Here is a 115,343-nt window from a genome sequence, read left to right as displayed (position 1 = left end):
CGCATCATCATAATTCCGTTTGCTGTCAGGATTTACAAATATGGAACAAAGACGGATGTCATTGGAATGTAGAGCCATCTTAGTCAGTACCTGCGAACGCCTCAAGGTATTTTCCATCTTGTTGCGGACCGTAACATCCCGCCATAAAGCCAGCAAAAGAGGTTTGCCATTACTCAAGGCAATCGGGAATTTCGTAACTTCAATATCCTTCCGGATACCATACGCGTCAGAAATCTTCCCACTAAATTCAATAGTCCTACCCGTCTCCATGACATCACGATCCAGCCCTAAACGCTCTTCTGCGGACATGATCGCATCAAAACGCAGCTCGAAATCATTATGCCCCTCAACTTCTTCCGTATCAATGCCGGTTATTTCTTCCATGAAGCGATTCCAATACAGATACCTGAAATCATCTTCCGCATCTTTTACAAAAACGCCTAACGGTAGTTTATCCAAAATCGTATTAATCAATTCATGTAATGAATCTTGCTTTTGTAAGATTGGCCGGATATCCTTCCTGCCATAAGTGCTGCCCATAACAAAATGCTTTAAAATGCTAATTTGGGTATAAAGATATTTATTTTTATCACAATCTCTCCTGGAAAACGTTACTAAAATCAATCTCTTCCTGAAAAAACACCTCTTTTGAAAGAAGAGCAGCGTTCTGTGTAATAAATATTGCCAAATATTATCTACCTTTACCGGGAATTTAATGATGAAAGATGAGATTTGACGAATTGGACTTAGAAGAGGCCGTATTGGATGGCCTTGACGCAATGAATTTTCTGGAGACAACTCCAGTACAGGAACTAACGATTCCGGTTATTTTGGAAGGGAAAGACATTATTGCCTGTGCACAGACTGGAACAGGAAAAACTGCGGCTTATGTGTTGCCGGTGATCAATGAACTCAGCAAAGGATTACATCCAGCCAATGCAATCAATGCCATTATCATGGCTCCCACACGCGAATTGGCCCAACAGATCGACCAGCAAATCGAAGGTTTCACCTACTTTGTCCCCGTTTCCGCCGTGGCCGTTTACGGAGGAACGGACGGCATTGCCTGGGAGCAACAAAAGCGGGGAATGGAAATGGGTGCTGATATTGTGATTGCTACCCCCGGACGTCTGTTGTCGCATATTAAGCTGGGCACTGTCGATCTGTCACAAGTTTCCTTCTTCATCCTGGACGAAGCGGACCGGATGCTCGACATGGGATTTTATGATGATATTATGCAGGTTTACAAGCTATTACCAGAAACCTGCCAAACCATCATGTTCTCCGCCACCATGCCTCCCAAGATCCGGACACTGGCTCAAACAATCTTGAAAAATCCGGAAGAAGTCAAAATAGCCATCTCCCGTCCACCCGAAACAATCATGCAAACGGCCTATGTCTGCTATGACATGCAGAAACTGCGCATACTGGAAGACCTGTTCTCACAGAGTCGTCCGCAGCGTGTCATCATATTTTCATCTTCGAAAATGAAAGTAAAAGAGCTAGCATCCACCCTCAAACGGATGAAGTTCAATGTGGCTGCCATGCATTCGGATCTTGAGCAGTCACAGCGTGAAGAAGTGATGAAAGAGTTCAAGAACGGGCGTATCGATATCCTCGTTGCCACTGATGTCGTTTCGCGCGGTATCGATATCAACGACATCAAACTGGTAATCAATTTCGACATACCCCACGATCCGGAAGACTACGTACACCGCATCGGCCGTACTGCCCGCGGAACAAACGGCGAAGGGCTGGCCATCACTTTCATTTCAACCGAAGAACAATTCCAATTCAAACGCATCGAAGAATTCTTGGATAAGGAAATCTACAAAATACCGATCGATCCTAAATTCGGAGAAACTCCTTTATACGAACCCGAAAAATATTCCAATATGCGCCGCGGTAGAGGACGCCCCCGTAAAGACGGTGGAAAAGGAAAAAGCAACAATCACCCCGGCGGCGGTAACCAGCGCCGTAGAGGTAGACCAAGAAAGGAAGCATAAGCTACATTTATAAATGGAGGTACCAAAACAAAAGCCTGCTAACAGATACAATTTAGGTACAGATTTCACAGAAAATACGGAAAGAAAATAAATTTACTCGTATAATTCCGTGAAATTTGTTCCTAAAAAATTGTGATAAAGTCGTTTGGACACCTTTATTTTTTAGTCATAAAAAGCCGCTGGTATGAATCAAAGCATGTTTGGTATCTCTCCAATTATATAGATTATACTCTGATGACATCTGTTTCATTTTTACTACCTTTGGGCCGAAAAACAGATTAATAAGAACATGAACAACCTTTACCATAGAATTCTTTTTACGTGGATAATCGTAATAAGCAACCTTGCCGGAATACATGCTTTTGCAGAAAACATATCTCTATCTGACAGCCTGATAACAGATGATTATGTGTACGAATATACCTTTTCTGATTTTGATAAGGCACAACAAATTATGGAGAAACTAAGGGAACGGAAAACTCTTTCACCACATCGTATGGATATTGTGGAAGGAGACTTATACTTTAATACAGGCAAGTACTACCAAGCCTTAAAGTTTTATAAGCGGGCATTGGAAAGCGATTCTGTAAAAGCGAACGATAAGCTGTATATGGAACAGGTTCACCGAATGATTTCGAGTTACGACTGCCTGCATGACGAGCTGAAGAAAGCTGACTACGTAAAGCTGTTGTTACAAAAAGCAAAAGCATGCGGAAATAAAGAAATGGAATCGATAGCATTGTTCAACATGGGTAAAATGATTTATTATCAAGAAGATAAAAAACAGGGATACGAATTGATGAACGAAGCCATCGAACTAATGAAAAACACTGATTACAAGTATAAATATGACAATCTTCGATATAATTATAACACGCTGCTAATCATGCAGCAACGGGACAATCAGTATGAAAAAGCACTAAAGACTCTCGATCTGCTAGAGGAAATCGTGACAAAGGATATGGAGGGGACAACGGATATCGGCAGCCTGACAGACAAGGAGAAAAAGACGATGTACGCCCAACGCGCACTCATCCTCTCACGTTTGGGTAGGATGCAGGAAGCGGACGAAGCGTATCGAGCCTGGCTGGCAATCGGAGATACTTATAGCAAAGATGATTATCTGATTATTCCTTACCTGATGGACAGAAAGCTCTATGACAAGGTAATCGAGATGAATAAGGCACATGAAGATTTCTTATACACTCATAATGACACAGTCACTTACCACATGAGAACGATCAAGCGTTCACTTGGAGATGCCTATGAAAAGAAAAAAGAGTATAAAGAGGCGGCCAAATATTTCAAGGACCTCGCCATTTTAATAGATAGTCTGAAAGTGCGGGAACAAAAAAGTTCAGCCTTGGAACTGGCCAAAATCTATGAGACACACGAAAAAGATATGCAAATAAAAGAACAAAAGGCCAAACTCGAAGAGCAACACATCATATTGGTTGCAATATTGGGAGTATTATTCCTCGCCGGACTGGCATTCTATCTGGTTATTCGTCATCTACGTGCAATCAAACGCAAGAATCGTTTCCTAGCCAGACAGATCGACAGCCAATTGGCTTACCGGGAAGAACTGCATAAGGCTAACGAAGAAATCAAACAGCTGTTAAAACAGCAACATGAGCCGTCTCTTCCGATAGCAAGCGGGAAACAAACACAATCCAGAGAAAAGGAAGAAGATTATGGCGACATACGAACGTCAGCAGAAGACAAAAAGCTATTTGAAGAACTGGACCGCCTGGTCGAAGAGGATAAACTGTTCTTGGACCCGAACATATCCAGGGAACTGCTACTGAACCAACTCCATATTTCCAAAAACACGTTCGCCCAATTGATCCAAGCATATAGCGGAACAAACTTTAGCGGATATATCAATAACAAGCGCTTGGACTATTCCATCCACCTACTCAAAGACTACAAAAGATACACGATAGAGGCCGTAGCTACCGATTCCGGCTTCAGCAACGTCCGCAGCTTCTACCGTATCTTTCGTGAAAAGTATGGTATGACCCCCTCAGAATACAGGAACACATTTGAGAAAGAATAAATAAAAAAGGGGGGAGAGCAAAATGTGCTTGTCCCCCCTCTATAAATATCGGGAATCTCCTATTTATCCGTTCATCGAAGCCAGGAACTCCATATTATCAAATGTCTGCTCCATGCGTTTCTTGACAAATTCCATAGCCTCCATAGAGTTCATATCGGCTAAGTACTTACGCAAAATCCACATACGGTTTACCGTACTTTCATCCTGCAACAGATCGTCGCGACGCGTGCTGGACGCCGTGATATCGACAGCCGGATAAACACGTTTGTTCGCCAGTTTGCGATCCAACTGCAATTCCATATTCCCCGTTCCTTTGAATTCTTCAAAGATCACATCGTCCATCTTCGAACCGGTTTCTGTCAATGCCGTTGCCAGGATTGTCAAACTACCACCGTTTTCGATGTTACGGGCAGCCCCGAAGAAACGTTTTGGTTTCTGCAAAGCATTCGCATCCACACCACCGGAGAGAACCTTTCCAGAAGCCGGTTGAACCGTATTGTAAGCACGAGCCAAACGCGTGATAGAGTCTAACAGGATCACGACATCATGGCCACATTCCACCATACGTTTAGCCTTGTTCAGAACGATCTCTGCGATCTTCACATGGCGTTCAGCCGGTTCGTCGAAAGTAGATGCGATCACTTCGGCATCTACACTACGAGCCATATCGGTTACCTCCTCAGGACGTTCGTCGATCAACAGGATAATCATATACACTTCAGGGTGGTTGGAAGCAATCGCATTGGCAATATCTTTCAACAGCATTGTCTTACCGGTCTTCGGCTGGGCTACAATCAGACCACGTTGTCCTTTACCGATCGGTGAAAACAAGTCAACTACACGTACGGCGATATTGTCGTACACTTTCGGAGACTTACGGGCCGTCAACATGAATTTTTCGTCCGGGAAAAGAGGGGTCAGATGATCGAAAGGAACGCGGTCGCGAACCTCTTCCGGCGTACGGCCATTGATCTTGTCTACTTTAACAAGCGGGAAATATTTTTCACCTTCCTTCGGAGGACGGATAGCACCCTCCACCACGTCACCAGTCTTCAAGCCAAACAACTTGATCTGCGATTGTGATACATAAATATCATCCGGGGAAGTCAGGTAGTTATAATCAGAAGAACGCAGGAAACCATATCCGTCAGGCATCATTTCCAACACACCTACCCCTGTCAGTATACCGTCAAACTCATACTGTTTTTCCTGCACAGCATTGTTGTTATTATTGTTGCGCTGGTTGTTATGATTATTCTGATTGTTCTGTCTATTGTTATTCTGACGAGCATTGTTCTGCTGAGCGGCTGCAGGTTGTTCTGCCTGTGCCTTCGGTTCCGGTTTTACAGGTGTAGAAGAGAATGGGAAAAGCTGATCGAGAACCGATTTGGTGTCCGGATGACGGAATACCACACGTTTAGGTTCATCAACCGGAGTCGAAGCCGGCGCATCAGTTTCCACTACAGCCGGCTCTTCCGTTACCTCGGGAGCAATTTCCGCCGGAAGCTCTCCGTTGTCCGATTCCACCACAACGGGAGGAAGCAACGGTTTCTCTACAGGCTTGTCAGTCTTCTTAACCATTTTCTTTGCTGCTGGTTTTACCGTTTCAGTAGGAACATCGGCAGTTGTGTCATTTACTTGAACTAGAGCTTCGGATACAGGAGCATTGACTGAAACCGTGCTTTTAGAAACGACTGCTTCTTCGTTTTTCTGGACAGGAACAGCAGCCGCAGCCACTTTTTCTTTCTTGTCAATACGTGTCCGTCTTTTACGTTCGGGCTGTTCCGGAGCCTCTGAGGCGACCTCTTCTGTCGAAACTTCAACAGGTGTGGCGGGAGCAACAGCTTTTGTTTTGGCATCAGCTTTTGCGCCTTTTGGAGCCGCGGCTTTTGTTTTCTTAGCCTTAGTCTGCCTTTCTGCTTTCTTTGCTTCCTTTTCTTTCTCCTTTTCAGCCTGGATGCCAGCGTATGAAATGGCCTGTTCGTCAAGAATCCTGTATACAAGTTCCTCTTTCTTAAGAGAACTTACTTTTTTAATACCTAACTCTTCCGCTATACTTTGCAACTCAGGAAGGAGTTTTTCATTTAGTTCTAGAATGTTATATTTTTGCATAATGCGAAGTGAATAATAAAAACGACGTACTACACGACCTGGCACGGCACGTGTACAACGCAATCATTGTATCTTTTATAATTTGATAATTAATAATTTCATGTGAAAACCGGATTGTTGAGCTAATTTGAATCATTAGTAACACATCTGCGGAGTAAATCTTTGCAAATGTAATAATATTTTTACTTACTCTCGCTTTTTGTCGAAAAAAAATTCACAACTAACACACTTTTAGTTGTTTTGTCCAAGCAAAAACGATCATCGGAGCGTTCCCCTACAATCCAGATAACAGCGTCTCCGCTGCATAAAAGCCAAGTTCGTTCTTTATCGAAACGGCTGAACTTATGATCCGAAAAATAATCGCTTAATTTCTTCCGCCCTTTCATGCCAAAAGGGATAAACCAATCTCCCTCTTTCCATGTACGCAGGGTAAGTGGAAAGGACAGTTTGTCGTAATCAAAATAGGCGATATTTTTGTCTTTCCGGATATGGAAATCTTTCTTAATAACAATCTTCTCAAAAGAAAGTTCAACAGGACCGGACCAAACTTTCTCACCACCGGTCAGTGTATATTCACAAACCTCTTCCTTTACAAGGGGAGACAACAATAAATAGTCCCGATCTTTTATCAACCGGTGTGTAGAAGAGAAAAAAGTTTTACCCGATTCTTTCGTCAGGGACAAATAAACATCCTCTGCCACCTGACGAGTAAAGTCATAGGTCTTGAGCAACTCATATAAAATCGCATCAGGTGACGGGTAATGCATTAGGGTGGCAATAGAAAGGCGGTCTCCTTGCTTGACCACGGTATTCCTCGCCTCTTCCACCACATGCAGATAAATGGCTTCAACAGCCGACAGATGTTCAGATGTACGGGCTATCGAATTTTTCACAGAAGGATTGATTTCCTTCAGAAGCGGAAGGACACGCAAGCGGATAAAATTCCGCGTATAGGCATCGGAAAGATTAGTGCTATCAGTCACATACCTCAAACCGCGTCTGGCAAGCCATTCCAAAATATCCTCACGGCTCACGGCAAGCAAGGGACGCACCACAAAACCATTTTTAGGACGAATCCCACTCAGACCTCGGATACCGGTTCCGCGTACCAGATTCATCAAAAGCGTTTCCACACTGTCGTCACGATGATGAGCTACCGCAATAGCCTGCGCTCCAGTCGCGACCCGTTGTTCTTCAAACCAGTCATAGCGCAACTCGCGGGCAGCCATTTCAATGGAAAGACGACGGCTGGCCGCATATTTCCGGGTATCGAAGTCCGTCATCAAGAAAGGGACATCCAGTTTTCGGGCATACTCTCTTACAAACTGTTCGTCACGCAGGGATTCGTCTCCCCGCAAATGAAAATTACAATGCGCCACAGTACAGGAATAGCCCGACTCCACCAAAATGGTGAGTAGGGCTATTGAATCTGCTCCGCCACTTACACCGACCAAAACCGGACGGTTTTCCGTAAGCAGCCGATATTTCTCTATATATGCACGGACAACATCGCGCATCCGATTATTCTTCTACACCTGCCAATTCAGGATCGATCATGATACGACCACAGTATTCGCAAACGATCACTTTTTTACGCAACTTGATATCCAACTGTTTCTGAGGTGGAATCTTGTTGAAACAACCACCGCAGGCACCACGCTGCACATATACGACAGCCAAACCGTTACGTGCTCCCTTGCGGATACGTTTAAAAGCAGTTAATAGACGTGGTTCAATATTCGCTTCCAGCTTCTTTGCTTTTTCGCGCAGTCTCTCTTCGTCCTGCTTGGTTTCGGAAATGATCTGTTCCAGCTCACTCTGTTTTTGAACCAAATCAGCTTTACGGCCTTCCAGTCTTTCGGACAGTTCAGCTATCTCTTCCTTCTTACGGTTGATCGCTTCACCAAATTCACGAATCTTCTTTTCAGAGAACTCGATTTCAAGTCCCTGAAACTCTATTTCTTTTGACAAGTTGTCGAACTCACGGTTGTTACGCACGTTATCCAACTGCGTTTTATATTTTTCAATCAGACCGGTTGACTCCGTAATCTTATGTTTCTGTTCTACAACAGCATTCTCAAAGTCTTTAATTTCTGACTGATAGTTCTGAAGACGTGTTTCCAGACCTGCGATCTCATCTTCCAAGTCCTGTACTTCCAAAGGAAGTTCTCCGCGAAGTGTTTTGATCTTATCAATTTCAGTCATCATCGTCTGAAGCTGATACAGCGTAGAAAGCTTTTCTTCAACTGTAATCTCTTTTTCAGCTGATTGTTTATCTGTAGCCATTCTATAAATATTTTACCGGGTTTGAATTAACATTCGAAAAATGTACCGCAAAGGTAGGGAATTTTTTCGATATTATGTTATAAAAGATGTCTTTTGTACAGACTTCACTTTCATAATGACCAATAACCGCCAGCAGAATCCGGTCTTCCACATCGTAAAAGTCATTATATTTAGCCTCTCCCGTAATGAAAACGTCCGCACCGTAATTGATTGCGTCTTTGATCAGGAAAGCACCACTCCCCCCGCATAAGGCAACTTCCCGTATCGGCTTGCCTGTCAAGGCAGAATGCTTCACGCATCCCACTTGAAACAACTCTTTGATCCGTTGCAGGAAAACCAGTTCCCCCTCTTCTTCGGGCAACTCTCCCACCACCCCTGAACCGACCTGGTTCCAGGCATTATCCAAAGGATAGAAATCGAACACCGGTTCTTCATAAGGATGGACGGAAAGCAATGCACGAGTCACCGTCGATTTACGGAAAGCAGGCAATATCGTTTCGATACGGATTTCCGGCTCCATATGCAACTCACCTATTTCACCACAGAACGGATTCGTCCCTTCACCGGCACGAAAAGTTCCACTCCCTGGCTGATTAAAGCTACAGGAATCATAGTCGCCTATCGTTCCGGCTCCCGCATTGAACAAAGTTGTCCTCACCAAATCAGCATAAGCTTCCGGTACAAAAGTAACCAGCTTCAACAAAGCACCTTTCTGTGGGCTCAGGACACGGACATTTTCCAGTCCGATCAGTTCTGCCAAACGGAAATTCACACCTCCTGCTGCATTATCAAGATTGGTATGGGCAGCATAGATCACCAAATCATACTTACAGGCTTTCACCATACACCGCTCGATATAGGTCGAACCGGTCAGGGATTTGAATGCTTTAAAGGCCAAAGGATGATGAGAAATAATCAGGTTACACCCCATCTCTATCGCCTCGTCCACTACATCTTCGGTGACGTCGAGACAAAGAAGCACACCGGTAGCAAGCTGATTCACATCACCGACCTGCACACCTGCATTGTCAAAGCTCTCCTGCAATGGCAACGGAGCGTATTGTTCAATCTCTTTCAATATATCCTTAACCCTTAACATAATCAATATTTATAACTAAATCAATTTGCCAAAGGCCAATGAATAATTCATTAGCATACCGGCAAATTGATCTATTGATATATTATTCCTTAATATCTACTTTCAGGCATAATTCTTCCAACTGCGAATCATCCAGTTGCCCGGGTGCATCCAACATGACATCGCGACCGGAGTTGTTTTTCGGAAACGCGATACAGTCACGGATAGAATCCAAGCCGGCAAACAAAGATACCCAACGGTCCAAACCATAAGCCAGACCACCGTGAGGAGGTGCACCATATTTGAAGGCATTCATCAAGAAGCCGAAACGCTCCTGCGCCTTTTCTTCGGTAAAGCCCAACAACTGGAACATCTTATCCTGTAACTTGCTGTCATGGATACGGATGGAACCTCCACCCACTTCGACACCATTGATCACCATATCGTATGCATTCGCACGAACGGCTCCCGTATCGCTATCCAGCAACGGAATATCTTCAGGCTTAGGAGAAGTAAACGGATGGTGCATTGCATAGAAACGCTGATCTTCTTCGCTCCACTCGAACAGCGGGAAATCGATCACCCACAGACAAGCAAACTTATTCTTGTCACGCAAGCCTAACTGACCGGCCACTTCCAGACGTAATTCGCAAAGTTGTTTACGAGTCTTCATTGCGTCGTCACCGGAAAGGATCAGGATCAGGTCACCCGGTTTTGCACCGAAGGCTTCTTTCATCTGCTGCAAAACTTCCTGTGTATAGAATTTGTCTACGCTCGACTTCACATTGCCGTCGGCTTCCACACGGGCATACACCATGCCCTTTGCACCGATCTGCGGACGCTTTACAAATTCGGTCAGCGCATCCAGTTGCTTACGCGTATAAGAAGCCGCCCCTTCCGCACAGATACCGCCGACATAAGCAGCGTTATCGAATACGGAGAAACCATGTCCCTTCATGATATCCATCAGTTCGACGAACTTCATATCGAAACGCAGATCCGGCTTGTCGCTTCCGTAATATTTCATGGCGTCATGCCAACTGATACGCGGAAACGCCTCTTTTATATCAACGCCACGAATCACCTTGAACAGATGCTTGGCCATTCCTTCGAAAATATTCAACACATCTTCCTGTTCCACAAAACTCATTTCACAGTCGATCTGTGTAAATTCAGGCTGACGGTCTGCACGCAAGTCTTCGTCCCGGAAGCACTTTACGATCTGGAAATAACGGTCGAAGCCGGAAACCATCAGCAACTGCTTCAACGTCTGCGGTGACTGCGGCAATGCGTAGAACTGTCCAGGATTCATGCGGGAAGGTACGACAAAGTCACGTGCCCCTTCAGGCGTAGAGTTTACCAGCACTGGAGTTTCCACTTCCAGGAACCCCTGCTTATCCAGATAGTTACGAACCTCGAAAGCCATACGATGACGCAGTTCCAAGTTCTTGCGGACGGCGTTGCGACGCAGATCCAGATAACGGTATTTCATACGCAGGTCGTCACCGCCGTCCGTATCGTCTTCAATCGTGAAAGGAGGAGTCACAGCAGCATTCAGGATATTCAGGTTTGAAACGATGATTTCGATCTCGCCGGTAGGAATATTCGGATTTTTGCTGGAACGTTCGCGAACGGTTCCCGTTACCTGAATAACATATTCGCGTCCCAGTTTATTTGCTTTCTCACAAAGAGCAGCATCAACTTCCTGGTTAAACACCAATTGCGTAATACCGTAACGGTCGCGGATATCCACAAACGTCATACCACCCATCTTACGGGTTTTCTGTACCCAGCCGGCCAGCGTAATCACCAAGCCTTCGTCAGCGAGACGCAGGTCGCCACATGTTCTTGTTCTATACATATAATATGGATTAAACTATTATTTTCAAACTATGGCTGCAAAGATAATAATATATAAGGACGTTATTACCAAATCCACCGAAAAACCGGATTGCCGTACCGAAATATTTTAAGGGAAAAAGAGTTTCATTAGTATGGAACAAAAGTTTTCCTTGCATGAAACAAAAGTTCCCTGCCTATGAAACTAAAATTTCATCGGCAGGGAACACTTCTTATCTGGTATCCTATTAATGTTTACTATCCAATGTGAACCGCAACGTCCCGGCGTTCACCAGTTCCTGTTGCGAGACCGTATAGCCTTTCAGCTTCTTGCCATCGACCGTCACCTCCTTAATATAAATATCATCCGGTGTCCGGTGTCCGGATTCGATCACCAGACTGCCTTTCGGATAGAACTTCTCATCCAGCCGGATCGTCACCTTGTTGAAAGTAGGGGAAGTCAGAACATAATCCAGATCACCGGGACAGGCCGGATAGAATCCCATCATTGAGAAGATTGCCCAGGTAGACATCGTACCCGTATCGTCGTTACCAGGAAGTCCGTTCGGAGCATTATGATAATATTTACCCAACAATTCACGAACCAATTTCTGCGTACGCCAAGCTTCCCCCTTGAAATAGCTGAAGAGGTACGGATAGGCGATATCCGGCTCGTTTGCCATATCGTAGTATCCTTTGTCGAAGACCATCTGCAATTTATCGACAAACTTTTTCTGTCCGCCCATCAGTTTGGCAAGGCCTTTGATATCGTGAGGGACATAGAACGTGTAATTCCAGGCATTTCCTTCATGGAAACCGGGACTCGGTTCAAAGTTCTCCCCCTGCTTCGGATCGAAAGGAGAATAGAACGTGCCGTCGGGCAAGATGGGACGAAGCGTACCGAACTCCTTGCAATAGTAATGCTTATATCCCATAGCTCGTTCCCGGAACAGCTTGGCGTCTTCCTTCTTTCCCAAAGCATCCGCCAACAACGATAAATTCCAGTCGGCGATATAATATTCCAAAGCATGCGAAACCGAATTATCATACTGTTCGCGCAAGGGAACGTAGCCTTTGCTCATATAATCGTTATTGTCCGGGCGGAGCAGGTTGAACTCGCCGGGGGTAGTAGCGCCCTTGCGCATGCCTTCGTAAGCAGTCTCAATATCGTAATCTCGCAAACCACGCATATAAGCATCTACTATATAAGGAATAGACGGATCACCTTCCATCGTCAGCGTCTCGCGTCCGAACAGTTCCCACTTCGGGAGCCATCCGCTTTCCTTATACATGTCGATCATGGTACGGATGATGTCGAGTTGCTTTTCCGGATAAAGCAACGTCATCAGCGTACTCACATTGCGATAGGTATCCCAGAGTGAAAAGACCGTATAGCGGTTTCCGTCCGTATGGCCGACTTTCAAGCTTTCCATCATCGGATACTCACCATTCACGTCCTGGATGATATTCGGATGGATCAGCAGGTGATACATGGCAGTATAGAAAATCGTTTTATCATCGTTCGTCCCGCCTTCCACCATCACACGCGACAGATCGTCATTCCACATCCTGCCGGCAGCCGCACGCACCTTATCGAAATTGAAATCCGGCTGTTCGGTGTTCATATTCAGGCGGGCATTCTCGATGCTGACAAACGAGACGCCCATTTTTACTTCGATCACCTCGTTTTCTTCGGTATCATACTTGAACCAGACGCCGATGTCGTCACCGCTCATCTCACGGTCGTACTTCGTATACAATTTATATTTGCCGGAATAGGCATCCCATTCCGCCTCCACTCCCTTCATCTCGCGTTGCTTCTTCCAATAACCGGCCTGCTTGGGGGCTTTGCTGAGCTTCATCACGAAATAGATCGGGAAAACGGCTTGCGGGTTATAACAAAATGTACCAAGCAACTTACTTCCCTCTATTTCCGTATCGCTTACCATACGGACGGTCGCACCGGTTTCATTCGTCAGCCCTTCACCCAAATTCAAGAGGATATTCCCCTGCCCTTTCGGGAAAGTGAAACGTGTCAGGCCGGTGCGCATGGAGGCAGTGGCTTCCGTCTTGATATTATATTTCGTCAGGCTATTGCTGTAATAGCCGGGGTGAGCGACCTCGTTCTTATATTCACTACCGTATTCATGATAATCCACATTCAGTTCTCCGGAAGTAGGCATCAGCAACAAGCTTCCCATCTCCGGACAGCCGACACCACTTAGGTTGACATGCGCATAGCCTGTGAAAAAATTATTATCCGCCGAATAAGGAGTGGACCACCACTGGCTATCCTTGTCAAATTTATTACTTTTCGACCCCATCACATTGAAGGGGGTAACACTCATCATTCCCTGGGGGCAAATCGCACCGGGATTAGTCGTCCCGTAGTTGCTTGTCCCGATAAACGGATTCACATAATCTACCGGCTGTTGTGCGAAAACCAGCGCAGAACAGCAACTCAATAGAAAAGAGAACAACAATACTTTCATATTTCTTATTTTTTATTTTTCAATTTACCATACGACAATCTCATCCGCAAAAATAAAACCGGGATTCGCCCTCGGCGCTTTCAAACGAACATAACGGGCTTTCCAGTTTCCATTGAATGTATATTCCTGAAACAGGAGATTCGGATCATCAGACGGAATCGTTGTCGGAACAATTCCGCAGGAAATAAAGTTTTCACCATCTTCCGAAGTCAACAATTCCACTTGTCCTGGCTGGAACACACCCGGACCGATCAGTTGCATGAAACGGATAGATACTTTATGGATATCCGTCTCCCCTTCCATATCAATCACACAATCCAAATTATCCAAATAACCTTGCCAACGTCCGTCCAGATAAGTCAAGCCACCGCGATAACCATCCAACAGGGCGTTCATCCCTCCGGCCATATAGCCTTCGTAGAGCTTACTATTATAATGTATAGGCTTATTGATGGCCCGATGATAATCCACCTTCTTTTCCGTCGGTGTTCCCTGAAGCACTCCGGCCCGGAAAATAGCGGCTTTGATATGGGCGGAATCTTGTACGACTATCGGTCCGGTGTAAAGGACAGAAGATGCTACCGGAACAGAACCGTCCGTCGTGTAGCGAATTTCCGCCGGATATTTCTCAGCATCCAGTATAACTTCTATCTTTCTGCCTGCCGTATCGACCTGCATGGTCACTTCCAATTCGTCCGAAAGGGTAAAAGTGCGAACCCCCATTCCCTGTAATCGAGAGATATGAGCATTCATACGAGGTTTGAAATCTTCCCATGTCCGTAACTCTTGCGGCGTCCATCCAATCTCAGCTACAGCAAGGGCACGCGGGAACATCATATACTCCAGATGTTCGGGAGTCTGAATATACTCGGTCCAGGTATTAGCCTGCACCCCCAAAATATGCCGGCACTCCTCCGCCGTCAACGAATCTGCTGGGATAGGATCATAGCTATACACCTTCTTTATCGGCGTATAGCCACCGATGGCATATGGTTGTGTCTTCGGATCGGCCTGATAGAAATCCAAATACATATAATTACCCGGCGTCATCACCACATCATGCCCCATCCGCGCCGATTTGATTCCACCGTCTTCTCCCCGCCATGACATAACGGTCGCTTCGGGAGCCAAACCACCTTCCAGAATCTCATCCCAGCCGATCAACTTGCGATCCTTCGAAATCAGAAACTCTTCAGCCCTGTGAATCATGTAACTTTGAAGTTCGTCCACGCTCTTCATTCCATTCTTCTTCATCAACCCCTGACACTTCGGACACGTTTTCCAGGCAGACTTCCCGGCTTCATCACCGCCGATATGTATATATTCGGACGGGAAAAGATCGATCACCTCTGCCAGTACGTCTTCCATGAATGCAAACGACTGCTCGTTGCCGATACAAAAATCGCCGTTCAGGTAAGGCTTACCGGAACAACTCAGTTCGGGATAAGCCATCAGGACCTCTTCGGAATGCCCGGGAAATTCGATCTCCGGTATTATGTTTATATGTTTGGAAGCTGCATGTTTCACAATCTCCCGGATATCCTCCTTCGTATAGTAACCCCCATAAGCGCCCGGCGTTCCTTCCGGCAGATACTTACGGTCACGGCCGTCCCACCACTTCCGCCAATCGGATTCGGTACGAAATGCCGTTTCGGAAGTAAGTTTCGGATATTTGTCTATCTCAATACGCCATCCTCCGGCATCTGTCAGATGCATATGTAGGGTATTCAGCTTGTAAAAAGACATCACATCCAACAATTTCATCACTTCCTCTTTGGAGAAAAAATGACGGGAAACATCCAGATGCAACCCTCGATACCCAAAACGAGGATTATCCTGGATCGAAACACATGGCACCTCTCCTCCGGAATAGAGTTGGCGTAACGTCTGCATTCCATAAAACAGACCGTCCGACGAACCGGCACGGAGGTCAATTCCTTTCGGCGTCACATCCAACTGATAGCCTTCCGGGCTACCGGACCAAGCATCATCGATCACAGTTTTGACACTTTGGGAAGACCGTCCGCCAAATAAAGCAAGACTATCGACCCTGAAGGTTCCTCCGGTCATTGTCATCCGTTCCGGTTTGGGAATAAGATTGACCTGCTGGGCTTCCTTCGGAGAGCAGGCAACCAATAGCAACGAGCAGGCGACAGCCAGCCCGGTTACACAATTGTGAGATTGTTTTGGCAATAACATAAATATTTAGTTTAGTGTGTTTAATTCTTGGAGGGTAAATATACGAAGAAAAAACAGACAAGCTCCTATTTCAAACAAAAAGCTATGCTTTATTAGGCACAAAAAGAGGATATGCCTGTTCTGACATATCCTCCTATGTAAAGAAAGCCGCACCGTAGATATGAACAAACTCCGTATGACAGGATTTGAGTGCTTTGCCATCTTTGTAATCCGCCGTGCTAAGCATGCCCCGAAGGGTGCGGCCCGCCATTGACGACAAGAGCTGTGTCTCGGAATTAAAATAAACTGATGAGTTTCCCAATCGAACATGTGCGGCTAACTCATTTTTCTTATCACAAAGATATGTAATAGGAATGAAACCACCAAACTTTTGACATAAAAAAAGAGCTCCATTTAGGAGCTCTTTTTCCAATTGCTATATAATGTCAATTACTTAACTTTAGCAACGATTGCTTTGAAAGCTTCCGGATGGTTCATAGCCAGGTCGGCAAGAACTTTACGGTTGATTTCGATACCTGCTGCATGCAAAGCTCCCATCAGACGAGAGTAAGACATACCTTCCAGACGTGCGGCAGCATTGATACGCTGAATCCACAATGCACGGAAGTTACGTTTCTTGTTACGACGGTCACGGAATGCATAAGTCAAACCTTTTTCCCACGTATTCTTAGCAACGGTCCACACGTTCTTACGTGCACCATAGTAACCACGGGTAAGTTTTAAAATCCGTTTTCTTTTTGCTCTTGAAGCAACATGATTTACTGATCTAGGCATAATACTAATCTGTTTTGAATGTTAGCGTCATCACTCTCGGATGATCTTATTTTGCTAAATACATTCGGTTAATAAAAATCTTGTAAAACTCGCTTAATTAAAAAAGATTACTTCAAACCAAGCAACTGCTTAACGTTGCTCACGTCTACACTGGCAACCAGGCCTGTGTGAGTAAGATTTCTCTTCTGCTTTGTAGTCTTCTTTGTCAGAATGTGACTTTTAAAAGCGTGTTTTCTTTTGATTTTACCTGTTCCGGTAAGAGCGAATCTTTTTTTGGCACCGGAATTAGTCTTCATCTTAGGCATTTTCCAATATATTTTAATTATTAAACTTTACACCCTCTATCGGGTGGTTTCTTTCTTTATTATTCAGACTCTTCAGTCTTAGGCTTGGGAGTCACGACCACCTTTTTCACTACCGGTTTTGAAACGGCAGGTTTAGGGGTGGCGGCAGCTCCGGCTTTCTTCGGTGTCAGCATGATAATCATACGTTTACCCTCCAGTACCGGCAACTGTTCTACCTTTCCGTATTCCTCCAAGTCATTGGCAAAACGAAGCAACAATACCTCTCCTTGCTCTTTGAAAAGAATGGAACGTCCTTTAAAGAACACATATGCTTTTACTTTTGCTCCTTCTTCCAAAAATCCCTTGGCATGTTTCAACTTAAAGTTATAATCATGATCATCTGTCTGAGGTCCGAAACGGATCTCCTTCACGATCACTTTCACTGATTTCGCCTTCTGTTCCTTCTGGCGCTTCTTCTGTTGATAAAGGAATTTCTGATAATCAGTAATTCTACAAACGGGGGGCGCAGCATTCGGTGAAATTTCAACCAGATCGAGCCCCTGATCTTCAGCCATCTTTAATGCCTGAGAAGTAGGATAAACTCCCTGTTCTACGTTATCACCTACTAAACGAACTTCACGAACACGAATACGTTCGTTGATTCTATACTGTTCTTTCAGACTGTCATTCTTCATTCAAAAAGATTTATTCTCCTCGTTATTAGTTAATTAATTATTATCTTTCTTCCAGTGATTCATCTGTTCCTCTATCTCACCTTTCAAAAGCGCTGCAAAGGTAGCAATTTTCATCGAACCTTTATCACCTTCGCCCTGTTTTCTTACAGAAACTTCATTATTTTCTGCTTCCTTCTCTCCAACAATGAGCATATAAGGGATACGTTTCAATTCTGTATCGCGAATCTTACGTCCGATTTTCTCATTACGGTCATCAACCAGAACACTCAGATCTTCAGCTTCGAGCTGACGTTTTACCTCATAAGCATAATCGTTGAACTTCTCGCTGATCGGCAGGATCGATACTTGATCCGGAGTCAGCCACAGCGGGAACTTACCACCCGTATGTTCGATCAGCACGGCAACGAAACGTTCCATAGAACCGAACGGTGCACGGTGGATCATAACAGGACGATGTTTCTTATTGTCTTCGCCCGTATATTCCAGCTCGAAACGTTCCGGAAGGTTGTAGTCAACCTGGATCGTACCTAACTGCCAACGGCGACCGATGGCATCCTTCACCATAAAGTCCAATTTAGGACCATAGAAAGCAGCTTCGCCATATTCGATCTTGGCTTTCAGGCCTTTTTCCTGGCAAGCTTCGATAATAGCACTTTCGGCTTTCTCCCAGTTTTCTTCCGAACCGATGTATTTATCCCGGTTCACCTTGTCACGCAGAGAAATCTGTGCTTCAAAGTTTTCAAAATCCAAAGCCTTAAAGATAATAAAGATAATATCCATCACCTTCAAAAACTCGTCTTTCAGTTGATCGGGGCGACAGAACAGGTGAGCATCATCCTGCGTAAAGCCACGTACCCTTGTCAAACCGTGCAACTCGCCGCTTTGTTCATAACGATACACGGTTCCGAACTCCGCGAAACGCAGAGGCAGGTCCTTGTATGAACGCGGGAACGATTTGAATATTTCACAGTGGTGAGGACAGTTCATCGGCTTCAATAAGAACTCTTCGCCCTCCTGTGGAGTATGGATCGGCTGGAATGAGTCCTTACCGTATTTAGCGTAGTGGCCGGAAGTCACATACAACTGCTTGCCACCGATATGCGGAGTCATCACTTGCTGGTAGCCGTATTTCTTCTGGATACGTTTCAAGAAATCTTCCAGTTTCAGACGCAACTGCGTGCCACGCGGCAACCACAACGGAAGCCCTGCTCCCACTGCTGTCGAGAATGTAAACAGTTCCAGCTCTTTACCTATCTTACGATGGTCGCGTTTCTTGGCTTCTTCCATCAATGCCAGATATTCGTCCAGCATCTTTTTCTTCGGGAAAGTAATACCATACAGACGAACCAACTGTTTACGCTTTTCGTCACCACGCCAGTAAGCACCGGCAACACTCATTATTTTAACAGCCTTCAAATAAGAAGTATTCGGCAAGTGCGGACCACGACACAGGTCGGTAAACGAACCCTGCGTATAGGTTGTAATCTTACCATCTTCCAATTCGCTGATAAGTTCTGTTTTATACACTTCGCCTCTGTCACCGAACATTTTCATAGCATCAGCCTTCGAAATATCCTGGCGTTTGATTTCCTCTTTCTTCGCTACCAGTTCGAGCATTTTTGCTTCGATAGCAGGAAAATCACCTTCTTTGATAACTGCGTCACCCGGATCCACATCATAGTAGAATCCGTTTTCAATAGCCGGTCCGATACCGAACTTAATGCCGGGATATAATTCCTGCAAAGCTTCAGCCATCAAGTGAGCACTGGAGTGCCAGAATGCATGTTTACCTTCCTCGTCTTCCCACTTGAAAAGTTTGATGGCGGCATCCTGGTTGATCGGACGGGTCAAGTCCCAAATCTCACCATTCACGCTCGCAGCCAGAACTTCCTGTGCCAGACGGGAACTGATGCTTTCCGCAATCTGCATAGCGGTCGTTCCTTCGGCATATTCTTTTACGGAATTATCCGGAAATGTAATCTTTATCATAATCTGTTCACTATAAATTCCTAAAAATTAATTAGGATGCAAATTTAGCATTCTTTTTTTGTTAAACAGAACTTTTAGGTAAAAAGTTCTGCAATATCCTTTTTCATATAAAAATAGCCCTAACCAGGAGAACTATTCCTTTAATTACTTGTCATACGCTTGATAATACTGTAGGCATTGATGATACCCAGCTCTCCGGCTTTGCTCAAATCGGCGATTCCCCGATTGGCATCTCCCTGCGAAAGGCGTGCCAAGCCACGATTGAAATAAGCCTCGGCAAATTCCGGATCACGCTGGATCGCTTCGCTGTAATCCTGGATGGCTGCACGGAAGTCGCGTTGCGCACAACGCAGGTTTCCACGATTGAAATAAGCATATACGAAGCCCGGATTCAATTTGATCACCATGTCATAATCCCTCGTAATCATTTCATGCTCGTAAGCCCGCTTATTGTCTTTCAAGGATGCGGAAGCCGGATCAGATGTTGCCGGAGTACGGACAACCGTCGGATTCTTACCCATCTTAAGGTTCATGCTCATAGCAGAAAAATCGTCTTGTGAGCTGGCAGCCTGCGACATATTATAGTCAAGTTGCTTATACCGGACAACAGCCCGGTTAAAATAAGCCATAGCAAAATCCGGATTCAATTCGATCACCTTTGTATAATCCTTAATCGCTTCGGTAAAGTCCTGTACAAGCATAAAATCCAAAGCCCGTCCGAAATAGGCATCCACATCGTTCGGATTCTTCACTATACGGGCCGAAAAATTATCGATAGATGCAAAATGTACGGCAACCTGGTCTTCCGTAAGGGCGGCTTCTTCATTTGTGATACGCAGCTTACGTTCCAGTACCAGACGGGAATTGTAAGCTTCCACCATCTTATCATAATAAACCAGCTTCTTTACCGGATCGACTTTTTCGTAATACGTCAGGACAAACATCGGTTCCAGATCCACACGCACATTGCGGTCCTGCACGCGTCCACGAATTTCGCTGTTATACTTCGTCTTACGTACCTCTTCTTCATCATACACGACAAGACGGTTGAACTTATCGATATTCTTATCCGACTGTTCACGCGTATTTTCATCCTTTGATGCCGGATCGGCCGATTGCGTACCGGTATTATTGCCATTTTGGGAAGCGACTGCATTTCCCGAAGCATTCCCGTTCTTCTTTTTCTGCTCCATATTATAGGCAGTCCAGTAGTCGCGGTCGGCTCCTACCTCATCATGCATTTTCCGCTTCACTTCCGCACGGCTGTAATAACCGGCCACAAAATTCGGATACTGACGCAACACGACATCGAAATCATGTACGGAACCTTGATAATCTCCCGTCTCGTAACGCAACAACGCCCGGTTATAATAAGCCATATAGTTGTCCGGTTCAATCTCGATCACAACGTCGAAATCTTCGATAGCCCGGTTGTTATCCCCGATCTGTGCCCGAAGCAATCCTCGGTTGAAGCGGGCAATCAGGTTGTGGCTGTCCATGCTGACCACCTGATCATAATCAGCCATAGCACCACGCAAATCCTTTAACTGATACCGGACCAGACCTCTATTGATGTAATAACCGCTCTCACGGGTATTCAGACGAATGGCCTCGTTCAGATCGGCAAGCGCGTCTTTCATATTGTTCATCTGGTAATGCAGGATCGCCCGGTTGCCATAAGCGGGAGCATAGTAGGGGTCCATACTGATCGCCTTATCATAGTCGGCAAGTGCTTTGACCGTATCGCCTTTCTCGGTGTACATCGCACCACGCGTCAGATAGTTCATAGAATATTTGGGATGGGCCACCATCAGTTCATCAAACACCTTTTCGGCCTCCTTAAAATCTTTTTTCTGAATATTGGCTACTGCCATATTCACCAACATCTGGCGGTCTTCCGCCTTAAACTCCAAACCTTTCCTGTAGTCTTCTATTGCTTCGTCAAATTTCTCCTGGCTCTGACGGGCAATACCACGTGCGTAATATGCCTGTACCAGGAAAGGATTCCGCTCAAGACAAAGTGTACAGTCTTCTTCAGCTCCTTTATAATCGTCCAAATTGATTTTTGCCACAGCACGGTAGAAATACGGTTCGGCCAACCAGGGTTTCGATTTGATGACCTGATTGAAATATTGTATCGAAAGAACATAGTCCTCAAAATACAAGGCGTTGCGCCCGATAGTCAACACACGATCCGTATTAATTTGTGCAAACATGGCTAACGAACACAGCTGGAATATAAATAAAAGAATCGCTTTCTTCATCTATTATAAAAATATTCAACATTGATCGGTCGCAAAAGTAAGTAAATAATCTTAGCCATTAAAACCAATCTATAAAAAAAGCTTTCACGGACTGCAAAACAGTGTGAAAGCTTTCTATATTTACTTACCTCAGTTATTTACTTCGGCTGAATCTTAACCATCAAATGGTCCTTTGGGATCTTATCACCTTCCGTTACACCCAGTTCGACAATCGTTCCGGCAACGGGAGCTACCACCCGGTTGTACATCTTCATCGCCTGGTGGATCAGAAGCAACTGGCCGGCTTCGACTTCCTGCCCTTGCTGTACCTCCACTTTAACGATCGTTCCGGGAAGATGAGAAATCACATCACCGACAAAGGGCTTATGCCACATTTTACGGTTCTTATATTTTGCAGTCAGCGTCGTCTTGTATTTGCGGGCCGTTACTACAAAATCCACATATTCGTTATCTTTCTCTTTCTTTTCCATATTCAAAAGTTTTTACGGCGTTAATTAGAACGGAGGCAATCCGTGCTTCTTAGCCGGTCTGTATTCTTCTTTCAATACAGAAAGTTTAAGCGCGTGAAGCAACAATGAACGTGTTTCTTTCGGCTCGATAACAGAATCGATGAACCCTTTGGACGCAGCTACATAAGGATTTGCAAACTTCTCGATATATTCCTTCACCTTTTCCTGGCGCATTGCATTCTGGTCTTCGGCTTCCATGATCTCCTTGCGGAAGATAATATTGGCAGCTCCTTCCGGTCCCATCACCGCAATTTCCGCACTCGGCCATGCAAACATAAAGTCCGCACCTAAGTGGCGTGAGTTCATGGCGATATAACCGCCACCATAAGCCTTACGCAAGATAACCGTGATCTTGGGAACTGTCGCTTCGGAATAAGCATACAATACTTTTGCACCGTGACGGATCACACCGGCATGTTCCTGGTCAACGCCCGGCAAATAGCCCGGCATATCTTCCAACGTGATAATAGGAATATTGAAAGAATCGCAGAAACGGATAAAACGTGCTGCCTTATCGGCACTGTCGCAATCCAACACACCTGCCAATACCATCGGCTGGTTAGCAACGAAACCGACAGTTTCACCGCCCATACGGCCGAAACCGATCACGATGTTGGCTGCCCACAACTCCTGTACTTCCAGGAAATCGGAATCGTCCACAATACATTTGATCACGTTACGAACGTCGTACGGCTGCTTCGGATCTGCCGGAACCACATCTTCGATGTTCATTACCGCAGCGGGTTCCTTCGACTCTGCCACTTTCGCACGTTCCTGGTTATTCCAAGGGATAAAGCTAACCAAACGTTTCACCTGTTCGAAACATTCTTGCTCGCTCTGTGCATAGAAATGAGCGTTACCGGTTGTTTCCGCATGAACGCGTGCACCACCCAAGTCTTCCATAGAAATATCTTCACCCAAAACGGTCTTGATCACATTCGGACCTGTAATAAACATCTTGGAGATATTCTCTACTACAAATACGAAGTCTGTCAGAGCCGGAGAATATACGGCACCACCGGCACAAGGTCCCAAGATCAACGAGATCTGAGGAATAACACCGGAAGCAATTGTATTGCGATAGAATATTTCACCATAACCCGCCAATGCACCTACACCTTCTTGGATACGTGCACCGCCCGAGTCGTTGATACCTATAATCGGACATTTCATTTTCAGAGCATGATCCATGATCTTCGTGATCTTACGTGCATGCTGCAAACCCAGCGAACCACCGGCAACCGTAAAGTCCTGTGCATAGATACAAACCGGAGCACCGAAGATCGTACCTGTACCTGTAACAACACCATCACCTGGTAAATCCTTCTTATCCATACCGAAATCACGACCATCGTGCTTCACGAACAGGTCATATTCGTGGAAAGAATTCTTGTCCAACAAGGATAGAATACGATCACGGGCAGTCAATTTACCCATCGCGATCTGCTTTTCGATAGCAGCTTCGCCTCCACCCATCTCAACGACGGCTTTCTTTTCCCTGAGGGCCTGAATGTTTTTACTTAAATCTGTCATACTGATTAGTTAATAGAGTTCTTATTACTTACCAACCGCTTTTGCTTTATAGGAGCAACGGGCTGAACCTTTAATAATACTATTTAGTTTGCTTTTATTCAACTGGCGGCGGATTCCTGAAATATTATCTATGAATACATGGCCTTCCAAGTGTTCACACTCATGCTGCACGACACGGGCTGCAAAACCCTCCACCGTCTCTTCATGTTCTTTCAGGTCTTCATCCAGATATTTCACACGTACTTTTACCGAACGGGCAACTTTCTCGTGCACCCCCGGCAGACTCAGGCAACCTTCTTCCATCGAAACCTCTTCTTCGCTTTTTTCAAGGAAAACCGGATTGATCATCGCACGTTTGAAACCTTTGCATTCGGGAAAATCATCCCCCATCACGTCTGCGTCGATTACCAAAAGACGCAATGATAAACCGACCTGCGGAGCGGCCAGCCCCACACCATCGGCATTGTACATCGTTTCAAACATATTGGCTACCAATTGTTTCAGATCCGGATAGTCCATCGGAACCTCTTCAGCCTCTTTTCTCAGTACGGGCTGTCCATATAAATATACTGGTAAAATCATAACTTTTATAACTGATATTTCTTATTTTCCAAATATGACTGCAAGATAATAACCGCACTAATCTCGTCCACCAATCCTTTATCTTGCCTTTTCTTTTTCTTCAATCCTCCGTCCAGCATTGCCTTATGTGCCAAAACGGAAGTAAAACGTTCATCGTAATACTCTACCGGAATATCCGGAATGGTCCGTTTCAGATGTGCCACAAAAGCCTCCACGTATTTCATATTTTCTGAAAGTTCGTTGTTCATCTGCTTCGGAAGCCCGACTACAAACCGTTCAACGGGTTCGCGTGAAACATAATCAGCCAGAAACTTTGTCAGTTCACCGCTCGGCACAGTTGTCAGTCCGTTTGCAATCATCTGCAAGGTATCTGTGACCGCCAGACCGGTACGTTTCCGGCCATAATCAATTGCTATAATCCTTCCCATCGGGCACAAAGATAACATAAATTCAGTTTCCAATTACACATATATACAAAAAGTGTGCAATTTAATACTTAATATGCGTTCTTTTCCCCCTTGAACATATTGAGAACCGTTACGACTATAATCTTAAGATCCAAGAAGAAAGACCAATTCTCGATATACCAGACATCCCGTTTCACACGTCCTTCCATTTGTTCCAACGTTTTCGTTTCTCCTCTGTAGCCTGTCACCTGCGCCCAACCTGTCACACCCGGTTTAACCAAGTGGCGAACCATATACTTATCGATCAGCGCAGAGTATTGCTCAGTATGTTTCAGCATATGGGGACGCGGCCCTACGACCGACATTTCTCCCCTCAGCACATTAATAAACTGGGGAAATTCATCCAGATTGGTTCGGCGAAGAAAATCTCCGACCTTTGTCTTACGCGGGTCGTCCTTCACAGCCTGCAGGGAATCAGCCTGCGCGTTCACCTTCATCGTGCGAAACTTATAACACCTGAAATCCTGCCCATACAATCCCGTTCTCTTTTGCTTGAACAAGATCGGTCCCGGAGAACTTAGTTTGATCATGATACCGACCACGATATACAATATCGGGAATATAGTCACCAGAATTACAGTTGAAAAAAGAATATCAAACGCACGTTTCAATGCCCGGTTGTAGGCCGCCTGCAAAGGCTCGCGGCGGACAGTCATTAAAGGAATGGACTCCAAGACCTCCATCACAAGACTCTTCTTCAAGTTTCGATAGAATTCCGGCACGATATAAAAGCGGATCATGTGTTTTTCTGCAAAATTCAGCAGGCGTACGATCTTTTCATCATTCGTACCCGGCAAAGTACAATAGATTTCATCCACATCATTTGCCAGCACAAAGCTTTCCACCTCATTCGTCATTCCTAAATAATTCGGCAGAACAGATTTCAAGGACAGGTTATCATCAAAAAATCCCAGAATATTGAAACCATACGACAGATCATCCTTCATCACCTTATACAGTTCCATACCATTCTTTCCGGCCCCGACAATCACGATCTTCTTAAAGTTGTATCCTTTCCGTCGGTACATCTTCAAAGTCACACGTACAATAACACGCCACAAGGAAAATATAACGATCGTCACAACATAATAAATCAACAGGAAAGTCGCCAACACATCCCCGACATTCAGGAAAATCAGGCAGGTGGCAAACAGGAAAGTCATAATCGTAACCAAAAGGAACGCTCTCTGCACAATCTTGTCAATAAAGACAATGGACATATGCAATTGCAAAGGGACAAAATAGAGGGAGAAGAAATAACAGAAATTCAACAAAAGCACCACCTCACGCAAACTTTCGGCGATAGCAGATGTATATAAATTATTCAACCCATAATAGACAATAAAAAAAAGAAGATTCAAAACGATCAAATCCCCAACGCCTATCAACCATTGAATAAGGTAACCATGTTTTTTATTTAACTCCATAACAACGCGCTAAAATCATGCAAAAATAAGCATTATTTCCGAGCAAAAAAAAGGCTGCACACGATTATGTACAGCCTTTCGGGATATAATTAAAAATTAATTAATTATTTGCAGACATGATAACAACGCGATTCCAATTGTTTTCATTGTACGGTTGAACATCAGAACCCTTCCATTCGATTGTGATCTGGCTGGAAGAGATACCGTATTTATCGATCAGTTCCTTAGCAACGGCTCTTGCACGTTTTTCAGAAAGTTGCATATTGTAAGAACCTGTACCTGTTTTCTTATCAGCATAACCGATAACCTTGATAGGCACATTGTTATCTTTCATGAACTGTGCAGTATTGAAGATGCTTACCTGCTGGTTCTTATCGATCTTAGCGCTATTGATACGGAAGTATACCACATTGTCTACATAGTTGTTAACAACGTTAGTTACAACTTCTTCACATTCAGGACAAGAAACCGGACGTTTGCTCAATTCGTCGTTTTCAGCACGCAAAGCGTTGATCTGGCCATTCAGGTCGTTCAACAAAGCGTAATCCATCGGTTCCAATACTTCGAAATCAGTCTTACCCAGTTTGAAAGTCAAACCTGCGCTCAACTGTCCGATACCGTCAGTCAGGTGATACATAGAAACACGGTTAAACTGTTCGTTCAGCAATGAACCCTGAACTTCAACGTTTAAATCCACACGCTTGCTCAAACGGAATGCTGTCAGGATACCGAAATTAACCGTCGGAGATTCTGTTCTTGCAATGCTTCTGTTTTCTTCAGAGTTTTTGAAACGCTGTGCGTAACCAAGACCGACCCACGGAATCAAACGGAACACTTTCTTCTCGTTATAAGGAGCCCAGAAATTAGTCACATCCCACAACAAATCAGCATGAGCAGCTGCATATTTATTGTGCTGCATAAATGTAGCACCTGTGTTTTCAAAACCATGTAACACACCCCCATTTAACTGGAGACGCAAAGCTAAATACGGATTAAACCATTTACCGAAAGAGAACTGAGGAGCGAAATTCAAACGATTCTTAAAATCGGCTTCGCTGTTCTGATCACCAAATAAAACACTTGCGCCACCAGCAATAGAGATAAACCAGTTGTCGCCTGCTTTGTTCTTTTTGAAGTTCGTTTTATAACCCGCTTCGTTACTAAATCCAACCTGCGGTTTAAATTCCTGTGCAGACACAGAGAAAACAAAACCTGATAACAAAGCTAAAAGTAATACTTTAGTCTTCATATTCATCAACATTTTAATTAAACAATCAATTACCTATAATCTTGCTCAAATATATCGCAAAATTAACTCTTTTTCTAATTATAACAAATAAAAACAATAAAAGTTCGATTCTACTCAAAATAATTCAATATTTCATAACCACCTTTTCTTAGATACGATTCTTTCTTCATTAACTTTATATCATTCAACATCATATCCTCTATTAAAGCGGCCAAATCGAACTTTGGCTCCCATCCTAAACGGGTACGTGCTTTTGTCGCATCGCCGATCAGCAAATCGACTTCAGTCGGACGGAAATACTGAGGATCTACACCAACAACCTCATCTCCAATCCGTTTCCTGAGATTATCGAGATAAGCTTCACCGACTCTTTCAATAAACACTTTTTCGTCAATATAGTTTAAGACAGCCACCTCATTAACATTTTCTCCTTTGAAAATAATTTCCACGCCTATCTCGGCGAACGCCATTTTCAAGAAATCACGGATAGTTGTCGTGATCCCCGTCGCAATGACATAATCAGACGGTTCGTCCTGCTGGAGGATAGCATACATCGCACGGACATAATCTTTTGCATGTCCCCAGTCACGTTTGGAGGAAAGATTCCCCATATAAACTTTTTTCTGCATGCCTAAGGCAATACGGGAAACGGCCCGCGTCACCTTACGAGTCACGAAGGTTTCTCCTCTCAGAGGAGACTCATGGTTGAACAAAATACCGTTCGACGCATGCATTTTATAAGCTTCACGATAGTTCACCGTTATCCAGTAACCGTAAAGTTTGGCTACGGCATACGGACTTCTCGGATAAAAAGGAGTCGTTTCTTTCTGTGGTACTTCCTGCACCAGACCATAAAGTTCGGATGTGGAAGCCTGGTAAATGCGTGTCTTGGGGATCAGGTTCAACAGACGAACCGCTTCCAATATGCGCAAAACTCCCAGGCCATCGGCATTAGCCGTATATTCGGGAGTATCGAAACTCACTTTCACATGGCTCATGGCCGCCAGATTATAAATCTCATCCGGCTGGGTCTCACCAATGATACGAGTCAGATTCAAACTGTCGGTCAGGTCACCATAATGCAGGATCAGATTACGGTTTTCCACATGAGGGTCCTGATAAAGATGATCGATACGATCCGTGTTAAACATAGACGACCGACGTTTGATACCATGCACTACATATCCTTTCTTGATCAGATATTCGGCCAGGTAAGCTCCGTCCTGCCCTGTTATTCCTGTTATTAAAGCAACTTTACTCATCGTTATTAAACGGAAGACGCAACGTCCTCCCCCATTTTTTATTTTTAATTTTCAATTTTTAATTTTCCAAGTACCAGCAATAAAGGCGTTCAATCCCTTCGTCTACTTCGATCGTATGATGCCAGCCCAAGGCATGCAGCTTCGTGACATCCGTCAGTTTGCGCATCGTTCCGTCCGGCTTGGAAGAATTAAATACGATCTCGCCTGTAAAACCGACCTTTTCCCGGATCAGGAAAGCCACTTCACGAATAGAAAGTTCCTTTCCGGTACCAATATTAATATGTGTATTCCGAATATCGCCGGTAGCAGGACGGACATCGGCAAAATCGACCTTCTCCATCACATAGACGGAAGCATCTGCCATCTCCTCGCTCCAAAGAAACTCACGAAGCGGCTTGCCTGTCCCCCACAACTCCACTTTACCCGGATAGATACCATACTTGGCAAGAATATCCGATATTTCGGACTCGGAAGCATCGCCGGATACGTTTTCAACCGGACGTGCACTCAGATCTTTCCGGACAGAATCCCAATTTCCTTCTGAAAGACATTTGCCTAAATGTACTTTACGAATCATGGCCGGCAACACATGCGAAGTCTCCAAATTAAAATTATCATTCGGGCCATACAAGTTAGTCGGCATCACTGCGATATAATTAGTCCCGTATTGCAAATTATAACTTTCACACATCTTGATCCCGGCAATCTTGGCTATCGCGTAGGGTTCATTCGTATATTCGAGAGGCGAAGTGAGCAAGCAATCCTCCGGCATCGGTTGCGGAGCATTTCCCGGATAGATACAAGTACTACCCAAGAACAGGAGTTTCTTTACCTTATTCAGATAAGAAGCATGAATCACATTGTTCTGAATCATAAGATTCTCGTAAATAAAGTCAGCCCGATAGCGGCTGTTCGCCATAATCCCTCCGACATGGGCGGCCGACAGAAACACATATTCCGGCTTCTCGGCCGCAAAGAAATCATGAACGGCCTGCTGATCAGTCAAATCCAGTTCCGCATGCGTACGCAAGACAAAGTTCGTGTAACCTTTTGCCTTCAGATTCTTCAGAATGGCGGAACCTACCAGCCCCCGATGGCCTGCGACAAATATTTTACTATCCTTATTCATTCTCTTCTTTTATTAAATTCAGCAGATATTGTCCATATTGGTTCTTCAGCATCGGAGCGGCAACCTGCCTCAACCGTTCTGCATCAATCCAACCGTTCCGGTAAGCGACTTCTTCCAGGCAGGCTATTTTCAAACCTTGCCGTTTTTCTATCACCTCGACGAAAGTGGAGGCTTCGGAAAGAGAATCATGCGTGCCGGTATCAAGCCATGCAAAACCGCGCCCTAAAAGCTGAACTTTCAGCTCCTCATCCTTTAGGAATTCCTGGTTGACAGTCGTAATCTCCAGTTCTCCGCGGGCGGAAGGTTCAATCCGTTTGGCAACTTCTACCACTTTGTTCGGATAGAAATAAAGGCCGACAACCGCATAATTCGACTTCGGGTATGCCGGTTTTTCTTCAATACTCAACACGTTTCCCGCCTCGTCGAATTCGGCCACACCATAGCGTTCCGGATCATTGACGTAGTAACCGAAGACGGTCGCTTTTTGTTCGTTTTCCGCATTGGCTACGGCCCTTTTTAACATTGCGGTGAAACTCTGTCCGTAAAAGATATTGTCGCCCAAGACCAGACAAACGGAATCATTTCCAATAAACTCCTCTCCAATTAAAAAAGCTTGTGCCAATCCGTCCGGTGAGGGTTGTTCGGCATACTCGAAACGGACACCATAATCAGAACCATCCCCTAACAGACGACGAAAACCGGGAAGATCCTGCGGTGTGGAAATCACCAATATTTCACGTATTCCTGCCAGCATCAACACAGACACCGGATAATAGATCATCGGTTTATCATAAATAGGCAATAACTGTTTTGAAACCCCTTTGGTTATCGGATACAAACGAGTACCGGACCCTCCTGCTAAAACAATACCTTTCATAATCTTCTATGATTTATAATTTATGATTTCGGAATCATGTATCAATGATAAATCATACATCCAAAATCATAAATCCTTAATAAATATAACGGATGGCAAATGTATTAAAAATAATTCACTTTACCGGCCCGGTGAAACTTTTCTTTCCAAAGGTTTGTTACAAAGTAGATTTCAAAATAATTAAAAAACGAATTTATTATGAGAACTTTTATTGACACAATCAACTTCGGAGTAAAAAACTGGTGGGTTTCCCTGCTTCTGGGCCTGCTTTATATCCTTATTGCAATCTGCCTGATGTTTACACCGCTGGCAAGTTATGTCGCACTGAGTGTTTTGTTTAGTGTATCCATGTTTGTCAGCGGCACGCTGGAAATTCTTTTTGCCGTCACCAATAAAAAGAATATTTCCAGTTGGGGCTGGTACCTGGCAAGCGGTATCATCGACCTGATCTTAGGTATCTATCTGATGGCCAATATCGGACTGAGTATGGCGGTACTGCCTTTCATCGTTGCTTTCTGGCTGATGTTCCGCGGTTTCGCTTCAACCGGCTACGCTATGGATCTGAAACGTTACGGAACACGCAACTGGGGCTGGTATATGGCTTTCGGCGTACTGGCAATCCTTTGCAGCATCGGTATTATCTGGCAACCGGGCCTCGGAGCGTTATCCCTTGTCTATATGATCGCGTACACTTTGCTGATCATCGGAATCTTCCGGGTTATGCTTTCCTTCGAGCTGAAGAGCTTGCATAAACGGAATAAAGAATACTACGAAGAACAGGGTATCAAATAAGTGATAATCCATCACCATAATGGCGGCCGGTCGACCATCCGCAAAGTTACTCGCTGCTCGGAGGAGGCACCGACAAAGCCTAAGCCCCCCGACACGTTTTGAGGAACGATGACCGGTTCCATAAAGGTTTCGTTATAATCTTCCGAATCCAAACAGTTCATGGCACGCAAATAACGGAACTGCGCTTCGGTTATGCTGAGAAGACGGACTACGACATCGACTTGGATATGATTCTTACGGTCGCTGCCCCAACCCTGAAAATCGGGATAATAGGTATAGACATTTAATGTATAAGAGCCGTCCGGAAAGCGGCTGTCGGTAAAAACATTCCTTACGTTACGAACTGTCATATCCAAAACGCCGAACTCATCATCATCGGATGTAGTCAGATGACCGTCTGTCAGCACGATGTCTTCCTGATTGATAACATCCAGCCCCTGAACTTCCGTAAACATCTCTCCTTCTGGCGTAATCCGGCGTATTCTTTTCTCGATCACCAGACGATAATAGTTTTTTTCGCCCTGACGATCATGGATGGCAATCCGGTAACGCATACAATCCTGCATGGAAACTCCGACTTTCAGTTGCGTACGAAGCGTATCTACCCTGATCGCCTCTTCGATCGGCTGAGGAATCCGCACTTCGGCACTTCCCTGATACTTTCCTCCTTCGAGAGCCGCTTCCAAACGTATGCGATCACCGGGACAGAACCGGCTTTGCACAGTATACTTAGACATATAAGAGCCTCCCTTTACATCTGTCTCTTCCGTCTTTTCATCATTGACATAGACAATGATAGCCCCCTCCAAAAACGAAGTTGTCCCATTGCCATCAACAATATGCAGAAATACCTCATTCTTTTCTTTTCCTGCTTCCAGAAAAGCGTTCATCAGCAATTGGGGCTCTTGCGGTTTGTCCCGGAAAGGAAGTTCATTCTCGCACGCCAAGAAAGAGGTTGCCATCAGCATTCCATATATAAACGATTGCTTTTTCATTCCATTCTTCTCCTTTAAAATTTAAACGTATAAGTCACAGAAGGGACACAAGGCAACAACGTTTGTTTGATCAGCCTTGTTTTACGTTCCCAGACCATATCCCCTCCCGTTACCGGATACCCGATAAACTCTTCTTCTTTATAAACCAAATTCGGAGTCATAGCATTATAAGCGTTATAGACCGAAATATTCCAGGTCTGCATTCCCCGACGCAGTTTCTTATGGAAATTGATGCTCAGATTCAACCGATGGCTGACAGGAAGGCGATAATTGTTACGATGGGAAATGTAGTCGATCAAGTCACCGGATGCCGTCCCGGTACGCTGTTCGGCAACCGTAGCCGTTCCGCCCGTATTGAAAATCCAAGTGATCCCTATATCCGTTTTCTTGCTGAAAGTATGGTTAACACAGAGGTTGATGTTGTGGCGGCGATCGTATTTATAAGGAAAACGTTCGCCGTTGTTGACCGTCCCGTTCTTGAACTGACGGTCGCTCTTGGCGATCGTATATCCCAACCATCCCGTTGTTTTCCCAATGGTCTTCTGGGCTAAAACCTCCAGACCGAAAGAACGGCCACGCCCCATCTCCACCTTCTCCTGCCATCCGCCGGATGATCCGAAAAAGGTAGCACCATCCTGGTATTCCAATACATTATGCATATCCTTATAATAGCTTTCCAGAGAGAATTCCCATCCTTTCACACCTGTATAATAACCGCCGACAGCATACTGGTAGGAGCGCATCGGGCGGATGTTCTTAGTAACCGGAACCCATAAATCGGTCGGTAGCGAAATCGGTGAGGATGACAGCAAGTGTACATACTGTTCCATCTGGGTAAAAGAGCCCTTTGCCGCAAAATCGTCATGAAAACGATAACGTGCAGAGAGACGAGGCTGTGCCGACAGATAGCCTTTCCCTTGTGTGGAAAACAAGGAGAGGTGAATGCCGGCATTCAGGCTCAGACGGTCGCCGATATCGGCATTATCTTCGGCATAAAACGAAAACTCGTGCCCGTGCAAATAGCTGTTCGAGGAATCGTTGTAGACGGTGTCCTGTGCTGTCTGCCCGTCTGCAGCTTCTTTCACACGCGAGGTCGTCACCTCCGGTCGGAAGGTATGATACAGATAAGATACTCCGAACTTGACATGATGGTCAGGGACGGGCATATAATCGAAGTCCGTATGAAAACTCCAATCGTGTATACCGGAACGGTAATCGGAATTATAGACATACGATTCGTTTCTATCGGTTATCGGATCACCGTTTTTATCCGTCTCGATGATATCTTTCCGGTAAGCGTCCGCCATACTCATCTGGTAATGGTTGTAGGCTACGGTCGTATTGCTGAATAATTTACTGTTGAAGACATAATTCCACCGTCCGGCGGCAATCGTGTTTCCCCAGTTGAAATCGATCCGGCTGTTGTAGAAATACATACGCGACCCATTCGAATAGGCGTCATATTCCTTGTCCTGCTTGTAGTCATAATGGTCTTTCCCTTTGTAGAAACTGAGGAACAGGCGGCTGCGGTCGGAAAACTTGTGGTTCACCTTTGCATTGATATCATAAAAATAGTAATTGAATTTCTTGTCCTCCGGCAGAAACGGCCTTGCCACCAGGTCGAGATAGGTGCGGCGGCCGGTCAGGCAAAAGGAGGTTTTATCTTTCAGGATCGGACCTTCGAGGTGCAGCTTGCTGGTCAGCAGGCCGATGCTGACCGTACCATGATAATTCTGCATATCACCGTCGTTTGTCCGGATATCTACGATAGAAGACAAACGGCCGCCGTAGCGGGCGGGAAACGAACCTTTGAAAAGCGTGACCTTTTTCATGGCTTCCGGAGTGAAGATGGAGAACACGCCTAACATATGGTCAGCATTATAGATGGGGATACCATCCAGAAGAATCAAGTTCTGATCCGGTCCGCCACCCCGTACATACAACCCGCTGAACCCCTCCGTTCCAGCCTGTACACCTGGCATCAACTGGATCGTTTTGAGGATATCGGCCTCTCCTAAGATGGCTGGAGTATTCTTGATCTGCGTCATCGGGATATCTAATGTACCCATACCGGTTGCCCGGATGCCTGTTTCTTTCTTATCGGAAAGGACGACGATTTCCGCCAACTGGTTATTGGTCTGCAAACAGATGTTCATCACAGTATCCCGACTTAACAGGAAACGGAAATGTTTGGTTTCATATCCTAAATACGAAAAGAAAAGTCCGATCTCTCCTTCCGGCAAGGTCAGGCTGTAAAACCCGAAAGGATTCGTCGAAGTCCCGGCATGACAGCTGGATTCCAAAATATTTGCACCAATCAGCGTTTCTGACGATATGGAATCGGTAATATATCCGCTGACCGTATATTTACGGGAAACAGGACGCTCTCCTAACAAGATGTGTGTGCCGGAGATTTTAAACGTTATCGCTTCCTGACCAAATGCATATTGCAGGATTTCCTCGATGGTCTTCTGACGGACATCAAGGGTAACCGGCTGCCGGAGCTGTACCTTTTCACCATAGATAAACGAGAAGCCGGTGGAGTCCTCTAACCGGCGGACAAAAGTGTCCAGTGTGGCCTTCCGGACCTGGAAGTCCAGACGCGCCGCCCGGTCTTGTGCAGCGAGCGGCGCAATTCTGAAAACTATCCATAATAGAAGAATAAGCCGGGCGAACCGGCGGAGACAATATAGGTAATAATTCATGACTTAGTTAAGTTTAGAATGGATCAAGATCGTATCATTTGTCTTTGAATAACTGAAATTACCAGCTGGCTGGAGCAGATCGAGCATCTGATCCAAACTCTCGCCTTCGGTAAAATGCGCCCTGATACGAAAATCCTTTATATCTTCATCCGTAATTTTGATTTTCACATGAAATGCATTCGACAACTCTCGTGCAATCTCCTGCAACGGCAGATAATCAAAATGAAAATGGCCGTCGCGCCAACCGGTAGCCGTATTATTTTCTTTTGTTTTTTCTTCCTGTAGTGTTTTATCTGCTCGATTATAAATCGCGCTTTCTCCGGGAGAAAGCGTAATCCGGCTGGAAACAGCCGGCGCATTGACAGCGACAGAACCTTCCAACAAAGTTGTCTTCACCTCTGCATCTCCGGGATAGGCTTCAACATTAAAATGTGTTCCGAGCACTTCGACCTCGATCGGGTCCGCTTTCACAACAAAGGGATGCCGGGCATCTTTCTCCACTTCGAAATAAGCTTCTCCCTGTAATTGTACTTCCCTCCTATCCTCTTTGAAACGATCCGGGTAAGTCAAAGAGGAATAGCGGTTCAGCGTCACCTTCGTCTGGTCCGGCAAAGTAATTACCGATATGGCTGCACCGGCTGAAACAGTTTGCATCGCTACCGGCTTCCAATAATCATAGATGAACCAACTTGCAAAGCAAAGCAGGACGGATGCGGCAACGGCTCCCGCCAGACGGAACAGTCTCAGCCTCTTTGTCCGGGGAGGAACGAGCCGCCTCTCCAACAATTTCCAACTTTCGGAAGCGGAATAGCGCCCACGAGGTGAACGTGTGGAGGCGACAAGCTTGTCCAGTGTCTTTTCTATATGATCGTGTGAAGGTTCCATGCTTTTCTCTTCTACATTTTAGAGATAAAGACAGGATTAGGTAAAAAACTCACTACTCACTTCTATTAAAATAATGTTAATTATCTTACTTCCTCTATTTGTCAGCCAACAGAGCTTCCCCTAATACCCGATCAAGTATCACCTTCTTTTTTTACATAACCATACGAAAACGCGACCTCTCCTCCAGTATCATTTTGTTATCTTCATAGGGATAAAACAAGACAGATAGAAACGTTAAAAAATATTACCCGCCAGTGTAATTTCCAAAACATGCCCTACTAATCCTATTTTGACGGGGTAGTAGTGACATTTTGATAAATCATAAGAAGCCTATCCCCTCAAACAAGAGATTTGAAATAGCAGGGAGAGGGACAGCTGAGACTGCCATACAAAAGTTCTATGATTATATAACAAAAAAACAGCCGAATTATTTGCAGTTTGTCAGAGAATGCATATATTTGCTGCCGTAATAATAACAAAAGTCATGAGAACAATTATAGTAAATACATATTGGTGGTGGCGCTCTTTACAACTCATAAGGTCGTAAGGAACCAGCCCTCATGTATATACTATCGTGATATAATAAAAGGTCTGTCGCACTTGCGGCAGGCCTTTTTTCGTTTAGGGCAATTACCAAGATTCGAAAAGACAAAAAATAAATAATAACAGATAGAACGATGAAAACGTATCAAGTTGACGAAAATGGGTATTATGGTGAGTTTGGAGGAGCATATGTGCCCGAAATACTTCACCAATGTGTGGAAAACTTGCAGAAGAAGTATCTGGAAGTATTGGAAAGTGACAGTTTCAAGAAAGAATTCAACCAGTTACTTCGGGACTATGTCGGCCGCCCTTCTCCTCTCTATCAGGCTAAAAGGCTGAGTGAGATGTATGGCTGCAAGATATATCTGAAGCGTGAAGATCTGAACCATACCGGCGCTCATAAGATCAACAACACGATCGGACAGATCTTGTTGGCCCGCCGGATGGGAAAAACCCGTATCATAGCCGAGACGGGAGCCGGACAGCACGGCGTGGCAACCGCTACTGTCTGTGCGTTGATGAATATGGAATGTATCGTTTATATGGGTAAGACGGATGTGGAACGCCAACATGCAAACGTGCAGAAAATGGAGATGTTGGGCGCGACGGTCATCCCCGTAACTTCTGGTAATATGACACTGAAAGATGCGACCAATGAAGCGATCCGCGACTGGTGCTGCCATCCTTCCGACACATATTATATCATCGGGTCGACAGTCGGCCCCCATCCTTATCCGGATATGGTGGCACGTTTGCAATCCGTTATCAGCGAAGAGATTAAAAAGCAGTTGTCGGAGCAGGAAGGACGTGACTATCCGGATTATCTGATCGCCTGTGTAGGTGGCGGAAGCAACGCTGCCGGAACGATCTATCATTTTATTGATGATGAACGGGTAAAAATCGTTCTTGCCGAAGCGGGCGGTTTGGGGATTACGACCGGACAAAGCGCAGCAACCATCCAATTAGGCAAGAAAGGTATCATACATGGAGCGCGCACGTTAGTGATGCAAAACGAGGACGGGCAAATCGAAGAGCCTTATTCCATCTCTGCCGGACTGGACTATCCGGGTATCGGACCGATCCACGCCAACCTGTCGGAAACTCACCGGGCTACGATTCTTGCCGTCAATGATGACGAAGCGTTAGATGCGGCTTTTTGCCTGACGCGCATCGAGGGAATTATTCCGGCACTTGAAAGTGCACACGCATTAGGAGCATTACCCAAGATAAAATTCAAACCAGAAGATGTCGTTGTCCTGACGGTATCAGGCCGGGGAGATAAGGATTTGGAAACATATATTAATTACAAATTGACAATGGACAATTCAAAAAAAGATGGATTATACATTTAAAACAATAAGCAGGAAGGTTCTCGGTGACCTTCACACACCCGTCAGCATCTACTTGAAGGTGCGAGATATTTATCCGGAATCGGCTTTATTGGAAAGTTCCGATTTCCATGGAAATGAAAACAGCCTTTCCTATATAGCACTTTGTCCGCTGGCAAGTATCGGAATCAATAATGGGGAATGCACCGCTATTTTTCCTGATGGAGAAAGCGAGGTTACGGCATTGACGGAAACATTCAATGTGGCGGATGCCATAAATGCATTTTTGAAGCGTTTCTTGATTGAAGGCCTTGACAAGAAAGTCTGCGGGCTGTTCGGATATACGGCTTTTGACGCTGTACGTTACTTTGAGGACATCCCGGTGATGGAAGCTCACCATGAAGAAAACGATGCACCCGATATGCTTTACATATTATATAAGTATGTACTTGTGTTCAATCACTTCAAAAATGAGTTGACACTGGTAGAATTGCTGCAACCCGGCGAAAGCTCCAATTTGCAGGAGATAGAGACATTGATCGAAAACCGGAACTATGCTTCTTATAACTTCCAGACCATCGGTCCTGAGACATCTCCTATCAGCGGGGAAGAATATAAAGCAATGGTGCGGGAAGGTATCCGCCACTGCCTCCGTGGAGACGTATTCCAGATCGTATTGAGCCGCCGGTTCGAGCAACCGTTCAAAGGAGACGATTTCAAGGTTTACCGGGCCCTCCGGAGTATCAATCCTTCCCCCTATCTGTTTTATTTCGACTTCGGAGGGTTCCGTATCTTCGGTTCCTCACCTGAAACACACTGTAAGGTAGCCGACAGACATGCAAGCATCGACCCGATTGCAGGCACAGCTTTCCGTACGGGAAATGTAGCATTAGACAGACAGCGCACCGAGGCTCTGCTTGCCGATCCGAAAGAGAATGCCGAGCATGTAATGTTAGTCGACCTTGCCCGTAATGACCTCTCGCGCAATGCACATGACGTACAGGTCGATTTCTATAAGGAAGTGCAATACTACAGTCACGTCATTCATCTGGTATCGCGTGTCAGCGGTGAGATCAACACCGATAGTAATCCGGTCAAAACTTATATAGATACATTTCCTGCCGGAACATTGAGCGGAGCACCGAAGGTACGCGCCATGCAATTGATTACAGATATAGAAAAACATAACCGAGGCGCTTATGGTGGTTGCATCGGGTTTATCGGCTTTGATGGAGACTTGAACCAGGCGATCACGATCCGTACATTCGTCAGTCGTGGAAATGTTCTGTACTATCAGGCAGGAGCCGGCATAGTCGCCAAAAGCAATGATGAGCGGGAATTGCAGGAAGTGAATAATAAGTTAGGTGCTCTGAAAAAAGCGATCGACCTGGCAACAACATTAATCAATTGACAATGGATAATTGATAATAAAAATAAACAGAGTTTTTATGAAAGTATTACTATTCGATAATTATGATTCCTTTACCTACAACCTGTTGCACATATTAAAGGAATTAGATGTGGATGTAGAAGTACATCGCAATGACAAGATATCATTAGACGAAGTAGAACGTTTTGACAAGATTCTTTTGTCACCAGGTCCGGGTATCCCAGAGGAGGCAGGTATCTTGCTGCCATTAATCCGCCGCTATGCTCCGACCAAGAGTATTTTGGGTGTTTGCCTCGGAGAGCAAGCCATCGGGGAAGCGTTCGGTGCAACACTTACCAACCTGACGGATGTGCATCACGGAGTCTGTTCGGATATACGGGTGAAAGCTCCAGACCCATTGTTCACCGGTCTGGAACCGGGTTTCCGTGCCGGTCGCTACCATTCGTGGGTGGTCTCAAAAGAGAATTTCCCCGACTGTCTGGAGATCACGGCGGAAGATGTGGAGGAAGGGCAGATTATGGCGCTCCGGCATCGTGAATATGATGTTCGCGGCATCCAGTTCCATCCGGAATCCGTACTGACGCCTAAAGGAAAGACAATCATATGGAACTGGATTGCCGATGGCAATGGGCAATTGATAATTAACAATCAAGAATTAATAAATTAGGGAAGATGAAAGATGTATTATACAGGTTATTCGAACATCAGTATTTAGGACGTGACGAGGCACGAACGATTCTTCAGAATATTGCGGCAGGCAAGTATAACGATTCACAGATTGCCAGCCTGATAACGGTATATCTGATGCGCAATATCTCCGTAGAAGAGTTGACAGGTTTCCGCGAAGCGCTACTCGAAATGCGTGTCCCGGTAGATTTGTCGGAGTTTAAGCCGATCGATATTGTGGGGACGGGAGGCGATGGAAAGAATACGTTTAATATCAGCACAGCCTCCTGCTTTGTCGTAGCCGGTGCCGGATATAACGTTGTGAAACATGGAAACTATGGGGCGACCTCGGTCAGCGGCGCCAGCAACGTAATGGAGCAGCATGGCGTGAAATTTACGACCGATATCGACCGGTTGCGCCGCTCGATGGAAGCCTGCCACATTGCCTACCTGCATGCGCCGCTATTCAATCCGGCACTGAAGGCTGTGGCTCCGATACGGAAGAGTTTAGGAGTGCGCAGCTTCTTCAACATGCTCGGCCCGCTGGTCAATCCGGTAATGCCAGCCTACCAGTTGTTAGGTGTGTACAACCTGCCATTGCTCAGGCTTTACAGCTATACCTATCAGGAGAGCGGAACGCGTTTTGCCGTTGTACATAGCCTCGACGGGTATGACGAAATCTCGCTGACTGCAGAATTTAAGGTAGCAATGCCGGAAAAAGAGAAGCTCTACACACCGGAAATGTTAGGTTTCTCCCGCACAACGGAAGCGGAACTGGATGGCGGTGAGACAGTCGCCGAAGCAGCCCGCATCTTTGACGATGTCCTGAATAACCGAGCGACTCCTGCACAAAAGAATTGCGTAATCGCCAACTCTGCTTTCGCCATCCAAGTCATCTGCCCGGAAAAGAGAATCGCTGAATGTCTGGACGAAGCCCGAGAAGCATTGGAAAGTGGTAAAGCATTGCAGACATTCAATACGTTTATCAGTTTGAATGACAAATTACAATGAAACAACGAATATGAAAGATATATTACAAGATATTATAGCGAATAAGCGTATCGAAGTGGAGCGACAAAAACAAGCTGTCCGGTTGCAGACCTTATTGGGGCTGGGCGGTGAACGACTCGAACATCCTGCCCGTTCCATGCGGGCGGCTCTCGCAGCATCTTCATCGGGCATCATTGCCGAGTTTAAGAGAAAAAGTCCTTCGAAAGGCTGGTTACATCCCGATGCAGCTATAGCCGATGTCTTGCCCGCCTATGAGAAGGGAGGCGCTTCCGCCTGCTCTGTCCTGACCGATTCGAACTTTTTCGGGGGTTCCTTAGGTGACCTTTGCAAAGCACGTAGCCTGGTGGGCCTGCCCTTATTGAGGAAGGACTTCATCATTGACGAATATCAACTCTATCAAGCACGCGTGATGGGTGCCGATGCCGTCCTGTTGATTGCCGCCTGCCTTACCCCGGAACAATGCCTTATGTTTGCAAAGTTAGCTCATACCCTCAACATGGAAGTACTGTTGGAAATCCATTCCGAAGAAGAACTTGACCACCTCAATCCATTTGTCGATATGCTGGGAGTGAATAACCGCAACCTCGGAACATTTCATACTGATGTGGAAAACTCCTTCCGTCTGGCAAAAGCAATGCAAACGGTCGCTCGTGAAAGAAATCTTTCTCCTTTGTTAGTATCAGAAAGCGGTATTTCGACCACAACCACCGTATCGAACCTCAGAGAAGCTGGTTTTCATGGATTCCTGATCGGAGAGACATTCATGAAAACCGATGTACCAGGCGACACTCTCGCACAATTCATAGAAGGATTATCATGATCATCAAAGTATGCGGAATGCGTGATCCCGAAAATATACGGGAAGTTGCAGCCTTAGGGGTTGACTGGATAGGACTGATATTTTTCGCGAGAAGTCCACGAAGAATAACTAACAATGGACAATTAACTATTGACAATGGCAGCAAGCGGTATTCTGATTGTCAATTGTCAATTATCAATTGTCCATTAAAAAAGGTCGGTGTTTTTGTCAACACTTCCTTCGAAGAGTTGGTGGAAACAGCGGCATTGTTCCGACTCGATTACCTGCAACTGCACGGAAATGAGACACCGGACGATTGCCATGCCTTGCAAAAGCGTGGTTACTCGCTGATCAAGGCATTTCAGATTGCAACAGCTTGCGATCTTGAACAAACTACCGATTATGAAGGGCGTGTCGATTACTTCCTCTTCGATACCAAAAGCAACAGTTATGGAGGTTCCGGCAAGCAATTCGATTGGTCCATACTTGAAGCTTATCAGGGAGAGACACCTTTTCTGTTAAGCGGAGGTATCCGGCCGGAAAGTGTCGAGGCAATACGCTCTTTCCGGCATCCCCGCTTTGCCGGGATCGATCTGAATAGCGGATTCGAGATCGAGCCGGGGCGGAAAGACATAGAAAAGCTAAAGGAGTTTTTAAAAGAAATTCAAAATCATAATTCATAAATCTGAAATCAAAAGATGAACCGTATCACAAATTTATTCAACACAAAGAAGAATGGAATCCTATCCGTCTTCTTCACCGCCGGATATCCGAACCTGGATGATACGACGAAGATATTAAAAGAGTTAGAGGACAAAGGAATAGACATGGTAGAGATCGGTATTCCCTTCTCCGACCCGATGGCTGACGGCCCCGTGATCCAGGAAGCCTCTACTGCCGCGTTACGAAACGGGATGTCATTGCATGTTCTGTTCGAACAGTTAGAAGATATCCGTCAGGATGTGCATATCCCGATTATCCTGATGGGCTATCTGAATCCGATCATGCAATATGGCTTCGAAGCATTCTGCCGGAAATGTGCACTGACAGGTGTGGACGGTATGATCATTCCGGACCTGCCTTTTGCCGATTATATGAAAGAGTATAAAGCCATCGCCGAACGGAATAACCTCAAAATGATCATGCTCATCACACCTGAAACCTCCGAAGAACGCATCCGCCTGATCGATGAACATACAAGCGGTTTCATCTACATGGTGTCGAGCGCCTCCACTACCGGAGCACAGCAGAGTTTCAACGAGCAAAAGCAGGCTTATTTCCACCGCATCAACGGGATGAGACTCCGGAATCCGCGCCTGGTCGGTTTCGGCATATCGAACAAAGCAACCTTCGATGCAGCAGCTACTAACTCATCTGGAGCTATTATCGGCAGCAAATTCATGCAACTATTGAAGAGTGAACCGACAATCGACAGGGCGGTCGATAAGTTACAGGCAGCACTTCAGGAATGAAATGAACAGAAAAACAAATCTTTTAAAACAATCGGTGGTGTGTCAAAATGTAACTTGTCCCCGTGTCCCGCACGGGGACGCAAAAGAACAGGCCTTATCAATCAAATGTTTATACGGCCTGCTTTTATGCGATCCCACGCGGGATGCAAGAACAAGACTGTTTTGACATCCCCCAAGTCTGCTTACACACCCCCAGTAATAAACTAAGCACCTCAAAAGACTACTACTCTCTTCCGCCTCCCAATGCCTGATACAGATTAATAACACCTTGTATTTCCATAAAACGGTTTGCCACTTGTGTCAATTGTGCACTCAGCAAACTTTGTTGGGCCGTCAGGACCTCTAAATAGGTCGTATTTCCGTACAGCATCGTCAAAGAGGTGCTTTCGTATGCTTTTTCAAGCGAAGCAATCTGTTTTTCGAAAAGTCCGGCTTTATCACGAGCAGTCTGATACTTCACCAACGCATCGTTCACCTCTGATCCGGCATTGAGAAGGGCCTGCTGGAAACTTAACTTGGCTTCCTCCTGTTGTGCTTTGGCAATCTTCAACTGAGCAATATTCGCTCCTCGATTGAACAAAGGCTGGGTAAGCGATCCGATAGCCGTTGCAAGAAATTTTCCCGGATTTATGATCATGCTTCCGGCCGAATTTGTCCATCCGGCACTACCGCCTAAAACAATGGACGGATAGAACGCGGAACGTGCCTGATTGGTTGCATAGAAAGCGCTTTCGAGCGAATGTTCCGCACGACGCACATCTGGACGGTTTGAAAGCATTTGCACCGGAATGCCTACGGCAAGATGATCCGGCAATGTTTGTCTTTCCAACTTGCCACGTTCGACACTGCGTGGACTTTCCGCCAACAGAAGCGACAGGCTGTTTTCCGTCTGGTTGATCTGCTCTTTCAAGTCGAGTAGCGAAGTGGAAATACTATAATAGGTAGCCTCCATCTGCGATACGGCAGCTTCGTTTGCCAAACCAGCATCCATCAAGGCGCGTGTAGCATCGACGGTTTCCTTCCACGATTGCCGTGTACGCTCCGAGATCGCAAGTTGCTCATCCAGCATCAGCAATGTGTAGTAGACATTGGCAATACTGGCTATAAGCTGCGTCCGGACCGCCTGTCTGTAGTCATGGCTTTGTTCGAGCAACGCCTCCGCCTGGGACTTGGCATTACGCATACGCCCGAAAATATCTAACTCCCAACTGGCCGTGACGGGCACGGAATAGGTCTGTGTCGCCTTGCCTCCATCGAAACTGCTCACTGTTCCTTGTGGGGCAAGAGCAAACGAGGGCAGAAAAGCCAGCTTGGCGGACATTAGCGTGGCCTCGGCTTCCTTAACACGCCACTGTGCGGACTGGAGATCGGTATTGCTCTGCAAACCCTGCTCGATCAATTCACGGAGATACGGATCGGTGAAGACTTCCCGCCAGCCAAGATTACCAAGATTGTCCGTGCTGTCGCTTGCCGCTACCTCTTCCCCATAAAGGTCTTCCGGGACTTCGGTCACCGGCTTGTATTTCGTATAGATGCCGCAGCTATTCAGTGCGAACGCTGCGACAATTATGATTAGAATCTCTTTTCTCATTTTTTCTCTTCGTTTTTACTTTCTATGTGACGCTCTCTCTCACTCTTTGCTTCCACATATTCTTCCTGGATCTGCCAATCGGAAGCTGGCTGAAACTGGATGGGACGAACCTTCTCTTGTAAATATTGGAACACGATGAACAAAGAAGGTACGACAAACAGCAATGCCAGCGTACCGATCAGCATACCTCCGACCGTACCCGTACCCAAGGAGCTATTACCGTTGGCTCCTACTCCCGTAGCCACCATCAAGGGCAACAATCCGAATATCATTGTTCCGGCTGTCATCAGAATCGGACGCAAACGGGCTTTAGCAGCAGAAAGGGCGGCAGAGGTCAGGCTCATACCGGCTTTACGGCGCTCGGCAGCGTACTCCGTCAGCAGGATGGCAGTCTTGGAGATCAAACCAATCAGCATGATCAAACCTGTCTGCAAGTATATATTATTCTCCAAGCCCATCATTTTTGCAAATAGGAAAGATCCGGCCAGACCGAACGGGACAGCCAACAATACCGCGAACGGAATCAGGAAACTTTCGTAAAGCGCACTCAGGATCAGATAGATCATGAGGAAGCAAATACCGAAAATGATAATGGTCGTATTACTCTGCGTATTCTCTTCACGGGTGATTCCTCCGAAATCATAACCGTACCCTTTCGGAAGGGCCTGCTCGGCAGTTTCCTTCACGGCACGGATGGCGTCACCGGTACTGTAGCCTTCTGCCGGCATCGCATTCACGGCTATGGAGTTGTACATATTGAAACGGCTCAGGGATTCCGCGCCGTAACTGCGTGTCAATGTCACGAACTGACTGAGCGGCGACATTTCCTCATTGGACATGCGTACGAAGATGTTATCCAGGGAAGCCTCGTCGACACGGTATTTCGGATCGGCTTGTATCATCACTTTATACACTTTGGAAAAACGGTTGAAGTTAGAGACATATTGTCCTCCATAGTAACCCGACAGCGTGCTGAGTACCGCATCCGGCGTTATCCCGGCACGCTTGCACTTCGAGGCATCGATTTCAACGGTCCATTGCGGATAACGGACATCAAAAGTAGAGTAAGCCATCGAGATTTCAGGACGCTGGTTCAGTGCCCCTAAGTATTGCTGTGTCGTCGCGAAGAACGTACCGATATCGCCACCTTGCTTATCCTGCATATGCAATTCCAACGCGTTACCCATACCATAACCGGGAATCATCCCCGGAGAGATGGCGAAGACACTGGCGTCCTTTATGTCCGCCGTCATGCCATAGACTTGTCCGATAACGGCTTGCACATCTTCCCCCTTACCCGTGCGTTCGTCCCACGGTTTGAGTTTCAGAATCAACATCCCGAAAGAGTTCCCCTGTCCGGCCAACAGACCATAACCGGAAACTTTCTGGACATGCAATACCTGCGGGATACCCTCTAAACGCTGTTCGATGCGCTTCATCACATCGTCTGTCGTTTTTAGTGAGCTACCGGCAGCCGTACTGACATTTACAAATACGACACCCTGATCTTCATCGGGCACCAAACTCGTTTTCGTCGTGTTCATCAGAAAGGCCAACAGCACAATCGAGCAAGCAAGCAGCGACCAGACCATCCACTTCCGTTTGATAAAAAACAGAACTCCTTTCTTATACTTCTCGACCATCGAATCGAACGCTACATTGAAGGCTTTACGGAAACGGGCGGCAAAATTATTGTTCTGCGTACCGTCTTCGTTGATATAGGGTTTCAGGAAAAGGGCACAGAGCGCCGGACTCAACGTCAGTGCATTGACTGCCGATATTCCGACTGCTACTGCCATTGTCAAACCGAACTGGGTATAGAACGTTCCCGAAGTCCCGCTCATGAACGAAACCGGAATAAACACTGCCATAAACACCAGTGAAGAAGTGATAACGGCATTACTGATCCCTTTCATCGCATCGATACTGGCCATATAAGAAGAGCGGTATCCGACATCGAATCGCGCCTGCACCGCTTCGACGACGACAATCGCATCGTCCACCACAGTCCCGATCACCAATACCAATGCAAACAAGGTAATCAGATTGATACTGAACCCGGCAATCGACATAAACGCAAACGTACCGATCAGTGAAACCACGATTCCCACCAACGGAATAACCGTCGAACGGATATCCTGCAAAAACACATACACCACCAAGATCACCAACAGGATAGCTTCGAATAAGGTCTTTACCACCTCATGAATAGAAGCAAACAGGAAGTCGTTGGAACTCATCACCTGAGTCAGCTCCACACCCTTTGGCAAATCTTTCCGCGCTTCTTCCAGAAAAGCATCGATATTCTGGTTTACTTCCGTAGCATTTGAACCGGCAGTTTGGAAGATCATACAGGAAACACCGGGATGGCCGTCCATACCGCCATGATAGGCGTAGGTTTCTTCACCCATCTCGATGTCAGCGATAGTCTTCAGCTTCAAAACTTCACCGTCCTCGGTCGAACGGATCACGATTTCACCGAACTCTTCGGGGGTGATCAGGCGGCCTTTATATTTCATGGTATACTGGTAAGTTTCATCCGAATTCTCGCCAAACGATCCGGTTGCCGACTCGATGTTCTGTTCGGCAAGCACCTGCGTCACATCCGAAGGGATCAGTTTGTACTGGGCCATAACATCCGGCTTCATCCAGATACGCATACTGTAGTCGCCTCCCATGATCATCATGTCGCCGACACCCTGTATACGGAGAATGGACGGTTTCAGGTTGATACTGATATAATTGGAGAGAAACTTCTCGTCATACGAATCATTCGGACTGTACAGTGAAAACATCTGCAAGATACTGGTTTGCCGCTTGGAAGTCGTAATACCGACCTGCGTTACCTCGGCCGGCAACTGACCGGTTGCCTTCGATACACGGTTCTGAACATTGACGGCTGCCATATCCGGATCTGTCCCTTGCTTGAAGTAAACGGTAATGCTGACCGTACCTGCATTAGAGGCCGACGAAGTCATATATGTCATATCCTCGACGCCGTTTATCGCCTCTTCCAACGGGGCGACAACACTCTTCAGCAAGGTTTCCGCACTCGCCCCGAAATAAGTCGTACTCACTTGGATTGTAGGTGGTGCAATATCGGGATATTGTTCTACGGGCAATGTAAAAAGCCCGATAATGCCCACAACGACTATCGAAATAGAGATAACAGCCGACAGGATAGGGCGTTCTATAAAGGTTCTTAAATTCATTTTCTTCTCTTAGTTTTGTTTTATTTTAATAGGAGTTCCTTCACGCAGCAAACCGACGCCTTCTGCAACAATCACATCACCGGCTTGTAATCCGTCGTCGACAATATACTCCTGGCCGCCGTTCACACGAGTCACACTGACAGGTGCGGACTGTGCCTTGCCGTCCACCACTTTATAGACATACACCTTATCCTGTATTTCGAATGTGGTAGATTGCGGAATGACCAGGCTTCCCTTCTTAGATACCGGCAGGACGACATTCCCTGATGTGCCACTATACAGCAAGCCTTTTTCGTTCGGGAACACGGCTCGGAGGCTGGCTGTCCCGGTATTCCGGTCGACTACGCCGCTGATGGTTTCGATCTTTCCTTTTTCTTCATACATCGATTGGTCGTTCAACATCAACTCTACCTCCGGCATCTCTTTCAAGACTTCGGCTTTCGAACCATATTGCCGTGTCAGAGCAAGCAATTGGTTCTCTGTCATCGAAAAGTACACATACATATCCGAGTTATCCGAAACCGTAGTCAGCGGCTGTGGCAAACTGGCACTCACCAACGCCCCGACGCGATAAGGTAAAGTCCCGACCACTCCGTCACACGGGCTTTTCACTTCCGTATAGGAGAGGTTGTTACGGGCACTCAACTCCTGGGCTTTTATCTGGGCCAATTGTGCTTTAGCACTTAGCCAACTGTTCTCGGCTGTCTTCAAGTCGAAATCAGAAACTACGTTACGGGCACGAAGTTCCTTTTTACTGTCGTAAGTCAGCTTGGCTGTCGCCAGTGAAGCCGTAGCAGCCTCCACATTTGCCTCCGCAGTCTGCAAAGCTGCTTGATAGGGAACCTGATCGATCACGAACATCACTTGCCCACGACGGACCATCTGCCCTTCCTCTACGCATAGTTTAGTTATAAACCCTGATACTTGCGGATAGATGTCGATATCCTGCCGCCCACGGATTGTCGCCGAATAAGTAGTGGAGATTACTTTATCGGAAGGTTGTACCTGTAATACCGCATACTCCGCTTCCATTTCTACCGATGGTGCTTGCTTGCAAGACACCACTAACGCTACGCAACTGATCATACCTAAAAGTTGCATCCATCTTTTGTTCATCATTATCATTTTCCAATCTTTAATTCGCGGCAAAGGTAAAGGTGATTTGTCAAGCGACAGAGTTCAAGAGTTAGCCCATATTGTTCAAAACAGGAACATATCTTCTTTATTTCAAGAAGAAACCGGTATATTTGTAACCAAAACAAGAATAAAATGGAAGTTTTACGCACAACCGCCGAAGATCCCTTTTTCGTCGGGACAATCAATTGTTCCGATATGCCCCACCATCTTTTCAAACTGGAAGATGCCTGCATCTTTTTCTGCCATAGCGGAGAAGCCCGGATCGAAATCGACTTGTTGGAATATGACATCATGCCTAATACACAGATCATATTCCTACCCAACAGCATCATCAATTATTCATATGCCAGTCCAGATCTCTCCATCTCTTATATAACATTTTCCAATGCGTTTTTCCAAGAAGCGACAGTCCGGCTCGATCCTTCTTTTTTTCATTTTCTGAAAGAGAATCCGGTCGTCACGCTACCAGTCGAGCGTACACGTACCATTAACGGACTCATCATCGCACTGGAAGATCTCTATAAGGATAAAGAAAACTGTTTCCGACTGCAAATCCTTCGCAACTACATACAAAGTTTCCTTTTGGACATTTATGATAAAACACACCGCATCTTCGAGCAGAACCGCCCAGAAGGAATCAGCCGGCAGGAAGAATTGTTCAAACGGTTCATCCAATTAATACACAAACACTGCCTCAACCAGCGTGAAGTATCATTCTACGCCCAAAAGATGTTCATCACTCCCCGATATCTATCGGCCATTGCGCAGACCGTTGCCGGAGAGACGGCAAAAAACATCATCGACAAGCATGTCATACTCGAAATAAAGGTATTGTTGGAATCGACCGACCTAAGCATACAGGAAATAGCCAACCGCCTCCAGTTTCCGGACCAATCGTTTTTCGGTCGGTATTTCAAGAAGCACACCGGTATCTCTCCGCAATACTACAGGCGCAAACTCGGTTAACCGGAACCTGTTCCATAGGCATGGAACAAAAGTTTCCCTCTAAGGAAACTCCAGTTCCCCGCCGAGGGAACTATTGTTTCATGCCAATGAAACTGTTTTTCTCCCCCTACCTTGCCCGATTATTCAAAGATTCATCGTATATTTGTCGTTAGGTTTAAAACCTTGTAAACTGTATATTAACAAGATTAATTCTATTAGTAAATGGGAAGAGTATTAGTTATTGGTGCAGGGGGCGTTAGTACCGTTGCTGTTAAGAAGATCGCGATGAACGCGGATGTCTTTACCGATATCATGGTTGCCAGCCGCACGAAAAGCAAGTGCGACCAGATCGCCGCCGATATTAAGAATGTAAAGGTACAAACAGCACAGGTTGATGCAGACAACGTGGAAGAACTCGTCCGCTTGTTCAACACCTTCAAACCGGACTTGGTAGTAAATCTGGCTTTGCCCTATCAGGACCTCCACATCATGGATGCCTGTCTGGCATACGGTGTCAGCTATCTCGACACGGCCAATTACGAACCGCTGGACGAAGCTAAATACCAATACAGCTGGCAGTGGGCATACAAGAAACGCTTCGAAGATGCCGGCCTGACCGCTATCCTGGGTTGTGGATTCGATCCGGGTGTAACGGGTGTATATACGGCTTATGCAGCCAAACATCACTTCGATGAAATACAATACCTGGATATTGTAGACTGCAACGCCGGAGACCATCACAAAGCATTTGCTACTAATTTCAACCCGGAAATCAACATCCGCGAAATTACCCAACGAGGTAAATATTTCGAAGACGGAGAATGGAAAGAGACAGATCCGCTGTCTGTACACAAACCGTTGAACTATCCGAATGTCGGTCCGAGAGAATCTTACCTGATGTACCACGAAGAGTTGGAAAGCCTGACCAAAAATTTCCCTACAATCAAACGTGCCCGCTTCTGGATGACTTTCGGACAGGAATATCTGACTCACCTGCGCGTGATACAGAACATTGGTATGTCTCGCATCGATCCGATTATGTATAACGGACAGGAAATCGTTCCGATCCAATTCCTGAAAGCCGTGCTGCCTAATCCGGGTGATCTGGGTGAAAACTATACAGGCGAAACTTCCATCGGTTGCCGTATCCGCGGAATCAAGGATGGCAAAGAAATGACCTACTATGTTTATAATAACTGTAGTCACCAGGCTGCTTACCAGGAAACGGGAGCACAAGGCGTAAGCTACACAACCGGTGTTCCGGCCATGATCGGAGCCAAACTGTTCATGCAGGGAGTTTGGAAAAAACCGGGAGTTTGGAACGTCGAAGAGTTCGATCCCGATCCGTTCATGAAGGAGCTGAACGAACAAGGTCTGCCTTGGCACGAACTGTTCAATATAGATCTGGAACTCTAAGAAAGTGTGTCAAATTAACATTACCGGACGCGGATGGCACAGAGCACACAGACGGACGCAGATTTATTTTGTTGATAATTAATATATATGCGTTAATCTGCGCTCGTCTACGTTATCTGCGTCCCATGAATACCGATATATTTGACACACCCTCCAATTATCAATTAACTAAATGGCTCGTAATATTTACAACATACTACGTCTTGGTACACAAATCAAAAGCAGAAGGCTCAAACTATTGGGCCTCTGGTTATTTCATGTATTAGGAAAACGGTACATCGGCGTTTTTCTCGATCCGGTACTTGCCTGTAACTTCCGCTGTAAGATGTGTTATTTCAGCGACGAGGAAAAAAGGAAAAGTCTACGGGGTACTCTGAAATATGAAGAGATAGAAGCCATTGCCGGAAGCCTGTTCCACCGTGCCTTGAAACTTCAGATCGGCTGCGGAGCGGAACCGACTTTGCACAAGGACCTGGTAAAAATCATTGCACTGGGTAAACGATACAACGTCCCCTACGTTTCACTCACGACAAACGGGAACCTGCTGACAAAAGAGCAGTTAGCCGCCGCCGTAGAGAATGGGTTGGACGAGTTGACGCTCTCGGCACATGGTTTTACACGCGAAACATACGAGCTTCTGATGACAAACGGTAAATTCGACTTGTTCCGCAAGTTGCTCGCCAATGTCACAGAAATAAAGAAACAGCATCCGCAATTCAAGTTACGCATCAATTATACAATCAACAACGACAATCTCGAAGAACTAAGCCGGATATGGGAAGTCGTCGGAAATGAACTGGATATCCTGCAACTCCGCCCGATACAAAAGATCGGAGAGAGCGAATACCAGGATTTCGATCTGACTAATATCTATGCGAGGTATGATGCCGTGCTGGTTCCGCTAATAGAAGAGTGCCACCGCAGGCATATCACCTGCCTGGTTCCCGACAAGCAGAACATCATCGTGCTGGAGGAAAACGAGGCAGATGACAACAGTATCGAAAAGATTACATACTGCTATGTTTCTCCCCAGGAATGTTGGCAAGATGATTTCGATTACCGGACAGAAACATTCGAGTCATATGCCGTCGCCCATCACATGGGAAGAAAACTGCTTTGGAAAGTCTTCGGACGGAAAGCCCGCCGGAAAGCGGATGTAACACGCAAGATGAACTATAACATCAAGTAAAATAAATATATGGCAATACAAATAGGGGATAAAGCTCCCGAAGTTCTGGGACTTGACCAAAACGGGAAAGAGATAAAGCTGAGCGATTTCAAAGGCAAGAAGTTGGCGCTCTATTTCTACCCGAAAGACAATACCAGTGGTTGTACAGCAGAAGCATGCAGCCTGCGGGATGGCTACAAGGAATTGCAAGCTGCCGGCTACGAAGTAGTGGGTGTCAGCAAAGACAGTGCCAAGTCTCATCAGGGATTTATCGCAAAACAGGAACTTCCTTTCAGCCTCATCGCTGATACGGATACGGCCCTTCAACAGCAGTTCGGGGTTTGGGCAGAAAAGAAATTGTACGGACGTTCATACATGGGGACTCTCCGCACCACCTTTATTATAGATGAAGATGGCATCGTTACCAACATCATCGGCCCGAAAGAGGTGAAGACTAAAGACCATGCAAATCAAATCCTTAATCTATAAAAGGAAATGGCAAAAGAAGATTTATTCGAAGAAGGCAAGCAGCCTGCAGCCGAGAAACCGGCTGTAAACGCAGATAAATTAAAAGCGCTTCGCGCAGCAATGGACAAGATCGAGAAAAACTACGGAAAAGGTTCGATCATGAAATTGGGCGACGAAAGTGTCGAAAATATCGAAGTGATCCCGACAGGCTCTATCGCCTTGAACGCAGCATTAGGCGTAGGAGGTTATCCCAAAGGCCGCGTGATCGAAATCTACGGACCGGAATCATCCGGTAAGACAACTCTGGCGATCCACGCAATTGCCGAGGCACAAAAAAGCGGTGGTATTGCAGCATTTATCGATGCGGAACATGCTTTTGACCGTTTTTATGCAGAAAAGTTGGGAGTAGATGTCGAAAACCTATGGATTTCCCAACCGGATAATGGCGAACAGGCGTTAGAAATCGCCGAACAGTTGATCCGTTCATCTGCCGTGGATATTATCGTAATCGACTCGGTTGCCGCTCTGACTCCAAAAGCGGAAATCGAAGGAGATATGGGTGAAAGCAAGATGGGGTTACAGGCACGATTGATGTCTCAAGCGCTTCGTAAGTTGACAGCCGCAATCAATAAGACTAACACGACTTGCATATTCATCAACCAATTGCGTGACAAGATCGGTGTGATGTTCGGTAATCCCGAAACAACTACCGGTGGTAATGCGTTGAAGTTTTATGCCTCTGTCCGTCTGGATATTCGCAGCATCGGTAAATTGAAAGACGGAGACGATATCAAAGGTAACCAAGTGCGCGTAAAAGTAGTCAAGAACAAGGTTGCTCCTCCTTTCCGGAAAGCAGAATTCGACATCATGTTCGGTGAAGGCATCTCCAAAGCCGGTGAAATAATCGACTTGGGCGCAGAACTGAATATCATCAAGAAAAGCGGTTCATGGTACAGTTACAACGACACTAAATTAGGACAGGGACGTGATGCCGCCAAACAATGTGTTGCCGACAATCCAGAACTGGCAGACGAATTGTCCGGCCTGATCTTCGAAGCGTTAAAAGGATAAAATCAATGGTACACAGATAACACAGATCAGATTTATGGTCATTTATGTTATCTGTGTGCCGTAATTATACTGATAAAAGTCAGCGACAGATCACCATCTCACAGAACTCAAATCATTCATGAACATGAAAGACAAATACCATTTGCTTTGCAACACAGAAACAAGTATTCCCATCTTTTCCCGTGATTGGTGGCTCGATACGGTTTGTGGCAAAGATAAATGGGAAGTCTTATTGATCGAAGAAAAAGAAAGGATCACGGCAGCGATCCCTCTTTACTGTCCTCGGCAAGGAATTATCTCGATGCCCTTCTATACGCAAACAATGGGTCCTTGGTTCTCACCGGAATCCGAAGACACCAAATATACTAAAGCATTAAGTCGCCGGCAAATTTTATGCAAACAACTACTAAACGAGCTTAAATCCTATCCGCATTTCCTGCAAAATTTCCATTATGGAATCACTGACTGGCTTCCTTTCTATTGGGAAGGCTACCAGCAAACAACACGTTACACCTATCTGCTGAAAAATATTCGAAACACAGAAGCAATACTGGAAAATATGAGTTCCAACATCCGCCGGAACATAACAAAAGCTAAAGATAAATATCGTATCACGGTAAAAAAAGGCATTTCTATTGAAGAATTTTTACAGGTACAGAAACAAACATTCGAGCGTCAGCAGGTTCTAAACAAAGAAGATACGGATATACTAGTCAAATTGATCAATATCTGCCGCAAACGGAACCAGGGAGATATATGGGGCGGTTATGACGAACAAGGACGTTTGCATGCTGCTGCTTTTATCGTCTGGCAAGAAAGTTCCGCCTGGTATCTGGCAGGAGGAGGAGACCCAGCCCTTCGGAAGTCCGGAGCACACAGTCTAATTTTGTGGGAAGCAATCCGTTATGTTTCACAATATACCGACACATTCGACTTCGAAGGTTCTATGATTCCGGGAGTCGAACGTTTTTTCCGCGAATTCGGTGCAATTCAAACCCCCTTCTTCACAATAACCAAAGGAAAATTAAGTTTATTAAATAGAGCCTGTTTAAAAATAGGAAGGATAATAAACAGATAGATTATTTATGATACTAAACAGTTATAATAATATACTGGTTTTAGCTCCCCATACAGACGACGGGGAATTAGGACTGGGAGGAACCATAAGCAAACTTATCGAACTGGGAAAGAAAGTGACCTATGTCGCTTTTTCGACCGCCCAGCAGTCCGTACCTGAAGGTTTTCCGAAAGATATTTTGAAGACGGAAGTCAAGAAAGCGACTGCCCAATTGGGTATATCCCCCGAAAACCTCATCATCTACAATTACGAAGTCCGTAAACTCGGATATGTCCGGCAGGAGATATTGGAAGAACTGATCCGCCTAAAAAAAGCGAACAATTTCGACCTGGTCTTCATTCCAAGCTTGCACGACATTCACCAGGATCACACAACGATCGCCCAGGAAGGCCTACGCGCTTTCAAAAACACGACACTACTGGGCTACGAGCTGATTTGGAACAATCTGACATTTAATACGCAATGCTTCGTTGAACTAAACAGGGAACACATTCAGGCCAAAGTCGAAGCATTAAAAGCATACGAATCACAAGGAACACGCGACTATCTATCCGAAGAGTTCATCTTTTCACTGGCAAAAACACGCGGTGTACAAGCAGGCTGCCCTTATGCTGAAGCATTCGAGGTGGTCCGTCTGTTCCTGTAAAGCTAAAAGACAGTATGAAAGCCGTTATTTCTTATATCACCAAATTCCTGATAGGAGGAGAAAAAGCCGGTGCATTGAGTAGCCTTGTCGGTTACACATCGGACCCGAACAAATTCTCCCGTTATCGCGTAGTCATCATCCCTTCCCCTTTTTTTCGGGATGAAGTTTACGGGACATCCGAGTCTATGCCCAAACTGCCACTGGAAGAGATAGAAGGCGTACCGCTGCTTTTCGGCTCTTCCAAAACAGAATGGCAGGGGGATACTTGGGTGGTACATGCCGATATCATCGCCAGTGCCTATTTCCTGCTGACACGATATGAAGAAATACGGAAACGAAACATACGGGACATCCACGGCCGCTTCCCCGGAAAAGAGTCCCTACCCTTCAAAGCAGGATTCATTCATCGCCCGATAGTTGACGAATACGGAAGATTATTGCGACGCTGGTTACGCCAAGCACGTGTACAGTCGGCTGTCGAACCGACCCCGCACATACAAAAAGTATGGCTGACACACGATGTGGATGCCCCCTTTTTTTGTAGGACTTTCCGCAATCTGATACGGGAAACCGTTAAAGGTACAGGACTGAAACAAGCTTGGAAAATGTTTCGTGGCCCATTACAGGAAGATCCGTTCTACACATTTCCCTGGTTTGTAGAACAACGAAACGAATTAAAGGCAGCTATCGGAAAAGACCGCTGCGAATCCCTGTTCTTTATCAAGTCAGGCGGCTCATCCGTTTATGACAAGCCTCATTATAAACTGTATTCAAAGGATTTAAAAGAGCTTCTGCTCTTTTGTAAAAACGAAAGAGTACGGATTGGACTGCATACCAGTTACGACGCCGGTAGAACTCCGGCACTCATCTCAACGGAAAAAGATTTATTGGAGAGACAAACCGGAAAATCCGTCACTTGCAATCGGCATCATTATTTGGCCTCACGCGAACCAGAAGATATGGCATGGCTGGAAAAAGCAGGAATTACAGACGATTTCACGGTAGGCTACCCGGATGTTGCCGGCTTTCGCCTCGGTACTTCCCGTCCGGTACATTGGATTAATCCTGAGAACAAACGCATCTCGCCACTTATCCTCCACCCGTTGGCAATCATGGAATGCAGCCTGAACGAACCTGTTTATATGAATCTCGACTATGAGGGGGCACTTGCCTACTCAACACAACTCATCAAACAGGTGGCATCTGCCAACGGCGAACTGGTGTTGCTCTGGCATAACGACTCCATCACCACCCGGATCAAGCCGAATGTCTCTGTCGACTGGCAACGAAAACTATTCGCCGCCATCATTGAAGAATTGATAAAATCATGAAGATACTGATATTATGTGATATGTTTCCCCCTGCATTCGGACCGCGAATGGGCTATTTATGCAAATATATGAGGCGGGCCGGATGGGAACCTGTCGTTGTCACTGAGCAAATCGATGACAGCACGTTCTCTTTCCTGAAAGGAGAAACGCCTGTCACATATGTAAATTTCTTTCATTCCAAAGGGAAAATCCTCCAAAAGTTAGAGTGGATATGCGTATTCATACTCGATTATTTTTTCCATTATAAAGACAAGAAGATGGCAAAAGCCGCCTCCCGTTTACTGGAAGAAGGGGAATATGCCGGTATCCTGTGTAGTTCATACCGAACTTTCCCCTTGCCGGCCGCCCAATATATAGCAGAGAAATATCATCTGCCGTTAGTAATCGACCTTCGAGACATAGTCGAACAATATGCTTCCAACGAATATATCGCTCATAACTTCCGTACCTTTTCCTGGTTGGATAGAAAGATCACGGAAACATTCCGTCATAAGTTATTGAAGGACAGAAATAATGCATTGAGAAAGGCGGATCAGGTCACGACCATTTCCCCCTGGCATGTGGAAAAACTTCAAGCATACAATCCTAACACAGAGTTGGTTTACAACGGTTACGATCCAGAGCTCTTCTATCCTGAACAACATCGAACCTCTCAATTCGTCATCACCTATACCGGACGTTTGATTAGCTTGGCGACACGTGACCCTCGATTGCTTTTCGAGGCCGTTAGCCGGTTAGATCGTGAAAAGCTCATTGATCCGGACCAGTTCCGCATCCAATGGTATGTCGACGCCGGATCAAAAGCGATCATCATGCAGGCAGCAACCGCTTACCCAGTCGCCCGGTATATGGACTTTTTCGACTATGTTCCCGCTTCCGAGATTCCCGGCGTGTTAAACCGCAGTTCCATTCTGCTGCAACTCGCCAATACCTTTGCATCCGACGGACCAAAAGGATTTATGACTACCAAGCTTTTCGAATCGATGGCTGTCGGGAAACCTTTACTCTGTGTAAAGAGTGACGAAAGTTGCCTCGAAGCTACCATCCGGAATACCCGTTCCGGACTGGCAGCCCGGACAGCCGAAGAAGCTTTTCGTTTTATCCTGCACCATTATCAGTTCTGGCAGGATAATGGATACACACACATAAATACGGATAAGGAAGCAGTGGAACGTTTCTCCCGTAAAAAACAAGCTGAACAATTTATGCGTATCTTTACCCGACTAAACAGCAAATGACAGACATGGAAAGGTATCTGAACATTATAGCTTTCAATATTCCCTGGCCTGCCAACTACGGGGGAATCATCGATGTATATTATAAGATGAAAACTCTGCACCAGTGCGGTGTGAAGATCATCTTACACTGTTTCGAATACGAACGTGCCCATTCGCCCGAACTGGAAGCCATCTGCGAAAAGGTATTTTATTACAAGCGACATACAGGGCTGCGTACCAATATAACCCTGCTGCCTTATAACGTATACAGCCGCAAGCATCCTGAACTGATCACTAATCTGTTGAAGAACGATTACCCGATCCTGTTCGAAGGACTCCATTGCTGTTATTACATAAACGATCCGCGACTACACAACCGGAAAAAGATTTACCGGGAAGCAAATATCGAACACGACTATTATTATCACCTGGCACAGGCGGAGAGCCATCCGATCAGGAAAAGCTTCTTCCGGATAGAGGCTTGGCGATTCAAACATTATCAGAAAGTACTGGAACATGCCGATCTGATGATTGCCGTTTCAACAACCGATGCTGACTACCTCCGACGCCAGTTCCCCGACAAGCCGGTCGAGTTCATGCCTTGCTTCCACACCAACAACCAAATTACGGTCAAGCCGGGTTCTTCCGATTTCATCCTCTATCATGGTAAACTATCCGTAATAGAGAATACACAAGCAGCCCTCTTTCTTATCCGGAACGTGTTCAGTAAACTGGACTGCCGTTGCATCATTGCCGGTATGAACCCGCCGGCTTCTTTGTTGAAAGCGGCAGCTCCCTATCCGAATATCCATATCGAAGCCAATCCGTCAGAAAAGCTGATGAACAGTTTGATACACAATGCACAAATACATGCCTTGATCACTTTTCAAGCAACCGGATTGAAACTAAAACTACTGAACAGCCTGTTTGCCGGACGCCATACAGTGGTCAACCGACTGATGATAGCAGGTAGCGGACTGGAGCCACTCTGCCATATCGCCGACACTCCGGACGAAATGATCCTCATCTGTCGGAAATTGATGCATACCAATATGGCTCCGGAGTTGATCGAGCAGCGCCGCGACTTTCTTTATCCGACTTATTCCAATCAATATCAAGGCGAACACCTCTTACATTTGATCTATGAAGTATGATATCCGACAAGCAGCACAAGCGTTGGTTAGCCAACTAAAGGCTATCGATTACGAACGATTGCCTATCAGTAAATATAACAAACGTTATATTGCCCGGCTGAAACCGGTTTTATCCTATTACATGAAAATCTATGCGGACTGTCTCCTTAAAGGGCTGGAATCTATCGGTAGCTCACCGGAGGAGATAACACTTATCGACTATGGTGGCGGAAGCGGCTTCCTGAGTATGCTTGCCAAACAAGCCGGAATCGGCCGAGTCATCTACATCGACCTCAATCCGGATTCCGTCGATACGATCCGCATCTTGAAAGAGCTGGTCAATACAGGACCTGACATTATTCTTCATGGAGACTCAGACACCTTAGCAGATTGGTGCTCGGCAAATAAAGCCAAGCCACAATTGCTGATCGCGACCGACCTGATCGAACACGTTTACGACCTGTCGGCTTTTTTCGCCAATTTGATTGCCATCGACAACAAGATGCAAATGTTGTTTACAACGGCCTCCACACCTTTTAACCCGTATGTAAAAAGAAGGCTGCATCGGCTTATGACCACTTGGGAAAAGGAATATTATGCTTTACGTCTGCATTATATCCAACTGCACTTTCCAGCCCTTTCTCCTGCCGAAGCGAAAGAAGCAGCACGAAAGACGCGCGGACTTACCTTCCCACATATCCACAAGGCTGTCAAGACCGGTTCCTATCCCCTATTGAAAGATGCTTTCAACACCTGCGATCCACGAAACGGGAATTGGACGGAACGCATCTTACCCATTGAAACATATCGATCGCTGGCAAAACCTTTCGGTTATCAAGTCCGGATAGGAAAAGGTTTCTACAACACGGATCGCTCCAACCCGATCTCCACACTCATTTGCTTAGGTATCAACGGTCTGATCAGGATCAGCGGAAAAGCAGGTTTCCTACTTGCCCCGTTTATAACCCTGCACCTACAGAGCGATAACAAAGGACGATGAGTTACAATAGCCAAAGCTATGGGTTACGTCTCCTAATCCGCAACAGACCGGAAGAGTTGTTGCACATACTCCTTTTCCCAATCGGCAGGTTTCAGGATTGTTCCATTCCATAAAAGCAGGTCTATATCGATCGGAATCTTCCCTTTCTGCTTACTGTCCGACATGCGTCCCAATCGTTTTTCCATCGCCTTCACAGCCCGCCTCACCTCTTCCAGCGAAGCATTCGTACCGACAACAGCCACTTGGTTCAGGAATAAGCCGGAATCAGGTAAACCTATCGGCTCCGTATAAATCGCTTCAGAGAACCGGATCGATCCGAAATAGGCACGCAACAGACTGGCCGCCGACTTTAGATTCGCCTCGCAATCCGTATTGGACCCCAAACATAATATAACATTGTTCCACATAGTCATATTTTAAAGCCTTTACGGAGACAAAACTAACAAAAAAATACCTACAATACGGTATTGACCATATTACCATTTCATGCTACCTTTGCGCAAGATTTTAAAAAGATGAGACTATCAGAACTTCGTACAGGCGAAAAAGGGGTTATAGTAAAGGTAATGGGACGCGGAGCATTCCGCAAGCGCATTATCGAAATGGGGTTTATCAGAGGAAAAGAGGTTGATGTCATCCAGAACGCACCGCTTAAAGACCCTATACATTATCGTGTAATGGGTTATGACGTTTCACTGAGACGAAATGACGCACAAATGATAGAAGTCGTCAGTGCAGCCGAATTCACAGAAGCCGGTACCGAAAAACCGGAAAACCGCCCAGTGGATTCCTATATCCAAACTTCCGGCAAGAGCCTGCAGGCCATGGCCATGCACAAAGGCAAAACCATCAATGTCGCATTGGTCGGAAATCCCAATTGCGGTAAAACATCTTTATTCAATTTCGCATCCGGTGCACACGAGCATGTCGGCAACTACAGCGGCGTGACTGTCGACGCCAAGGCCGGGACATTCCATCAGAATGGCTACACCTTTAAGATCGTAGACCTGCCGGGAACCTATTCCCTATCGGCTTACACTCCTGAAGAGCTCTACGTTCGCAAGCACTTGAATGAAGAACAGCCGGATATCGTGATTAATGTAGTCGATGCTTCCAACCTGGAACGTAATCTGTATCTGACCTGCCAACTGATCGACATGGATGTGCGTATGGTCATCGCCCTCAACATGTACGACGAATTGGAACGGCACGGAAATAAGTTTGATCACAACTCTCTCTCAAGGATGATTGGTACGCCGATTGTCCCGACCATCAGTAAGACCGGTTTCGGTATCGAAGAACTTTTCAACCGCGTCATAAAGGTCTACGAAGAAGAAGACCCCGTGCTCCGTCATATCCATATCAACTACGGCGACGTGTTGGAAAAGGCCATTTATCCGGTAAGGCATGCTTTGAAACTGAATGGGAATGTACCCAAAAGCCTTTCCAAACGCAACCTCGCCATCAAGTTGCTTGAAGGCGATCCGGAAGTGGAATCTTTCGTGGAGTCAATGCCTGGTGCCGAAACAGTCCTTCATGAACGCGACCGCAATGTCGCTCAAATCGAAACCCTTCTGAAAGAAGATTGTGAGACAGCTTTCACCAATGCCCGCTACGGTTTTATTTCCGGTGCACTGCGTGAGACCTACGAGCAAAACAAAATAAAAGAAGCGACAAGCACACAGATCATTGATCTATTCGTAACTCATAAAGTGCTGGGCTTCCCGATTTTTATCCTTTTCATGTGGATCATGTTCGAAGCAACTTTCCGTCTGGGAGAATACCCGATGGAATGGATCGAATCATTCGTGGGCTGGATCGGAGAGTTCGTGCGAGGTAATATGAGCGAAGGTCCATTGAAGGATCTGTTGGTCGATGGCATTATAGGAGGCGTGGGAGGTGTTATCGTATTCCTGCCTAACATCCTGATACTATATGCCTTTATCTCCTTCATGGAAGACTCCGGTTATATGGCACGTGCCGCTTTCATCATGGATAAGATCATGCATAAGATGGGACTGCACGGCAAATCGTTTATCCCGCTTGTGATGGGCTTCGGTTGCAACGTACCGGCCATCATGGCCTCTCGTACGATCGAAAGCCGTAACAGCCGGATGATCACCATGCTGGTAAACCCGTTAATGAGCTGTAGTGCCCGCCTTCCGGTGTATGTCCTGCTGACAGGTGCTTTCTTCCCCCAGACGGCCGGAACGGTCATGCTGATCCTCTATGCTTCGGGGATTCTGCTCGCCGTCCTGATGGCACGCCTGTTCAAACGTTTTCTCTTCAATGACGAAGATATACCTTTCGTGATGGAACTTCCTCCTTACCGCATGCCGACAGGTAAATCAATTATGATTCATATGTGGGAAAAAGCCAAGCAATATCTGCACAAGATGGGGGGGGTCATCTTGATCGCTTCTATCATCATCTGGTTCTTGGGATATTTTCCTCGTCATTCGGAAAACGGAGATGTTTTTGACAAACAGATCGCCGAAGTGGAACAGTCTGCTATACCCCCAGAGGAGAAAGCGGAAACTATCGCCGAACTGGAACGTTTGAAATCGATGGATCACCAACAGGAATCCTATATCGGTCGCATCGGTCAAACCATACAACCGATACTCCATCCGCTGGGTTTCGACTGGAAGATGAGCGTCAGCCTGTTGACTGGTATGGCTGCCAAAGAAGTTGTCGTCAGCACGTTGAGCGTCTTATATACAGGAGAGTCGGACGACAGCCAAGTCCTGACCGAACGATTGAAACAGGATAAAAATGCCGAGGGAGAACCGATCTTTACCCCTTTGATCGCACTGAGTTTCATGCTCTTTGTTCTGATCTATTTCCCTTGTATCGCTACGATATCGGCCATTGTCCACGAATCCGGCTCTTGGAAATGGGGTATATTTGTAATCATTTATACCTGCGTACTTGCATGGATCGTCTCATGTGTGGTCTACCAAACGGGACATTTCTTTATGAACCTGTTCAATTAATACACCACTTTTATGTGGCAAGAAATAGCAGTTCTCATCATCGGACTTATCGTCATTTTCTGCATCGGAAAGAAAATATATAAGTTCTTTGCACATCCCACCGGAACGGACAATCCTTGTCAAGGATGTCCGGGATGTGCACTAAAGAACAAAACCAGAAACAACCGTATCTGATCCTCTACCCAAAAACAAGAGATTCGAGAAAGTATCATTTTGCTATTTTATACAGACAAAGTAGTACTTTTTAGTATGTTAAAAAATATTACCCGCTATACTAATTCTCAAAATATGCCTTACTAATCCTATTTTGGTAGGGTAGTAGTGACATTTTGCAAACCAAAGATTTGCACTATCTTTGCAGCCAACTAAACAATAGAAAGATGCATAAGAAAATTTATTTACCGGTTATTGTAGGGCTTCTGTTCTTCGTCTCGTGCAAAGGCAAAAAACAATATTACGAAGAAAGTGGTACCGTGTTCCATACCCTATACACGATCAAATATGAAGCACCTCATATTTTAACGGATAAAATCGATGCCGAATTGCAAAAGTTCAACCTGTCCCTGAATCCCTTCAACCCTAATTCAATCATCGCAAAAGTGAATAATAACGAAGCGGTAGAAGTGGATGAATGGTTTACGGAGGTATTTAACAAGTCGATGGAAGTCTCCCGCAATTCGGATGGTGTTTTCGATATCACCTGTGCCCCTCTGGTCAATCTTTGGGGATTCGGCTTCAATAAAAAGGACAGTGTGACACCTGCCATGATCGACAGCCTCAAAACTTTTGTTGGTTACCGGAAAGTACATCTGGAGGGCAAGAAGATCGTGAAAGATGATCCCCGTCTGCTACTGAACTGCTCCGCCATAGCCAAAGGATATTCCTGCGATGTGATCGCCCGTCTGCTTGAGAAAGAGGGAGTGGAAAACTATATGATTTTGATTGGCGGCGAAGTGGTGGTAAAGGGTGTCAATCAGAATGGCGTATGCTGGCGCACCGGCATCAACCTCCCGGAAGACGATCCGGACGGTACCAAAAATAATTATGACGAAATCGTCCAGCTATGTAAAAAAGGTGCGATTGCCACTTCCGGCAACTACCGCAACTTTTATATCAAAGATGGTAAAAAATATGCCCATACGATCGACCCCCGTACTGGTTATCCAGCCGAACAGAGCGTATTGAGCGCCACAATCGTTGCAAACGACTGTATGACAGCCGATGCCTACGCCACTGCATTTATGGCAATGGGGTTGGAAAAAGCCCGGCAAATGGCTGATTCCGTACCTGAGATCGAATACTATGTGATATATGCCGACGAGAGTGGGAAGCATCAGATTGAATACTCAAAAGGGATGCTCCAGTATCTGCCTAAACGGAAACAATGATAAGTTTGGATAATTCCTGATTGAAATATGATAAGAAACGTCCTGAACCAGTTTGAGTGTAAAATAGGAAAAGCAGGAGAGATTTTATGTAATACGGATGATACCGGCAATGTCTTATTGTTTGTCTCTTCCGGAAAACTGGTGATCTATAATAGAAACCATATGCCGGTTGCCGATGTGGACGAGGGGTATTTTGTATTACTGCCTGCCGAAAAATCATTTATTGCGACAGCCATCACATCGACACGGCTCATACTCATGCATGCCGGTCCGCTTTCCGAAATGATAACGGACGACCCGGAATGGGATCCGGATCGTCCTGTCATACTCCCTATCTGTCCATCTTTAGCCAAAACTTTATACCTAATCGAATATTATCAAAATGAAAAGCGGAGCGAACTGAACTAACGAAGTATGGCTTTCACCTGTTCGTTATTTTCCTGATGTAAGCTGACGCGTACCTTATGATCGTCGCCATACTGCCAGTCTGTTACCGGAATATTGTTTACCAGTACTTCCGACGGGCGCTGCGGGACGTCGATCTCCAATTCGTATGTCCGTGCTTTGCACATGCCGTCATACGATCCTTCCACCGGGAAGACAGTGAACTCAACTGTCCGTCCGCTCTGCTTACATTCAAAACGGGTTGCGGCAATCGCTCCATTTTCATAATCATATGTTTTACCATCATCTTCATACATCGTATAGGAAGAGATATCTTTGGGAAATACTTTCACCATCAAGGTATCCAACGGCTTCTCTCCTATGAATTGCATATCTTTTTGGAACGGTATAATCGCCCCTTCGCGTACGAACAGCAACCCTGCGCGGTTATCAGGTATCACATGCTTGATTTCCCTTCCGCCGGCCAATTTTTCTCCTGTCCAAAAGTCAAACCAGTTCCCTTTCGGCAGGTAGATCGAATCACTAAAGATACCGACTAAAAAATTTTGGCCGAACATATACTGGTAGACCATATCATCCGTCTTGCGGTCATCTGGAAACATCAAAGGCATGGAGCGTACGATCGGCATACCGGTCTGCGCCCCTTCCAGCGCCGCCGAATAAATATAGGGCATCAACGCGTAACGCAGCTTCACATAATCCCGGTACATCTTCTTTTCTTTCTCTGGGAAATAGAACGGCTGATGCAACGAATACCAACTATTGATCTGCACCCATGGCAGGAAAAGGCCAAAATGAAGGCTTTGCAACTCCTCGTCCTTATTGACATTCATCACGTCGCAAGAAGTATTAAGAAAACCACTCATACCCAAGTTCAACTGGTCGAACAGCGCCGTACGCCCTCCCCCGTTATCACCGCTGGTGGAAGCACTCCAGTGCTGCGTTCCCGACCAACCGGCAGTATAATGATGCCAGGAACGAAGTCCTGTATGTTCACGCATCATCTTGTACATCTGCTTCGGCAGAAGGATCTGGTTCAGGTTATGCATCTCTTTATCGGTATGTCCGTTGTAATACTTAAAATTCGGATGTTCATCTATTGTACGTGCCGGGTCCATCTTGAAACCGTCCACGCCATTATCCACAAAATTTTTCAAATGCTCCATCCAATGCTCCTGGCCGGAAAGAGGCTTTCCCATCGCTTTCGCCAACGCATCCTCCTCCGGAACGCTCAGATCATACTCGATACAGAGCCAAAGTCCCATATGATACCCCATCCCATGTAGACGACCGATAAGCAGACGGTGGTTTTCCTTCTTCGGATAGCGAGTGGAATCCCAATAAGCTTCAGCCGAAAACTTCTGATAGTTCCATTTCTTTTTGGTCGAGAAATCATAGCGTTTCTCCATCCATTGAGGTTCGAGCCAGAATAGGTCACAAGGGACCCCCATCTCACGAAAACGTACGGCATCATTCAGAATGTCGAATTGGTCTTCCAGCATATTCGGACCAAAACACAACCCGTATGCATATTTCGGCAATAAGTAAGGTCGGCCGGTAATAGCCGTATAATCGTTGATCACATCAGGCATCGAACTGCCGAACATCAAATAGAAATCCGCCTCGTCCGTCGTATTATAAATAGAGAAAACATCCGGCTGGTAGCTGCCGATATCGAAAAAATTCTTCCGTGTCGTGTTGTTGAAGATACCCCAATTTTCGGAACTGATCATAAAAGGCATCGGAATCTCGGTATGTTGGTAAGTGGTCCACATACGCAACAGTTCACCCCGATGCTGAATATGGTCGCGACTGGTACTGCCACCACCATAGAAACGTTCGCCGTCCTTCAGCGAAATCGAAAGGATACTGACGTTCTTATAATCGCCGGTTTCCGCCTGGTCTTTCATACTTCCCGGATTTTTGTCGTCGCCGATGATCGTACCATTGTTGGGGACTTTCATGTCCTTGTATTTGGCATTGATCACTTCTCCCAGGTCAGTACACAACGGATCGGCAGAGGTAAGAAAGATTACTTTCTCGATAATCACCCGCCCCTTCCGGTCAGAAACAGATATAGCACCGGTCTTTTTATCGATTTTCAGCCGATAGGCACCGGTCGATACTTCAAACTGTTGTTTATTGTCTTTTTGGGAAACCGGAACCGGACTCCAATCCGTTTTAATAATTCCGTAGCGTTGCATCAACGACTCAGAAAAGGTTGAATGAGGAGTAACCCGAATCCGGAATATTCCATCCGTACAAACTTCCACATTCATATTCAACCCATTCTGCAAACGGATATCGAAGATCTGTTTCTCCCTTGCTGCAAAAACGGATTGCAGGAAAAACAGACACACAAGCAAATAGTAGATCTTTTTCATGATATTTAAAATTAATATCACAAAAATACGGACTTCCTATTCGCCTTACCTTCAATAAATCACCCTAAAACATAGAATTTTGTCCAATCTTCAGAACTTCTTCAACTCCTGATAAAGCAGCCTGACCGGTAGTCCCATCACATTATAAAAGCTGCCGTTGATAGCTTCGACCGCCACGTAACCGATCCATTCCTGTATACCGTAGCTACCGGCCTTATCAAACGGGCAGTATTTATCGACATAGTAGACGATCTCGTCATCATCCAGGCTGGCAAAACAAACGGCCGATGAAGCTGAAAAAGAAACCGTTTTCTCTTTTGTCGTAATACAAACACCGGTAATCACCTCATGTACACGCCCGGACAGTTTCCGAAGCATGGCGATAGCGTCTTCGCGGTCTTTCGGTTTACCTAAAATTTCACCGAAAGTCCACACGATCGTATCGGCAGTAATCAACAATTCGTCTGCCAACATCGAAGAGATGTAGGCTTCAGCCTTTTTCCTGGCGATATAGACCGGAACCTCGTCTGGCCGCAGTGTTTTGGGAAAGGATTCGTCTATACCCGGGATCGTCTGTACTTCAAAGTCAATATCCAATCCTGCCAGCAATTCGCGCCTCCGGGGAGAGTTGGAGCCTAATACAATTTTATATTGACTCAGGTTAGGGAGTATGCTTTTCATTATCCAATTTTATCAGTTTCGTTCTACCAGCCGAAAGCCTCGTCACCCATCCAGTGGCCCTGGGCTTTCATGGTTTGTTCGATTATATCGCGGGCAACGCCGTCCCCCCCGTTCTTGTGGGAGATATATTTGGCGATACGCTTGATCTCAGGAGCCGCATCAGCGGGTGCCACAGGCAGGCCGACCATTGTCATTACTTCGTAATCAGGAATATCATCTCCAGCATACATGACCTCTTCGGGCTGCAAACCGGTCTTTTTCAGAAAATCCTTATAATCGTGAACTTTCACGGCACTTTTCATATAAATATGGGTAATGCCGAGACGCGAAAAGCGTATCCGTACCGCTTCCGTATAGCCTCCCGTAATAATGGCTACATGATAGCCTTTTTTAACAGCAAGCTGCAAAGCATAGCCGTCCTTTATATTAACGGTACGCATAGGATCGCCGTTCGGGTGCAAAGGAATTACATCACAGGACAAAACACCGTCCACATCAAAAACAAAAGCCTTTATCTTACTCAAATCATAATTGATACTACTCATGTTGTGCCTCCTTATGTATACTTTGGCTGATTAGCTGGTAGATCGACCGCATATCAGAATCGCCCAGCATAGCCAAATGTTTATTGATCACATTCTCATCATACCGGATAGCCGGACCAGTCTGCGCCACCTTCGGCGGCATCGTGTGTATCTTAGCTGCCGTCTCGTCTATAAGCGGCAGCAGAACATTGGCCGGTATATCCTGTTCCTGCAATAATTTAACAGCCAACGCATAAATATGGTTGGTAAAATTGCAGGCAAAGACAGCTGCCAGATGCAAACATTTACGTTTGTCGGACGACAGGAAACGGACATTTCCCGAAAGTTTCTCCGCCAATTGTTGCAACTTACCGGCATTTTCAGACGTATTGGCTTCAAGAAAAAAAGGAATCACACTGAAATCTACCTCACGCGTTTTGCTAAATGTCTGCATCGGATACAGAACTCCGTAATTGGCCGTATGGCCGCTGAAAACATCCATCGGCATACTACCTGCCGTATGCACCCACAAGCCGTCGTTCGGCCTTACACGGGCAATTACATCCACCAAAACCGTATCTTTTAAGGAAAAGACATACAGGTCGGCATCCGTCTCGACAGCTTCAGGATCGGTTGTCCAGGGACAGCCCAACAGGGCGGCCAGCTGTTGCGCATTTTCCGGCGTATGGCTATACACCTGTCCGATCCGTATCCCTTTGCGATGCATTTCGAGAGACAGACGTGTCGCCAGGTTGCCAGAACCTAAAAAAATGACTTTCATGCTTCCTCCTGTTTGTCTTCAGTTGGCATGCGGAAAGTTCCAAGATGTATCTTTTCCCACTGCAGATGTGATTCGTCAAACGGCTTACGTTCCTGATCCTTATATCCTATGCCGATGATGGACAAGACTTCCAGTTGGTAAGGCACATCGAGCAGTCCCCGCACATACTGCGCAGCATCCGCATCGTCTTCCGTCTGCCGATTACGGATCTGGCACCAGCAACTGCCCAATCCCAAATCTTCGGCCTGCAATTGCATATAGATAGAAGCAATCGAAGCATCTTCCACCCAAACATCGCTTTCCATCACATTCGCCAGCACAACAACGGCCAACGCGCAATCTTTCAGGAACGCAGCTCCTGCCGGTTTGCATACCGACAACTTAGCCAACATTTCCTTGTCCTCCACGACAACGAACTGCCAGGGATTCTTCCGTTTGGAAGCCGGTGCCATCAAGGCGGCTTTCAATATCATTTCCACCTGCTCCGGATTCAATAACTGGTCCGTGAATTTACGGGTACTTCTTCTACTCTTTATTAATGTTGCGAAACTTTCCATATCTACTTTACTTTATTGATTGCGAAAGAGGAAACAAAGATAGTGAGATTTTCGGTATCAAAAAAGCCCCTTTTCCCCTTGGTTGACCAAAGGAAAAGGGGCTTTCAGAAATCAGTTGGCTTTACTCCCAACCTCCTCCCAACGCCTTATAAAGGTAGACCGTCGACAGTAATTCGTCAAGCATCGCCTTGTTCAGGCTAAGTTGGGCGTCAAGCAAACCACGCTGGGCATCAAGAACATCCATATAGCTGGTGACACCGTTGATATACTGCAATTGTGCCAACTGAAGGTAAGTATCGGCAGCATTGAGCAATCTCTCGTATGACAGGCGAACCTCCTTTGCCTTGCGGATCGTGATGATTGCATTGCCCACTTCTTTAAAAGCACCGAGCACGCTTTTCTGGTAATTATATACTTCCTGCTCATAGCGGGCACGAGCCGCTTTCAGTTTTGCTTTGTTCTTACCCATAGCAAACAATGGTTGCAATAAATCGCCAGCAAGAAACCAAGCGGGACTCTTGATGAAATTCGTCAGTTCTTCGTTTTCAAAGCCTAAATTACCAGTCAGGCTAATCTTCGGGAAAAGATCGGTTTGAGCCACTCCTACCCTGGCATTCGCTTCACGCAGTTTTTGCTCCGCTTGCCGCATGTCCGGGCGCCGTTCAAGCAAGGAAGAAGGCAGGCCGACCGGCAATGTTGCCGGCAAATGCTGTTCACGCAAGGACAATCCGCGCGGGACATCCCCTGAATACTGTCCAAGCAGGAAAGAAAGGTCATTCTCCTTTATCTTGATCTTCTGTTCAAGCGAAGGAAGCAAGGTCTCCGTACGTGCCAACTCCACCTGTGCCTGACTGTAGGACGTCTCGGAAGTCAGACCTCCTTCAAAACGCAGCTTAGCCAGTCGGACGCCCTCGCGACGTGCAGCCAAGGTGTGACGCACAATGGCCTGTTCCTGATCGAGCGCGCAAAGCTCATAATAAGCGGCAGCCACTTCCGCCACCAACGTCATCTGCAAGGCACGACGTGCTTCCACCGATTGCAGGTAGGCAGCAATCCCCGCTTCGTTTGCCCAGCGGAGATTCCCCCACAGATCCAATTCCCACGAAAGGGTCAGCTTGGCTCCGTATTCAGGATCAGGCTTCGGGTCATCACCTCCATAATTCAGACGCTCTTTCTGTCCGTAGATCCGAGCCCCTATTTCTGGAAACTGCTCAGCGAAAGTGATCCGTTTCGTGGCGATCATCTCCTTTATTTTCGCCGCGGCAATCTTCATATCTTTATTATTATCAAGAGCAATGGTGATCAGGCGCTGCAAAGTCGTATCGGCATACAGGCTCTGCCAAGGAATGCTGTCGATCGAAGCGGTATCCGCCCCTGCCACAATCTCTTCCGGAAGGTCCAGTTCAGGGCGAGCGTACTTCTTACCGATCTTGCAGGAAGAAAGTGCCAGCGTAAGGGACAGGACCATGAATACATAGATATTTTGTTTCATTGTAATTATTTTCTTGTTGTTCGACGAAGAATACGTTCCATTCTGACTTTACCTTTTATCTTGTAAATCAAAACAAAGAAGAAAGGAACCAAAACAATTCCGACTGTGATGGCGACCAGCATCCCAAAGAATACACCTGTGCCGATACTATGACGTGAAGCAGAACCCGGTCCGCTTGCCAGTACCATCGGAAGCATACCCAAAACAAATGCCAATGAGGTCATCAGGATCGGACGGAAACGCATCCGGGCAGCATGAAGGGCGGCTTTGACAACCTCGACTCCGGAATCGACCTGTATTTTGGCAAACTCGACAATCAGGATCGCATTCTTTGCCGCCAGACCGATCAACGTCACCAGACCGATTTGAAAATAAATGTCATTATGCAGGCCCGTCACCCATATTCCGAGATAAGCTCCCAATGCAGCTACCGGTAATGAAAGCAGTACGGCAATCGGCACGATCCAGCTTTCATATTGGGCAGCCAGGAAAAGGAACACGAAAAGGAATACCAACGCCAGCACGAATCCAGTCTGTCCGCCAGCCTTTTTCTCCTGATAGGAAAGTCCGCTCCACTCCAATCCGATATTCTCCGGAAGATGCTCGCGAGCAATCCTTTGCATAGCGGCCATTGCTTCGCCCGAGCTATATCCGGGAGCAGCAACAGCACTGATAGCGGCTGTCGTAAACATATTAAAACGTTTAATCGTCCCCGGTCCGGTCGTATAGCTGGTCGTTCCCAGTGCAGTCAACGGAACCATCGAACCGTTCTGTGCACGGACGAAAAACAGACCAAGATTATCACGCGTTGCACGATATGGAGCTTCTGCCTGGATATATACTTTATATATACGATTGAACATGTTAAAATCGTTTACATAGACAGAACCCAAATAAGCCTTCATGGTCGAGAAGATATCCGTCAACGGAATACCGAGGAACTTCGCGCGATCACGGTCCACATTGAAGTAGAGCTGCGGTATCTCCGACTGCAAGGCAGATGACACACCTGTCAGTTCCGGCGCTTGCGATGCGTAGAGCATAAAAGTGTCGGTAGCTGCCACCAAGTTTTCCCAGCTGGCATCGCCACGAGCCTCTAGTTGCATTTCCAAACCTCCACTCTCTCCTAACCCAGGAATTACAGGAGGACGGTTCAGGTAGGCCAGTATCTCTGGATAATATAAGAACTCTTTACGACATTGTTCCATTACGTCCTCTACTCCCATATTGGAAGATTTGCGTTCTTCCCAAGGTTTCAGAATAACGGTCAGGGTGGAACGGCTCTGCGAAGTTCCGACACGCGTGCTGCTACCGGTCACATTCTGTACATATGCGACAGCCGGCAGATTCTCGATAAAAGCGATGGCGCGGTCTGTGACTTTACGCGTGCGTTCCAAAGTCGCTCCCTCGGGCATCACCAGTTCGACTGTAAAGAACCCTTGGTCTTCTTCGGGGATAAAGCTGGTCGGGATCACCCGGTTCAACACGAAGATAAACACGATCACCATTCCGAAACCAGCCAAGATACGCCTCGGATTCTGAATCGCTTTTTCCAATAAATGCCCGTATTTACTATTTCCTTTGGCCAACCAGATATTGATCTTACGAAAAACAATATTCTTTTTCTTCCTGTTTGGGCGTAGGATAATCGCACACATGGCAGGGCTTAACGTCAACGCCACAACTGTGGATAACAGTACGGAGACTACGATCGTAATGGAGAATTGACGATATAAAGCTCCGGTAATTCCACTCAAAAAGCTAACGGGAACAAACACGGCCGCCAACACCATAGAGGTAGCAATCAAGGCTCCCGACAACTCATGCATGGCTTTATGAGTAGCCTCACGAGCCGTCAGATGTTCTTCATGCATCAAACGTTCCACATTTTCTACCACGACGATCGCATCATCCACCACGATACCGATTGCCAGAATCAAGCCTAACAATGTCAACATGTTGAGCGAGAAACCCATAATTAGCATAAAACCGAATGTTCCGATCAGAGAGATAGGGACGGCGATTGTCGGTATCAAGGCTGCACGCCAGTTCTGCAAAGACAAGAATACCACCAATACAACCAGGAACAAGGCTTCAAACAAGGTTTTATATACCTCATGGATAGATTGCGATATATATTCGGTTGCATCGAAGGGGAACTTATATTCCAGTCCTTCAGGAAAGTTCTGGCTGATCTCTTTCATCGCTTCCTTTACATTCGTAGCTACCTCCAGTGCATTGGCTCCCGGTAGCATATAGATAGCAAGTATAGCCGCATTTTTTCCGTTCAATCCACTTTCCGTCGAATAAGAAGAGGCTTCAAGTGAAACTCTTGCCACATCACGAATACGGACAATAGAGCCATCCGGATTGGCACGAACTACAATATCTTCGAACTCCTTTACCGTAGACAAACGTCCTCTGGCAGTAACAGGCAGCGTGATATCGACATCCAATACAGGTTGTTTTCCTAACTCACCGGCCGCCGATTCGCTGTTTTGTTCTTTCAGGGCATTCTGCAAGTCCTTTACTGTCAACCCCATGTTTGCCAAACGATCCGGATAAACCCAGATCTGCATACCATAATAACGGCTACCGATATTCGAGACACGACCGACACCGGGAATACGACGCAGCACATCCAACACATTAATAGTCGCAAAGTTACTCAAATAGATCTCGTCGAAACGAGGATCGTCCGAAAGTAGGCTCAGTGTCATCAACTGACTGGCTGATTGTTTTTCTACCGTGATACCGTTCTGCACAACGTCTGCCGGTAAACGGGATTCCGCCAGTTTCACACGGTTCTGGATTTCTACGGCCGAAAGGTCTGGATTCGCATTCACATCGAACGTGACAGTGATAGTCAAACCTCCCGAATTAGAGCTACTACTTTGCATATAGATCATACCCGGCGTACCATTCAACTCCTGTTCGATAGGAGTTGCAACAGCTTGCGATACCGTCATAGCACTTGCACCCGGATACGAGGCACTAATCTTCACAACCGGCGGAGTGATCTGCGGATACTGGTCCACCGGCAACATCACCAATCCGATAATCCCAACAATAACAATCACCAAAGAAAGTACTGTCGAGAAAACGGGACGGTCTATAAAGAATCCCGGTTTCATTCGCCTTCCTCCTCTGCCCTTAATGCTTCAATCGCTTTATCGTCACCCGCCTGTATCGGCTGTACCAGCATACCGGGGACTAACTTATGATAGCCTTCTATTACAACTTGTTCGTTTTCACCCAATCCACGTTCTATAACGATGTTGTTTCCGATCTCTGGGCCAGTCTGCACAAAACGTTTTTCTGCCACATTATCCCGGCGGACTACATAAATGAAAGCTCCCCCTTTCTCTATGGAAATAGCTTTACGGGGAACAACAATTGCATGTTCACGAACATCCAGCAAGAGTTTCACCTTTGTGAACTGCCCCGGAAGAAGTTTCTGATTCGGATTGGAAAGCTCAGCACGTACACCAAATGTACCGGTCTGCGGATCTACAATCGGATCGGCGAAATCCACTATCCCTTTAACAGGGTATTCTGAATCGTCGGCTAAGGTAACTGTCACGGTCGGTTGCCAGGAACGGGACGTGTCTTGTTCTCCAAATTTAATATTACGACGTTCGGCACGCAGATAGTCCAATGCCGTCATCTTGAAGTCTACTAAAACAGTGTCACTCTTTACGACGGCCGCCAATTTGGAGTTTACACCGGGACCAACCAAAGCACCGACATCCACAAAACGTTCGCTGATATATCCGGCCAAAGGAGAGGTCACAGTCGTATAACTCAATTCAAGTTGTGCCTGGTCCAGATCGGCCTTGCTCATGGCGATATCCGCCTCTGCGTCTCCTAACGAGGCTAATGCATTATCCAAATCCAATTGGCTGGCAGCATGCTGCTCATACAAGGGCTGCAAACGTTCTACATCGCGTTTGGCTTTTGCAGCTTGTGCTTCGTTCTTTTTCAGTTGCGCCTTGGCTTTCTCCACCTTTGCCTTATAAAGAGCCGAATTAATAATGAAAAGAGGTTCGTTCTGCTTTACTTCCTTTCCTTCCACAAACAACATCTTTTCCAGATAACCTTCGACACGAGCATGTATTTCCACGAACCGGGCTGCCCGGATGCGTCCGACATATTCACCAAAAATCTGTACATCTTCCTTCGCCGGTTTATCAACAATCACAAGAGGCCTCAAAGGTTCATCCTTATGTCGACATCCTGTTGTTAACACCATCAAGGCTAAAAACACAGCCCCTTTAACCAATCTTTCTCCTACCATTTTAATATCTATAATTGACATTTAAACTTGCTATATATCTATCTCTAAATTAAGAAATGAAATAATCGTACCATTGTTTCAACTCAAGCGTTAAAAAACATTATGTAGCTTGTTCTTAATACAATATACCCAATATGAAATTGCTTGTTACCCAAATCACAATCCATATATGTAGAATTATTCCACATTCTTCCTAAAAAATCCCCAATTATACCTCCAAAGTATTCCCCAACTAACAATCCTCCGAAAAAACACTTCCCCCCCACCAATCCGACACATCTTCCACATGAAGATATCCGTTCTTCCCGTGAAGTCTTTTCCGGCAGAAGTTTAATCGAAAAGGCAGAAACAGAAAAAGGAGCCAGTCTTACGACTAACTCCTTTTCTCTTTTGAGCTCTTTAACTCTACTTTCTAAAAACGGCGGCTATCTACTCTCCCACTTTTACGCAGTACCATCGACGTGGTTGGGCTTAACTTCTCTGTTCGGAATGGGAAGAGGTGGATCCCCAACGCTATAACCACCTTAATAACTTTTATATTAAGATTTTTGACCGGACAACCCCAAGTTAAGCTACATAACTCCTGAGCTAACGACCCAACTTCGGATCGTCCTAAGCGATATATCAATCCTATCCATGATACGAAAGTCTCGGGCGATTAGTACTACTCGGCTTCGACATTACTGCCCTTACACCTGTAGCCTATCTACGTCGTAGTCTACAACGACCCTCAGGGATATCTTATCTTGAGGCTGGCTTCGTACTTAGATGCTTTCAGCACTTATCCAATCCAGACTTAGATACCCGGCGGTGCACCTGGCGGTACAACCGGTAAACCAGTGGTCTGTCCAACACGGTCCTCTCGTACTAGTGTCAGAGCCCCTCAAATATCCTACGCCCACGATAGATAGAGACCGAACTGTCTCACGACGTTCTGAACCCAGCTCGCGTGCCACTTTAATGGGCGAACAGCCCAACCCTTGGGACCTTCTCCAGCCCCAGGATGTGACGAGCCGACATCGAGGTGCCAAACCGCTCCGTCGATATGAGCTCTTGGGAGCGATCAGCCTGTTATCCCCGGAGTACCTTTTATCCTTTGAGCGATGGCCCTTCCATGCGGAACCACCGGATCACTATGCTCTAGTTTCCTACCTGATCGGCTTGTAGGCCTCCCAGTCAAGCACCCTTATGCCATTACACTCTACGACCGGTTACCAATCGGTCTGAGGGTACCTTTAGAAGCCTCCGTTACTCTTTTGGAGGCGACCACCCCAGTCAAACTACCCACCATACAGTGTCCTCGCTTCTGCGAGTTAGAACTCAAACAACCAAAGGGCCGTATTTCAACGACGACTCCACAAACACTGGCGTGCCTGCTTCATAGTCTCCGGCCTATCCTACACATTAGTTGCCCAAATTCAATGTAAAGCTATAGTAAAGGTTCACGGGGTCTTTTCGTCCCATCGCGGGTAATCGGCATCTTCACCGATACTACAATTTCACCGAGCTCACGGTTGAGACAGTGTCCAGATCATTACACCATTCGTGCAGGTCGGAACTTACCCGACAAGGAATTTCGCTACCTTAGGACCGTTATAGTTACGGCCGCCGTTTACTGGGGCTTCAATTCAAACCTTCTCTTGCGATGAGTTCTCCTCTTAACCTTCCAGCACCGGGCAGGTGTCAGGCTGTATACTTCATATTTCTATTTCGCACAGCCATGTGTTTTTGTTAAACAGTTGCCTGGACCTATTCTCTGCGCCCCACATCTCTGCAGGGACCCTTTATCCCGAAGTTACAGGGTCAATTTGCCTAGTTCCTTAACCGTGAATCACTCGAGCGCCTCAGTATTTTCAACCCAACTACGTGTGTCCGTTTACGGTACGGGTACTTTATGAATTTGCTTAGCGGATTTTCTAGGGAGCCTGATTACGTCCATATTGCCTTGTACAAGTACGCGACATACTGTCAGGTTCGACTCTCAAAGCGGATTTGCCTACTTCGATCTACATCTACACCCTTTAACCATCTATTCCGTCAGATGGCAGGACTGTCACTTCTCCGTCTCCACATCGCTCCATAAAGTAGTATGGGAATATTAAACCATTCTTCCATCGGAATCGCCGTTCGGCTTATCCTTAGGTCCCGACTTACCCTGATCCGATTAACGTTGATCAGGAAACCTTAGTCTTTCGGCGAGGAGGTTTCTCACCTCCTTTATCGTTACTTATACCTACATTTGCGTTTCCATGCACTCCAGCAAGGGTCATCCCTCACCTTCGACGTACATGGAATGCTCCCCTACCATCTCATACGAGATCCATAGCTTCGGTAAACAGTTTATGCCCGAGTATTATCCACGCCAGACTCCTCGACTAGTGAGCTGTTACGCACTCTTTAAATGAATGGCTGCTTCCAAGCCAACATCCTAGCTGTCTCTGCAGTCTGACTTCGTTAGTTCAACTTAACTGTTATTTGGGGACCTTAGCTGATGGTCTGGATTCTTCTCCTCTCGGACGCGGACCTTAGCACCCGCGCCCTCACTCCTTATAAATATATATAACGCATTCGGAGTTTATCTGGACTTGATAGGCGGTGAAGCCCTCGCATCCAATCAGTCGCTCTACCTCATTATATACTATATAAAGGCTGCACCTAAATGCATTTCGGGGAGTACGAGCTATCTCCAAGTTTGATTAGCCTTTCACCCCTACCCTCAGTTCATTGGAACACTTTTCAACGTATACCCATTCGGACCTCCAGTTGGTGTTACCCAACCTTCATCCTGACCAAGGGTAGATCACTTGGTTTCGCGTCTACTCACTCCGACTATACCGCCCTTTTAAGACTCGCTTTCGCTTCGGCTCCGGACCTGAAGTCCTTAACCTTGCCGGAGAAAGTAACTCGTAGGTTCATTATGCAAAAGGCACGCCGTCACAATCAAAAGATTGCTCCGACCGCTTGTAGGCAGACGGTTTCAGGGACTATTTCACTCCTCTGTTCGAGGTGCTTTTCACCTTTCCTTCACAGTACTGGTTCGCTATCGGTCTCTCGGGAGTATTTAGCCTTACGGGATGGGCCCCGCTGGTTCACACAGAATTTCTCGTGCTCCGCGCTACTCAGGATACCACTAGGCTTCATTAAAGAGTCGTATACTGGGCTTTCACCGTCTACGGCCGTTTTTTCCAAAACGTTCTACTTCCTTAATCGCTTGCCATGGCGTGGTCCTACAACCCCGATATTGCCTAAACAACATCGGTTTGGGCTGTTCCGCGTTCGCTCGCCACTACTTGCGGAATCACTTTTGTTTTCTTCTCCTATGGGTACTTAGATGTTTCAGTTCCCCACGTTCGCTTTCCTTACGGAATGACTGGCCTTCTACCAGCCGGGTTGCCCCATTCGGAAATCTTGGGATCAAAGGTTATTTGCACCTACCCCAAGCTTATCGCAGCTTATCACGTCCTTCATCGCCTCCGAGAGCCAAGGCATCCACCGTCTGCCCTTGCTTACTTTCTTTATCACTGACACAGTTTTCAAAATTAATAATTAAACAATTAATAATTAATCTTGCGTGTCGGATTGATATATCTTTAGCTTGCTCTTACTTTTTTTGTTACTTTACTTTTTTGAAGTTGTCCAATACGTCAAAGATCTTATGTTTAATGAATAATTAATAATTAATAAATCAATAATCACTCATCTTGTGTGGAGAATAACGGATTCGAACCGTTGACCCTCTGCGTGCAAGGCAGATGCTCTAGCCAGCTGAGCTAATCCCCCGTAGAGAGTTGAAAGTGCAGAGTGCAGAGTGGAAAGTTGTTTACCTTTCAACTGTTTACTCTCAACTGTCAACTGTTTGGTAGTCCCAGGCAGAGTTGAACTGCCGACCTCTACATTATCAGTGTAGCGCTCTAACCAACTGAGCTATAGGACTGTCAACTGTTGTGCGCCTGAGATAAATACCTCAGCCTCATCTTTCTCTATACCGGCATGCCCGGTTAAGATCATATTTTATACATATTCAACCGTAGTACCAGAGAATAACATACCTCATTGAAATTACTACTTTCTCATGAGACTCTGGCTCCAGAAAGGAGGTGTTCCAGCCGCACCTTCCGGTACGGCTACCTTGTTACGACTTAGCCCCAGTCACCAGTTTTACCCTAGGCCGATCCTTGCGGTTACGGACTTCAGGTACCCCCGGCTCCCATGGCTTGACGGGCGGTGTGTACAAGGCCCGGGAACGTATTCACCGCGCCATGGCTGATGCGCGATTACTAGCGAATCCAGCTTCACGGAGTCGAGTTGCAGACTCCGATCCGAACTGAGACATGGTTTAGAGATTAGCATCCTGTCGCCAGGTAGCTGCCCTTTGTCCATGCCATTGTAACACGTGTGTCGCCCCGGATGTAAGGGCCGTGCTGATTTGACGTCATCCCCACCTTCCTCACAGCTTACGCTGGCAGTCTCACCAGAGTCCTCAGCACGACCTGTTAGTAACTAGTGATAAGGGTTGCGCTCGTTATGGCACTTAAGCCGACACCTCACGGCACGAGCTGACGACAACCATGCAGCACCTCGTAATCAGCTATTGCTAGAAGACCTCTTTCAAGGTCGGTCTGACTACGTTCAAACCCGGGTAAGGTTCCTCGCGTATCATCGAATTAAACCACATGTTCCTCCGCTTGTGCGGGCCCCCGTCAATTCCTTTGAGTTTCACCGTTGCCGGCGTACTCCCCAGGTGGATTACTTAACGCTTTCGCTGTAGAGCTTACTGTGTATCGCAAACTCCTAGTAATCATCGTTTACTGCGTGGACTACCAGGGTATCTAATCCTGTTTGATACCCACGCTTTCGTGCTTCAGTGTCAGTTATGGTTTAGTAAGCTGCCTTCGCAATTGGAGTTCTGCGTGATATCTATGCATTTCACCGCTACACCACGCATTCCGCCTACCTCAAACACACTCAAGTAACCCAGTTTCAACGGCAATTTTATGGTTGAGCCACAAACTTTCACCGCTGACTTAAATTACCACCTACGCACCCTTTAAACCCAATAAATCCGGATAACGCTCGCATCCTCCGTATTACCGCGGCTGCTGGCACGGAGTTAGCCGATGCTTATTCATAGGGTACATACAAAATGGAACACGTCCCACACTTTATTCCCCTATAAAAGAAGTTTACAAACCATAGATCCTTCATCCTTCACGCGACTTGGCTGGTTCAGCCTCTCGGCCATTGACCAATATTCCTCACTGCTGCCTCCCGTAGGAGTTTGGTCCGTGTCTCAGTACCAATGTGGGGGACCTTCCTCTCAGAACCCCTATCCATCGTCGGTTTGGTGGGCCGTTACCCCGCCAACTGCCTAATGGAACGCATGCCTATCTATCAGCGATGAATCTTTAACAAATAGTCCCATGCGGAACCCCTGTTTTATGGAGTATTAATCCGACTTTCGCCGGGCTATCCCCCTCTGATAGGTAAGTTGCATACGCGTTACTCACCCGTGCGCCGGTCGCCATCAATAAGTATTGCTACTTACCATGCTGCCCCTCGACTTGCATGTGTTAAGCCTGTCGCTAGCGTTCATCCTGAGCCAGGATCAAACTCTTCGTTGTTGAAATTGTTTTATATCTTCGCTCAGAATCTCGTCTTTATCGTAGTCACTGACGGTATGTTTCGTATTTCTATACGTCTCTTGTACTACTTGTTGATATGTAATATTTTCAAAGAACTTATCGCTATCTCTTAGAGAACGTGAGTGCAAAGATAAGAACTTTTATTTTTAACTTCCAAATTTTATCGGAACTTTTTTCAAAAGTTTTTTGTTTCATCATTTAAACACCTGCGTTCTCTCTCGAATGCGGATGCAAAAGTAGTGCTTTATAACATACTCACCAAACATTTTTGCAACTATTTTTTAACCCGTTTGTAAAACCTTTACTCTAATCTCTGAACCACTGAATGTTACATACAAAACTTTTTTATTCTCTACCACACTCCCGTTTTCAAGCTATACACAAGGATTTCATATGGGTATTATAATGTACAAGGAAAGATTTAACCAAGACCATCAACCATAATAACGAGGAAAGCCCCCTATCCTAACGGATAAGAGGCTTTTAAATCCTTTTGTTTTCCTCCGAAAGAGGTTAACCTAAATACGATTTGAGGAGCTTGCTACGCGTACCTTGTCTTAGTCTTCTAATTGCTTTTTCCTTGATCTGGCGGACGCGCTCTCTTGTGAGGCCAAATTTGTCGCCAATCTCTTCCAATGTCATTTCCTGACAGCCTATACCGAAAAACATTTTGATTATCTCACATTCTCTTTCGGTTAATGTAGCAAGGGCTCGATCAATTTCTTTTGCCAATGACTCGTTCATTAACGACCGGTCAGCGATAGGAGCATCATCGTTAACAAGCACATCCAAAAGACTGTTGTCTTCGCCTTCCACAAACGGAGCATCCACCGAGATATGTCTTCCCGATACTTTTAAGGTATCCGAAATTTTATCTACCGGAATATCCAGTTCATCTGCAAGTTCTTCAGGAGAAGGTCTACGTTCGTTTTCCTGTTCGAATTTAGAGAAGGCTTTACTGATTTTATTCAACGAACCTACCTGATTCAACGGAAGACGGACAATTCTCGACTGTTCTGCCAAAGCCTGCAAAATAGACTGACGAATCCACCACACAGCATAAGAAATAAACTTAAAACCTCTGGTCTCGTCGAATTTTTCAGCCGCCTTAATCAATCCCAGGTTACCTTCATTAATAAGGTCCGGTAAACTTAACCCCTGATTTTGATATTGCTTAGCTACAGATACAACAAAACGCAGATTCGCTCTGGTCAATTTTTCCAATGCTCTCCGGTCGCCTCTTTTGATAGCCTGTGCCAATTCTACTTCTTCTTCTACTGTGATCAGATCTTCACGGCCTATTTCCTGAAGATACTTGTCAAGAGAAGCGCTTTCGCGATTGGTAATGGACTTTGTGATCTTTAACTGTCTCATCCAATGTTTTTATATTGAGAATATCAGGGTGCAAAGATAATATTATTTTTATTGACAGAATTGGCTGGATGCACCCTACACCCAGCCAATTATAAACCTTTAACAATCTTCCCGCCAAATAAGACGAATATAACGTTATTTTATTATTCAGCCAGATCTATAGCATATACTTTCGTACGTCCATTCGGATAAAAACCTTTCACTACGATGTAACGATCGTCCTCATTACCCTTCAAAACCTTGTCAACTATTCTCTCAAGTTGTTCAGGAGATGAAATCTTCTGATCATTTACAACCATGATGATGAAACCTTTTTTGATACCGGCATCTTTCAGTTTACCATTCAATAAACCGGTCACTTCAATACCATAGCTTACACCTAATTCACGTTTCTGTTCGTTTGTCAACGCGCTAAAAGCGGCTCCTAAAACTTCAGCACTGTCGGCTGCTCCCTTCACTACGGCTGTACTGCCCTGTGCATTACGAAGTTCCACATTAAATGTCTTGGTGCTACCATTACGGTCTACAGTCACCTGCACTTTGTCACCCGGACGATATTTACTAATCTGTTCCTGCAGAGCATTCGCAGATTTCACTTTTGCACCATTTACGGCTACAATCACGTCACCCTTTTCAATTCCGGCCTCCTTAGCAGTACTGCGGTCTGCGAAATCAGCCACACACGCACCTTCAGATACTTTTATCTTGGATTTCAAGGCACTCAGTTCTTCTTTCTGTTTAGCCGGCAAGTTCGGATAGCCCAGCATATCGGCAATATCACCCACACTCATGATCTGGACACCCAAGATTGCACGCTGTACCGTACCATACTGCTTCAAGTCGTTTGCCACTTTCCCAGCAATGCTGATAGGCACTGCAAACGAATAACCGGCAAAGTTTCCTGTCTCGGAATAAATAGCGGTATTGATACCGACCAGCTCACCTTTCGTATTCACCAGCGCACCTCCACTGTTACCGGGGTTCACGGCTGCATCGGTCTGGATAAACGACTCGATCTTGCTCTTGTCTCCGCCTCCCATCGAGATGCCACGTCCTTTTGCACTCACAATACCGGCTGTAACCGTAGAAGTCAGATTAAACGGGTTACCGACAGCCAACACCCATTCCCCGACTTTCAGTTTTTCAGAATCACCGAACGGAATGGTAGGAAGATCTTTTGCATCAACCTTAAGCAAAGCGATGTCTGTCGTCGGATCGGTTCCAACCAATTTGGCTGCAAACTTGCGGTTGTCATTCAATGTCACTTCCAGTTCATCCGCTCCATCGATCACATGATTGTTCGTTATAATATATCCATCGGTCGAAATGATCACCCCGGAACCAGCCCCTACCCGTGGTTGTGGTTGCGGGCGCTGGAAACCACCACGTCCTCCGAATCCGAAGAAATATTCGAACGGATCAACATACTGCGGCTGATTGCCTCCGTCGGCATATTGTTTGGCATTTGTCGTGGCCTTAATATGCACAACGCCATGAACCGTACTTTCTGCTGCCGTAGTAAAATCCGTATTCTCTGCAGCAACCGTATTATAACCGGCTAACCGGATCGGCTGATTGAAGGTATTTGCTGAGCCAGAAGCGCTAAATACCGGTTGATTCTTATTAATCAGGTAAGCACTCGTCCCAACAGCCGCCCCCGCACTGATTGCAGCAACGAGAACTATACCAAGCACATTTTTCCACATCTTTTTCATACTCTTATTATTTTATCAAACATTTAAATTTAACACTTTTCTTTCGACAAAGAAAAGTCAAAAATCGTGCGATTATTCCATTTGAGACTGTTTTTTTATCACTTTTAACGGCGCTCCGCAAGGGCTTAACTGCGATTAACAGTACTGTGTAATGCAAAGTACCTTTTTAACAATCGACTGTCTGACAAATGGTCATACATTCAATAATATAACAGCAAGAACGGCAGAATGTTTCCCATGAAACTGCCATCAGATGCTTATGTAATTTATTTTCGACAATGTCGAAAACATATACGACAATGCCGAGAATATACACGACAACGTCGAAAATATACATGACATTGTCGAAAACAAATTAGACTGGCAGAAAAGTAAAAGAGAACCATATCGAACTCTTTTGATGTAACTATCCTATTTTTCAATTTTCAATTGTCAATTAAAAGAATTACCTTTGTCCCATTGCAGTTTGCCGGTCTGTCGCTCGTCCTTCGGGACGGGAGGAACGTCCGGGCAACAGAGAGCACCATACTTCTTAACGGGAAGCTGTCCGCGAGGGTAGAGTTGCGTAACAGAAAACGACCGCCGGATCTGTCCGGTAAGGGTGAAAAGGTGAGGTAAGAGCTCACCGGATCTTATAGTAATATAGGATGCCGTACGTCTTATGGGTTGTAAGGTCATGTATACCGGCGCATGTAGGATTGCTCGTCCGATGCCGGGGGGTAGACCGCTAAAGCTTACTGGTGACAGTAAGACGAGATAAATGGCAGACGCTCCCGTACAAGCGGGAGTACAGAACCCGGCTTATAGGCAGACTGCTTTTTTATAATGTGCCAGTATACCAATTCAACAATATGCCAATTAAATGGTTTCTATTGGTATATTGGCACATTTAATTTATTGGCACATTATTATATATGAAAACAACCGATAAAAAGACACTTGGAGAACGGATCAACGCCTTACTGACAAGAACGATCCGTTTCGTCACTTACGACATTTGGCGGATCACCGAAAATGAAGTAAGCGGCCTGAAAGAACTTTATATCAATATAATCAAGACTATCATTCTTGCCGTCAGGGGTTTCCAGAGCGAGAATCTACAAACAAAAGCATCAGCCCTCACCTACAGCACATTGCTGTCCATCGTTCCTTTATTAGCCGTATTGTTAGGGATAGCCAAAGGGTTCGGTTTCCAGGGAACGGTACGCCAGGAGCTGTTTGATTATTTTCCCGGCCATGAGGCCGAACTGAGCAAGGCTTTCGAATTCGTGGAAAGCTATCTGGCACAGGCACAAGGCGGTGTAATCATCGGAGTAGGTCTGATCCTGCTGTTTTACACGGTTATCAATCTGATTTCTTCGATAGAAGACACATTCAATGATATTTGGCAGATACAGAAATCACGTCCATGGTACCGGAAAATATCCGACTATCTGGCATTGTTCCTGATCCTCCCGGTGTTGATGACAGCCTCCAGCGGTTTATCTATCTTCCTGTCTACCTTGCAAAACTCGTTTTTCAGCCAATATTTCTTTTTTACACCGTTAGTCGAACTTATACTGAACATAACACCTTATATCATTACAATCCTGGCATTCACGGGGCTTTATATTTCATTACCTAATACGAAAGTCCGGTTCGTAAACGGCCTCGTGGCCGGAATCCTGTCGGGCATCGCATTCCAGTTTTTCCAGTTTATCTACATCAGCGGACAGATTTGGGTGAGCAAATACAATGCGATCTACGGTAGTTTTGCCGCTTTACCCTTGTTGTTGCTATGGCTGCAATTGTCATGGCTGATCTGCCTGTTCGGGGCGGAAATCTCGTATGCCTCCCAAAACGTGAAGAAATTCAGTTTCGAACGGGACAGCAAGAATATCAGCCGGCGATATAAAGATTTCCTCACGCTGCTGATCGCCTCGCTGATCGTAAAACGGTTCGTGAAAGGAGAAAAGCCTTATACGGCGGATGAACTGTCGGACGCTTACCGCATACCGATCCGCATCACGACACAGATACTCTATCAACTGACCGAATTGCACATCATTATCGAAGTCAATTACGGAGATGACGAACGCGTCGTCCACTACCAACCGGCCATCGACGTAAACAAGATCACGGTCAGTTATCTGCTGACACGAATGGACGAATACGGTTCGGAAAATTTCAAAATTGACACGTCCAAATTGTTCAGCAAAGAATGGAAAGCTTTGCTGAAAACCCGAGAGGACATGATTAAGGCGAATGATAACATTTTGTTGAAAGACCTTTAAACAATTGACAATGGATAATTGACAATTGACAATTATTAGGGGATGGATAAAAGAAAAGGGAATACGGATCTGACGGAGGGAAAAGTATGGAAAGTGATCATTCGCTTTGCATTACCGCTGCTGATCGGGAATCTGCTGCAACAGTTCTATAACATAACGGACAGCATTATTGTCGGACAGTTCCTGGGAAAAGAGGCATTGGCGGCGGTATCGGCATCTTTCTTCATCTATTACTTCATTATCTCGTTCGTGATCGGTGTCGGAAGCGGGACTACAGTGGTTATTTCACAACTTTTCGGGGCTAAACAGTATCAAAAGGTACAACTTGCTTTTTCATCTTTCTTCATATTTATGTTAGTCGGAGGCGTGATATTATCCATTGCAGGGATTATTTTTGCCGAACCGGTTTTCCGCCTGACCAATACGCCTGAAGAGGTTATCCCGCAAGCGGTGTCCTATTTCCGCATTTACATAGGAGGAACATTCCTGTTCGTAACCTTCAACAGCATCATTTCGATTTTACGAGGTGTGGGCGAGTCTGTACGCCCAATGCTGTTCATCCTGATTACGACTGTCTTGAACATTGCGTTCGACCTGCTTTTCATACTCGTGTTCAAATGGGGTATCGAGGGGGCTGCACGGGCGACTGTCATTTCACAGGGGATCGGCATGTGTATCGCTTTAGCGTATGTAAACAACACGCACCCCTTGCTGTCCATCAAAAAGCAAGATATGCTATTCGACTGGAAACTGTTCAAAGAGAGTCTGAAAATCGGACTACCGACAAGCGTACAGCAATGCGCGATCGCCCTCGGGCTGATAGCACTGCTGGGGATCGTGAACAGTTTCGGGACCAATACACTGACAGCTTACGGGGCTGCCGGAAAAATAGACACGATCATCACCCAGGCCATCCTCACCTTATCGGGGGCGCTGGCGGCTTTCTGCGGACAAAACATCGGAGCCGGGAAACTGGACCGGGTAAAAAGGGGAGTACGATTTACGATGTATACGAATATAGTCCTGGGACTATTGACTTTTGCCGCCGTCTATCTGTTCGGTGACGAGATGATGAAAGTTTTCACGAAAGACGCGGATGTCGTGGCGATCGGAAAGGAATATTTGCTGATTATCGGCGGTTTCTTCATCATACACGGGGCACTGAATGTGTACAACGGGGCACTCAGGGGAGCTGGAGACACTTTGTTCCCAATGATAACCAGCCTGGTCTGCCTCTGGCTGATCCGTATCCCCCTCGCCTATTATCTCAGTTCCTGGCTGGGACGTAGCGGTATCTGGTGGGCGATCGGTATCAGCATCACAATCGGGTTGCTCGTGACCTTCGTTTATTATAAGATGGGGGTTTGGAAGAGAAAAAGGAAGATTTATGATTTATGATTTATGATTTATTCATGCCACAAAAAATCATAAATCATAAATCATAAATCTCAATACCGATTATAGCTAATCACTTCTTTCGGATCTTTGCGTTTCTTAGGTCTGTCCGGTTGAGTGGAATAGCCGATGACAATGTCCAACAAGATGCGTTTGCCGGAGGGAATATCCAATAGTTTACGAACTTTCGTTTCATCGAACCAACCGACAATGCAACTACCCAACCCTTCGTCTTCAGCAGCCAACACAAGATGGGCGGCCGTTATGCCGATATCCAGATGGGAAAAATTCTTATCCTTGATCCATGAGCCAATGCCGGCTGTCAGATTCGGCTTTTCTTCTACGACCAAGATATGTACGGGCGCCTGTTTGGTGAAATGGTTCATCCCCAGGACGCGGTTCGAAGTTGCGTCCGCCACCCGATTCTTCAGCTCGGGATCATCTACTACGATAAAATGCCAGGGTTGCGAATTGCAGGCAGACGGCGCGATACACGCCGCCTCCAAAATACGCTGCAATTTCTCCTTCTCCACCGGACGCTGCGGATCAAAAGCCCGGTCACTTTGGCGCCGGCTTGCTAAAGAAAGGAAATCTTTCATTTGAACTGCATCATTTTACTGATATACTTACCGACAATGTCGAACTCCAGATTGACCACCGTACCTTTTTCGATCTGGCAGAAGTTGGTGTTGTCATGCGTATACGGAATGATCGCCACCTGGAAACTGTTCTGCTTCGAATTGCAGACGGTCAGGCTCACACCGTTAACACAAACCGAACCTTTCTCGACAGTTATATATCCCTGCTGCGCCATTTCCTTGTCGAACGGATATTCGAACGTATAATACCAGCTTCCATTGGTTTCGCGTACATCCTTGCAAACAGCGGTTTGGTCTACATGGCCCTGCACGATATGTCCGTCCAAGCGGCCGTTCATCATCATGCTTCTTTCGAGGTTCACCAGGTCACCCACTTTCAGTAATCCTAGATTCGAACGATCCAGCGTTTCCTGAATAGCCGTCACCGTATATGTATCGTCGGTCAGACTTACTACCGTAAGGCATACGCCGTTATGTGCCACACTCTGATCGATTTTCAGTTCATTTACAAACGAACATTTCATTGTGATGTGCAGATTTCCCTGATCCGCGTTCAACGCAACTACCTGAGCAGCTTCTTCTACAATTCCTGAGAACATAGTCTTGTGTTGTTTTAATTAATATTTCCAACTTCAAAGATACAGAGATTTAGTGTACTTTCCCGCAAGTATCACTCTAAATTACAACTAAAAGACTATATTTATACATTGTCTGTGGCATCCGCGTCCGGTAATATCAATTTGACTCACCTTCCAAAGGACTGTAAATAATCAAGAAAAAACTATCTTTGTATCGTATTACAAACTATATATAATATGGAAGCAGATAAAGTCGATAAATTCCTTTTGGCTAATGAAAGTAAATTTCCTGAATATGAAATTCCTATCCATCAGCTGTTAAACTTCACTCCCGAACAGGAGCTCATCTTGGAAACAACCCGTTTCAAACGACCGGGCATGATATTACTCGTTTCCATCTTCTTCGGAACACTGGGAATCGACCGTTTTCTTACCGGAGATATCGTAAAAGGAATCATCAAACTCCTTACCGGCGGCGGACTGGGTATTTGGTGGCTTGCCGACTGGTTTATGATAACCGGAGTAGCGAAAAGAAAAAACATGGAGAAGCTAAATCAGATAATCAATATCTAAAAATCATTACAGTAGCGTAAAACAGCCGAACGCAATTGAATATATTCGCAATCAAGGGAAATAAAAAAAAGAGACTGTCCAAAAGTTTGGCAGTCTCTTTTTTTATAGTATGCGCGGAATACTATTATTTAGCTTGTTCCAACTGCAATGTCTTGGTCGGTTCGTCGCAAACTTCAGTCGGACCAAAATACTGGATAGGGCCAGGATAAACATAGCTTGTCGTCATTGCCCATTCGTCACGGTTAGCAGCGAACTTCTTGAAAGGAGCACCGTCGAGCTTAACCAGAGCTTTCTGGATAACCGGTTTCATTTCTCCATGACGTTTTTCCATGTTCATCATCATGGTTACGGGGATACCACCAGCGATCCACTGGTCAGCCGGAGCAGTCGTGTTGCGTACGGAAGACATATAACCAGTCTTGCCGGCAGCGATCAGGCAAGAAGCCGTATAACCCAGAGAATAGCAGTAGTCTGCATCGTAGTTGGACGGAGCAGCACAACGGCCTTCGTACCCGAAGAAGTGGTGCTGTGCAGCGAACTTGCCGACATATTTGCCTTCGGCCTTCCATTCAGCCAACTTCTTGCCAACCATTTCCGACAGCAATTTTTCTGTTTCGATCAGAGAAACCTGTACGTTTCCGTGTGGGTCGCGATCCAAAGACAACTGACGTGCCACACCTTCCGGCAGAGAAGCATATAAGTCGGAGTTTTCTTTTGTCAGCTTGCTGATGATATAAGCACGCTGTTCGCTCTTCTTGATCATCTTGAATTCGGCATCGTGTTTAGCCAGGAAGTCGTTCAGCTCAGCGATCAGGCGTTTCATAGCCGGAACGAATTCGATCAGACCTTCCGGAATCAATACAGTACCGAAGTTGTTGCCAGCTTCTGCACGTTTGGCAACGATACCGGCGATATAAGTAACAATGTCATCCAATGACATGTTCTTTTCTTCTACTTCTTCGGAGATGATACAGATATTCGGCTGAGTCTGCAAAGCGCATTCCAATGCGATATGAGAAGCTGAACGGCCCATCAATTTGATGAAGTGCCAGTATTTCTGAGCAGAGTTACAGTCGCGCTGGATGTTACCGATTACTTCAGAATAGACCTTACAAGCAGTATCGAAACCGAAAGAAGTTTCAATCTGTTCGTTCTTCAAGTCACCGTCGATTGTCTTCGGGCAACCGATTACCTGTACACCCGCGTTGATAGCCTTGTAGTATTCAGCCAATACGCAAGCATTTGTGTTGGAATCGTCACCACCGATGATAACCAGTGCCTTGATATCCAACTCTTTCAGGATTTCCAATCCCTTGTCGAACTGTTCTTTTGTTTCCAGTTTGGTACGACCTGAACCGATCATATCGAAACCACCTGTGTTACGGTATTCGTCGATAATATCAGCCGTCAGTTCCATATATTTATGATCGATCAGACCACCAGGTCCCAAGATAAAGCCATACAGACGAGAAGCTGCGTTATTAGCCTTGATACCGTCGAACAGACCTGCAATCACGTTATGACCACCAGGAGCCTGACCACCGGAAAGAATCACACCGACGTTCATTGCCGGCAGCTCTTTCTTTTCGTTACTTTTTTCGAAAGTAACTACAGGCATCCCGTACGTGTTCGGGAATAGTTTCTTGATATCTTCCTGATCGGCTACTGATTCTGTATACTCGCCATCAACGGCTTTTACAGCACCTTTCAATGCAGCGGGAACCTTAGGCAGGTAAGCTGCTCTTGCAATTTGTAATGCGCTCTTTGTCATTTCTTAATCTGATTTATATAGAAATTATCTGATTCTTAATTAAAGGCGGTGCAAATATAGAAATTATTCTGCAATTCTAAAAATCGGAAATATCGTAAATGATGATTTAAATCACAAATAAAAAGGACTATCCGGAATAAAATCCAAATAGCCCTTTTGATTATAGTCATGCTGAAAGTTCTATTATAATTAAGTGCTTATGTTAATATTAATGCTTCCAGCTATCTATATATGCAATCTTATTTATTTTCCCAATTCATTGGAGAATGAGTAAGGAGCGTCACTGTCCTGTGTACCCCGGCTCTTGTTCGGGGTGACCGACATATTATAAAGAATGTTCATGCCACGCATCAGATCGCCATGTGTCAGATAATTCTTCGTATAATTCTTGCCATTCACTTTCATAGACGAGATGTAACGGTTCGCCTCACCGTTATTATTGGCCTTGATCACAACCTTCTTGCCATTTTCCAGATTCAACGTCACACTTTTAAACAGAGGAGATCCCAAGACGTACTGGTCCGTACCCGGACAAACCGGATAGAAGCCGAGAGCCGAGAAAACATACCAGGCCGAAGTCTGCCCGTTATCCTCATCCCCACAATAGCCATCGGGAGTCGCGAAATAAAGCTTATCCATCACTTCACGCACCCAATATTGCGCTTTCCAGGGTTCACCGGAATAGTTATACAAGTAGATCATATGCTGGATCGGCTGGTTGCCATGCGCATAATTCCCCATATTCATAATCTGCATTTCGCGGATTTCATGGATCACACCACCGTAATAGCTGTCATCAAACAAAGGCGGCACATTAAATACGGAATCCATCATGGCATTGAAACCGGTCTTTCCTCCCATCAAGTTGATCAGTCCCTGCGGGTCATGGAAAACCGACCAGGTATAATGCCAGCTGTTGCCTTCCGTAAAAGCATCTCCCCATTTCAGCGGATTGAACGGAGACTGGAACGAACCATCCTCGTTGCGGCCACGCATCAACTTGGTCTCAGGATCGAACAGGTTCTTATAATTCATCGCATGTTTCGCGAAAATAGCAATTTCGGATTCCGGTTTGCCTAAAGCCTTCCCTAATTTATAAATGGCCCAGTCGTCATAAGCATATTCCAACGTACGGGCAGCACTTTCATTGATTTTCACGTTATAAGGCACATAGCCCAATTCATTGTAATATTCATAGCCCAAACGTCCGGTCGATTTCACTTTCGGGTGTACGCTGTTAGCTCCATGAACGACAGCCTCCCAAAGCGTCTCGATATCATATCCGCGAAGTCCTTTCAGGTAAGCATCCGCCACAACGGAAGCCGAATTATTACCGACCATGCAACCACGATGTCCCGGACTTGCCCATTCCGGCAGGAAACCACTTTCCTTATATGTATTGGCAAGGCCCTCCTGCATCTTCGTATTCATATCCGGATACATCAGGTTCAGGAACGGGAACAAGCAACGGAAAGTATCCCAAAAACCGGTATCGGTGAACATATAACCCGGCAGAACTTCTCCGTTATACGGACTGTAGTGCACCACTTTTCCATTAGCATCCAATTCGTAGAAGCTGCGCGGAAACAGCAGCGAACGGTACAGACAGGAATAGAACGTACGCAATTTGTCCACATCGCCATCTTCCACGGTGATACGTCCTAAAGTTTCATTCCACACCTGACGGCCCGCCTCAGCTATTTCGTCAAACGAACGGCCGCCCAATTCTTTCAGGTTCAGTTCAGCCTGTTCAGGGCTGATAAAAGAAGAAGCTACGCGAGCATGAACAATCTCACCTTTACGGGTGGAAAAACCGATAATGGCACCGGTATGATTTTCTTTCGCTTCGGTTTCACCTTTGCGGATCTCATCGTCGCCGACAGTTGCCTTATAAGTAAAAGGCTTGTCGAACACGACAACGAAATAGTTACGGAAGTTCTGAGGAACCCCTCCGCTGTTACGAGTCGTATAGCCGATGATCTTATTTTCTTCCGGAACGATCTTGATATATGAACCACGATCAAAAGCATCGACAATCACATACGAGTTGTCCGATTCGGGGAAAGTAAAGCGGAACATGGCGGCACGTTCCGTCGGAGTGATTTCCGTCACAACGTCATGGTCAGCCAGATACACCCGGTAATAATTAGGTTTTGCCACTTCTGCCTTATGAGAGAACCAACTGGCACGTTTATCCTGGTTAAACACCACTTTACCAGTAACCGGCATGATGGCAAACTGTCCGTAATCGTTGATCCACGGACTGGGCTGGTGAGTCTGCTTGAAACCCCGGATTTTGTCCGCGTCGTATGTGTACGCCCAGCCATCTCCCATCTTTCCGGTCTGTGGCATCCAGAAATTCATTCCCCAAGGCATGGCAATCGCCGGATAAGTATTACCTGTCGAGAGAGAAAGTTTCGACTGGCTTCCGACCAGCGGATTCACGTAATCCACCAGGTCCTTTTTGTCGGCCGCATCCACCGTAAAGAGGCTGCTGCAAAGCGTAATCGCTAAAATAAATAATTTCTTCATGGATAGAATATGTTTAATTAATTTGAAGACAAAGAATAGGGTTTGTCTGTCCCGTTAAAAACACGTTTTTTATTAGGAGAAGAGGTCATTTCGAACGTCAGCGTACCGCCGTCCATAATGTCCTGCTGCGTAATGAACCCTTTCGTATAGGGTTTACCATTCAACTTGACCGACTTGACATAGCGGTTTTTGTCGCTCACCTTGTCAGCCTTTACCTCGAATGTCTTGCCGTTCTCCAGCGCTACCTTTATATAAGGCAAGTAAGGAGCTCCCAACACATACTGATCCGTTCCCGGACAAACCGGATAGAACCCCATCGAAGACAAGATATACCAAGCAGACATTTGTCCGCAGTCGTCGTTACCGCACAAGCCGTCGATATTATTGCGGTACATCTTATTCATGATTTCACGCTGCCAGTATTGCGTTTTCCAGGGTTGCGAGGTCCAGGCATACAGGAACGGAATATGATGGCTCGGTTCATTGCCATGCACATAGCCACCCAGCAAGCCTTCCTCCGTCACATCTTCTGTCTGGGCGAAAAACTCGGCAGGCAGATGCATCGTAAACAGGGAATCGAGCTTAGAAACAAAGGACTTCTCCCCTCCCATCAGGCGAATCATATTGTTCACATCCTGCGGCACATAGAAAGAATAGTTCAAAGCATTTCCTTCGATAAAACCCTCACCATGCGTACTCAGTAAATTGAAATTCTCTTTCCAACGTCCGTCGGCATAACGGGGACGGGCATAACCGATATTCGTATCGAAAACATTCTCATAATTGACCGCACGTTTTTTATAGGTATCAGCAACAGAACGGTTGCCGGCCAAAAGAGCCGTATGGTAGATGGTCCAATCATCATACGCATATTCCAATGTCAGGGAAGCGGCGCTGCCGTTATGGTCGAGAGCGACATACCCTTTTTCCATATACTCGCCGGTTCCGTCTAAGTAAGGAATCGTAGAACTGCTCACCATCGCTTTCAAAACTTCTTCCTTGTCCAACGGAAGACCTTTCGCCACGGCGTCGGCCAAAACGGAAACGGAATGATATCCGATCATGCACCAGTTTTCATTCGCCATATGACTCCAGATAGGCAAGGCTTTATGCACGCTTTGCTCGCAATGCTTCAGCATGGAGCGGGCGATATCCGTATTTACCTGACGGTTAATGATGTTGAACAACGGATGCAAAGCACGATAGGTGTCCCAAACAGAAAAAACCGTATAGTTTGTGAAATCATCCGCCTTATGGATATTATGATCCAACCCACGATACTGTCCATCCACATCCGTATAGACGCAAGGATTGATCATGGTGTGATACAAAGAAGTGTATAACATCGCCAACTGGTCGTCCGTACCGTTGGCTTCGATAACAGACAATTCCTTATTCCAGGTTTCACCGGCACGAGCCGCCAACTGGTCGAAACTATAGCCAGAGGCTTCAGTCCGCAAATTCTTCAAAGCGCCATCAGTGCTGACACCCGAAAGGGCGACTTTCACTTCCAAATCCTCGGAAATCGCCGGATCGAAATCAAAATAAGCAACGATCTTACGTCCACCTATATCAGGGAAATTTTCTTTCATATTGAATTTGCCGTACCCACCCCGGTAATTGACTTTTGCTTTTTCCTCACATCCGTAATGAACAACCGGTTTGGAGAAAGACATGGCAAAGTAAGTATAGTTGGTACGCGCCCATCCGTTCGTGATACGATAGCCCGTAACCAGCGTATCATTTTCAACCCGGATATTCGTCCAAAGAACTTTTCCGTCGTAATTATATATACCATGAATCATATCTAAGATAACCCGCTGGTTTTTGGCTTCTTTCGGGAACGTATATTTATGCACGCCAACCCGCTTGGTTGTCGTCAGTTGTGCTTTTATTCCGTAGTCGGCCAACATCACTTCATAATAGCCGGGACGGGATATTTCCGTATCATGCGAGAAACGCGAACGGTAGCCGCCATCCGGGTTAGTTGCCGTTCCGGGATTCAGTTTCAATTCGCCGGTAACCGGCATAATCAAGATATCGCCGAGGTCGGAATGTCCGGTTCCGCTAAAATGCGTATGGCTGAACCCAACGATACTGCTATCCTTATGCTGATAGCCAGCACAATATTCATAGGCACGCGGCTGATATTTACCATCCACGTTATGAGGGATCGTATCCGTATCCGGACTCAACTGAACCAGTCCGAAAGGCACGCAAGCCCCCGGAAACGTATGTCCCATCCCGTTCGTCCCGATAATCGGATTCACCAATGCAGTCTTATCCTGGGCGGACAAGTTCCCAAAAGTCAGCAATGCAGAAAATAAAAGAATAGTCTTCTTCATGGATTTTGTTTCTATTTTATTTTGATAAAAAGGCTTGATACTCGTTCCACAACCCTTCAATGCTGGCATCTTCGCCAAACATACGCTTGATAGCCTTGTCGAAACTCCATTCGTCGAGGTCGCGAACCGTTTCATGGAACTTGCGGATAGCATCCGGATCTTTGGTTGTCAACCATTGGATAAAAAAGCCGGTCGTACGATAACCGTCCATCCAGTTACCACCCGGTTTGCGGGTACTCATATCGAAATATCCGGCCTGGGCACGGACTGCATCCGCCAGCCCTTCGATACAAGCCCAGAATGTCTTGTTAGTCGAGTAGGAACCAATTCCTTTCGGTTCGAACTGGTAAGCGTGTACCAATTCGTGGTACAGAACGCCACGTGTTTCGAAGTCGAGCTTGTAAAGAGATTCGTTTGCCGACTTCTCTATATGCTGTGTGCTGTAAACAATCGAGGTATTGGCCGGATTACCGCTCTTGGCTGAAACTCCATCATAATCTTTCAAAGTATAATGGACCTTTTGAACATCATTCATCGTATCTTTAGCCGAATAGAAAAGAATTTCGGCAACCTTACGAGCATGATAACGTATGTATTCGTCCGGATTCTGGACAAGCCCCGCATAAATGGCTGCCCCTTTAGTTTCCGGATCAATCACTTCGTAATCGATTTCCGGATATTTGAAATCCTCCCAATTGGCATTCAAATTGGTGTCAAAGAACAAGACATCACCCAGTACCAGTGTATCACCGGTAGCCGTACTGGCTTCCAGCCTATATTGTTTATAGTTGGAAGGTTGGGTTATCGGACAAAGAATTTCCTGATAGCGGGAACAGAACATCTGATCTTTCCGTTCATCCACAACTACCCATTTTTTTCCATCATAAGAACCTTTCAATGTCCAGGCAAACGGATCATGTGCAGGTGTCTCGCCGGACGAATAGATTTTATAACTTTGGATAGGAACAGTATATTGTTCATCAAAAATCACTTTATTTACCCCTTCCGTTCCCACGAAACAGGTTGTCGGATTCCCATCTGACAATTCAGGAACATTCACCGGTAATTTTGCCTGACAAGAACACAATAATAAACTTATCGATATTAATATATTTATTTTCATAACACAACTATTCAATCAAAACTTTAACAATATGCTGTTCACACATCCATTGTCATAATCCCTGCCCCATGTATTTCACAAAGGACAGGGATATTTTAACACAAAATAAATTGAAAAATTACTTTATTCCAATCAAATTACTGATTATATCCTGGATTTTGATCCAGATTCGGATTTAAAGTCGCCTGCTGATAAGGGATCGGATATATTTCATAATGTTCATCAGATACTTTTCCATCCCACCAGTCACCAGTACCAAACTTATCGAAACGAATCAAATCGGTACGACGCTTTCCTTCAAATATAAACTCACGTCCGCGTTCTGCCAATAATTCATCCATCGTCAATGTTGCCACTGAATATTTAGCCTTTTCCCAATCTTCGGCAGAAAATGCACGCTGACGGCAAGCATTAATTAAGTCAACGGCATCCTGAGTTGCCTTACCACCATTCTTACGCATCAGCGCCTCTGCTTTATCAAAGTAGATTTCTGTCAAACGATATAAAACCCAGTCATTTCCCCAATAGTTCGGATCACCAGATGCTCCTGTTTTGTATTTATCAAAACGAGCACCACTATTTTCTTCCCCTGTGTACATGGTCGATTCTTCAGTCTTGCCTTCACTAAAACGTTTAATATCTTTGACAAAGACCAAAGGCTGGCCACTATACTCCGATGTCCCCACAACAGGCTCACCCGTTTTATAATCATACTGCGGACCTATCAGCATCCATTCTTTTTTACGCAAATCATTATCTGCAAAAGCATCATAAGCAGAAGGAATCACAACGATCCCATCATTTCCGTTAGCTATTCCTCCATTGATGTATTTTTGATTAAAATGGTAAAAGTCTCCGGACCAACCACAATACAAACCGGATGCCAGATAATCATAAGTAAGAGACAAAATATGCTCCTTTGAATCCGTACTGTTGTCCTTGCTATACGTGCTGACCAGATCTTTGTCCAATTCCATAGTACCATGAGCCGCACCGCCTTCACCTTTAATCAACTTATCACAATAGGCAATACAGTCATCCCAACGGGGAGTCCCCGTCCATACTTCAGCATTCAAATAAAGAGTTGCCAACATGGCATAGCCGGCAGCACGAGTAAAACGTCCGGTATTTTGTTCCTTTTCTGATAGCAAAGGAAGATCATCCAGAACAGCCAACATCTCAGATTCAATGAATTCAAAGACTTCCTGACGACTATTTGTTGCAGGCATTTCAGGTTCACCGACTTTTGTTACAATAGGAATATTACCCCATAAATCCATTAAACCCATATAATAATAAGCACGATTTGCCTTTACCTCTGCAATATAAGCCAAACGCTCCTGCTCTGTGATGCTCATACTTTCCGCACTACGTTTTTCAAGGTTTTCTATCGCATCGTTACAAAAGCCTAATCCCATAAAGAACAAATTCCAACTGTCTTCAATAGATGCATGCATACTTGTCCAGGTATGATAATGAAACTGGATCCATCTCCCGTCATCATAACCATGAGGACCTTTTACCGGCCAAGCCAACTGATCGGCTGAAAGTTCATTCATTTTCCAGTAATTCTGGCGAGACTGGCAAGCGAACACAGCACGACTGTGTGTATAAGGGCGCAATACCGCAGAAAGCACCTCTGTTTCATTATTATAAAAATTATCAGTCGTATTGTCGCTATAAATATGTTCTGTCAAGTCTGTACAAGCGCTCATCGCAAAAAGACCAGACGCAGCAACTAATACCTTATATATATTTTTCATCGCTTTTTCTACTTAAAAATTAACATTCAAACCAACACTAACACTTCTTGTCACCGGAGTACGTCCACACGCTTCCATGCTCGGAGCCATTCCCGTATCATCCATTTCAGGATTCAACCCCTTATACCCCGTAATAGTGAATAAATCGGTTGCCGATACATACACCCGGAATGAAGGCCATTTTTCGTTCTTATTTTTAAAGTTGTATCCTAATGTGATATTGTCCAAACGAATATAATTGCCTTTTTCCAAATAATAATCCGAATACTGGTAAGTCGCACTCACACCTTCATTAATTGCAGAGTTCAACACGTTATAACCGGCCTGTAACGTCGTCAGGTTATTATAAAACATATTCATACGGTTCAGTACGTCATACCCGAATCTTCCTTTGAACATAAAGGACAAATCAAAGTTTTTATATTGGAAATTGTTTGTCCATGATAAATACCACTTCGGTTGTCCATTACCAATCACCGTCTTATCGTCATCATAGATCAGATCTGCAGTCACCTTTTCACCTTCCTTATTGTAGAACAGCCATTCTCCGCTTTCATTAAATCCGGCAAAACGTTTACCATAGAAATCACCGATATTACTACCCTTATACAAACGCACGGCATTTCCCAAAGAACCGTATCCACCGATACCGCCAAATTCCAGATAGTCAGCACTACTATATGAGAAGTCCTCCAGTTTATTAGAGAATACTTTAGACAAAGTCACCGTACTTCTCCACTGAAAGTCTTTTCTTACAATAGGTATCGTATTCAAAGTTAATTCTAAACCAGAACTTGTTATACTACCTATATTCAAGGTACTGGAAGAATGGATATTGGCTGGAGAAGGTACCTTAACGCTTGTCATCAACAAATTATCTGCTTTACGTTTATACACATCCAAAGAACCTGTCACCCGGTTTGTCAATACACCAAAATCAATACCGAAGTTCCATTCTTTCTTCATTTCCCATTTCAAATTCGGATTCGGATTACGGCTCGGTCCCCAAGTTTGCAACCATTGGCCACTTGGATTCAAATAAGGGTCTCCAATACCCAATGTAACCATTGATTGATACGGATCAATACCTGAATTACCGGTCACACCATAACCGACACGAAGTTTCAAATTAGACAAGACATTCTGTTCTTTCATGAACTCTTCGTTAGAGACATTCCAAGCCACTGATGCAGATGGGAAATTACCCCATTTGTTATTAGGACCGAATTTAGAAGAGCCTTCACGACGAATAGAGAATTGAGCAACATAACGATCTTTGAATACATAGTTGATACGACCGAAGAAAGCAATCAAAGTTTCATCTGCTTTCTTACTCCCCATACCGGCTTTAATAGCTGCATCACCATTCAAACCACTACCGGATCCCAAGTTATTATCTTCTACGGAATTATTCAAGAAACCGTTGTTATTTGCTTCCAGTTGTTCATAAACCTGATATTGGTAGCTATAACCGGCAATTGCATTGATTTTATGATTATCCAAGAAAGTCTTTGTATATTCAATAGTCGGCTCCAAAGTACGAGTCGTTTTCATATACGACTTTTTCCAAGCATATCCGCCACTATTATAGCTATTATAAGAAATACGAGAATCCACATCATAAAAACGACGTTCTTTATAGTCATCACGAGTATAACTTACAAAAACAGATCCTTTTAAATCTTTGATTGGTTCAAAAATCAATTTACCATCAAACGAACTGGTCGTTTGCTGTTTGTCATACTGCTGTTGATCCAAACGCGCCACTTTGTTCTCATCTTTCGCATAATCCTCATAATAAGTACCATCTTCATTATAAACCGGATTGGTTGGATTTGAGCGCAACGCAGATTCCCATTCTCCATCGCCTCCAAGCAAGTTCATGTTGCCATAATTCAAACTCATATTTGTCTGGAAAGTCAACATATTGTTCAAGGCCTTTGTTTCCAAAGACATTCTTCCCCCATACTGTTCACGGTCTGTAGCCTTCCCGATACCTTCCAAATTACTATAATATAAAGAAGCGCGATAAAGAGTGGATTCTCCTCCTCCGGAAATAGAGAGGTTATGGCTATGAGACGCATTACCACTATTCAATAGCGTATCGAACCAATCCGTATCACTACCCCTATCTGTCATGTAAGACGGGTTATTAAATTTACCCATTGCGCTACGCCATTCTGTCGCATCCATGAAATCAGGGCGCTCAATCCCCCAATAATGGGTCAAATAAGTAGAATAGTCCACCGAGGTTTTTCCTTTTGAACCGCGCTTGGTCGTAATCAAAATAACGCCGGCATTCGCACGGGAACCGTAAATAGCCGCTGCTGAACCATCTTTCAATACATCAATCGATTCAATATCTTCACTCCGTAACAAATCAAGGTTTCCTCCGGGTATACCATCAATTACAACAAGAGGAGCAATATCACCATTAACAGATACAACACCACGCATCTGAACAGCAACACCATTATTCGGGTTACTACCATTTGTACGTGTAATAGACAAACCGGCAACTTTACCATCCAACAACTGGCGGACATCTCGGCTATTTGCTCCTGCCAAGTTCATATCTTCAGGTTTTACAGAAGATATAGCGGTAGCCACATCAGAACGTTTCATTGAACCATAACCAACGACAACTACTTCATCCAGCATTTCCGCATCTTCCGACAGGACAATATTTAAATCAGTCTGTCCCTTTAAAGACACCTCCTGCGATTTAAAACCGATAAAAGAGAATGACAATGTAACGTTATTGCCAGGCACATTCAATGTAAAGTTTCCATCCAGATCAGTAGTAGTACCCACAGTAGTTCCTTTCACCACTATACTGACACCTCCCAGTGGTTCTCCCAACTGGTCCTTTACAATACCTTTTACAGTATATCCTTTTTGTGCTAATGCATGAACTTCTGCTTGCTTTAACGTGTTATCAGTTTCAGAAGATGCAAATGCATAAGACTGCGTGAGCATTAAGGATAAACAAAGTAATGCTTCTTTTCTCATAATCTTATTCATTTAATTTTTGTAATTCAATGGCAATATTAACCGATCTTAATACGATCACAGTAACACTGAATAACAAAAAGAGTGTCATATTCAACCTATAGTCGATTATGACACTCTTTTGTACGATTAAGACACTACACAAAAACAGGCGTTTACGAAAAAAACGGTTATTCCCTCTACAATCGAACGTATTGAATACGCAAAAAAAACGACAATATCCTCTTAAAACACAATTTTCCACATAAAATATTGATAATTAACCCCATACAGAAATAGCTGTTTGTTAAAAAATATTACCCTTGCGGGTAAATCTAATTATATAGGGTAGAAAATCAAATTATATGCGATAGTAGTTTCGATCCGAACCAATGGCTTTTTTACAAATATGACAATAAGAGTGGTAATCTATGTATTACGATGCCTATAACAATAACCCGGCCCTTCCCCCGCCTGTCTCTCTCACTACTAGATCATGATTCTAACACAAACAGGCCTCATCTACTGTCTAATTGATTCCATTTAACATTTTAAAGTCTGCCCATTCTTTGTTCTATCCAATAGAATGGACTACATTTGTGATACTTCGCAAACAGAAGGAATAAAAACAGATATAACATGGAAAATGTAATAAGAATCATTACGGCATGTTGACGATTAGTGGGACACGCATAGTCCTGAGCATCCCGAACAACAATGTACGCAAGCAGTATTATGAGTTCATGCTCGACGAATATTAGTAAGGTTAGAGAGAATGGAAGAAATACAAGGCATCTAATAGTCACCTTATTGCATTTGCCTGTACTGTCCTGGCGTAACTCCGTATTTGGCTGAAAACTCACGATAAAAATAGGATTTGTTGGAGATTCCGACCTGGTAGATGATTTCCTGCACGCTCAGGTTTGTCGTGACCAAAAGCTGAGCTGCATGCTTCATACGGTAGTCCTTGATAAAATCGCTCGGTGTCAACGGTGAAATTTTTTTGAAACGGCGATACAGAGCACGGGTATTCGTGCCTAATTTATCGGCTATAAGCTCAGGACGCAATGTATCCTGAGCAAGATTTTCTTTTATTATGGCTGTCACGGAATCCATAAACTCCTTATCCTCCTGATGGATCAACTGACCACCGGACTGCTCATAAGCGCTTTCTGGGGAATAATAGTAGTCTTTCAGTTCTTTTTTATTCGCCATCAACCTGTTCACGACGGAATGGAGCACCACGGATGAGAACGGCTTGGTCAGATAGGCATCGGCACCCAGATCCAACCCTTCCGCCTGTTCGTTTTCCGAGACCTTTGCCGATACTACGATTAAAGGTATATGCCGAGTGAACTTATCAGACTTGATACGGCTGATCAATGCAAACCCATCCATGCTCGGCATCATGATATCCGTAATAATCAAATCAGGAGTTTGCTGCTCCATCAAGGCCAAAGCCTCCTCTGCATTAAATGCTTCCCGGACGACATATTCGAACGATAACGTTTCCTTAATCAACCAAACGATATCCCGGTTATCATCGACCACCAATATAACTGGATTACCAATATTCACTTCGGTTTCAGCAGCCACTGCTGAAACCGGTTGTACAACCGGAACCTTTTCACCGTCTTGTTCATCCAAATCTGTCTCCTCAGCCTCCAGATAAGGCAACGTAACGATAAATTCGGCAGATTCCCCCTCCTTGCTCGCTACTCTTATCTCGCCACGAAGCAGCTGGACCATACTGTGGCAGATGAAAAGCCCCAATCCATTTCTGGAAGTCATCTGAGTATAATTATTTCCATCCAGATCACCTAAGATATGAAAACGGTCGAAAATCGTTTTCAGGTCAGCTTCCGCTATCCCCTTACCTGTATTATATACCTTTATTATCAGAGATTCATTTTCTATCCGGACAGAAACATCGATCGTGCCTTTCTGTTCCGTGTACTTGAATGCATTCGACACCAGGTTACGTATAATCTTCTTCAGGCTGGGTACATCCGTATTCCAATAAACCGGTTTATCAACATCACTAAAAGTAAAATTGATCCCGTTCTGCTCCGCGACAGGCATAAACGATTCACATTGCTTCCGGATCAAACTGCCTACGGACACCCGCTTGATCTGTATATGGCTGAATCCAACTTCCTCGATCTTTCTGATATCCAAAATTTCTTGGATCAATTCATTCAGGCTTGTAACGTTTTCACCCAGGATACGGGCATATTTCTCCAATTTTCCATCAGCCAACCGGTCAGCGGATGTCTTGATATGATCGTTCACACCATTAATCAAAGTCAAAGGCGTACAAAGCTCATGCGTGATATTGGCGAAAAAATTCAACTTCGCTTCATACAATTTTTCTTTTTGCTCTTCTCTGATTTTACGGGCGACTTCGGCCTGTTTTTCCACAATCCGGCGGCGCAGCCAATACACGATACCCGAACATACAACTGCCAACAACAGACCATAGACAATCATAGCCCAAGAACCGCGATACCAGGGAGGTAACACCCGTATATGCAAAAAATACTCTTTGGCATCCGAATCGAACACATCGTTCTTGTAACGGACTTTCAAAACATAATTGCCATAAGGCAACTTCGTAAATACAACCTCATTATCTTTTTGCAGTTCAGTCCACGATGTATTATAGTTTTCTAATAAATACGAATACTCATAGTTTTCCCCGTGTATATAGTCGGTCGCCACAAAAGAAATCGAAAAGGTAGATATATTGGGAGGAATAGTCACATATCCGGTTTTCTGATCCGTATAGTCATACAAACTATGCGTCTCATCTCCCATCTTCAATTCAAAGAAATGCAAGGCTGGCTTATAATTCTCCTGCCGGTCGTTTTGCGGACCTACCCATATCAGCCCGTTTATTCCGCCGAAGAACAGTTTTCCTGTATAAGGACACTTCCAATAGGCATCATCCGAGAACTCCGTCACATCCAAATCGGGACTTCCATAATTATGGAAAAACTGATTGCGAGGATTGTATTTAGTCAACCCTTTATTAGTACTCAGCCAGATACAGCCGTCAGAATCTTCGAGAATACCATGAACCATGTCGTTCTTTATACCGTCAATTCTGCTATATTGTCGTACCTCAGCCGGGGTCTCTGAATGTAATTTCATCTGCGTCATACCGGAACTGGCTCCCAGATAAAAAGTCGAATCTTGGCTATAACACATGCAAAGCACATCCCCTACCGCCCGGTTGCCCGCATTATTCATCGGAATAAATTCATATTTCTTAGTCAGCAGATTAAAGCGGACCAGTCCATATCCTCCACGGCTTCCCAAATAAAGAAGGGAAGCCTCATCATCATAATTCATAGAATGGAACTCATTACAAACTTTTCCATCCTTTTCAAGGATAAACGACTTCACATATTCAATAACAGGTTCTCCGTCCTTTCTACCAATGACAACTTCCAGCAAACCATCTCCGGTCGTTGCCATCCATAATGTCGAATCATTCACTTCACGGATCGCATGAACATACCTGATCTTTGTATCGACAAGGCTTGCCATCGTATGGACTTGCTTGTCCACTAAGGAATAATAGGACAATCCTGGTCCTTCCGTCCCTATCCACACCCAGGGATAATAGTTGCTTTTACGGAAACAATAGACACGATCACTGGACAAGCCGTTCGATGTAGTGAAATGTTTGACCTTTCCGGCCGGTATTTCTCCTTTTTCATAGGAATCATAATCTTCCACACGCACAAAACCATTCCCTTTAGTTCCGAACCAGATCGTTTTTTCATCTTCAGTATAGATCGAACGGACCGGATTACGCATGACAATCGGCAAACTCTTGAGTTGAATCCCAGAAAACCGGTTATATTTGTCATAATACATCCGGACTCCCTGCCCGTCTGTCCCGACCCACAAGATATCCTGCTTCCGGTCAGGCAAAACACAGAATAGCCCGACATCAAATCCCAATGCCTCTTCCTGATTATCTATGTTTAGCAAAAGCCCGTTCCTGAAAACCAGGTAAGGGGTGGAATGAAACAATGCGATGCGGGAAAGATTTCCATATTGATTCATCCAGCAGGTAAGGTCGGCCAGATACTTTTTCTGGCGGTCTTTCATCCGGTAAGAATAAAAGCGGTTTTCCATATCCACATAGTACAGAATACCATCGAGATAATAAGCACGGTCAATTTTCTTTTCATGGATCGGCGTTTTCCTTATGTCCAATGCTAAGGGAAAGGAGTCGAAATCCGGACAAATCTCAAGCAGGCAGCCATCGGCGTCAAAAATAAAGAATTGTCTTTCTCCCTCTGCAAACAAGACTTTAGATACTTCTTCATTCATCCCCCGTACATGTACATCCTGGAAAGAACCGGTTTCAGGAGAATAGCAGGAGATAAAATCTTTTTGCTTTATGAGCAGCGTATTACCAGCCGAATCAGAAGCCACATTCAGACACTCGGGATATTCCGTGTAGGACTCCGTCACCTTCCTCCCTTTCAGCGAAAACCGGTTCAATCCCATAGAAGTCGATACCCACAGATATCCGTCTCCGCCATACACGATTTTATTGATGATATTGCTGCATAAAGTATTCTTGTTGTTCGGTTCAAAGCGAAACACATATGTATTCTTGCCGTTATACAGATTCAAACCGTCATAGGTACCGATCCACATATAACCGTTCTCATCCTGGTACATGTCAAGGATGGCATTATTTGACAAATCTATATTATTTGCCATATGCAGAGAAATCCCCGCGGACACCGGACAAGAAAACAGGAACAAGCAGACAATGACAGACCTGAAGAAACGGAAAACCGCCGCATATCTGGTATCTATATAGGATAAATTCATAATAACGGTTATTAGGCCACAAATATAGCAAATAATGTGTCAATTTTTTCTTACTTTTGCGCCAAACGTCTGTAACTAATAAAGTATTAATCGTTTTAATACAACGTAAATATATGAAAAAGTATTTTCCTATCGCCGCTTCTGTCCTGCTTCTCGCAGCCTGTAGCGAAAAACCGGGTTACGAAATAACCGGTACCGTTTCAAACAATGATTTGAATGGTAAGTATGTATATCTCTATGAATATGGAGTAAAAGATGCTGCACCGCTGGACAGCGCCTTAGTACAAAACGGAGTTTTTGCCTTGAAAGGCACACAAAATGCTCCTGCCCTTCGTACTCTCCGTTTTTCGGAAGAAGTGGTTGAACCGGTACGTGTCGCTCCCGGAGAAAACGCTCCGTTTATGGCAACATTCGTACTTGAAAACGGGAAATTGGCTGTCGTGCTGGATTCGACTTCCACAGTTAGCGGAACTCCCGAAAATGACGCACAAAAAGAGTTGCAGGCTAAGATCAAAGACTTACGTTCCGGTATAGACAAATTGGTTGCCGATATGAAGTCGGGTGATGAAAATCTGATTAAACAGGCGGAAGCCAAATATGAAGAGATCGACCGTAAGATTACGGAAGCCGTTGTCAACTATATCCTGACTCATACGGATAAACAATCTGCCGCCAAGAATCTCTACGATTTCCGTTACAATATCAGCGAAGAGCAGCAAAATGAAATCATCTCCAAAGCAGACTCTTCTTTCAAATCCGTTCCGGGCATCAGCTATATGATCGACCATCTGAATGTATTGAAAAAGGTCGCTGTAGGACAGAAATTCACCGATTTCGAAATGCCGGACGCTAAAGGCGAAATGCACAAACTCTCCGAATATGTCGGTAACGGCAAAGTCGTCCTGATCGACTTCTGGGCATCCTGGTGTCCTCCCTGCCGTGCAGAAATGCCGAATCTGGTCAAAGCCTATAAAGACTACAAGGGCAAAGGATTCGATATCGTCGGCATCTCTCTGGACAGCAAAGCCGATGCATGGGCCAAAGGTGTAAAAGACCTGAATATCACCTGGACACAACTGTCCGACCTGAAAGGCTGGCAGAACGGCGGTGCCGCTCTTTATGGCGTCAACAGCATCCCTCATACCGTACTGGTTGACAAAGACGGTACGATCATCGCCAAGAACCTGCACGGCCAGGAGCTGGAAGATAAAATTAAAGAAGTTTTGAAATAACCGGTCCTGTTGCACGGCTGAATTAAAAATTTTATCTTTGTGCGGTCTTTTAGAAAGCGATCTTACATTAAAATTAGCATAAAGTTTTATTATCACTTTAATATAATAAATTAGCGATTATGATTTATTCACATGAAGTTCAACACATGTGTGTTGTAAAGAAGGGAGCTAACCACCAGTGTGCTCCGATTCCTGAAGAAGGAAAGTGGGTTAGAGCAACTCAGATTTCTGACATTTCTGGTTTGACTCACGGTATCGGTTGGTGTGCACCGAAACAGGGTGGATGTAAGCTGACTCTGAACGTTAAAGAAGGAATTATCCAGGAAGCACTTGTAGAAACTATCGGTTGCTCCGGTATGACTCACTCTGCTGCGATGGCTTCAGAAATCCTGCCGGGCAAAACACTGTTGGAAGCATTGAACACTGACCTTGTTTGTGACGCTATCAACACTGCAATGCGCGAATTGTTCCTGCAGATCGTTTACGGTCGTACACAGTCTGCTTTCTCTGAAGGTGGTCTGCCTGTAGGTGCCGGTTTGGAAGACTTGGGTAAAGGTCTGCGCAGCCAGGTAGGAACCATGTTCGGCACATTGGCCAAAGGTCCTCGTTACTTGGAAATGGCTGAAGGTTACTGTACTCGTATGGCTCTCGATGCTGACGACGAAGTAATCGGTTATGAATTTATCCACTTAGGTAAATTCATGGATATGGTAAAGAAGGGTATGGATGCTAACGAAGCACTGGAAAAAGCCAAAGGCTCTTACGGTCGTTTCAAAGAAGCTGTAAAATATATCGATCCTCGTAATGAATAAGAAAACACTGACACGCGTCCTTTTCGGGCTGATCGCTATCACCATAGTGGCAACGGTTATCGCTTACTTCGTGATTAAGCCGGACCGTCCCTGGATGGCTTTTTATGTAGCCTGCTGCGGCGGTGTACTTGTTTTCAATTTTCTGATATCTTTATTTCTGGTAAATAAGAACTTAAAAAAGTAAAAAATAATATGGCTTTATTTGAAAGTTATGACCGCCGTATCGATCATATCAACGCGGTTTTAAAAGAATATGGTATCAACGGTATCGAAGAAGCAAAGGCTATCTGCGACGCTAAAGGTATCGACCCTTATACAATGTGTAAGGAAACACAACCTATCTGTTTCGAAAACGCTTGCTGGGCTTACGTTGTAGGTGCTGCAATTGCAATCAAGAAGGGCTGCACCAATGCTGCCGAAGCTGCTGAAGCTATCGGTATCGGTCTGCAGGCATTCTGTATCGCCGGTTCTGTTGCCGACGATCGTAAGGTAGGTATCGGCCACGGTAACCTGGCTGCCCGTCTGCTTCGTGAAGAAACAAAATGTTTCGCATTCTTGGCAGGTCACGAATCTTTCGCTGCTGCCGAAGGTGCTATCAAGATCGCTGAAATGGCAAACAAAGTTCGTAAAGAACCGTTGCGCGTTATCTTGAACGGTCTGGGTAAGGATGCAGCTAAAATTATTTCCCGTATCAATGGCTTCACTTACGTTCAGACTCAGTTCGACTATATGACTGGCGAAGTAAACGTAATCGAAGAAAAAGCATACTCAAACGGTCTGCGTGCAAAAGTTAAGTGCTACGGTGCTGACGACGTTCGCGAAGGTGTTGCTATCATGCGTAAAGAAGGTGTTGACGTATCTATCACAGGTAACTCAACTAACCCGACTCGTTTCCAGCACCCGGTTGCAGGTACTTACAAGAAAGAATGTATGGAAAACGGTCACCCGTATTTCTCTGTAGCTTCAGGTGGTGGTACAGGCCGTACCCTGCACCCAGACAATATGGCTGCCGGTCCTGCTTCTTATGGTATGACCGACACAATGGGCCGTATGCACGGTGACGCTCAGTTCGCTGGTTCTTCATCCGTTCCTGCTCACGTAGAAATGATGGGATTCCTGGGTATGGGTAACAACCCGATGGTAGGTGCTACTGTTGCTGTAGCTGTTGCTATCGAGGAAGCTATGAAGAAGTAAAACTATTTTTATAGCATAAGCAAAGTCCTTGTAATCCGTGGATTGCAAGGACTTTTTTTATTAAATGGAAATATTATCAAAAAAACATGTAGAAAATCAAAACAAAATGGAATACTGATTGTTATTATTATAAACAAACACAGTTAAAAAAGCTCATTCAAAATAGCAACGATAACCGGAATTCTGATATTCCACGAAAAATGTAACTTCAATAAATGACAGCACCTAAAACAGGCAAACATTTAGCAGGCTTCATCCTATTCACGATGATGTTTTTCCTTACGTTCTCCTGCCCTACTAAAAAAGAGTTTAAACAAGACACACATTTGGCCGGTCTTTCTCCGACTGGTACACAATTATAGATGCTCGATACATACCCCATAATCAGGTTTATTTACCTTTTCATTACGATTGGTTGTCGAGTACATGGCCAAAGTTGCACCGAACAAACAAAAAAGAGGCTTAATACTTATTTCTTCAAAGATTAAGCCCCTTTTTTCCCACACTAACCCTTCTTTCCAATGAGCCTTATAAAACCGTATTGAAGGCTATTTCCTCACTAAAGTATATTTATACCCTGTTTCCGAGCAGTCTTGCAAGATAAGAGTATCCCCTTTGACAGACACAGGATAGGCCGGGTTGGTCTCGTAGAAGACATCCATCAGATATGCTTCATATCCGGCCTCCGTATCCGCTTTGCGCCAGTTCAAGGCTCCCGGTTCAGCTTTGCCGTCCTCCGTCCAGACATACTGGTCGTCTGCAAACTTGATGAAAGTATTCTCATACTCGCAGAATTCACGGGCATTCTTGCCGCTCACCAATTCCCAATCTCCGTTAACCAATGCCTTGATCTCCGGCAGCTCCTTATCGAACAACGTTACATTCACGTTCTCCACTTCCTTCTTCTTACCCTGACAAGCCGTACCAAACAGCAGGACAGCGACAAGCAGCAACGGCAATACATTCATCAGTTTTTTCATATTCCTATCTTATTTACAATGTTCCTTTATCAACTTCTCGGCAAGTGGATCACCCAATTCTTTAGCTTTGTTGAATGCTTCGCAAGCTTCTGCTTTCTTCTCCAAACGGACATAACAAACGCCCCGCAAACGATAACAAGCTCCGAAATCAGGAGCGATCGCAATTGCCTTCTCTATACTTTTCAGTGCATCTTCATACTTCTGCTGACGAACGTAGATAGAGGCTTCTTCCGCATAGTAGTCAGGCGTGTCAGGACTTCCCTGTATAGCAGCCTGGATATCCTTCAAAGCTCCTTCCAGGTCACCCGCACGAAACTTAGCCTGTTCACGCAGGAAAAAGAAGTTCGGAAGTACCTGGCCACCGACCAGCGTATAATAAAGATCATAATCAGCGATAGCCTCCGTGTATTGTGCAAGGCGTAGACGCCAATCGATCCGTTCCAGCACATAAGCTGCCGCCTCGGCATTCATATTTGTCCCGCATTTCTCGATCGCCTTATCGAGCAAGTCGATCACATCACCGATATTAAAACCGGTAACCCGTTCCTTTGCCTTTGCAGCCAAATAATAGGAAGAAGCAGAGGCGACATCGCTATTGTTAACGATCATGTACTCATCGAATGCCTGTTGGAACTCTCCTTTATTGAATAGGATATCCGCCCTTAACTGATGATAGGCAGGCAGATTGTCCTCTTCGATTGCCTTATCCAAAGCCTCCATAGCGGCTTCGGTTGTCCAGGCGGGATCGGTCAGCGTACTATCAGCCGAAGCAACACCGTAGATCAGCTTAGCCTGGTTATACCAGAAATCACCTTTCTTATCGCTATATTTGGAAGCGGTTTTTATGTCGTCCAATGCCTTTTGCAGATAAGTTGCCTGTTCAGCCGTAGAGTTAGCCAATGCCGCACGATTGTAGGCATAAAGATCGGAACGATTCAGATAGCCGTCAGGAACATCCGGGAAGGTGGCGATAAAATCGTTGACCGTTTCCAGGCGTGCCTTTGCGTCCTGCGTGCCACTAATCAGGTAAAGAGCGACGGTTGCTTGGTCCAGTTCTTTCGGCCATCCTTTCGGTATATTGATATTGCGGTATGCAGAACTCAGATAATCAGCAGAGCCTATTGACAAGCTACCCGCATATCCAGCAGAAAGACCATAGCAAATATCTTTCTTTCCACCTGCATCCGCTTGTGCCAGCCCGAACACTTCACCTTCGGGAGTCAGCAACGGGGCATTGAGTTCGTTTTCTTCCAATGAGATTGCCATCTTGTAATATTTATACGGATCTTTCAGTTTACTTACTTCGGTAATAGCACCGGACTTAAAGGTGGCGTTCTTGCCGGTAGAGTACAACAGCAGATAGGCATTCGTCCCGTTTGCCACCGGATCGGCAGCGATCGGCAGGAAAGCGGCCTTCTTCGGCACTTCGACCTGAAACTTTACGGCATCGTACAGTTCGTCCGCCCCCTGGATATTCTTAACTGGAAATGTCTTTCCCTCGAAGTCTGTGATTGTTGCTTTCTCGGCTCCTTTGAAAATATCGTATGCTGAGACAGCCTCGCCTGTTTCGGAGATAAAGAATCCCGTACTGGTTGCGAGCTTATTTCCATCCTTTCCATAAGTGGTAATTGTAAAGACCGCTCTCTTGGCTTTGTCCATCCATTTAGGAGCGTTTTTCTGTGCTGTTGCCGAGAAGCACAGACAGCTGATCAAAATCAAATGTAGTATTCGTCTCATTTCTTTTTCATGTTATCAGATACAGACGCAAAAGTAAGTATTTATCTTAGAATATACACATCATGGTGTTAAGAAAGATAAAACACCGCTTTTTGCTTTCACCTTCCAGGCTTAACAGATGATTATAAAAGCCTAAACAACTGAATATCAAAGGTGATATTTCGAAAAAAACAGCCTATACCCTATTCGCCAATAGGCTATAGGGTAGAAACAAAAAGGTTATAGGCTGTTCCGGAACAGCCTATAACCTTTTTGGGAAGCGGTCGGCATCGCTTTTGATGAAGCTGCCGATGTTTTTCAGAAAGGCTATTGGTTACACCTATAAAAGCTATGACTTATGGGATGGAAAGCTATCGGTTATTGCCGGAGAAGCACCTTGTACCATCGCTTTCCGGATATTATACCTATAAACCAAACATGCCGTCACGAAATAAAACGCGCACTGTACCCACAGGGTAATATATTCGGATTGTATCTCGCTCATCGAAGCCCCCATCGAGTTCAGCTTGACATAGGCCATTGTCGCTGGGGCTGCCGGAATGAGATAATGTGCCATCTTCCAGTACCAGGGCATCAGTTCTATCGGATACGAGACACCGGAGAGAAAGATGAGGCCGACAGAGAAGAAGGCAATCATCAAAAGCGGTGCGTCGGAGTCCGTAAAGAACAGGGATGCCGTAAGCCCGAAAAAGCTAGTCGCCAACAGGAAGGGTATCATCAGCATGATGACATACAGGGGGTTGCCAATATCCGGGAGACCGAACATCAAAGGGATCAGCCCCAATAGGAACAAAGCGAAAACCGCATACAGCATACCATAAACAAACGTCTTGCCGATCACCACCTGTGCCATCCGCCCAAAAGAGAGATCCACAGGATTGCCGGCAAAACGGACAATCGAGCCGCTATGCCGTTCGTCGCCGCTAATCATGGCGATCACCATCATCAACGTCTGAAAGATGATCACAACCAGGACCGAAGGAATCAGGTAAGTTCCATACCCCTCGGTCGGGTTATAGAGAGCAGTCCCGACCACCTCGACAGCCTGGGCCGAAGCAAGCTTCGGAGCCACCTGTTGAGGCAAGAACACCAACATCTCCGGCCGGTAGTCGTCGTTCAGAGCCAACATGGAAGCAGCCGAAGCTTCCTGCATGGCGAGGTAGTAAAGGAAAGCGCTCGTCGTCTCGTACATGATGAAAACAGACTCTTCACCACGGGCAACACGATCCTCGAAATCG

The 115,343-nt window shown here is 45.4% G+C and carries 82 protein-coding genes, 2 tRNA genes, 3 rRNA genes and 1 other RNA gene (2 of these 88 only partly in view); 32 read left to right on the top strand and 56 right to left on the bottom strand.

Translation table 11 applies throughout. The features are described 5' to 3' along the window. Nucleotides 1–540: the 5' end (the start) of a PAS domain-containing sensor histidine kinase gene (locus NQ564_RS03275; RefSeq protein WP_008147353.1), read on the bottom strand. The gene continues 1,005 nt to the left of window position 1, outside the view; 540 of the gene's 1,545 nt are visible here — the first part of the coding sequence; the start codon lies at nucleotides 538–540; the stop codon falls past the left edge of the window. A 185-nt stretch (nucleotides 541–725) separates the two neighbouring features. Here NQ564_RS03275 and NQ564_RS03270 point away from each other — a divergent pair, with 185 nt between their 5' ends. Together NQ564_RS03270 and NQ564_RS03265 are read left to right on the top strand one after the other, a co-directional pair. Beyond that, nucleotides 726–2,006, top strand: a complete 1,281-nt coding sequence (locus tag NQ564_RS03270; protein ID WP_008158542.1) for a DEAD/DEAH box helicase — start codon at nucleotides 726–728, stop codon at nucleotides 2,004–2,006. Nucleotides 2,007–2,460: 454 nt separating this feature from the next. Then, nucleotides 2,461–4,065 (top strand): helix-turn-helix domain-containing protein, encoded by a 1,605-nt coding sequence (locus tag NQ564_RS03265; protein ID WP_227963213.1) that lies wholly within the window; start codon nucleotides 2,461–2,463, stop codon nucleotides 4,063–4,065. A 63-nt stretch (nucleotides 4,066–4,128) separates the two neighbouring features. Here the strand turns inward: NQ564_RS03265 and rho are convergent, their stop codons facing one another. The 21 genes from rho to rfbA all read right to left on the bottom strand — a co-directional run bounded on the left by rho (nucleotide 4,129) and on the right by rfbA (nucleotide 31,112). Continuing rightward, entirely contained in the window at nucleotides 4,129–6,177 is a 2,049-nt protein-coding gene (gene rho, locus NQ564_RS03260; RefSeq protein WP_008147345.1) for a transcription termination factor Rho, read from the bottom strand. 182 nt (nucleotides 6,178–6,359) lie between these two features. Beyond that, nucleotides 6,360–7,694: a tRNA lysidine(34) synthetase TilS gene (gene tilS / locus NQ564_RS03255; protein ID WP_008147342.1), complete on the bottom strand. Its 1,335-nt coding sequence runs from the start codon at nucleotides 7,692–7,694 to the stop codon at nucleotides 6,360–6,362. 4 nt (nucleotides 7,695–7,698) lie between these two features. Continuing rightward, nucleotides 7,699–8,463, bottom strand: a complete 765-nt coding sequence (locus NQ564_RS03250; RefSeq protein WP_008147340.1) for a zinc ribbon domain-containing protein — start codon at nucleotides 8,461–8,463, stop codon at nucleotides 7,699–7,701. 1 nt (nucleotide 8,464) lies between these two features. After that, nucleotides 8,465–9,562, bottom strand: coding sequence for a Nif3-like dinuclear metal center hexameric protein (locus NQ564_RS03245; RefSeq protein ID WP_008147339.1), 1,098 nt, complete (start codon nucleotides 9,560–9,562; stop codon nucleotides 8,465–8,467). Nucleotides 9,563–9,644: 82 nt separating this feature from the next. Next, nucleotides 9,645–11,402, bottom strand: coding sequence for an aspartate--tRNA ligase (gene aspS / locus NQ564_RS03240; RefSeq protein WP_008147337.1), 1,758 nt, complete (start codon nucleotides 11,400–11,402; stop codon nucleotides 9,645–9,647). 226 nt (nucleotides 11,403–11,628) lie between these two features. Beyond that, nucleotides 11,629–13,872 carry a GH92 family glycosyl hydrolase gene (locus tag NQ564_RS03235; RefSeq protein ID WP_008147333.1) on the bottom strand — a complete coding sequence of 748 codons (2,244 nt, stop codon included), beginning with the start codon at nucleotides 13,870–13,872 and terminating at the stop codon, nucleotides 11,629–11,631. Nucleotides 13,873–13,896: 24 nt separating this feature from the next. Next, nucleotides 13,897–16,071 carry a glycoside hydrolase family 20 protein gene (locus tag NQ564_RS03230; protein ID WP_008147331.1) on the bottom strand — a complete coding sequence of 725 codons (2,175 nt, stop codon included), beginning with the start codon at nucleotides 16,069–16,071 and terminating at the stop codon, nucleotides 13,897–13,899. 429 nt (nucleotides 16,072–16,500) lie between these two features. Then, entirely contained in the window at nucleotides 16,501–16,845 is a 345-nt protein-coding gene (gene rplT, locus NQ564_RS03225; protein WP_005635321.1) for a 50S ribosomal protein L20, read from the bottom strand. Between the two features lie 107 nt (nucleotides 16,846–16,952). Beyond that, entirely contained in the window at nucleotides 16,953–17,150 is a 198-nt protein-coding gene (gene rpmI, locus NQ564_RS03220) for a 50S ribosomal protein L35 (RefSeq protein ID WP_005635323.1), read from the bottom strand. A 59-nt stretch (nucleotides 17,151–17,209) separates the two neighbouring features. Continuing rightward, on the bottom strand, nucleotides 17,210–17,824 hold the full coding sequence (gene infC / locus NQ564_RS03215; protein WP_008147323.1) for a translation initiation factor IF-3: 615 nt from the start codon (nucleotides 17,822–17,824) through the stop codon (nucleotides 17,210–17,212). A gap of 33 nt (nucleotides 17,825–17,857) precedes the next feature. Continuing rightward, the gene (gene thrS, locus NQ564_RS03210) at nucleotides 17,858–19,813 is read right to left on the bottom strand and encodes a threonine--tRNA ligase (protein ID WP_008147320.1); all 1,956 of its coding nucleotides are present in this window, start codon (nucleotides 19,811–19,813) and stop codon (nucleotides 17,858–17,860) included. Nucleotides 19,814–19,953: 140 nt separating this feature from the next. Next, a complete protein-coding gene (locus NQ564_RS03205) occupies nucleotides 19,954–22,077 on the bottom strand; it encodes a tetratricopeptide repeat protein (protein WP_008158551.1) in 2,124 nt (707 codons plus the stop codon). Between the two features lie 137 nt (nucleotides 22,078–22,214). Next, complete coding sequence (locus NQ564_RS03200; RefSeq protein WP_005635376.1) at nucleotides 22,215–22,547, bottom strand: acetyl-CoA carboxylase biotin carboxyl carrier protein subunit; 333 nt, start codon at nucleotides 22,545–22,547, stop codon at nucleotides 22,215–22,217. A gap of 24 nt (nucleotides 22,548–22,571) precedes the next feature. Then, nucleotides 22,572–24,119 (bottom strand): acyl-CoA carboxylase subunit beta, encoded by a 1,548-nt coding sequence (locus NQ564_RS03195; protein WP_008147311.1) that lies wholly within the window; start codon nucleotides 24,117–24,119, stop codon nucleotides 22,572–22,574. Nucleotides 24,120–24,143: 24 nt separating this feature from the next. Next, a complete protein-coding gene (gene def, locus NQ564_RS03190) occupies nucleotides 24,144–24,701 on the bottom strand; it encodes a peptide deformylase (RefSeq protein ID WP_008147309.1) in 558 nt (185 codons plus the stop codon). A 5-nt stretch (nucleotides 24,702–24,706) separates the two neighbouring features. Continuing rightward, nucleotides 24,707–25,129 (bottom strand): Holliday junction resolvase RuvX, encoded by a 423-nt coding sequence (gene ruvX / locus NQ564_RS03185; RefSeq protein ID WP_008147307.1) that lies wholly within the window; start codon nucleotides 25,127–25,129, stop codon nucleotides 24,707–24,709. 68 nt (nucleotides 25,130–25,197) lie between these two features. After that, entirely contained in the window at nucleotides 25,198–26,595 is a 1,398-nt protein-coding gene (locus NQ564_RS03180) for an undecaprenyl-phosphate glucose phosphotransferase (protein WP_008158555.1), read from the bottom strand. A 100-nt stretch (nucleotides 26,596–26,695) separates the two neighbouring features. Beyond that, nucleotides 26,696–27,844, bottom strand: coding sequence for an OmpA family protein (locus NQ564_RS03175; protein WP_008158557.1), 1,149 nt, complete (start codon nucleotides 27,842–27,844; stop codon nucleotides 26,696–26,698). Between the two features lie 110 nt (nucleotides 27,845–27,954). Next, a complete protein-coding gene (gmd, locus tag NQ564_RS03170) occupies nucleotides 27,955–29,106 on the bottom strand; it encodes a GDP-mannose 4,6-dehydratase (RefSeq protein WP_008147302.1) in 1,152 nt (383 codons plus the stop codon). 58 nt (nucleotides 29,107–29,164) lie between these two features. Then, nucleotides 29,165–30,235, bottom strand: a complete 1,071-nt coding sequence (locus NQ564_RS03165; protein WP_008147300.1) for a GDP-L-fucose synthase family protein — start codon at nucleotides 30,233–30,235, stop codon at nucleotides 29,165–29,167. Beyond that, the gene (rfbA, locus tag NQ564_RS03160; protein WP_008147298.1) at nucleotides 30,228–31,112 is read right to left on the bottom strand and encodes a glucose-1-phosphate thymidylyltransferase RfbA; all 885 of its coding nucleotides are present in this window, start codon (nucleotides 31,110–31,112) and stop codon (nucleotides 30,228–30,230) included. Before rfbA ends, NQ564_RS03165 begins: the two co-directional genes overlap by 8 nt. Nucleotides 31,113–31,310: 198 nt before the next feature. Between rfbA and NQ564_RS03155 the strand changes: the two genes are divergently transcribed. Next, the gene (locus NQ564_RS03155) at nucleotides 31,311–31,904 is read left to right on the top strand and encodes an HdeD family acid-resistance protein (RefSeq protein WP_008147287.1); all 594 of its coding nucleotides are present in this window, start codon (nucleotides 31,311–31,313) and stop codon (nucleotides 31,902–31,904) included. Nucleotides 31,905–31,915: 11 nt separating this feature from the next. Here NQ564_RS03155 and NQ564_RS03150 read toward each other — a convergent pair whose 3' ends face one another. The 3 genes from NQ564_RS03150 to NQ564_RS03140 are packed head-to-tail and all read right to left on the bottom strand — an operon-like array spanning nucleotide 31,916 to nucleotide 36,489. Next, nucleotides 31,916–32,899 (bottom strand): DUF4249 domain-containing protein, encoded by a 984-nt coding sequence (locus NQ564_RS03150; protein WP_008147285.1) that lies wholly within the window; start codon nucleotides 32,897–32,899, stop codon nucleotides 31,916–31,918. A 14-nt stretch (nucleotides 32,900–32,913) separates the two neighbouring features. Next, nucleotides 32,914–35,604, bottom strand: a complete 2,691-nt coding sequence (locus NQ564_RS03145; protein WP_129649763.1) for a TonB-dependent receptor — start codon at nucleotides 35,602–35,604, stop codon at nucleotides 32,914–32,916. A gap of 3 nt (nucleotides 35,605–35,607) precedes the next feature. Then, a complete protein-coding gene (locus NQ564_RS03140; protein ID WP_008147279.1) occupies nucleotides 35,608–36,489 on the bottom strand; it encodes a FecR family protein in 882 nt (293 codons plus the stop codon). Nucleotides 36,490–37,166: 677 nt separating this feature from the next. On the opposite strand from NQ564_RS03140, the gene trpB reads away from it, so the two are divergent. The 7 genes from trpB to trpA are packed head-to-tail and all read left to right on the top strand — an operon-like array spanning nucleotide 37,167 to nucleotide 43,698. Then, a complete protein-coding gene (gene trpB, locus NQ564_RS03135; protein ID WP_008147275.1) occupies nucleotides 37,167–38,384 on the top strand; it encodes a tryptophan synthase subunit beta in 1,218 nt (405 codons plus the stop codon). Next, entirely contained in the window at nucleotides 38,368–39,771 is a 1,404-nt protein-coding gene (locus tag NQ564_RS03130; RefSeq protein ID WP_008147274.1) for an anthranilate synthase component I family protein, read from the top strand. Before trpB ends, NQ564_RS03130 begins: the two co-directional genes overlap by 17 nt. Nucleotides 39,772–39,808: 37 nt before the next feature. Beyond that, entirely contained in the window at nucleotides 39,809–40,417 is a 609-nt protein-coding gene (locus NQ564_RS03125; protein ID WP_008147273.1) for an anthranilate synthase component II, read from the top strand. 5 nt (nucleotides 40,418–40,422) lie between these two features. Next, nucleotides 40,423–41,427 (top strand): anthranilate phosphoribosyltransferase, encoded by a 1,005-nt coding sequence (gene trpD / locus NQ564_RS03120; RefSeq protein ID WP_008147272.1) that lies wholly within the window; start codon nucleotides 40,423–40,425, stop codon nucleotides 41,425–41,427. Between the two features lie 10 nt (nucleotides 41,428–41,437). Beyond that, on the top strand, nucleotides 41,438–42,247 hold the full coding sequence (gene trpC, locus NQ564_RS03115; RefSeq protein ID WP_039848075.1) for an indole-3-glycerol phosphate synthase TrpC: 810 nt from the start codon (nucleotides 41,438–41,440) through the stop codon (nucleotides 42,245–42,247). Then, nucleotides 42,244–42,909, top strand: a complete 666-nt coding sequence (locus NQ564_RS03110; RefSeq protein WP_008147270.1) for a phosphoribosylanthranilate isomerase — start codon at nucleotides 42,244–42,246, stop codon at nucleotides 42,907–42,909. The genes trpC and NQ564_RS03110 overlap by 4 nt, the downstream gene beginning before the upstream one ends. A gap of 15 nt (nucleotides 42,910–42,924) precedes the next feature. After that, the gene (gene trpA / locus NQ564_RS03105) at nucleotides 42,925–43,698 is read left to right on the top strand and encodes a tryptophan synthase subunit alpha (RefSeq protein ID WP_008147269.1); all 774 of its coding nucleotides are present in this window, start codon (nucleotides 42,925–42,927) and stop codon (nucleotides 43,696–43,698) included. Between the two features lie 223 nt (nucleotides 43,699–43,921). On the opposite strand, the gene NQ564_RS03100 is transcribed toward trpA, so the two are convergent. Genes NQ564_RS03100 through NQ564_RS03090 form a run of 3 tightly spaced genes read right to left on the bottom strand, consistent with a single transcriptional unit; the run spans nucleotide 43,922 to nucleotide 49,626 of the window. After that, the gene (locus tag NQ564_RS03100) at nucleotides 43,922–45,289 is read right to left on the bottom strand and encodes a TolC family protein (protein WP_008147268.1); all 1,368 of its coding nucleotides are present in this window, start codon (nucleotides 45,287–45,289) and stop codon (nucleotides 43,922–43,924) included. Continuing rightward, nucleotides 45,286–48,501: an efflux RND transporter permease subunit gene (locus NQ564_RS03095; RefSeq protein WP_129649761.1), complete on the bottom strand. Its 3,216-nt coding sequence runs from the start codon at nucleotides 48,499–48,501 to the stop codon at nucleotides 45,286–45,288. Before NQ564_RS03095 ends, NQ564_RS03100 begins: the two co-directional genes overlap by 4 nt. Before the next feature lie 9 nt (nucleotides 48,502–48,510). Beyond that, complete coding sequence (locus tag NQ564_RS03090; protein WP_008147266.1) at nucleotides 48,511–49,626, bottom strand: efflux RND transporter periplasmic adaptor subunit; 1,116 nt, start codon at nucleotides 49,624–49,626, stop codon at nucleotides 48,511–48,513. A gap of 144 nt (nucleotides 49,627–49,770) precedes the next feature. Here NQ564_RS03090 and NQ564_RS03085 point away from each other — a divergent pair, with 144 nt between their 5' ends. The 11 genes from NQ564_RS03085 to NQ564_RS03035 all read left to right on the top strand — a co-directional run bounded on the left by NQ564_RS03085 (nucleotide 49,771) and on the right by NQ564_RS03035 (nucleotide 61,111). Continuing rightward, entirely contained in the window at nucleotides 49,771–50,604 is an 834-nt protein-coding gene (locus NQ564_RS03085) for an AraC family transcriptional regulator (protein WP_008147264.1), read from the top strand. 201 nt (nucleotides 50,605–50,805) lie between these two features. Next, entirely contained in the window at nucleotides 50,806–51,999 is a 1,194-nt protein-coding gene (locus NQ564_RS03080; RefSeq protein WP_005647666.1) for a saccharopine dehydrogenase family protein, read from the top strand. 172 nt (nucleotides 52,000–52,171) lie between these two features. Continuing rightward, nucleotides 52,172–53,188: a radical SAM protein gene (locus NQ564_RS03075; protein WP_008147260.1), complete on the top strand. Its 1,017-nt coding sequence runs from the start codon at nucleotides 52,172–52,174 to the stop codon at nucleotides 53,186–53,188. 9 nt (nucleotides 53,189–53,197) lie between these two features. After that, on the top strand, nucleotides 53,198–53,656 hold the full coding sequence (gene bcp / locus NQ564_RS03070) for a thioredoxin-dependent thiol peroxidase (protein WP_008147259.1): 459 nt from the start codon (nucleotides 53,198–53,200) through the stop codon (nucleotides 53,654–53,656). 6 nt (nucleotides 53,657–53,662) lie between these two features. Beyond that, on the top strand, nucleotides 53,663–54,706 hold the full coding sequence (recA, locus tag NQ564_RS03065) for a recombinase RecA (protein WP_008147258.1): 1,044 nt from the start codon (nucleotides 53,663–53,665) through the stop codon (nucleotides 54,704–54,706). A gap of 118 nt (nucleotides 54,707–54,824) precedes the next feature. Then, on the top strand, nucleotides 54,825–55,784 hold the full coding sequence (locus tag NQ564_RS03060) for a GNAT family N-acetyltransferase (RefSeq protein ID WP_008147256.1): 960 nt from the start codon (nucleotides 54,825–54,827) through the stop codon (nucleotides 55,782–55,784). A gap of 7 nt (nucleotides 55,785–55,791) precedes the next feature. Continuing rightward, complete coding sequence (locus NQ564_RS03055; protein WP_008147255.1) at nucleotides 55,792–56,430, top strand: PIG-L deacetylase family protein; 639 nt, start codon at nucleotides 55,792–55,794, stop codon at nucleotides 56,428–56,430. Nucleotides 56,431–56,444: 14 nt separating this feature from the next. After that, nucleotides 56,445–57,761 (top strand): polysaccharide deacetylase family protein, encoded by a 1,317-nt coding sequence (locus NQ564_RS03050; RefSeq protein ID WP_008147252.1) that lies wholly within the window; start codon nucleotides 56,445–56,447, stop codon nucleotides 57,759–57,761. Beyond that, entirely contained in the window at nucleotides 57,758–58,999 is a 1,242-nt protein-coding gene (locus tag NQ564_RS03045; RefSeq protein ID WP_008147250.1) for a glycosyltransferase family protein, read from the top strand. The genes NQ564_RS03050 and NQ564_RS03045 overlap by 4 nt, the downstream gene beginning before the upstream one ends. A 5-nt stretch (nucleotides 59,000–59,004) precedes the next feature. Further along, the gene (locus NQ564_RS03040) at nucleotides 59,005–60,132 is read left to right on the top strand and encodes a glycosyltransferase family protein (RefSeq protein ID WP_008158593.1); all 1,128 of its coding nucleotides are present in this window, start codon (nucleotides 59,005–59,007) and stop codon (nucleotides 60,130–60,132) included. Beyond that, nucleotides 60,122–61,111 (top strand): class I SAM-dependent methyltransferase, encoded by a 990-nt coding sequence (locus NQ564_RS03035; RefSeq protein ID WP_129649759.1) that lies wholly within the window; start codon nucleotides 60,122–60,124, stop codon nucleotides 61,109–61,111. Before NQ564_RS03040 ends, NQ564_RS03035 begins: the two co-directional genes overlap by 11 nt. Nucleotides 61,112–61,143: 32 nt before the next feature. On the opposite strand, the gene NQ564_RS03030 is transcribed toward NQ564_RS03035, so the two are convergent. Continuing rightward, nucleotides 61,144–61,518, bottom strand: a complete 375-nt coding sequence (locus NQ564_RS03030) for a 2-amino-4-hydroxy-6-hydroxymethyldihydropteridine diphosphokinase (RefSeq protein ID WP_227963212.1) — start codon at nucleotides 61,516–61,518, stop codon at nucleotides 61,144–61,146. Between the two features lie 108 nt (nucleotides 61,519–61,626). Here NQ564_RS03030 and feoB point away from each other — a divergent pair, with 108 nt between their 5' ends. The 3 genes from feoB (at nucleotide 61,627) to NQ564_RS03015 (ending at nucleotide 65,903) form a co-directional block, all read left to right on the top strand. Beyond that, nucleotides 61,627–64,107: a ferrous iron transport protein B gene (feoB, locus tag NQ564_RS03025; protein WP_008147241.1), complete on the top strand. Its 2,481-nt coding sequence runs from the start codon at nucleotides 61,627–61,629 to the stop codon at nucleotides 64,105–64,107. Between the two features lie 380 nt (nucleotides 64,108–64,487). Further along, nucleotides 64,488–65,495, top strand: coding sequence for an FAD:protein FMN transferase (locus NQ564_RS03020; RefSeq protein WP_008147237.1), 1,008 nt, complete (start codon nucleotides 64,488–64,490; stop codon nucleotides 65,493–65,495). A 27-nt stretch (nucleotides 65,496–65,522) separates the two neighbouring features. After that, nucleotides 65,523–65,903: a cyclic nucleotide-binding domain-containing protein gene (locus NQ564_RS03015; protein ID WP_008147236.1), complete on the top strand. Its 381-nt coding sequence runs from the start codon at nucleotides 65,523–65,525 to the stop codon at nucleotides 65,901–65,903. Here NQ564_RS03015 and NQ564_RS03010 read toward each other — a convergent pair. From NQ564_RS03010 to NQ564_RS02940, 15 genes are all read right to left on the bottom strand, one after another. Then, the gene (locus NQ564_RS03010; protein WP_008147234.1) at nucleotides 65,900–68,284 is read right to left on the bottom strand and encodes a glycoside hydrolase family 31 protein; all 2,385 of its coding nucleotides are present in this window, start codon (nucleotides 68,282–68,284) and stop codon (nucleotides 65,900–65,902) included. The two genes, NQ564_RS03015 and NQ564_RS03010, sit on opposite strands and share 4 nt — an antisense overlap. A 90-nt stretch (nucleotides 68,285–68,374) precedes the next feature. Beyond that, on the bottom strand, nucleotides 68,375–68,965 hold the full coding sequence (locus tag NQ564_RS03005; protein WP_008147232.1) for a Maf-like protein: 591 nt from the start codon (nucleotides 68,963–68,965) through the stop codon (nucleotides 68,375–68,377). A gap of 23 nt (nucleotides 68,966–68,988) precedes the next feature. Next, complete coding sequence (locus NQ564_RS03000; RefSeq protein ID WP_008147231.1) at nucleotides 68,989–69,510, bottom strand: KdsC family phosphatase; 522 nt, start codon at nucleotides 69,508–69,510, stop codon at nucleotides 68,989–68,991. After that, nucleotides 69,503–70,270, bottom strand: a complete 768-nt coding sequence (locus NQ564_RS02995) for a Rossmann-like and DUF2520 domain-containing protein (RefSeq protein WP_008147229.1) — start codon at nucleotides 70,268–70,270, stop codon at nucleotides 69,503–69,505. The genes NQ564_RS03000 and NQ564_RS02995 overlap by 8 nt, the downstream gene beginning before the upstream one ends. Continuing rightward, nucleotides 70,267–70,827, bottom strand: coding sequence for a nitroreductase family protein (locus NQ564_RS02990; protein ID WP_008147228.1), 561 nt, complete (start codon nucleotides 70,825–70,827; stop codon nucleotides 70,267–70,269). Before NQ564_RS02990 ends, NQ564_RS02995 begins: the two co-directional genes overlap by 4 nt. 121 nt (nucleotides 70,828–70,948) lie before the next feature. Further along, entirely contained in the window at nucleotides 70,949–72,319 is a 1,371-nt protein-coding gene (locus NQ564_RS02985; RefSeq protein WP_008147226.1) for an efflux transporter outer membrane subunit, read from the bottom strand. Between the two features lie 5 nt (nucleotides 72,320–72,324). Next, complete coding sequence (locus NQ564_RS02980) at nucleotides 72,325–75,453, bottom strand: efflux RND transporter permease subunit (RefSeq protein ID WP_008147223.1); 3,129 nt, start codon at nucleotides 75,451–75,453, stop codon at nucleotides 72,325–72,327. Then, nucleotides 75,450–76,616 (bottom strand): efflux RND transporter periplasmic adaptor subunit, encoded by a 1,167-nt coding sequence (locus NQ564_RS02975; protein WP_039848053.1) that lies wholly within the window; start codon nucleotides 76,614–76,616, stop codon nucleotides 75,450–75,452. The genes NQ564_RS02980 and NQ564_RS02975 overlap by 4 nt, the downstream gene beginning before the upstream one ends. A gap of 416 nt (nucleotides 76,617–77,032) precedes the next feature. Further along, nucleotides 77,033–77,143: ribosomal RNA gene (gene rrf, locus NQ564_RS02970) — 5S ribosomal RNA — on the bottom strand. A gap of 112 nt (nucleotides 77,144–77,255) precedes the next feature. Next, nucleotides 77,256–80,132, bottom strand: a 23S ribosomal RNA gene (locus NQ564_RS02965). A 190-nt stretch (nucleotides 80,133–80,322) separates the two neighbouring features. Then, nucleotides 80,323–80,396 (bottom strand) — tRNA-Ala (locus NQ564_RS02960). Nucleotides 80,397–80,473: 77 nt separating this feature from the next. Then, nucleotides 80,474–80,550 (bottom strand) — tRNA-Ile (locus NQ564_RS02955). Between the two features lie 156 nt (nucleotides 80,551–80,706). Continuing rightward, nucleotides 80,707–82,237 (bottom strand): 16S ribosomal RNA (locus NQ564_RS02950). The 16S, 23S and 5S rRNA genes sit together here with 2 tRNA genes alongside, the layout of an rRNA operon. Nucleotides 82,238–82,771: 534 nt before the next feature. Next, entirely contained in the window at nucleotides 82,772–83,632 is an 861-nt protein-coding gene (locus NQ564_RS02945; protein ID WP_005641668.1) for a sigma-70 family RNA polymerase sigma factor, read from the bottom strand. Nucleotides 83,633–83,775: 143 nt separating this feature from the next. After that, nucleotides 83,776–85,347 (bottom strand): Do family serine endopeptidase, encoded by a 1,572-nt coding sequence (locus NQ564_RS02940; protein ID WP_008145861.1) that lies wholly within the window; start codon nucleotides 85,345–85,347, stop codon nucleotides 83,776–83,778. Nucleotides 85,348–85,808: 461 nt separating this feature from the next. Here NQ564_RS02940 and rnpB point away from each other — a divergent pair. From rnpB to NQ564_RS02925, 3 genes are all read left to right on the top strand, one after another. Continuing rightward, nucleotides 85,809–86,167: RNase P RNA component class A (gene rnpB, locus NQ564_RS02935), an RNA gene on the top strand. Nucleotides 86,168–86,261: 94 nt separating this feature from the next. Then, on the top strand, nucleotides 86,262–87,620 hold the full coding sequence (locus tag NQ564_RS02930; protein WP_008158634.1) for a YihY/virulence factor BrkB family protein: 1,359 nt from the start codon (nucleotides 86,262–86,264) through the stop codon (nucleotides 87,618–87,620). A gap of 42 nt (nucleotides 87,621–87,662) precedes the next feature. Then, a complete protein-coding gene (locus NQ564_RS02925) occupies nucleotides 87,663–89,018 on the top strand; it encodes an MATE family efflux transporter (protein ID WP_008145857.1) in 1,356 nt (451 codons plus the stop codon). A 50-nt stretch (nucleotides 89,019–89,068) separates the two neighbouring features. On the opposite strand, the gene NQ564_RS02920 is transcribed toward NQ564_RS02925, so the two are convergent. Continuing rightward, complete coding sequence (locus NQ564_RS02920; protein WP_008145855.1) at nucleotides 89,069–89,614, bottom strand: nitroreductase family protein; 546 nt, start codon at nucleotides 89,612–89,614, stop codon at nucleotides 89,069–89,071. Further along, nucleotides 89,611–90,213 carry a riboflavin synthase gene (locus NQ564_RS02915; protein WP_008145854.1) on the bottom strand — a complete coding sequence of 201 codons (603 nt, stop codon included), beginning with the start codon at nucleotides 90,211–90,213 and terminating at the stop codon, nucleotides 89,611–89,613. Before NQ564_RS02915 ends, NQ564_RS02920 begins: the two co-directional genes overlap by 4 nt. Nucleotides 90,214–90,429: 216 nt before the next feature. On the opposite strand from NQ564_RS02915, the gene NQ564_RS02910 reads away from it, so the two are divergent. Continuing rightward, nucleotides 90,430–90,765, top strand: coding sequence for a TM2 domain-containing protein (locus NQ564_RS02910; RefSeq protein ID WP_008145852.1), 336 nt, complete (start codon nucleotides 90,430–90,432; stop codon nucleotides 90,763–90,765). A 124-nt stretch (nucleotides 90,766–90,889) separates the two neighbouring features. On the opposite strand, the gene NQ564_RS02905 is transcribed toward NQ564_RS02910, so the two are convergent. From NQ564_RS02905 to NQ564_RS02875, 7 genes are all read right to left on the bottom strand, one after another. Beyond that, entirely contained in the window at nucleotides 90,890–92,536 is a 1,647-nt protein-coding gene (locus NQ564_RS02905) for a diphosphate--fructose-6-phosphate 1-phosphotransferase (RefSeq protein ID WP_008145850.1), read from the bottom strand. A gap of 243 nt (nucleotides 92,537–92,779) precedes the next feature. Then, nucleotides 92,780–95,068, bottom strand: a complete 2,289-nt coding sequence (locus NQ564_RS02900; protein ID WP_008145845.1) for a GH92 family glycosyl hydrolase — start codon at nucleotides 95,066–95,068, stop codon at nucleotides 92,780–92,782. 17 nt (nucleotides 95,069–95,085) lie between these two features. Next, complete coding sequence (locus NQ564_RS02895; RefSeq protein ID WP_227963211.1) at nucleotides 95,086–97,413, bottom strand: GH92 family glycosyl hydrolase; 2,328 nt, start codon at nucleotides 97,411–97,413, stop codon at nucleotides 95,086–95,088. 16 nt (nucleotides 97,414–97,429) lie between these two features. Beyond that, nucleotides 97,430–98,536, bottom strand: coding sequence for a basic secretory protein-like protein (locus tag NQ564_RS02890; RefSeq protein WP_087375719.1), 1,107 nt, complete (start codon nucleotides 98,534–98,536; stop codon nucleotides 97,430–97,432). Nucleotides 98,537–98,673: 137 nt separating this feature from the next. Next, entirely contained in the window at nucleotides 98,674–100,299 is a 1,626-nt protein-coding gene (locus NQ564_RS02885; RefSeq protein ID WP_008145839.1) for a RagB/SusD family nutrient uptake outer membrane protein, read from the bottom strand. Between the two features lie 12 nt (nucleotides 100,300–100,311). Further along, the gene (locus NQ564_RS02880; protein WP_008158647.1) at nucleotides 100,312–103,311 is read right to left on the bottom strand and encodes a SusC/RagA family TonB-linked outer membrane protein; all 3,000 of its coding nucleotides are present in this window, start codon (nucleotides 103,309–103,311) and stop codon (nucleotides 100,312–100,314) included. Between the two features lie 786 nt (nucleotides 103,312–104,097). After that, a complete protein-coding gene (locus tag NQ564_RS02875; protein ID WP_039847972.1) occupies nucleotides 104,098–108,150 on the bottom strand; it encodes a response regulator in 4,053 nt (1,350 codons plus the stop codon). A 113-nt stretch (nucleotides 108,151–108,263) separates the two neighbouring features. On the opposite strand from NQ564_RS02875, the gene NQ564_RS02870 reads away from it, so the two are divergent. The 4 genes from NQ564_RS02870 (at nucleotide 108,264) to NQ564_RS02855 (ending at nucleotide 111,388) form a co-directional block, all read left to right on the top strand. After that, complete coding sequence (locus NQ564_RS02870) at nucleotides 108,264–109,382, top strand: redoxin domain-containing protein (RefSeq protein WP_008145834.1); 1,119 nt, start codon at nucleotides 108,264–108,266, stop codon at nucleotides 109,380–109,382. A gap of 119 nt (nucleotides 109,383–109,501) precedes the next feature. After that, complete coding sequence (locus tag NQ564_RS02865) at nucleotides 109,502–110,194, top strand: iron-sulfur cluster assembly scaffold protein (RefSeq protein ID WP_005640918.1); 693 nt, start codon at nucleotides 109,502–109,504, stop codon at nucleotides 110,192–110,194. Next, nucleotides 110,187–110,378 carry a hypothetical protein gene (locus NQ564_RS02860; protein WP_008145831.1) on the top strand — a complete coding sequence of 64 codons (192 nt, stop codon included), beginning with the start codon at nucleotides 110,187–110,189 and terminating at the stop codon, nucleotides 110,376–110,378. Before NQ564_RS02865 ends, NQ564_RS02860 begins: the two co-directional genes overlap by 8 nt. A gap of 8 nt (nucleotides 110,379–110,386) precedes the next feature. Next, complete coding sequence (locus NQ564_RS02855) at nucleotides 110,387–111,388, top strand: GGGtGRT protein (protein WP_008145829.1); 1,002 nt, start codon at nucleotides 110,387–110,389, stop codon at nucleotides 111,386–111,388. A gap of 548 nt (nucleotides 111,389–111,936) precedes the next feature. On the opposite strand, the gene NQ564_RS02850 is transcribed toward NQ564_RS02855, so the two are convergent. The 3 genes from NQ564_RS02850 to NQ564_RS02840 all read right to left on the bottom strand — a co-directional run. Then, the gene (locus NQ564_RS02850) at nucleotides 111,937–112,368 is read right to left on the bottom strand and encodes a hypothetical protein (RefSeq protein ID WP_008145824.1); all 432 of its coding nucleotides are present in this window, start codon (nucleotides 112,366–112,368) and stop codon (nucleotides 111,937–111,939) included. Nucleotides 112,369–112,377: 9 nt separating this feature from the next. Next, nucleotides 112,378–114,105: a serine protease gene (locus NQ564_RS02845; protein WP_039847971.1), complete on the bottom strand. Its 1,728-nt coding sequence runs from the start codon at nucleotides 114,103–114,105 to the stop codon at nucleotides 112,378–112,380. Nucleotides 114,106–114,433: 328 nt separating this feature from the next. Further along, on the bottom strand, nucleotides 114,434–115,343 hold the 3' portion of the coding sequence (locus tag NQ564_RS02840) for an ABC transporter permease (protein WP_008145821.1). Its footprint extends 311 nt past the window's final position; only the last 910 of its 1,221 coding nucleotides appear in the window; its start codon lies off the right edge, out of view — the gene reads right to left on this strand; its stop codon occupies nucleotides 114,434–114,436.

Source organism: Parabacteroides johnsonii DSM 18315 (assembly GCF_025151045.1).
In the GTDB taxonomy this organism is placed as follows: domain Bacteria; phylum Bacteroidota; class Bacteroidia; order Bacteroidales; family Tannerellaceae; genus Parabacteroides; species Parabacteroides johnsonii.
Note: the sequence above shows the minus strand (reverse complement) of the source record. Positions and strands in the feature narration are given on the sequence as shown.

Bases quoted from the DNA above. Each gene is read 5' to 3' on its own strand.
- NQ564_RS03205 (WP_008158551.1), bottom strand. From the start codon at position 22,077: ATGAAGAAAGCGATTCTTTTATTTATATTCCAGCTGTGTTCGTTAGCC.
- trpA (WP_008147269.1), top strand. From the start codon at position 42,925: ATGAACCGTATCACAAATTTATTCAACACAAAGAAGAATGGAATCCTA.
- NQ564_RS02860 (WP_008145831.1), top strand. From the start codon at position 110,187: ATGAATAAGAAAACACTGACACGCGTCCTTTTCGGGCTGATCGCTATC.
- rfbA (WP_008147298.1), bottom strand. From the start codon at position 31,112: ATGAAAGGTATTGTTTTAGCAGGAGGGTCCGGTACTCGTTTGTATCCG.
- NQ564_RS02870 (WP_008145834.1), top strand. From the start codon at position 108,264: ATGAAAAAGTATTTTCCTATCGCCGCTTCTGTCCTGCTTCTCGCAGCC.
- NQ564_RS03050 (WP_008147252.1), top strand. From the start codon at position 56,445: ATGAAAGCCGTTATTTCTTATATCACCAAATTCCTGATAGGAGGAGAA.
- NQ564_RS03195 (WP_008147311.1), bottom strand. From the start codon at position 24,119: ATGACAGATTTAAGTAAAAACATTCAGGCCCTCAGGGAAAAGAAAGCC.
- NQ564_RS02905 (WP_008145850.1), bottom strand. From the start codon at position 92,536: ATGACAAAGAGCGCATTACAAATTGCAAGAGCAGCTTACCTGCCTAAG.
- NQ564_RS02880 (WP_008158647.1), bottom strand. From the start codon at position 103,311: ATGAGAAAAGAAGCATTACTTTGTTTATCCTTAATGCTCACGCAGTCT.
- NQ564_RS03095 (WP_129649761.1), bottom strand. From the start codon at position 48,501: ATGAATTTAAGAACCTTTATAGAACGCCCTATCCTGTCGGCTGTTATC.
- NQ564_RS03110 (WP_008147270.1), top strand. From the start codon at position 42,244: ATGATCATCAAAGTATGCGGAATGCGTGATCCCGAAAATATACGGGAA.
- NQ564_RS02995 (WP_008147229.1), bottom strand. From the start codon at position 70,270: ATGAAAGTCATTTTTTTAGGTTCTGGCAACCTGGCGACACGTCTGTCT.
- NQ564_RS03100 (WP_008147268.1), bottom strand. From the start codon at position 45,289: ATGAGAAAAGAGATTCTAATCATAATTGTCGCAGCGTTCGCACTGAAT.
- NQ564_RS02975 (WP_039848053.1), bottom strand. From the start codon at position 76,616: ATGGTAGGAGAAAGATTGGTTAAAGGGGCTGTGTTTTTAGCCTTGATG.
- NQ564_RS02875 (WP_039847972.1), bottom strand. From the start codon at position 108,150: ATGAATTTATCCTATATAGATACCAGATATGCGGCGGTTTTCCGTTTC.
- rpmI (WP_005635323.1), bottom strand. From the start codon at position 17,150: ATGCCTAAGATGAAGACTAATTCCGGTGCCAAAAAAAGATTCGCTCTT.
- NQ564_RS03015 (WP_008147236.1), top strand. From the start codon at position 65,523: ATGATAAGAAACGTCCTGAACCAGTTTGAGTGTAAAATAGGAAAAGCA.
- ruvX (WP_008147307.1), bottom strand. From the start codon at position 25,129: ATGGGAAGGATTATAGCAATTGATTATGGCCGGAAACGTACCGGTCTG.
- NQ564_RS02910 (WP_008145852.1), top strand. From the start codon at position 90,430: ATGGAAGCAGATAAAGTCGATAAATTCCTTTTGGCTAATGAAAGTAAA.
- bcp (WP_008147259.1), top strand. From the start codon at position 53,198: ATGGCAATACAAATAGGGGATAAAGCTCCCGAAGTTCTGGGACTTGAC.
- NQ564_RS02930 (WP_008158634.1), top strand. From the start codon at position 86,262: ATGAAAACAACCGATAAAAAGACACTTGGAGAACGGATCAACGCCTTA.
- gmd (WP_008147302.1), bottom strand. From the start codon at position 29,106: ATGAGTAAAGTTGCTTTAATAACAGGAATAACAGGGCAGGACGGAGCT.
- NQ564_RS03040 (WP_008158593.1), top strand. From the start codon at position 59,005: ATGGAAAGGTATCTGAACATTATAGCTTTCAATATTCCCTGGCCTGCC.
- def (WP_008147309.1), bottom strand. From the start codon at position 24,701: ATGATTTTACCAGTATATTTATATGGACAGCCCGTACTGAGAAAAGAG.
- NQ564_RS02890 (WP_087375719.1), bottom strand. From the start codon at position 98,536: ATGAAAATAAATATATTAATATCGATAAGTTTATTATTGTGTTCTTGT.
- NQ564_RS03180 (WP_008158555.1), bottom strand. From the start codon at position 26,595: ATGGAGTTAAATAAAAAACATGGTTACCTTATTCAATGGTTGATAGGC.
- NQ564_RS03060 (WP_008147256.1), top strand. From the start codon at position 54,825: ATGAACATGAAAGACAAATACCATTTGCTTTGCAACACAGAAACAAGT.
- NQ564_RS03010 (WP_008147234.1), bottom strand. From the start codon at position 68,284: ATGAAAAAGATCTACTATTTGCTTGTGTGTCTGTTTTTCCTGCAATCC.
- aspS (WP_008147337.1), bottom strand. From the start codon at position 11,402: ATGTATAGAACAAGAACATGTGGCGACCTGCGTCTCGCTGACGAAGGC.
- trpD (WP_008147272.1), top strand. From the start codon at position 40,423: ATGAAAGATGTATTATACAGGTTATTCGAACATCAGTATTTAGGACGT.
- trpB (WP_008147275.1), top strand. From the start codon at position 37,167: ATGAAAACGTATCAAGTTGACGAAAATGGGTATTATGGTGAGTTTGGA.
- NQ564_RS03200 (WP_005635376.1), bottom strand. From the start codon at position 22,547: ATGGAAAAGAAAGAGAAAGATAACGAATATGTGGATTTTGTAGTAACG.
- NQ564_RS03125 (WP_008147273.1), top strand. From the start codon at position 39,809: ATGAAAGTATTACTATTCGATAATTATGATTCCTTTACCTACAACCTG.
- recA (WP_008147258.1), top strand. From the start codon at position 53,663: ATGGCAAAAGAAGATTTATTCGAAGAAGGCAAGCAGCCTGCAGCCGAG.
- rho (WP_008147345.1), bottom strand. From the start codon at position 6,177: ATGCAAAAATATAACATTCTAGAACTAAATGAAAAACTCCTTCCTGAG.
- tilS (WP_008147342.1), bottom strand. From the start codon at position 7,694: ATGCGCGATGTTGTCCGTGCATATATAGAGAAATATCGGCTGCTTACG.
- NQ564_RS03090 (WP_008147266.1), bottom strand. From the start codon at position 49,626: ATGATAATGATGAACAAAAGATGGATGCAACTTTTAGGTATGATCAGT.
- NQ564_RS03150 (WP_008147285.1), bottom strand. From the start codon at position 32,899: ATGAAAAAGCAATCGTTTATATATGGAATGCTGATGGCAACCTCTTTC.
- NQ564_RS03265 (WP_227963213.1), top strand. From the start codon at position 2,461: ATGGAGAAACTAAGGGAACGGAAAACTCTTTCACCACATCGTATGGAT.
- NQ564_RS03085 (WP_008147264.1), top strand. From the start codon at position 49,771: ATGGAAGTTTTACGCACAACCGCCGAAGATCCCTTTTTCGTCGGGACA.
- NQ564_RS02895 (WP_227963211.1), bottom strand. From the start codon at position 97,413: ATGAAGAAGACTATTCTTTTATTTTCTGCATTGCTGACTTTTGGGAAC.
- NQ564_RS03035 (WP_129649759.1), top strand. From the start codon at position 60,122: ATGAAGTATGATATCCGACAAGCAGCACAAGCGTTGGTTAGCCAACTA.
- NQ564_RS02980 (WP_008147223.1), bottom strand. From the start codon at position 75,453: ATGAAACCGGGATTCTTTATAGACCGTCCCGTTTTCTCGACAGTACTT.
- thrS (WP_008147320.1), bottom strand. From the start codon at position 19,813: ATGATAAAGATTACATTTCCGGATAATTCCGTAAAAGAATATGCCGAA.
- NQ564_RS03155 (WP_008147287.1), top strand. From the start codon at position 31,311: ATGAGAACTTTTATTGACACAATCAACTTCGGAGTAAAAAACTGGTGG.
- trpC (WP_039848075.1), top strand. From the start codon at position 41,438: ATGAAAGATATATTACAAGATATTATAGCGAATAAGCGTATCGAAGTG.
- NQ564_RS02865 (WP_005640918.1), top strand. From the start codon at position 109,502: ATGATTTATTCACATGAAGTTCAACACATGTGTGTTGTAAAGAAGGGA.
- NQ564_RS03020 (WP_008147237.1), top strand. From the start codon at position 64,488: ATGCATAAGAAAATTTATTTACCGGTTATTGTAGGGCTTCTGTTCTTC.
- NQ564_RS03175 (WP_008158557.1), bottom strand. From the start codon at position 27,844: ATGAAGACTAAAGTATTACTTTTAGCTTTGTTATCAGGTTTTGTTTTC.
- NQ564_RS02925 (WP_008145857.1), top strand. From the start codon at position 87,663: ATGGATAAAAGAAAAGGGAATACGGATCTGACGGAGGGAAAAGTATGG.
- NQ564_RS03245 (WP_008147339.1), bottom strand. From the start codon at position 9,562: ATGTTAAGGGTTAAGGATATATTGAAAGAGATTGAACAATACGCTCCG.
- rplT (WP_005635321.1), bottom strand. From the start codon at position 16,845: ATGCCTAGATCAGTAAATCATGTTGCTTCAAGAGCAAAAAGAAAACGG.
- NQ564_RS03145 (WP_129649763.1), bottom strand. From the start codon at position 35,604: ATGAATTATTACCTATATTGTCTCCGCCGGTTCGCCCGGCTTATTCTT.
- NQ564_RS02915 (WP_008145854.1), bottom strand. From the start codon at position 90,213: ATGTTCTCAGGAATTGTAGAAGAAGCTGCTCAGGTAGTTGCGTTGAAC.
- NQ564_RS02990 (WP_008147228.1), bottom strand. From the start codon at position 70,827: ATGGAAAGTTTCGCAACATTAATAAAGAGTAGAAGAAGTACCCGTAAA.
- NQ564_RS02945 (WP_005641668.1), bottom strand. From the start codon at position 83,632: ATGAGACAGTTAAAGATCACAAAGTCCATTACCAATCGCGAAAGCGCT.
- NQ564_RS02940 (WP_008145861.1), bottom strand. From the start codon at position 85,347: ATGAAAAAGATGTGGAAAAATGTGCTTGGTATAGTTCTCGTTGCTGCA.
- NQ564_RS03270 (WP_008158542.1), top strand. From the start codon at position 726: ATGAGATTTGACGAATTGGACTTAGAAGAGGCCGTATTGGATGGCCTT.
- NQ564_RS02855 (WP_008145829.1), top strand. From the start codon at position 110,387: ATGGCTTTATTTGAAAGTTATGACCGCCGTATCGATCATATCAACGCG.
- NQ564_RS03130 (WP_008147274.1), top strand. From the start codon at position 38,368: ATGGATTATACATTTAAAACAATAAGCAGGAAGGTTCTCGGTGACCTT.
- NQ564_RS02850 (WP_008145824.1), bottom strand. From the start codon at position 112,368: ATGAAAAAACTGATGAATGTATTGCCGTTGCTGCTTGTCGCTGTCCTG.
- NQ564_RS02885 (WP_008145839.1), bottom strand. From the start codon at position 100,299: ATGAAAAATATATATAAGGTATTAGTTGCTGCGTCTGGTCTTTTTGCG.
- feoB (WP_008147241.1), top strand. From the start codon at position 61,627: ATGAGACTATCAGAACTTCGTACAGGCGAAAAAGGGGTTATAGTAAAG.
- NQ564_RS03080 (WP_005647666.1), top strand. From the start codon at position 50,806: ATGGGAAGAGTATTAGTTATTGGTGCAGGGGGCGTTAGTACCGTTGCT.
- NQ564_RS03045 (WP_008147250.1), top strand. From the start codon at position 57,758: ATGAAGATACTGATATTATGTGATATGTTTCCCCCTGCATTCGGACCG.
- NQ564_RS03250 (WP_008147340.1), bottom strand. From the start codon at position 8,463: ATGGCTACAGATAAACAATCAGCTGAAAAAGAGATTACAGTTGAAGAA.
- NQ564_RS03005 (WP_008147232.1), bottom strand. From the start codon at position 68,965: ATGAAAAGCATACTCCCTAACCTGAGTCAATATAAAATTGTATTAGGC.
- NQ564_RS03235 (WP_008147333.1), bottom strand. From the start codon at position 13,872: ATGAAAGTATTGTTGTTCTCTTTTCTATTGAGTTGCTGTTCTGCGCTG.
- NQ564_RS03030 (WP_227963212.1), bottom strand. From the start codon at position 61,518: ATGTGGAACAATGTTATATTATGTTTGGGGTCCAATACGGATTGCGAG.
- NQ564_RS03165 (WP_008147300.1), bottom strand. From the start codon at position 30,235: ATGAATAAGGATAGTAAAATATTTGTCGCAGGCCATCGGGGGCTGGTA.
- NQ564_RS02985 (WP_008147226.1), bottom strand. From the start codon at position 72,319: ATGAAACAAAATATCTATGTATTCATGGTCCTGTCCCTTACGCTGGCA.
- NQ564_RS02845 (WP_039847971.1), bottom strand. From the start codon at position 114,105: ATGAGACGAATACTACATTTGATTTTGATCAGCTGTCTGTGCTTCTCG.
- NQ564_RS03075 (WP_008147260.1), top strand. From the start codon at position 52,172: ATGGCTCGTAATATTTACAACATACTACGTCTTGGTACACAAATCAAA.
- NQ564_RS03055 (WP_008147255.1), top strand. From the start codon at position 55,792: ATGATACTAAACAGTTATAATAATATACTGGTTTTAGCTCCCCATACA.
- infC (WP_008147323.1), bottom strand. From the start codon at position 17,824: ATGAAGAATGACAGTCTGAAAGAACAGTATAGAATCAACGAACGTATT.
- NQ564_RS03140 (WP_008147279.1), bottom strand. From the start codon at position 36,489: ATGGAACCTTCACACGATCATATAGAAAAGACACTGGACAAGCTTGTC.
- NQ564_RS02920 (WP_008145855.1), bottom strand. From the start codon at position 89,614: ATGAAAGATTTCCTTTCTTTAGCAAGCCGGCGCCAAAGTGACCGGGCT.
- NQ564_RS03230 (WP_008147331.1), bottom strand. From the start codon at position 16,071: ATGTTATTGCCAAAACAATCTCACAATTGTGTAACCGGGCTGGCTGTC.
- NQ564_RS03000 (WP_008147231.1), bottom strand. From the start codon at position 69,510: ATGAGTAGTATCAATTATGATTTGAGTAAGATAAAGGCTTTTGTTTTT.
- NQ564_RS02900 (WP_008145845.1), bottom strand. From the start codon at position 95,068: ATGAAGAAATTATTTATTTTAGCGATTACGCTTTGCAGCAGCCTCTTT.